This is a genomic window from Microcella frigidaquae, from assembly GCF_014200395.1.
GTDB classification, from domain to species: domain Bacteria; phylum Actinomycetota; class Actinomycetes; order Actinomycetales; family Microbacteriaceae; genus Microcella; species Microcella frigidaquae.
Genome location: NZ_JACHBS010000001.1, coordinates 171372 through 285030, shown reverse-complemented (window position 1 = coordinate 285030; position 113659 = coordinate 171372). Strand labels below are relative to the sequence as shown.

Annotated in this window: 107 protein-coding genes and 1 tRNA gene (2 of these 108 only partly in view); 27 read left to right on the top strand and 81 right to left on the bottom strand. The window is 71.3% G+C overall.

Annotation, left to right across the window (positions count from 1 at the left end):
- From BJ959_RS01350 to BJ959_RS12915, 3 genes are all read left to right on the top strand, one after another.
- Window positions 1-385 carry the end of a carbohydrate ABC transporter permease gene (locus BJ959_RS01350; protein ID WP_165878970.1) on the top strand. Its footprint begins 527 nt before the window's first position, so only the last 385 of its 912 coding nucleotides appear in the window; its start codon lies beyond the left edge, outside the window; it ends in the stop codon at window positions 383-385.
- A 68-nt stretch (window positions 386-453) separates the two neighbouring features.
- A complete protein-coding gene (locus BJ959_RS01345; RefSeq protein WP_153981065.1) occupies window positions 454-1782 on the top strand; it encodes an ABC transporter substrate-binding protein in 1329 nt (442 codons plus the stop codon).
- A 41-nt stretch (window positions 1783-1823) separates the two neighbouring features.
- Window positions 1824-3917 (top strand): alpha-galactosidase, encoded by a 2094-nt coding sequence (locus BJ959_RS12915; protein ID WP_341799837.1) that lies wholly within the window; start codon window positions 1824-1826, stop codon window positions 3915-3917.
- 66 nt (window positions 3918-3983) lie between these two features.
- Here the strand turns inward: BJ959_RS12915 and BJ959_RS01335 are convergent, their stop codons facing one another.
- Complete coding sequence (locus BJ959_RS01335) at window positions 3984-4790, bottom strand: TrmH family RNA methyltransferase (protein WP_153981067.1); 807 nt, start codon at window positions 4788-4790, stop codon at window positions 3984-3986.
- Between the two features lie 107 nt (window positions 4791-4897).
- Here BJ959_RS01335 and BJ959_RS01330 point away from each other — a divergent pair, with 107 nt between their 5' ends.
- Genes BJ959_RS01330 through BJ959_RS01320 form a run of 3 tightly spaced genes read left to right on the top strand, consistent with a single transcriptional unit; the run spans window position 4898 to window position 6898 of the window.
- A complete protein-coding gene (locus BJ959_RS01330; protein WP_153981068.1) occupies window positions 4898-5749 on the top strand; it encodes an NAD-dependent protein deacetylase in 852 nt (283 codons plus the stop codon).
- Window positions 5750-5786: 37 nt separating this feature from the next.
- On the top strand, window positions 5787-6422 hold the full coding sequence (locus tag BJ959_RS01325) for a histidine phosphatase family protein (protein ID WP_153981069.1): 636 nt from the start codon (window positions 5787-5789) through the stop codon (window positions 6420-6422).
- Window positions 6422-6898, top strand: coding sequence for a YbaK/EbsC family protein (locus BJ959_RS01320; RefSeq protein ID WP_153981070.1), 477 nt, complete (start codon window positions 6422-6424; stop codon window positions 6896-6898). The genes BJ959_RS01325 and BJ959_RS01320 overlap by 1 nt, the downstream gene beginning before the upstream one ends.
- A gap of 69 nt (window positions 6899-6967) precedes the next feature.
- Here BJ959_RS01320 and BJ959_RS01315 read toward each other — a convergent pair whose 3' ends face one another.
- Both BJ959_RS01315 and BJ959_RS01310 read right to left on the bottom strand, forming a co-directional pair.
- Entirely contained in the window at window positions 6968-8056 is a 1089-nt protein-coding gene (locus BJ959_RS01315) for a glycosyltransferase family 4 protein (protein WP_153981071.1), read from the bottom strand.
- A gap of 16 nt (window positions 8057-8072) precedes the next feature.
- The gene (locus BJ959_RS01310; protein WP_153981072.1) at window positions 8073-8957 is read right to left on the bottom strand and encodes an alpha/beta fold hydrolase; all 885 of its coding nucleotides are present in this window, start codon (window positions 8955-8957) and stop codon (window positions 8073-8075) included.
- A gap of 18 nt (window positions 8958-8975) precedes the next feature.
- On the opposite strand from BJ959_RS01310, the gene treS reads away from it, so the two are divergent.
- Window positions 8976-10679, top strand: a complete 1704-nt coding sequence (gene treS, locus BJ959_RS01305; RefSeq protein WP_153981073.1) for a maltose alpha-D-glucosyltransferase — start codon at window positions 8976-8978, stop codon at window positions 10677-10679.
- Window positions 10679-11368, top strand: coding sequence for an exonuclease domain-containing protein (locus tag BJ959_RS01300; protein WP_153981074.1), 690 nt, complete (start codon window positions 10679-10681; stop codon window positions 11366-11368). Before treS ends, BJ959_RS01300 begins: the two co-directional genes overlap by 1 nt.
- Here BJ959_RS01300 and BJ959_RS01295 read toward each other — a convergent pair.
- The 4 genes from BJ959_RS01295 to glgA all read right to left on the bottom strand — a co-directional run bounded on the left by BJ959_RS01295 (window position 11365) and on the right by glgA (window position 14087).
- On the bottom strand, window positions 11365-11682 hold the full coding sequence (locus BJ959_RS01295) for a hypothetical protein (RefSeq protein WP_153981075.1): 318 nt from the start codon (window positions 11680-11682) through the stop codon (window positions 11365-11367). The genes BJ959_RS01300 and BJ959_RS01295 overlap by 4 nt on opposite strands.
- A gap of 72 nt (window positions 11683-11754) precedes the next feature.
- A complete protein-coding gene (locus BJ959_RS01290) occupies window positions 11755-12003 on the bottom strand; it encodes a type B 50S ribosomal protein L31 (RefSeq protein WP_153981076.1) in 249 nt (82 codons plus the stop codon).
- A gap of 107 nt (window positions 12004-12110) precedes the next feature.
- Window positions 12111-12893, bottom strand: coding sequence for an ABC transporter ATP-binding protein (locus BJ959_RS01285; RefSeq protein ID WP_153981077.1), 783 nt, complete (start codon window positions 12891-12893; stop codon window positions 12111-12113).
- Between the two features lie 12 nt (window positions 12894-12905).
- Entirely contained in the window at window positions 12906-14087 is a 1182-nt protein-coding gene (gene glgA, locus BJ959_RS01280) for a glycogen synthase (protein WP_153981078.1), read from the bottom strand.
- 63 nt (window positions 14088-14150) lie between these two features.
- Between glgA and glgC the strand changes: the two genes are divergently transcribed.
- Together glgC and serB are read left to right on the top strand one after the other, a co-directional pair.
- A complete protein-coding gene (gene glgC / locus BJ959_RS01275) occupies window positions 14151-15386 on the top strand; it encodes a glucose-1-phosphate adenylyltransferase (protein WP_153981079.1) in 1236 nt (411 codons plus the stop codon).
- A 42-nt stretch (window positions 15387-15428) separates the two neighbouring features.
- Window positions 15429-16067, top strand: coding sequence for a phosphoserine phosphatase SerB (serB, locus tag BJ959_RS01270; RefSeq protein ID WP_153981080.1), 639 nt, complete (start codon window positions 15429-15431; stop codon window positions 16065-16067).
- A gap of 35 nt (window positions 16068-16102) precedes the next feature.
- On the opposite strand, the gene fabG is transcribed toward serB, so the two are convergent.
- Entirely contained in the window at window positions 16103-16813 is a 711-nt protein-coding gene (fabG, locus tag BJ959_RS01265; protein WP_153981081.1) for a 3-oxoacyl-ACP reductase FabG, read from the bottom strand.
- A 43-nt stretch (window positions 16814-16856) separates the two neighbouring features.
- Between fabG and BJ959_RS01260 the strand changes: the two genes are divergently transcribed.
- From BJ959_RS01260 to BJ959_RS01250, 3 genes are read left to right on the top strand one after another with little or no spacing between them, the layout of a single operon-like run.
- The gene (locus tag BJ959_RS01260) at window positions 16857-17135 is read left to right on the top strand and encodes a DUF3099 domain-containing protein (RefSeq protein ID WP_341799838.1); all 279 of its coding nucleotides are present in this window, start codon (window positions 16857-16859) and stop codon (window positions 17133-17135) included.
- Window positions 17132-17374 carry a hypothetical protein gene (locus BJ959_RS01255; protein ID WP_341799839.1) on the top strand — a complete coding sequence of 81 codons (243 nt, stop codon included), beginning with the start codon at window positions 17132-17134 and terminating at the stop codon, window positions 17372-17374. The genes BJ959_RS01260 and BJ959_RS01255 overlap by 4 nt, the downstream gene beginning before the upstream one ends.
- A 6-nt stretch (window positions 17375-17380) precedes the next feature.
- A complete protein-coding gene (locus tag BJ959_RS01250) occupies window positions 17381-18259 on the top strand; it encodes an SURF1 family cytochrome oxidase biogenesis protein (protein ID WP_153981082.1) in 879 nt (292 codons plus the stop codon).
- Here BJ959_RS01250 and BJ959_RS01245 read toward each other — a convergent pair.
- Complete coding sequence (locus BJ959_RS01245) at window positions 18232-19830, bottom strand: ATP-binding cassette domain-containing protein (RefSeq protein ID WP_153981083.1); 1599 nt, start codon at window positions 19828-19830, stop codon at window positions 18232-18234. The genes BJ959_RS01250 and BJ959_RS01245 overlap by 28 nt on opposite strands.
- A gap of 111 nt (window positions 19831-19941) precedes the next feature.
- On the opposite strand from BJ959_RS01245, the gene BJ959_RS01240 reads away from it, so the two are divergent.
- Window positions 19942-20583 (top strand): biotin transporter BioY, encoded by a 642-nt coding sequence (locus BJ959_RS01240; RefSeq protein WP_153981084.1) that lies wholly within the window; start codon window positions 19942-19944, stop codon window positions 20581-20583.
- A 124-nt stretch (window positions 20584-20707) separates the two neighbouring features.
- Here BJ959_RS01240 and BJ959_RS01235 read toward each other — a convergent pair whose 3' ends face one another.
- From BJ959_RS01235 to sufB, 5 genes are read right to left on the bottom strand one after another with little or no spacing between them, the layout of a single operon-like run.
- The gene (locus BJ959_RS01235) at window positions 20708-21037 is read right to left on the bottom strand and encodes a metal-sulfur cluster assembly factor (RefSeq protein ID WP_047564718.1); all 330 of its coding nucleotides are present in this window, start codon (window positions 21035-21037) and stop codon (window positions 20708-20710) included.
- Window positions 21038-21041: 4 nt separating this feature from the next.
- Window positions 21042-21806, bottom strand: coding sequence for a Fe-S cluster assembly ATPase SufC (gene sufC / locus BJ959_RS01230; RefSeq protein WP_153981085.1), 765 nt, complete (start codon window positions 21804-21806; stop codon window positions 21042-21044).
- A gap of 46 nt (window positions 21807-21852) precedes the next feature.
- Window positions 21853-22179, bottom strand: a complete 327-nt coding sequence (locus BJ959_RS01225) for a non-heme iron oxygenase ferredoxin subunit (RefSeq protein ID WP_153981086.1) — start codon at window positions 22177-22179, stop codon at window positions 21853-21855.
- A 1-nt stretch (window position 22180) separates the two neighbouring features.
- Entirely contained in the window at window positions 22181-23362 is a 1182-nt protein-coding gene (gene sufD, locus BJ959_RS01220) for a Fe-S cluster assembly protein SufD (protein ID WP_153981087.1), read from the bottom strand.
- A complete protein-coding gene (gene sufB, locus BJ959_RS01215) occupies window positions 23363-24781 on the bottom strand; it encodes a Fe-S cluster assembly protein SufB (protein WP_153981088.1) in 1419 nt (472 codons plus the stop codon). It lies immediately after the preceding gene.
- Between the two features lie 231 nt (window positions 24782-25012).
- Here sufB and BJ959_RS01210 point away from each other — a divergent pair, with 231 nt between their 5' ends.
- Window positions 25013-25969: a COX15/CtaA family protein gene (locus BJ959_RS01210; protein WP_153981089.1), complete on the top strand. Its 957-nt coding sequence runs from the start codon at window positions 25013-25015 to the stop codon at window positions 25967-25969.
- Window positions 25970-26052: 83 nt separating this feature from the next.
- Here BJ959_RS01210 and BJ959_RS01205 read toward each other — a convergent pair whose 3' ends face one another.
- Complete coding sequence (locus BJ959_RS01205; protein ID WP_153981090.1) at window positions 26053-26973, bottom strand: heme o synthase; 921 nt, start codon at window positions 26971-26973, stop codon at window positions 26053-26055.
- A gap of 184 nt (window positions 26974-27157) precedes the next feature.
- Here BJ959_RS01205 and tkt point away from each other — a divergent pair, with 184 nt between their 5' ends.
- The 6 genes from tkt to pgl are packed head-to-tail and all read left to right on the top strand — an operon-like array spanning window position 27158 to window position 35349.
- On the top strand, window positions 27158-29248 hold the full coding sequence (gene tkt / locus BJ959_RS01200; protein WP_153981091.1) for a transketolase: 2091 nt from the start codon (window positions 27158-27160) through the stop codon (window positions 29246-29248).
- A 58-nt stretch (window positions 29249-29306) separates the two neighbouring features.
- Complete coding sequence (gene tal, locus BJ959_RS01195; RefSeq protein ID WP_153981092.1) at window positions 29307-30416, top strand: transaldolase; 1110 nt, start codon at window positions 29307-29309, stop codon at window positions 30414-30416.
- On the top strand, window positions 30413-32008 hold the full coding sequence (locus tag BJ959_RS01190) for a glucose-6-phosphate isomerase (RefSeq protein WP_153981093.1): 1596 nt from the start codon (window positions 30413-30415) through the stop codon (window positions 32006-32008). Before tal ends, BJ959_RS01190 begins: the two co-directional genes overlap by 4 nt.
- 26 nt (window positions 32009-32034) lie before the next feature.
- Window positions 32035-33576: a glucose-6-phosphate dehydrogenase gene (gene zwf, locus BJ959_RS01185; protein ID WP_153981094.1), complete on the top strand. Its 1542-nt coding sequence runs from the start codon at window positions 32035-32037 to the stop codon at window positions 33574-33576.
- Entirely contained in the window at window positions 33573-34511 is a 939-nt protein-coding gene (locus tag BJ959_RS01180) for a glucose-6-phosphate dehydrogenase assembly protein OpcA (protein ID WP_153981095.1), read from the top strand. The genes zwf and BJ959_RS01180 overlap by 4 nt, the downstream gene beginning before the upstream one ends.
- Before the next feature lie 34 nt (window positions 34512-34545).
- Window positions 34546-35349 carry a 6-phosphogluconolactonase gene (pgl, locus tag BJ959_RS01175; protein WP_153981096.1) on the top strand — a complete coding sequence of 268 codons (804 nt, stop codon included), beginning with the start codon at window positions 34546-34548 and terminating at the stop codon, window positions 35347-35349.
- Window positions 35350-35389: 40 nt separating this feature from the next.
- Here pgl and BJ959_RS01170 read toward each other — a convergent pair whose 3' ends face one another.
- The 12 genes from BJ959_RS01170 to coaE form a co-directional block, all read right to left on the bottom strand.
- The gene (locus tag BJ959_RS01170) at window positions 35390-35746 is read right to left on the bottom strand and encodes an RNA polymerase-binding protein RbpA (RefSeq protein ID WP_153981097.1); all 357 of its coding nucleotides are present in this window, start codon (window positions 35744-35746) and stop codon (window positions 35390-35392) included.
- A gap of 11 nt (window positions 35747-35757) precedes the next feature.
- Entirely contained in the window at window positions 35758-36006 is a 249-nt protein-coding gene (gene secG / locus BJ959_RS12445; RefSeq protein WP_153981098.1) for a preprotein translocase subunit SecG, read from the bottom strand.
- Window positions 36007-36070: 64 nt separating this feature from the next.
- Window positions 36071-36862 carry a triose-phosphate isomerase gene (tpiA, locus tag BJ959_RS01160; protein ID WP_153981099.1) on the bottom strand — a complete coding sequence of 264 codons (792 nt, stop codon included), beginning with the start codon at window positions 36860-36862 and terminating at the stop codon, window positions 36071-36073.
- Window positions 36853-38067 carry a phosphoglycerate kinase gene (locus BJ959_RS01155; RefSeq protein ID WP_153981100.1) on the bottom strand — a complete coding sequence of 405 codons (1215 nt, stop codon included), beginning with the start codon at window positions 38065-38067 and terminating at the stop codon, window positions 36853-36855. The genes tpiA and BJ959_RS01155 overlap by 10 nt, the downstream gene beginning before the upstream one ends.
- A 30-nt stretch (window positions 38068-38097) precedes the next feature.
- Entirely contained in the window at window positions 38098-39108 is a 1011-nt protein-coding gene (gap, locus tag BJ959_RS01150; protein WP_153981101.1) for a type I glyceraldehyde-3-phosphate dehydrogenase, read from the bottom strand.
- 114 nt (window positions 39109-39222) lie between these two features.
- A complete protein-coding gene (locus BJ959_RS01145; protein ID WP_153981102.1) occupies window positions 39223-39849 on the bottom strand; it encodes a superoxide dismutase in 627 nt (208 codons plus the stop codon).
- Between the two features lie 136 nt (window positions 39850-39985).
- Window positions 39986-40966 (bottom strand): DNA-binding protein WhiA, encoded by a 981-nt coding sequence (gene whiA, locus BJ959_RS01140; protein ID WP_153981103.1) that lies wholly within the window; start codon window positions 40964-40966, stop codon window positions 39986-39988.
- Between the two features lie 43 nt (window positions 40967-41009).
- Entirely contained in the window at window positions 41010-41882 is an 873-nt protein-coding gene (rapZ, locus tag BJ959_RS01135; protein WP_153981104.1) for an RNase adapter RapZ, read from the bottom strand.
- Between the two features lie 30 nt (window positions 41883-41912).
- The gene (uvrC, locus tag BJ959_RS01130) at window positions 41913-43808 is read right to left on the bottom strand and encodes an excinuclease ABC subunit UvrC (protein WP_153981105.1); all 1896 of its coding nucleotides are present in this window, start codon (window positions 43806-43808) and stop codon (window positions 41913-41915) included.
- 1 nt (window position 43809) lies between these two features.
- Window positions 43810-46713, bottom strand: a complete 2904-nt coding sequence (uvrA, locus tag BJ959_RS01125) for an excinuclease ABC subunit UvrA (protein ID WP_153981106.1) — start codon at window positions 46711-46713, stop codon at window positions 43810-43812.
- Between the two features lie 46 nt (window positions 46714-46759).
- The gene (gene uvrB / locus BJ959_RS01120) at window positions 46760-48829 is read right to left on the bottom strand and encodes an excinuclease ABC subunit UvrB (RefSeq protein WP_153981107.1); all 2070 of its coding nucleotides are present in this window, start codon (window positions 48827-48829) and stop codon (window positions 46760-46762) included.
- 9 nt (window positions 48830-48838) lie between these two features.
- Entirely contained in the window at window positions 48839-49474 is a 636-nt protein-coding gene (coaE, locus tag BJ959_RS01115) for a dephospho-CoA kinase (RefSeq protein WP_153981108.1), read from the bottom strand.
- Window positions 49475-49514: 40 nt separating this feature from the next.
- Between coaE and BJ959_RS01110 the strand changes: the two genes are divergently transcribed.
- Entirely contained in the window at window positions 49515-50144 is a 630-nt protein-coding gene (locus BJ959_RS01110) for a DUF4126 domain-containing protein (RefSeq protein WP_153981109.1), read from the top strand.
- A 127-nt stretch (window positions 50145-50271) separates the two neighbouring features.
- On the opposite strand, the gene rpsA is transcribed toward BJ959_RS01110, so the two are convergent.
- The 3 genes from rpsA to polA all read right to left on the bottom strand — a co-directional run bounded on the left by rpsA (window position 50272) and on the right by polA (window position 56217).
- Entirely contained in the window at window positions 50272-51723 is a 1452-nt protein-coding gene (gene rpsA, locus BJ959_RS01105) for a 30S ribosomal protein S1 (protein ID WP_153981110.1), read from the bottom strand.
- Window positions 51724-51872: 149 nt separating this feature from the next.
- The gene (locus BJ959_RS01100; protein ID WP_153981111.1) at window positions 51873-53552 is read right to left on the bottom strand and encodes a DUF885 domain-containing protein; all 1680 of its coding nucleotides are present in this window, start codon (window positions 53550-53552) and stop codon (window positions 51873-51875) included.
- A gap of 10 nt (window positions 53553-53562) precedes the next feature.
- A complete protein-coding gene (gene polA / locus BJ959_RS01095; protein WP_153981112.1) occupies window positions 53563-56217 on the bottom strand; it encodes a DNA polymerase I in 2655 nt (884 codons plus the stop codon).
- A gap of 86 nt (window positions 56218-56303) precedes the next feature.
- Between polA and BJ959_RS01090 the strand changes: the two genes are divergently transcribed.
- Complete coding sequence (locus tag BJ959_RS01090) at window positions 56304-56729, top strand: hotdog fold thioesterase (RefSeq protein WP_153981113.1); 426 nt, start codon at window positions 56304-56306, stop codon at window positions 56727-56729.
- Window positions 56730-56773: 44 nt separating this feature from the next.
- Here the strand turns inward: BJ959_RS01090 and BJ959_RS01085 are convergent, their stop codons facing one another.
- Window positions 56774-57415 carry a response regulator gene (locus BJ959_RS01085; protein ID WP_153981114.1) on the bottom strand — a complete coding sequence of 214 codons (642 nt, stop codon included), beginning with the start codon at window positions 57413-57415 and terminating at the stop codon, window positions 56774-56776.
- A 49-nt stretch (window positions 57416-57464) separates the two neighbouring features.
- Between BJ959_RS01085 and BJ959_RS01080 the strand changes: the two genes are divergently transcribed.
- A tRNA-Leu gene (locus tag BJ959_RS01080) sits at window positions 57465-57547 on the top strand.
- 170 nt (window positions 57548-57717) lie between these two features.
- On the opposite strand, the gene BJ959_RS01075 is transcribed toward BJ959_RS01080, so the two are convergent.
- Genes BJ959_RS01075 through BJ959_RS01065 form a run of 3 tightly spaced genes read right to left on the bottom strand, consistent with a single transcriptional unit; the run spans window position 57718 to window position 61902 of the window.
- Window positions 57718-59178: an aminobutyraldehyde dehydrogenase gene (locus BJ959_RS01075; RefSeq protein ID WP_153981115.1), complete on the bottom strand. Its 1461-nt coding sequence runs from the start codon at window positions 59176-59178 to the stop codon at window positions 57718-57720.
- Between the two features lie 28 nt (window positions 59179-59206).
- Window positions 59207-60610 (bottom strand): FAD-dependent oxidoreductase, encoded by a 1404-nt coding sequence (locus tag BJ959_RS01070; RefSeq protein WP_153981116.1) that lies wholly within the window; start codon window positions 60608-60610, stop codon window positions 59207-59209.
- Window positions 60607-61902: a glycosyltransferase gene (locus BJ959_RS01065; RefSeq protein ID WP_153981117.1), complete on the bottom strand. Its 1296-nt coding sequence runs from the start codon at window positions 61900-61902 to the stop codon at window positions 60607-60609. The genes BJ959_RS01070 and BJ959_RS01065 overlap by 4 nt, the downstream gene beginning before the upstream one ends.
- 113 nt (window positions 61903-62015) lie before the next feature.
- Here BJ959_RS01065 and BJ959_RS01060 point away from each other — a divergent pair, with 113 nt between their 5' ends.
- Complete coding sequence (locus BJ959_RS01060) at window positions 62016-62627, top strand: TetR/AcrR family transcriptional regulator (RefSeq protein ID WP_153981118.1); 612 nt, start codon at window positions 62016-62018, stop codon at window positions 62625-62627.
- Here the strand turns inward: BJ959_RS01060 and BJ959_RS01055 are convergent.
- The 4 genes from BJ959_RS01055 to BJ959_RS01040 are packed head-to-tail and all read right to left on the bottom strand — an operon-like array spanning window position 62606 to window position 66444.
- Window positions 62606-63685 carry an ABC transporter ATP-binding protein gene (locus BJ959_RS01055; RefSeq protein ID WP_153981119.1) on the bottom strand — a complete coding sequence of 360 codons (1080 nt, stop codon included), beginning with the start codon at window positions 63683-63685 and terminating at the stop codon, window positions 62606-62608. The two genes, BJ959_RS01060 and BJ959_RS01055, sit on opposite strands and share 22 nt — an antisense overlap.
- The gene (locus BJ959_RS01050) at window positions 63682-64452 is read right to left on the bottom strand and encodes an ABC transporter permease subunit (RefSeq protein WP_207948966.1); all 771 of its coding nucleotides are present in this window, start codon (window positions 64450-64452) and stop codon (window positions 63682-63684) included. Before BJ959_RS01050 ends, BJ959_RS01055 begins: the two co-directional genes overlap by 4 nt.
- Window positions 64439-65305, bottom strand: a complete 867-nt coding sequence (locus tag BJ959_RS01045; protein WP_153981120.1) for an ABC transporter permease — start codon at window positions 65303-65305, stop codon at window positions 64439-64441. Before BJ959_RS01045 ends, BJ959_RS01050 begins: the two co-directional genes overlap by 14 nt.
- 50 nt (window positions 65306-65355) lie before the next feature.
- Complete coding sequence (locus tag BJ959_RS01040) at window positions 65356-66444, bottom strand: polyamine ABC transporter substrate-binding protein (RefSeq protein ID WP_153981121.1); 1089 nt, start codon at window positions 66442-66444, stop codon at window positions 65356-65358.
- Window positions 66445-66569: 125 nt separating this feature from the next.
- On the opposite strand from BJ959_RS01040, the gene BJ959_RS01035 reads away from it, so the two are divergent.
- Window positions 66570-67805, top strand: coding sequence for a hypothetical protein (locus BJ959_RS01035; RefSeq protein WP_153981122.1), 1236 nt, complete (start codon window positions 66570-66572; stop codon window positions 67803-67805).
- On the top strand, window positions 67775-68782 hold the full coding sequence (locus BJ959_RS01030) for an SIS domain-containing protein (RefSeq protein WP_153981123.1): 1008 nt from the start codon (window positions 67775-67777) through the stop codon (window positions 68780-68782). The genes BJ959_RS01035 and BJ959_RS01030 overlap by 31 nt, the downstream gene beginning before the upstream one ends.
- 7 nt (window positions 68783-68789) lie before the next feature.
- Here the strand turns inward: BJ959_RS01030 and pyk are convergent, their stop codons facing one another.
- From pyk to alaS, 43 genes are all read right to left on the bottom strand, one after another.
- Window positions 68790-70247: a pyruvate kinase gene (gene pyk / locus BJ959_RS01025; protein WP_153981124.1), complete on the bottom strand. Its 1458-nt coding sequence runs from the start codon at window positions 70245-70247 to the stop codon at window positions 68790-68792.
- 61 nt (window positions 70248-70308) lie between these two features.
- Window positions 70309-71766, bottom strand: a complete 1458-nt coding sequence (locus BJ959_RS01020; RefSeq protein WP_153981125.1) for a glutamate synthase small subunit — start codon at window positions 71764-71766, stop codon at window positions 70309-70311.
- Window positions 71759-76336: a glutamate synthase large subunit gene (gene gltB / locus BJ959_RS01015; RefSeq protein ID WP_153981126.1), complete on the bottom strand. Its 4578-nt coding sequence runs from the start codon at window positions 76334-76336 to the stop codon at window positions 71759-71761. The genes BJ959_RS01020 and gltB overlap by 8 nt, the downstream gene beginning before the upstream one ends.
- A gap of 148 nt (window positions 76337-76484) precedes the next feature.
- Window positions 76485-77495: a prolipoprotein diacylglyceryl transferase gene (gene lgt / locus BJ959_RS01010; RefSeq protein WP_424960738.1), complete on the bottom strand. Its 1011-nt coding sequence runs from the start codon at window positions 77493-77495 to the stop codon at window positions 76485-76487.
- Between the two features lie 40 nt (window positions 77496-77535).
- Window positions 77536-78318, bottom strand: a complete 783-nt coding sequence (trpA, locus tag BJ959_RS01005; RefSeq protein ID WP_153981128.1) for a tryptophan synthase subunit alpha — start codon at window positions 78316-78318, stop codon at window positions 77536-77538.
- Window positions 78315-79532 carry a tryptophan synthase subunit beta gene (gene trpB, locus BJ959_RS01000; protein WP_153981129.1) on the bottom strand — a complete coding sequence of 406 codons (1218 nt, stop codon included), beginning with the start codon at window positions 79530-79532 and terminating at the stop codon, window positions 78315-78317. Before trpB ends, trpA begins: the two co-directional genes overlap by 4 nt.
- Window positions 79529-80305 (bottom strand): indole-3-glycerol phosphate synthase TrpC, encoded by a 777-nt coding sequence (gene trpC, locus BJ959_RS00995; RefSeq protein ID WP_153981130.1) that lies wholly within the window; start codon window positions 80303-80305, stop codon window positions 79529-79531. Before trpC ends, trpB begins: the two co-directional genes overlap by 4 nt.
- The gene (locus BJ959_RS00990) at window positions 80306-80539 is read right to left on the bottom strand and encodes a DUF6704 family protein (protein WP_153981131.1); all 234 of its coding nucleotides are present in this window, start codon (window positions 80537-80539) and stop codon (window positions 80306-80308) included.
- Window positions 80540-80573: 34 nt separating this feature from the next.
- Window positions 80574-81176 (bottom strand): Trp biosynthesis-associated membrane protein, encoded by a 603-nt coding sequence (locus tag BJ959_RS00985; RefSeq protein ID WP_153981132.1) that lies wholly within the window; start codon window positions 81174-81176, stop codon window positions 80574-80576.
- A complete protein-coding gene (locus tag BJ959_RS00980) occupies window positions 81173-82693 on the bottom strand; it encodes an anthranilate synthase component I (RefSeq protein WP_153981133.1) in 1521 nt (506 codons plus the stop codon). The genes BJ959_RS00985 and BJ959_RS00980 overlap by 4 nt, the downstream gene beginning before the upstream one ends.
- The gene (gene hisI, locus BJ959_RS00975; protein WP_153981134.1) at window positions 82690-83052 is read right to left on the bottom strand and encodes a phosphoribosyl-AMP cyclohydrolase; all 363 of its coding nucleotides are present in this window, start codon (window positions 83050-83052) and stop codon (window positions 82690-82692) included. The genes BJ959_RS00980 and hisI overlap by 4 nt, the downstream gene beginning before the upstream one ends.
- Window positions 83049-83810: an imidazole glycerol phosphate synthase subunit HisF gene (hisF, locus tag BJ959_RS00970; RefSeq protein ID WP_153981135.1), complete on the bottom strand. Its 762-nt coding sequence runs from the start codon at window positions 83808-83810 to the stop codon at window positions 83049-83051. The genes hisI and hisF overlap by 4 nt, the downstream gene beginning before the upstream one ends.
- Complete coding sequence (hisG, locus tag BJ959_RS00965; protein ID WP_153981136.1) at window positions 83810-84649, bottom strand: ATP phosphoribosyltransferase; 840 nt, start codon at window positions 84647-84649, stop codon at window positions 83810-83812. Before hisG ends, hisF begins: the two co-directional genes overlap by 1 nt.
- A 46-nt stretch (window positions 84650-84695) precedes the next feature.
- Window positions 84696-84959, bottom strand: a complete 264-nt coding sequence (locus BJ959_RS12500) for a phosphoribosyl-ATP diphosphatase (RefSeq protein WP_047564676.1) — start codon at window positions 84957-84959, stop codon at window positions 84696-84698.
- Window positions 84960-85023: 64 nt separating this feature from the next.
- Entirely contained in the window at window positions 85024-85392 is a 369-nt protein-coding gene (locus tag BJ959_RS00955; RefSeq protein ID WP_153981137.1) for an FKBP-type peptidyl-prolyl cis-trans isomerase, read from the bottom strand.
- A 37-nt stretch (window positions 85393-85429) separates the two neighbouring features.
- On the bottom strand, window positions 85430-86092 hold the full coding sequence (rpe, locus tag BJ959_RS00950; RefSeq protein ID WP_153981138.1) for a ribulose-phosphate 3-epimerase: 663 nt from the start codon (window positions 86090-86092) through the stop codon (window positions 85430-85432).
- Window positions 86093-86142: 50 nt separating this feature from the next.
- Complete coding sequence (locus tag BJ959_RS00945) at window positions 86143-87564, bottom strand: transcription antitermination factor NusB (RefSeq protein WP_153981139.1); 1422 nt, start codon at window positions 87562-87564, stop codon at window positions 86143-86145.
- Entirely contained in the window at window positions 87561-88478 is a 918-nt protein-coding gene (gene fmt, locus BJ959_RS00940; RefSeq protein ID WP_153981246.1) for a methionyl-tRNA formyltransferase, read from the bottom strand. The genes BJ959_RS00945 and fmt overlap by 4 nt, the downstream gene beginning before the upstream one ends.
- Before the next feature lie 55 nt (window positions 88479-88533).
- A complete protein-coding gene (locus BJ959_RS00935; protein WP_153981140.1) occupies window positions 88534-90564 on the bottom strand; it encodes a primosomal protein N' family DNA-binding protein in 2031 nt (676 codons plus the stop codon).
- A 2-nt stretch (window positions 90565-90566) separates the two neighbouring features.
- Window positions 90567-91760, bottom strand: coding sequence for a methionine adenosyltransferase (metK, locus tag BJ959_RS00930; RefSeq protein ID WP_153981141.1), 1194 nt, complete (start codon window positions 91758-91760; stop codon window positions 90567-90569).
- Window positions 91761-91849: 89 nt separating this feature from the next.
- A complete protein-coding gene (gene coaBC / locus BJ959_RS00925) occupies window positions 91850-93061 on the bottom strand; it encodes a bifunctional phosphopantothenoylcysteine decarboxylase/phosphopantothenate--cysteine ligase CoaBC (protein WP_153981142.1) in 1212 nt (403 codons plus the stop codon).
- Window positions 93062-93070: 9 nt separating this feature from the next.
- Window positions 93071-93328 carry a DNA-directed RNA polymerase subunit omega gene (gene rpoZ, locus BJ959_RS00920; RefSeq protein WP_153981143.1) on the bottom strand — a complete coding sequence of 86 codons (258 nt, stop codon included), beginning with the start codon at window positions 93326-93328 and terminating at the stop codon, window positions 93071-93073.
- A gap of 78 nt (window positions 93329-93406) precedes the next feature.
- Window positions 93407-94321: a guanylate kinase gene (gene gmk, locus BJ959_RS00915; RefSeq protein ID WP_153981247.1), complete on the bottom strand. Its 915-nt coding sequence runs from the start codon at window positions 94319-94321 to the stop codon at window positions 93407-93409.
- An 8-nt stretch (window positions 94322-94329) separates the two neighbouring features.
- Window positions 94330-95163: an orotidine-5'-phosphate decarboxylase gene (gene pyrF, locus BJ959_RS00910; protein ID WP_153981144.1), complete on the bottom strand. Its 834-nt coding sequence runs from the start codon at window positions 95161-95163 to the stop codon at window positions 94330-94332.
- The gene (gene carB, locus BJ959_RS00905; RefSeq protein ID WP_153981145.1) at window positions 95160-98444 is read right to left on the bottom strand and encodes a carbamoyl-phosphate synthase large subunit; all 3285 of its coding nucleotides are present in this window, start codon (window positions 98442-98444) and stop codon (window positions 95160-95162) included. The genes pyrF and carB overlap by 4 nt, the downstream gene beginning before the upstream one ends.
- Window positions 98444-99586, bottom strand: coding sequence for a glutamine-hydrolyzing carbamoyl-phosphate synthase small subunit (gene carA / locus BJ959_RS00900; protein ID WP_153981146.1), 1143 nt, complete (start codon window positions 99584-99586; stop codon window positions 98444-98446). Before carA ends, carB begins: the two co-directional genes overlap by 1 nt.
- Window positions 99583-100095: a PH-like domain-containing protein gene (locus tag BJ959_RS00895; protein ID WP_153981147.1), complete on the bottom strand. Its 513-nt coding sequence runs from the start codon at window positions 100093-100095 to the stop codon at window positions 99583-99585. Before BJ959_RS00895 ends, carA begins: the two co-directional genes overlap by 4 nt.
- On the bottom strand, window positions 100088-101419 hold the full coding sequence (locus BJ959_RS00890; RefSeq protein ID WP_153981148.1) for a dihydroorotase: 1332 nt from the start codon (window positions 101417-101419) through the stop codon (window positions 100088-100090). Before BJ959_RS00890 ends, BJ959_RS00895 begins: the two co-directional genes overlap by 8 nt.
- A complete protein-coding gene (locus BJ959_RS00885; protein WP_153981149.1) occupies window positions 101416-102408 on the bottom strand; it encodes an aspartate carbamoyltransferase catalytic subunit in 993 nt (330 codons plus the stop codon). The genes BJ959_RS00890 and BJ959_RS00885 overlap by 4 nt, the downstream gene beginning before the upstream one ends.
- Window positions 102405-102935: a bifunctional pyr operon transcriptional regulator/uracil phosphoribosyltransferase PyrR gene (pyrR, locus tag BJ959_RS00880; RefSeq protein ID WP_153981150.1), complete on the bottom strand. Its 531-nt coding sequence runs from the start codon at window positions 102933-102935 to the stop codon at window positions 102405-102407. The genes BJ959_RS00885 and pyrR overlap by 4 nt, the downstream gene beginning before the upstream one ends.
- 70 nt (window positions 102936-103005) lie before the next feature.
- Complete coding sequence (locus BJ959_RS00875; protein WP_153981151.1) at window positions 103006-103875, bottom strand: ABC transporter permease; 870 nt, start codon at window positions 103873-103875, stop codon at window positions 103006-103008.
- A gap of 2 nt (window positions 103876-103877) precedes the next feature.
- Window positions 103878-104906, bottom strand: coding sequence for an aliphatic sulfonate ABC transporter substrate-binding protein (locus BJ959_RS00870; protein WP_153981152.1), 1029 nt, complete (start codon window positions 104904-104906; stop codon window positions 103878-103880).
- A gap of 90 nt (window positions 104907-104996) precedes the next feature.
- A complete protein-coding gene (locus tag BJ959_RS00865; RefSeq protein ID WP_153981153.1) occupies window positions 104997-105812 on the bottom strand; it encodes an ABC transporter ATP-binding protein in 816 nt (271 codons plus the stop codon).
- A 135-nt stretch (window positions 105813-105947) separates the two neighbouring features.
- Complete coding sequence (gene nusB / locus BJ959_RS00860) at window positions 105948-106364, bottom strand: transcription antitermination factor NusB (protein WP_153981154.1); 417 nt, start codon at window positions 106362-106364, stop codon at window positions 105948-105950.
- On the bottom strand, window positions 106364-106927 hold the full coding sequence (gene efp, locus BJ959_RS00855; RefSeq protein WP_153981155.1) for an elongation factor P: 564 nt from the start codon (window positions 106925-106927) through the stop codon (window positions 106364-106366). The genes nusB and efp overlap by 1 nt, the downstream gene beginning before the upstream one ends.
- A gap of 98 nt (window positions 106928-107025) precedes the next feature.
- Window positions 107026-107466 (bottom strand): type II 3-dehydroquinate dehydratase, encoded by a 441-nt coding sequence (gene aroQ / locus BJ959_RS00850; RefSeq protein WP_153981156.1) that lies wholly within the window; start codon window positions 107464-107466, stop codon window positions 107026-107028.
- A 22-nt stretch (window positions 107467-107488) separates the two neighbouring features.
- Window positions 107489-108589: a 3-dehydroquinate synthase gene (gene aroB, locus BJ959_RS00845; RefSeq protein WP_153981157.1), complete on the bottom strand. Its 1101-nt coding sequence runs from the start codon at window positions 108587-108589 to the stop codon at window positions 107489-107491.
- Entirely contained in the window at window positions 108586-109155 is a 570-nt protein-coding gene (locus tag BJ959_RS00840) for a shikimate kinase (protein ID WP_341799846.1), read from the bottom strand. Before BJ959_RS00840 ends, aroB begins: the two co-directional genes overlap by 4 nt.
- The gene (aroC, locus tag BJ959_RS00835; protein WP_153981158.1) at window positions 109148-110353 is read right to left on the bottom strand and encodes a chorismate synthase; all 1206 of its coding nucleotides are present in this window, start codon (window positions 110351-110353) and stop codon (window positions 109148-109150) included. Before aroC ends, BJ959_RS00840 begins: the two co-directional genes overlap by 8 nt.
- 64 nt (window positions 110354-110417) lie before the next feature.
- On the bottom strand, window positions 110418-111254 hold the full coding sequence (locus tag BJ959_RS00830; protein WP_153981159.1) for a shikimate dehydrogenase: 837 nt from the start codon (window positions 111252-111254) through the stop codon (window positions 110418-110420).
- On the bottom strand, window positions 111247-112566 hold the full coding sequence (gene mltG / locus BJ959_RS00825) for an endolytic transglycosylase MltG (RefSeq protein WP_153981160.1): 1320 nt from the start codon (window positions 112564-112566) through the stop codon (window positions 111247-111249). Before mltG ends, BJ959_RS00830 begins: the two co-directional genes overlap by 8 nt.
- The gene (ruvX, locus tag BJ959_RS00820; RefSeq protein ID WP_183321816.1) at window positions 112563-113033 is read right to left on the bottom strand and encodes a Holliday junction resolvase RuvX; all 471 of its coding nucleotides are present in this window, start codon (window positions 113031-113033) and stop codon (window positions 112563-112565) included. The genes mltG and ruvX overlap by 4 nt, the downstream gene beginning before the upstream one ends.
- 2 nt (window positions 113034-113035) lie before the next feature.
- Window positions 113036-113659, bottom strand: the 3' end of a protein-coding gene (alaS, locus tag BJ959_RS00815) for an alanine--tRNA ligase (protein ID WP_153981161.1). Its footprint extends 2034 nt past the window's final position; 624 of the gene's 2658 nt are visible here — the last part of the coding sequence; its start codon lies beyond the right edge, outside the window; it ends in the stop codon at window positions 113036-113038.

Below are 113659 nucleotides of genomic sequence, written 5' to 3'. Positions count from 1 at the left end.
CGGCGTGTACCTGTCGCGCATCTACGCGGCCGCGAGCGTGCCCGATGAGATCATCGAGGCCGCCCGCATCGACGGCGCGGGCGAGGTGCGCACCTTCTTCACCGTGGCGACGCGGCTGATGGCACCGGCCCTCGTGACGATCTTCCTGTTCCAGTTCGTCGCGATCTGGAACAACTTCTTCCTGCCGCTGATCATGCTGCGCGACGAGGGCCTATTCCCCGTCACGCTCGGCCTCTATGTCTGGAACACCCAGGTGAGCCAGATCCCCGACATCCGCGCGCTCGTCGTCATCGGCTCGCTGCTGTCGATCATCCCCCTCATCGTCACCTTCCTCGCACTGCAGCGGTTCTGGCAGTCGGGGTTGGCGAACGGCGGTCTCAAGTGAGCCGCCGACAGACCCTCGACCGCCCGACGGCCGAGTGGAGCACCACCACCAATCGAAAGGAACACAGCATGGCGATCACTCGCGTCGCACGCGTGGGGGCCATCGCGGCCATCTCCGCGCTTGCGCTGACGGCCTGCTCGACCGCGGCCCCCGAGGGCCCCGCGGCGGGCGGCGACTGCGCCCCCTCCGACGGTCCCGTCACCCTCACCTTCACGAGCTGGCTGCCCGGCGTCGAGGAGGCCGTGGCGATCTGGAATGAGGAGAACCCCGACATCCAGGTCGAGGTGCAGACCGGCCCGAACGGCAACGGCGGCACCTACCAGAACTTCTTCAACCAGCTCGCGGCCGGCAACGCGCCCGACCTGGGTCAGATCGAGTTCGACGCCATGCCGAACTTCCGCGTCCAGGACGGCCTCGAGAACATCGCGGCCTGCGAGGGCATCCTCGAGGCTGAGGAGCTCTTCGTGCCCTGGACCTGGAGCCAGGTGACCTTCGGCGAGGAGAACGCGGTCTACGCGATCCCGCAGGACACCGGCCCCATGGCCATGTTCTACCGCGCCGACCTGTTCGAGGAGAACGGCATCGCCGTTCCCACCACGTGGGAGGAGTACGAGGCCGCTGCCGCGCAGATCCGTGAGCTCGGCGGCTACATCAACAACTTCTCGCAGAGCGACATCAACGCCTTCGCGGGCCTGGTGTGGCAGACCGGCGGGCAGTGGTTCTCGAACGACGCCGACGGCTGGAGCGTCAACCTGACCGGCCCGGAGACCACGCAGGTCGCCGAGTACTGGCAGGGTCTGATCGACAACGACCTCGTCGCCGTCTACCCGCCGTGGACCGACGAGTGGAACGCGGCCTACAACTCGAGCGAGATCTGGACCTGGGTCTCGGCCGTCTGGGGCGCCAACACCATCGCGAGCGGCGCGCCCGACACCGCCGGCAACTGGGCTGTCGCCCCGATGCCGCAGTGGGAGGCCGGCGCGAGCGCTGCGGGCAACTGGGGTGGCTCGACCACCGCGGTGCTCAAGGGCTCGGACCACCCCTACGAGGCGGCTCAGTTCGCCCTGTGGCTGAACACCGACGCTGACGCGCTCACCGCGATGAACCGCACCGCCAACATCTACCCGGCGACCATCGAGGGCGGCAGCCTGCCGGCCTTCGGCGAGGGCCTGGAGTTCTACGGCGGCCAGAACATCTACGAGGTGTTCGCCGAGGCTGGCAACAACGTCGACCCCAACTTCACCTGGGGCCCGACGATGACGCAGGTCTACAACGATGTCGCTGACGGGTTCTCCGCTGCCGTGTCCGGCAACGGTACGCTTCTGGACGCGCTGACCGCTGGTCAGGCCTCCACGATCGCGGCCCTCAAGGCGGCGTCGATCCCCGTCAAGGAGTAGGTATTCCGCTTCTCCACATCCGTGCCGCGGGTGTCAGCCTCGTGCTCGACGCCCGCGGCACGGCCGTGCCACGGCTCCTCCACTGGGGCTCCGATCTCGGGGCGGTGGAGCCGGAATCCCTCAGCGCCGTGGCCGACGCCGGTCGCGCCATCGCCCCCAGCTCACCCGACGTACCGCTCTCGCCGAGCCTGCTGGCCTCCGCCGCGGAGGGCTTCAGCGGCTCGCCCGTGCTCGTGGCGCGGCGGGCGGGTGCTCCCCTCGCGCGGCTGCCGCTCCGCATCCGTCGCACCGGCCTCACGCACGACGCCACGGCGATCACGGTCGAGCTCGCGGCGGCCGACGACCACGGCCCCCTGCTCGCGCTCACCTGGCGTGCGGCCCTGTCGCCCGAGGGCGTGCTGACCATCGGGTGGGATGCCCGCGCCGAAGCCCCCGAGGGCGTCGACCTGCACCGCCTCGCGGTCGCCGTGCCCGTGCCCGCCCGGGCCGACGAGCTGCTCGACTTCACGGGTCTCTGGGCCTCCGAACGGCGCCCGCAGCGCGGAGCCGTGCGCGACGGCCTCCACCTGCGCGAGCAGCGTCGCGGCCGCCCCGGCCACGACGCGCCCTACCTCACCGTGGTCGGCACGCCGGGTTTCGGTTTCCGCTCCGGCGAAGTGTGGGCGCTGCACCACGCCTTCAGCGGCAACAGCAGCACCGGGGTCGAGGCGCTGCCGACCGGCCACCGCCGGCTGCTCGCCGCCGAGCTGCTCGAGCCGGGTGAGATCGTGCTGGCGCCGGGTGAGCTGTACACCGCGCCCGAGGCCGTGCTGGCGTGGTCGGATCGCGGGCTCGATGGCGTCAGCGACCGGCTGCACCCCTTCGTGCGCGCCCTCAGCCCCTCCACTCACCGGCCGGTCGTGCTCAATACCTGGGAGGCGGTGTACTTCGACCACGACCTCGACCGCCTGTTGCCGCTCGTGGAGGCCGCGGCGGACCTCGGCATCGAGCGCTTCGTGCTCGACGATGGCTGGTTCCACGGTCGCACCGATGACCGCCGGGCGCTCGGCGACTGGACGGTGGACCCCGAACGCTGGCCGGAGGGGCTGCATCCGCTCGCCGACGCCGTCATCGCGCGCGGCATGGAGTTCGGGCTGTGGGTCGAGCCCGAGATGGTCAGTCCTGATTCGCGGCTGGCGCGCGAGCATCCTGAATGGATGCTGGCCGAGGCCGACACGGAGACCGGCGCGGAGGCGCACCATCCCCCGTCGTGGCGGTTCCAGCACACGCTCGACCTGACGATCCCCGCCGCCCGCGCGCACGTGCTCGCGGCGCTCGACGCGCTGCTCGACGAGTACCCGATCGCCTTCCTCAAGTGGGACCACAACCGTGATCAGCACGCTGGCAGTGCCGCCGCGCACACCCGCGCCGTCTACGCGCTCATCGACGACCTGCGCGCCCGGCACCCGCACGTCGCGATCGAGAGCTGCGCCTCCGGCGGCGCCCGCGTCGACCTCGGCATCGCGCGCCGCGTGCACCGGTTCTGGACCAGCGACACCAACGATGCCCTCGATCGCCAGCGCATCCAGCGCTACAGCGGCCTGCTGATGCCCCCCGAGCTGCTCGGCGGGCACGTGGGCGCCCCGCGCGCGCACATCACCGGGCGCCGCCACGACCTGTCCTTCCGGCTCGCCACGGCGCTGTTCGGCAGCGCCGGCATCGAGTGGGACATCACTGCGGCGTCGGACGACGACCGCGCGGTGCTGCGCGAGTGGGTGACCACGGTCAAGCGGTTCCGCCCTCTGCTGACGACCGGCCGCACGGTGCGCACCGACGAGGCGACTGACGACCGCGTGGTGCACGCGCTCGTCGCGCCCGACGGCGGCGAGGCGCTGATCGCGCTCGCCACCCTCGCAACGGCGGCCGTCGCGCTCCCGGCACCCCTGCGCCTGCCGGGCCTCGACCCTGCGCGCCACTACCGCATCGAGCCGGTCACGCTCGGCGCGCCCCCGCACGCGGTGCAGGATGCTCCCCCGGCGTGGCTCGCCGCCGGCGGCACGACGATCCCGGGTGCGCTGCTCGCCGAGCTCGGCCTGCCCGTGCCGCTTCTCGGGCCTGAGCAGGCGCTCGTGCTGCACGCGGTCGCCGTCGACTGAGCTGTCGTGCGCGCCGCTCCGTGCGCGCCGCTCCTCGCGCGGCGCGCGGCCTGCAGCGCACGGCGCCTATGGTCGCGCTTGCAGCGCGTAGAGCGCCACGGCGGTCGCCGCGGCGACGTTGAGCGAGTCGACGCCGTGCGCCATCGGGATCGTCACGACGGCGTCGGCTGCGGCGAGAGCGGCCCGGCTGAGCCCGTCGCCCTCGGTGCCCACGACGACGGCGACGCGCTCGGGCGAGGTCGCGGCGAACTCACGCAGGCCGACCGCGTTGTCGGCGAGGGCGAGCGCGGCGATGGTGAAACCCGCCGCGTGCAGCAGCGGCACGGCGTCGTTCCACTCGGGCAGCCGGGTCCAGGGCACCTGCAGCACGGTGCCCATCGAGACGCGCACGCTGCGCCGGTAGAGCGGGTCGGCGCAGCGCGGGGTCACGAGCACCGCATCCGCCCCCAGCCCTGCGACGGAGCGGAATATCGCACCGACGTTGGTGTGGTCGACGACGTCCTCGACGATGACCACGCGGCGGGCATCCCGCAGCAGCTCGGCGACCGGGGTCAGCGGCGGCCGGTGCATGCTCGCCAGGGCGCCGCGATGCAGATGGAAGCCGGTGAGCTCCTCCAGCACACCCGCCGAGCCGACGTGCACGGTGACATCGTGATCACCGAGCAGCGCCTCGAGCTCGGGCAGCCAGCGCTCGCTCGTCAGCACCGAGCGGGGTTCGTGGCCGGCCCGCAGCGCCCGCTCGATGACCGTGAGCGACTCGGCGATGTAGAGCCCGCCCTCCGGCTCGGTGACGCGCCGCAGGGCGACGTCGGTGAGGCGCGCGTAGTCGGCGAGGGCCGGCTCGTCGAGGCTCGTGATGGGGGCGATGCGCATGGATGCTCGTCTCGTGCTCGGCGGAACGCGGGTCGCGCTTCCAGCCCCCGGAAACATATCCGAAACCCGGGCGTTCTAGTCTGCGAGAGGGAACCACCGGAGGCCTCATGTCGATCGCCGCACCGCTCGTCGAGCTGGATGCCACGGCGCGCGCCGCGGTGGATCAGGCCGTCGAGCTGCTGCGCGGTCGTCGTATCGCCGTGCTGACCGGGGCCGGCGTGAGCACCGACTCGGGCATTCCCGACTACCGCGGTGTGGGGGCGCCCGTGCGCACGCCCATGACGTACAGCCAGTTCCTCGCCGACGAGCCGTACCGGAAGCGCTACTGGGCTGGCAGCCATCTCGGCTGGAGCCGGTTCGCCGCCTCCCGCCCGAACGCCGGGCACGTGACGCTCGCCGAGCTCGAGGCGAGCGGCATCGTCACCGGAGTCGTCACGCAGAACGTCGACGGCCTGCACATCCGCGCCGGCAGTCGGCGCGTCGTCGACCTGCACGGCAGCATGGACCGCGTCACGTGCCTGCACTGCGGGCAGACCTTCGACCGCGGAGCGATCGCCGAGCGCATCACCGCGCTGAACCCGTGGCTGAGCGACGCCGACGCGACCATGAATCCGGATGGCGATGCCGAGGTCGCCGACGTCTCGCGGTTCGCCGTGCCCGAGTGCTCGGTCTGCGGCGGAACCCTCAAGCCCGACATCGTCTTCTTCGGCGAGTTCGTGCCGCCCGTCAAGTTCGAGGAGGCCCGCGGCATCGTGGCCCGCTCGGACGCGCTGCTCGTACTCGGGTCGTCCCTCGTCGTGAACTCGGGCATCCGCCTCGTCGGCCAGGCGGCGAAGAAGCGCATCCCGACGATCATCGTCAACCGCGGTGAGACGAAGGCAGACTCCCGCGCCGCCCTTAAGATCGAGGCAGGCACGACCGAGACGCTCGCCGCTCTGCGCGACGCACTGTCGGCCTGATCGACCCCGACCGCCGGGGCCGGCGGAAGGACTGCTCATGACGGTGTTCGCGCTCGTGCGCCACGGCGAGACCGACTGGAACCGCGAGCGGCGCATCCAGGGTTCGACCGACATCCCGCTGAACGACCTCGGCCGCGAGCAGGCGCGGGCCACGGGCGCGCTCCTCGCCGACCGGCGCTGGACGGCCCTCGTCGCCTCTCCCCTGTCGCGGGCGGCCGAAACGGCCCGGTTGATCGGCGAGGCGGTCGGCCTCGGCGAGCCCGAGCTGGAGGCGCGGCTCGCCGAGCGCGACTACGGTGAGGCCGAGGGGCTCACCGGCCCCGAGATTGACGCGCTCTTTCCCGATGGCGCCGACGTGCCGGGGCGCGAGCCGCGCGAGGCCGTCGCCGAGCGGGTCGTCGCGGCGCTGCACGACCTCGCCGCCCGGCACCCCGGCGAGGCGGTGATCGTCGTCGCCCACGGTGGCGTCATCCGCAGCGTGCTCGAGACGGTCGCGCCCGGACAGCACCGGGAGCCGATCACGAACGGCTCGGTGCACTCCTTCCGGCACGCCGACGGCTCGCTCGAGCTCGTCGCCTTCGACGACCCGATCGACGAGCGCTCGATCTTCCCGTACACCGACGACTTCGAGCAGCAGAACCGTCTCGCCGAGCGCGAGCGGGAGGCCCGCTGATGGCGTCCGGCCCCGAGCGCTTCCTGCAGGCGACCGCGCACCTGCCGATCACTCCGCAACGGATGCCCGACTCGACCCACACGGCCGCTGAGGCTGCCGCCGCGGTCGGTGTGGAGGTCGGCGCGATCGTCAAGTCGCTCGTCTTCGTCGTCGTGCACGACGACGACCGCCGCGAGCCCGTTCTCGCTCTCGTCTGCGGCGGCAACCGCGCCGATCTCGACGCCCTTGCCGCGGTGCTCGGCGGGCGCATCGAGAAGGCCGACGCGACGACCGTCAAGGCCGCGACGGGCTACTCGATCGGAGGGGTGCCGCCGCTCGGGCATCCCGCCCCCGTGCGCACGGTGATCGACCGCGACCTGCTGCGCTTCGACACGGTCTGGTCGGCGGCGGGCAGCGCCTACGACGTGTTCCCGGCGAGCCCGCAGCAGCTCGTTGCGTGGACGGGCGGCGAGCTCGCCGACATCGGCACCCGCTAGCACCTCGCGCGGGATCCCCGCGTTCCGTGGATTCACGAGTGTCGTCCGGCGCGCGGATACCGGACGAGCTCAGCGGCGTCCCAGCGCGGCCTGCTCGCGCAGTAGCTCGAGCAGCACGGCGGCCGACCGTCCCCAGTCGAACCGGGCCGCCTCGGCGGGGGCCGCGGCCGAGCGGCGCTCCCACTCCCCCGCCGCCAGCAGCTCGGTGACGCTCGCGGCGAAGGCCTCGGCATCCCCCGGCGTCGCGTACAGCGCCGTCTCGCCGCCGATCTCGCGGAAGATCGGGATGTCGCTGACGACGACGGGCGTGCCGCGCCCCATCGCCTCGACGAGCGGGATGCCGAAGCCCTCGTCGCGCGAGGCGCTCACGAGTGCCATGGCACCGTCGAGCAGCGCGGCGTACTCGTCGTCGCTCACGCCGTCGTGCACGACGAGCGCGCCGGCCGGGGCCGCCGCCTCGAAGCGTGCGCGATCGGCGGGGCGGATGCGGCTCAGCAGGTGCAGCCGCGCCCCCGGCAGGTGGTGCAAGGCCGCCACGAGCGTGTCGACGCCCTTGTACGGCATGAACGAGCCCATGTAGACGAGCTCGATGCCCTCCGGGCGCGAGCGCGGCGCGACGGTCGCCGGCCGGTCGGCGGCGTTCGGCACGACCGTGATCGACCGCCGTGTCAGCCGGTGCTGCTGCATGAGCGCGCGGGTGGTCTCGCTCACGGTGACGACCGCGTCGGCGCGGTTCAGCAGCAGCCGCTGCGGCCACCACGCCAGGTGGTACAGCCGCCAGCCAAGGCGCACCGGCCAGGGCAGGTCGCGCGGCGGGGTGGGGTGCGCGTAGTAGATGAGGTCGTGCAGGGTGAGCACGAGCGGGTAGCGCCGCCCGAGCGCTCCCATCGTCTGCATCGGGCTGAACACCACGTCCGGCGCGAGCCGGTTGACCTGGCGCGCGACGAACGGCTCGCGAGCGCTGGTGGGTCCGCTCACGATGTGCCAGGGCAGCCCGGTCGGCAGCATCGACAACTGCCGCTCATCGCTGATCAGGAGCTCGAGCGACTCGCCGTCGGCGAGCAGTGGGCGGAGGGCATCCACGAGGCTCGCGGTGAACCGGCTGATGCCGTCGTGGCGCGGGAACCGCACGTAGCGGCAGTCGATGAGGATGCGCATGATGCGACCCGGCGGCTCAGGCGAGGAAGGCGCGGATGGCCGCGGCCGCCTCGACCGGCTTCTCGTAGTGGATGAGGTGCCCGACGCCGGCGATGACCTCGAGGCGCGCATCCGGGAACAGCGTGACCAGGTGCTCCTGGGCCGCGAGCGGCGTGATGTCGTCCTCGTCGGCGACGACGAGCAACGTGCTCGGCGTCATGTCGGCCGCATACTCCGAGACGTCGTGCGAGACGGAGGCGCGGAAGGCCTCGAGAAGGCTCTGGCGGGTGGCGAAGGCCGAGAAGTAGCGGTCGTGCTCCTCGTGGATCCAGCGACGCAGGGCGCGGTCATCCGTCTTCGCCATCGTCTCGCTCATCACGCGCGTGACCAGGCGGCTGCGGAGGGCGGCGAAGCCGAGGCGCTCGGGCAGCGCGGCCCCCACCCGGTAGAACAGCACGGCCAGGCGCGTGAGAATGCCGCGCGGGCCGGCCAGCGCGTTCTGTCCGATCGGGTTGACGAGGATCACCCGCGGCGTCGGCACGCCGTTCGCGACGGCCGCGGAGACGACGATCGAGCCGAACGAGTGCCCGAGCAGAACCGCCGTGCCGTGCACGCCGGCCTCGTGCAGGAAGGCGTCGAGCCAGGCCACGTAGCCGTCGATGTCGTGCGGGCGGCCCTCGAGCGGCGCGCTGGCTCCGAACCCCGGCAGGTCGGGGGCGATGAACCGGATGCCCGGCAGCTGCGCCACGACCGGTCCGAGCCCGTGGTGGTCGCCGCGGAAGCCGTGCACGAGCACGACCGTGCGGTCGGCATCCAGCGGCCCGTACTCGACCAGGTGTGTGCGCGACCCGAGCACCTCGATGTCGCGCTCGCGCGCCGGGATGCGCGCGAGCGCCTCGGCGTACGGAGAAGGGGCGACCATCGTGATTAGTCTAGGCGGGTGTCGTTCACCGCCCCCCTCACCACTCCCGGCCTGACCCTCGACCCGCACTGGCACCGTCGTGCCGTGTTCTACGAGGTCATGGTGCGCTCGTTCATGGATTCGAACGGCGACGGCATCGGCGATCTCGCCGGGCTGATCTCGAAGCTCGACTACCTGCAGTGGCTGGGGGTCGACGCACTGTGGCTGCCGCCGTTCTTCGAGAGCCCGTTGCGCGACGGCGGCTACGACGTCGCCGACTACACGTCGGTTCTGCCCGAGTTCGGCACGATCGAGCAGTTCCGCGAACTCGTGACGAAGGCGCACGAGCGCAACATGCGGATCGTCATCGACCTGGTCATCAACCACACCTCCGACCAGCATCCGTGGTTCCAGGCCTCGCGGGAGGACCCGGAGGGGCCCTACGGCGACTACTACGTCTGGAGCGATACCGACGAGAAGTACGAGGATGTCCGCATCATCTTCGTCGACACCGAGGAGTCGAACTGGTCGTTCGACCCGGTGCGTCGGCAGTTCTACTGGCACCGCTTCTTCTCGCACCAGCCCGACCTGAACTTCGAGAACCCGAAGGTGCACGACGAGATCTTCGATATCGTCCGGTTCTGGGCCGACCTCGGGGTCGATGGCTTCCGGCTCGACGCGATTCCCTATCTCTACGAGTCCGACGGCGGCACCGGCGAGAGCGAGCCGCCCACCCACGCGTTCATCGCGAAGCTGCGCGCGATGGTCGACGAGGAGTACCCCGGCCGCATTCTCATCGCCGAGGCCAACCAGTGGCCCCACGAGGTCGTCGAGTTCTTCGGCACCGACGAGCAGCCCGAGTGCCACATGGCCTTCGACTTCCCGGTCATGCCGCGCATCTTCTACGCACTCCGCTCGCAGCAGGCGACCGAGCTCGAGCGGCAGCTGAGCGAGGAGGTGCACGCCCCCGAGGGCAGCGCCTGGGGGGTCTTCCTGCGCAACCACGACGAGCTGACCCTCGAGATGGTGAGCGAGGAGTACCGGCAGGCGATGTACGGCTGGTACGCCTACGACCCGCGGATGCGCGCCAACGTCGGAATCCGCCGGCGGCTGGCGCCGCTGCTCGACAACTCACGCGCCGAGCTTGAGCTGGCCCACGCCCTGCTGTTCAGCCTGCCGGGCAGCCCCTTCCTGTACTACGGGGACGAGATCGGCATGGGCGACAACATCTGGCTGCCCGACCGCGACAGCTCGCGCACGCCCATGCAATGGACGCCCGACCGCAACGCGGGCTTCTCGACCGCCGACCCCGGCAAGCTGTACCTGCCCGTCGTGCAGTCGCTCGTGTACCACTACAGCCAGACGAACGTCGAGAGCCAGCTCGCGCAGTCGCGCTCGCTGCTGCACTGGGTGCGCAACGTGATCCACGTGCGCAAGGCGCACCCGACCTTCGGCCTCGGCACGATGCGCGTGCTGCGCACCGACAACGAGTCGGTGCTGGCGTTCGTGCGCGAGTACGCCGGAACCGGGTCGCACCTGGGCGACTCCCCGGAGCGCATCCTGTGCGTGTTCTCGTTCGCCCACAACCCGGTTTCGGCGACGATCAGCGCCGAGGGGCTGGAGGGGGTTGGCCTGCACGACCTGTTCGGCGGCGCGCCCTTCCCCGCCGTCGGCGACGACGGCTCCCTCACCCTGACGCTCGGCACCCAGAGCTTCTACTGGCTGGGCGTGGAGGAGCGCTGATGGCCCTCCTCGACCGCGAACTGGCCGTCTTCGACCTCGAAACGACGGGCGTGGATGTCCGCACCGCCCGCATCGTCACCGCCTGCGTCGCCGTGCTCGACGCCTCCGGCACCGTGGTCTCCCGCCGCGATTGGCTGGCCGATCCCGGGGTCGAGATCCCGGAGGGTGCCGCGGCCATCCACGGCATCACGACGGAGCGCGCGCGGGCCGAGGGTCGCCCGGCCGCCGAGGTCGTGGCGGAGGTCGTGGCAGAGCTGCGCGCGCAGCTGGCGGTCGGTCGGCCGCTCGTGGTCTACAACGCTCCCTACGACCTCTCCCTGCTCGCCGCCGAGGCCGCGCGGCACGGTGTCGCGCCCCTCGTCGACCCGGCACCGGTGATCGACCCTCTCGTGCTCGACAAGGCCGTCGACCGGTACCGCAAGGGCAAGCGCACGCTCGAGGTCGCCGCGGTGCACTACGGCGTGACGCTCGACGGTGCGCACGACGCGGGGGCCGACGCGATCGCCGCCGGTCAGGTGGCGCGTGCCCTGGCGGCGACGCACGCCGCGGCGCTGCCCGCCACGCTCGAGGAGCTGCACGCTGCTCAGGCGCGCTGGCACGACCAGCAGGCCGACAACTTCGAGAACTACATGCGCACGCAGCGCGACCACAGCTTCACGGCCGACCGCGGCTGGCCTGTGCGCGGCTAGCCCGAGGTGGCCATCCCGCCGGTCATCAGGAACACCAGGGACAGCAGCAGCGGCGACAGGAAGAAGAGCACTCCGAGCGCGACTGTCACTGACGACACGATCATCGCGGCGAGCGAGAGACCCCAGCCGTGGAATTCGCTGTTGTCGCGCAGAGCGCGCCGGGAGCGCAGCGAGAGCCAGACGCCCCCGGTCGCGATCACCAGGCCCAGCGCGGGTGCGGCGATGAACCCGATCACCCCCGCAACCGCGAGGGTGACGGCAGCGACAACGACGCCCGGGTAGGTGCGAGCTGAGGAAACATCCGCGCTGGTCATGCCCGAACCCTATACCCGGAACGACGGAGGGCCCCGCCGATCCGGCGGGGCCCTCCGTGAGGTCGGGGTCGGCTAGTTGCCGAAGCCCTTGAAGCGCTGGTTGAACTTCTCGACGCGACCGGCCGAGTCCATGATGCGCTGCTTGCCCGTGTAGAACGGGTGCGAGGCCGAGGAGATCTCGACGTCGATCACCGGGTAGGTGACACCGTCGAGCTCGATGGTCTTGTCGCTCGAGACCGTCGAACGGGTGAGGAAGGTCTCGCCCGAGGCCAGGTCGCGGAACACGACGGCGGCGTACTCGGGGTGGATGTCAGTCTTCATGAGCGGATTCCTTGGGACGTGTGCGGTGGGCGCAGCCCGTTCAGAGCGCGCGAAAGGGTTCGAGACCCGACCGCCAAGCCTAGCAGAGCCGGGCGCGGCCGAGCACGTCAGGCGGCGCGAGCGGTGAAGCGGTCGCCGTCGCGGGTGACCTGCAGCGCCAGACCGAAGGCGGCCGTGAGGTTCTCGCTCGTCATGACGTCATCGAGCGGTCCGGCGGCGGCGATGGCGCCCGTCCGGAGCAGCAGCGCGTGCGTGAAGCCCGGCGGGATCTCCTCCACGTGGTGGGTGACCATGACCATGGCCGGCGAGGAGGGCTCGCTCGCGTAGGCGCCGAGCAGCTGCAGGAGCTCCTCGCGCGCGCCGAGGTCGAGGCTCGCCGCGGGCTCGTCGAGCAGCAGCAGCTCGGGGTCGGTCATGATGGCCCGCGCAATCTGCACCCGCTTCTGCTCGCCGTCGCTGAGCGTGCCGAACAGGCGGTCGCCGAATCCGTCGAGGTGCCACTCGCGCAGCACGCGCTCAGCGCGGCGCACATCGACCTCCTCGTACTGCTCGTTCCAGCGGCCGGTCACCGAGTACGAGGCCGTCATGACCACGTCGAGCACGCGCTCATTGCCCGGGATGCGGCGCGCGAGGGCCGTCGAGGCGAACCCGATGCGGGGCCGCAGCTCGAACACGTCCGTGGCGCCCAGCAGCTCGTCCAGCACGACGGCCCGCCCCGAGGTCGGGTGCAGGAACGATGCCGCGACCTGCAGCATGGTGGTCTTGCCGGCGCCATTCGGACCGAGCACCACCCACCGCTGGTCGGAGGTCACCTGCCAGGTGACGTGGTCGAGGATGGTGGTGCCATCACGGGTCAGGGAGACGTCGTCGAACGTGAGAACACTGGCCATGATTGCTCCAGCCTAGAGCAGGGTGCGGTACAGCTCGGTCGTGCGCGCGGCGATGCTCGGCCACGAGAACATGGCTTCGGCGCGAGTCCGGCCGGCGGCGCCCATCGCGAGCGCCGCATCCCGATCGCTGACGACCTCGGTCAGCGTCGCCGCGAGGTCCGCGATGAACCGTTCCGGGTCGAGCGGCGTTCCCGAGCCGTCGTGCACCTGGTCGATCGGCACGAGGCGGCCGGTGATGCCGTCGTCGACGACCTCGGGGATGCCGCCCGTGTTCGTGCCGACCACCGCGACGCCGCAGGCCATCGCCTCGAGGTTCACGATCCCGAGAGGCTCGTAGACGCTGGGGCAGACGAAGGTGGTCGCCGCTGAGAGCACGGCGCTCAGCTCGCTCGGGGTGAGCATGCGCTCGATCCAGACGACGCCGCTGCGCTCGGCCTGCAGCGCCGCGACGCCGTGCTGCACCTCGCGGAGGATCTCCGGGGTGTCGGGGGCGCCGGCGCAGAGCACGAGCTGAACGTCGGCCGGCAGGCGGCGGGCGGCCTGCAGCAGGTAGGGCAGGCCCTTCTGGCGCGTGATGCGGCCGACGAAGACGACGGTCGGCCGGTCGGGGTCGATGCCGAGCGAGCGCACGGCCTCGTGGTCGATAGTGCGCTGCCAGCGCTCCAGGTCGATGCCGTTGTGGATCACGGTCACGCGCGACTCGTCGATCTCGGGGTAGCAGCGCAGGATGTCGCGGCGCATTCCCTCGCTCACCGCGATCACGGCATCCGCCGCCTCGAAGGCGTTCTTCTCGATCCAGCGCGACACGCGGTAGCCGCCCCCGAGTTGCTCGGCCTTCCACGGTCGCAGCGGCTCGAGGCTGTGCGCCGTCACGACGTGCGGGATCCCGTGGAGCAGCTGCGACAGGTGGCCGGCCGCGTTCGCGTACCAGGTGTGCGAGTGCACGAGGTCGGCGCCGTCGACGTCGTCGGCGATCGCCAGGTCGACGCCCATCGTCGCCAGGGCGGGATTCGCCGAGCTGAGCGTGCCCGGCACCAGGTAGGCGTGGGTTCCCGCCTCGTTGCGGGGTGCGCCGAAGCACCGGACCCGTACGTCGATGCCGCTGCGGAGCGCCCGCACCAGCTCAGCGACATGCACCCCCGCTCCCCCGTAGATCTCGGGCGGATACTCACGGGTGATCACGTCGACGCGCATGGCCTCGACGCTAGTACAGGCGTGCCTCTATGGCACCGCGCGCCGCTCGCCTAGGGTGGGGCCATGTCGACTCCCAAGATCTTCGGAATCGTGCTCGCGGGCGGTGAGGGAAAGCGGCTCATGCCCTTGACGGTCGACCGCGCGAAACCCGCCGTGCCCTTCGCGGGCGGTTATCGGCTGATCGACTTCGCCCTCTCGAACCTCATCAACTCGGGACTGCGTCAGCTGGTCGTCCTGACCCAGTACAAGAGCCATTCGCTCGACCGGCACGTGTCGCAGACCTGGCGGCTGAGCGGCATGCTCAACGCCTACGTCGCCTCGGTTCCCGCCCAGCAGCGTCTCGGAAAGCGCTGGTTCTCGGGGTCGGCCGACGCGATCTACCAGAGCCTCAACCTGATCCGTGATGAGAAGCCCGACATCGTCGTGGTGGTCGGTGCCGATCACGTGTACCGGATGGACTTCCGGCAGATGATCGACGCGCACATCGCCAACGGCGCGGGCGTGACGGTCGCGGGCATCCGCCAGCCGATCGCCCTCGCCGACCAGTTCGGCGTCATCGAGACCGACCCGGCCAACCCGCAGCGCATCGCGGCCTTCCACGAGAAGCCGAAGAACGCGGTCGGGCTTCCGGATGCCCCGCACGAGGTGCTCGCGTCGATGGGCAACTACGTGTTCGATGCCGATGTGCTCGTCGACGCCGTGACCCGAGACGGCGACGACCCCGACAGCGCGCACGACATGGGCGGCGACATCGTGCCGGCCTTCGTGCGCGAGGGCCGCGCCTTCGTCTACGACCTCAACCGCAACGAGGTGCCCGGTGCCACCGAGCGCGACCGCTTCTACTGGCGCGACGTGGGCACGATCGAGTCGTTCTTCGACGCCCACCAGGACCTCATCTCGGCGCTGCCGGTGTTCAACCTCTACAACACCGATTGGCCCATCTACTCGCAGCAGTTGAACTCGCCGCCCGCGAAGTTCGTGCGCGACGCCTCCGGTGCCACCGGCATGATGATCGACTCGATCGTCTCGCTCGGCTCGGTCATCTCCGGTTCGCACATCGAGCGCAGCGTGCTCGGCCCCTGGGTGACGATCGAGTCGGCGTCGGTCGTCGACAGCGTGGTGTTCGAGCGCGTCACCATCGGGGCGGGAGCCGTCGTGCGGCGGGCTATTCTCGACAAGGAGGTCGTCGTGGCCCCCGGCGCCCAGGTGGGCGTCGACCACGACGCCGACCGCGCCCGCGGCCTCACGGTCACCGAGACGGGCATCGTGGTCGCCGGCAAGGGCGTCCGCATCGAGTAGAGCGGCTCTGCCGCCCCGAGCCCCGCAGGAGCATCCACCCTCATGGCCTCGCTGCTCGTCGTGCTCGACGTCGACTCGACCCTCATCGAGGAGGAGGCGATCGAGCTGCTCGCCGAGGAGGCCGGGTCGGGCGCAGCCGTCGCCGCCGTCACCGCGCGCGCCATGGCGGGCGAGCTCGATTTCGCGACATCGCTCACCGAGCGGGTGGCGACGCTCGTCGGGCTCGACGAGGGCGTGTTCGCGCGGGTGGCCCCGCGGATCACGCTGACCCGCGGGGCGCGCGAGCTGGTCGCGGGGGTGCACGCGGTCGGCGGATGCGTCGCCGTCGTCTCCGGCGGATTCCACGAGCTGCTCGACCCCCTCGCCGCCGACCTCGGCCTCGACGCGCACCGGGCGAACCGGCTCGCGATCGAGGGCGGACGCCTCACGGGCCGCACGACGGGCCCCGTGATCGACGCCGCGGCCAAGGCCGAGGCGCTGCGCGAGTGGGCGGAGCGTTTCGACGTGCCCCTCGCGCGGACGGTCGCCGTCGGCGATGGCGCCAACGATCTGGCGATGATGGCCGCGGCCGGGCTGAGCATCGCGTTCGACGCGAAGCCGATCGTGCGCGGTGCCGCCCACGTCAGCCTCGTCGAGCGCGACCTCGCGGCCGTGCTCGGCGTGCTCGGGCTGCGGGGGTAGACCCGCGTTGCCTCAGGATCGAGGCGGGCTCGAGGTCAGTGGCCCATGCCGAGGCCGCCGTCGACGGGGATCACGGCCCCGCTGATGTAGGCGGCATCGTCGCCGGCGAGCCAGGCGACGACGCGGGCGACCTCGGTGGGGGTCGCGAAGCGGCCGACCGGGATCGCCTCCTGGTAGGCCTTCTGCTGGTCCTCCGGCAGGGCCGCCGTCATGTCGGTCTCGATGAATCCCGGGGCGACGACGTTGGCGGTGATGCCGCGGCCGCCGAGCTCGCGCGTCAGCGAGCGGGCCATGCCCACGAGAGCGGACTTCGAGGCGCTGTAGTTGACCTGGCCGGCCGAGCCGTACAGCCCCACCACGCTGGAGATGAGGATGATGCGGCCGAAGCGGGCCTTGAGCATCCCCTTCGACGCCCTCTTCACCGTGCGGAAGGCGCCAGTGAGGTTGGTGTCGATGACGCTCGTGAAGTCCTCCTCCGACATGCGAAGCAGGAGGGTGTCACGGGTGATCCCGGCGTTCGCCACGACCACCTCGACCGGTCCCAGCTCGGCCTCGACCGTCGTGAAGGCAGCATCGAGCGAGTCGGCGTCGGTGACGTCGGCGATCACGGTGAGCGCGCCGGCCGGGCCCGAGCCGGAGCGGGCCGTGACGGCCACCCGATGCCCCTGGGCGAGGAACTCCTCGGCGATCGAGTAGCCGATGCCGCGGTTGCCGCCGGTGATCAGAACAGTGCGCTGGGTGGTCATGGCTCCCCAGCATATGCGCAACGTCGCGGGCTACCATCGCGATGTGTCGAAGCCGCAGTCCCATGCGATCACCAGCCTCCCCACCTCGCCCGATGAGGAGCGCAAGGCCCGCATGGTCAAGTACTCCGTGGCCATGGCGGTGCGCATGGTGTGCATCATGGCGTGCTTCGTCACGCCCGGCTGGTGGCTGCTGATTCCCGCCTTCGGTGCGGTCGTGTTGCCCTACGTCGCGGTGGTCGCCGCGAACACCGTCGTGAACTCCGCCGGACGCGCCGTCGAGCGTCCCGGCGCGCTCCTGCCCGTGGGGGAGGACCGCGCGTGATCGACCTGCCCGGGGCCATCACGAGCCGCCGCTGCTCGCGTGCCGGCTGCAAAGAGGAAGCGACCTGGGCGGTCAACTGGCGCAACCCCCGCATTCACACCCCCGATCGGGTCAAGGTGTGGCTGGCCTGCGAGGAGCATCGCGACTACCTCTACGACTACGTGGACGCCCGCGGGTTCCCGGTGACGAACACGCCAGCGGGCGTGGCCGTCGAGAGCGTGCCAGAGCGGGGAGAATAACTCCTCGTGAGCATCCTCGCGCTGGCCCTGACGCGGCGCTGGCTGGGCTGGCTGGCGTTCACGACGCTGTTCGCAGTGGTGTGCGTGGGGCTGGCGCAGTGGCAGTGGGCGCGCCGCCTGGAGGCCGTCGCCGAGATCCGCGTCGTCGCGCAGAACTGGGATGCCCCTCCGGTCGCCCTCACCGAAGTGCTGCCGGGCGACGCGCCCCTCGACCCCGCCGCCGAGTGGACCCCCGTCGTGCTCGAGGGCGAGTACCTGGTCGATGAGCAGCTGCTGGTGCGCAACCGCCCGTTCGGCGGCCGCCCCGGGTTCGAGGTCCTGACGCCGCTGCTGCTCGACTCGGGCGCCGTGTTCATCGTCAACCGCGGCTGGGTGCCGACCGGCGATGAGCAGGACTCCCCCGACGCCGTGCCCGCACCCCCAGAAGGCCCCGTCGAGGTGATCGCTCGGCTCAAGCCGGGCGAGCCGACGATCGCGGGGCGCGGCGCACCGGAGGGGCAGATCGCGACGATCCACCTTCCTGAGCTCGCCGAGCGGGTGAGCGGCGGCCCCGTCATCGAGGGCGCCTACGGCCTGCTCGACCGCGAGCAGCCCGCTTCGGCCGAGCGCCCGGTCGCCGCTCTGCGTCCTGTTGCCGATGAGGGACCGCACCTCAGCTACACCTTCCAGTGGTATCTCTTCGCGCTGCTCGGCTTCATCGGCTTCGGCTGGGCGCTCCGTCACGAGCACCGCGTCCTGCGCGCGGCCGAGAGCGGCGAGCCGATCGCTCCCCCGCGGCGGCGGCGCAGGGTCGGGCCGACCGACGATGAGATCGAGGACGCTCTGCTCGACGCGGATGACGAGAGCCGAGCGGGCCGTCAGGCGAGCGAGATCAGCTCGGCGTAGTCGGCCGTCCAGAGGTCCTCGACGCCGTCGGGCATGATGAGCACGCGCTCGGGGTTCAGCGCCTCCACGGCTCCCTCGTCGTGGCTGACGAGGATCACCGCGCCGCTGTAGCTCGCAAGAGCCCCCAGGATCTCCGCCCGGCTGGCGGGGTCGAGGTTGTTCGTCGGCTCGTCGAGCAGCAGCAGATTCGCCTTCGAGACCACCAGGGTCGCGAGCGAGAGGCGCGTCTTCTCGCCGCCGGACAGCACGCCAGCGGGCTTCTGAACGTCATCACCGATGAACAGGAACGAGCCGAGCACGCTGCGCGCCTCCCGCTCGGTGATCGCATCGCTCGCGCTCATCATGTTCTCGAGAACGGAGCGCTTCACGTCGAGCGTCTCGTGCTCCTGCGCGTAATAGCCGATGCGCAGCCCGTGACCGGGCTCGATGATGCCGGTATCGGGCTGGTCGACCCCGGCGAGGATCCGCAGCAGCGTCGTCTTGCCGGCACCGTTGAGGCCCAGGATGACCACGCGCGAGCCGCGATCGACGGCGAGATCGACCGCGGTGAAGATCTCCAGCGAGCCGTAGCTCTTCGACAGGTTGTGGGCCTGCAGCGGGGTCTTGCCGACGGGAGCGGGCTCGGGGAACCGCAGCTTCGCGACGCGGTCGACCGCCCGCACCTCCTCCAGCCCGGAGAGCATCTTCTCGGCGCGTGCCACCATCTGGTGCGCGGCGGCCGCCTTCGAGGCCTTCGCTCCGAAACGGGCGGCCTGCAGCTGCAGCGCGGTCGCCTTCTTCTCGACGTTGGCGCGCTCCTTCTTGCGGCGCTCCTCGTCGGCCTCGCGCTGCCGCAGGTAGTTCTTCCACCCCATGTTGTAGATGTCGATGACCTGCCGGTTGGCGTCGAGGTAGAAGACCCGGTTGACGGTCTCCTCGACGAGCTGCACGTCGTGGCTGATCACGATGAAGCCGCCCTGGTACGCCTTCAGGAAGTCACGGAGCCAGACCACGGAGTCGGCGTCGAGGTGGTTCGTCGGCTCGTCGAGGATCATCGTCTCGGCGTCGCTGAACAGGATGCGGGCCAACTCGATGCGGCGTCGCTGGCCTCCCGACAGCGTGCTGAGCGGTTGGCTCAGGATGCGGTCGGGAAGGCTCAGGTTGCTCGCGATCGCGGCGGCCTCCGCCTCGGCCGCGTAGCCGCCGAGCGCGTGGAAGCGGTCGGTCAGCCGCCCGTAGCGGGCCATCGCCTTCTCGGCGACGGCCGGGTCGCTGCTGCCCATGTCGACGGTGGCCTGCTGCATATCGAGCACGATCTGCCCGAGTCCGCGGGCGTCGAGGATGCGGGTGCGGGCCAGCTGCTCCGGATCGCCCGCGCGCGGATCCTGCGGCAGGTAGCCGATCTCGCCGCTGCGCGTGATGGTGCCGCCGGTCGGCTGTCCCTCGCCCGCGAGGGCACGGGTCATCGTCGTCTTGCCGGCGCCGTTCCGCCCGACCAGACCGATCTTGTCGCCCTTGGCGACCTGGAAGCTGACGTTCTCCATCAGCAGGCGCGCGCCGACCCGGATCTCGAGGTCGTGTACGGCAAGCACAGTGAACGTCCGATTCTTTGGTGGGATTCGACGACCCCGGGCGACGGGGGCCAGCCCGATAGTCTAGCCGTGTCCCCCGCACCCGACGTCTCATGCAGAGGAACCTCCGCCGTGTCGAACGCCACCACCGCTCTCTCCCCCGCCGCTCCCGACCGCATCACGCTGGTCGACCGGGTCATCGCCCGTTCGTGGGCGAGCGATATCGCCCTCGTCATCGCCGGCACTGCCCTGGTGGCGGTGCTCGCTCAGGTCGCCGTGCCGCTCTGGCCCGTTCCCGTCACCGGCCAGACCCTCGCGGTGCTGCTGGTCGGCGCCAGCCTCGGCGCCGCGCGCGGCGCCGCATCCCTCGCCCTCTACGCCGTTCTCGGGCTCGCCGGTCTGCCGATCTTCGCGCCGCAGGACGACGGCTCGCACCTCACCGGGCTCGCGGCCTTGACCGCGCCGAGCTTCGGCTACATCATCGGCTTCATCGCCTCGGCCGCGATCGTCGGCTGGGCCGCCGAGCGCTCGTGGGACCGCGGCTGGTACAAGCCGATCATCACCTTCATCGGCGGCTCGCTCGTCGTCTTCGCTTTCGGCCTGCCCTGGCTCGCCGTCGCGCTCGGTCAGTTCGGTCTGCCGAACGACCCCCAGTCGGTGCTCATCTCCGGCTTCTACCCGTTCATCATCGGCGGGATCATCAAGGCCGCGATTGCGGCGGCCCTGCTGCCCGCGCTCTGGGCCGCCGCCGAGCGGGCGCCACGCCACGACTGACGCAGTCCGCGAACGAGGAAGGGCCCCTGCCGGATAGCAGGGGCCCTTCCTCGTTGAGGCTCTCAGATGCTGAAGCCCAACCGCCTGTCGGCGGAGCGCTCGGGACTGACGGTCCACTGGGCCGTCAAATGCTGAATCCGAGCGCTCTCATCATGTCGCGACCGTCGTCCGTGATGCGCTCGGGGCCCCACGGGGGCATCCACACCCAGTTGATGCGGAACTGCTCAACGATGCCGTCGAGGGCGTTCGCCACCGACTCCTCGATGACGTCCGTCAACGGACAGCCCGCGGAGGTCAGCGTCATCGAGATGATGAGCGCGTCGCTCTCCTCATCCCAGGCGAGGTCGTAGACGAGGCCGAGGTCGACGATATTGACCCCCAGCTCGGGGTCGACGACGTCCTTCAGCCCCTCCTCGACCTTGTCGAAGAGCTGCGGTTCCAGTGCGGTGGGCATGGCTCTAGCCTACGGTCGACCCGGTCAGGTAGCGGTCGTAGCCCTCGTTCTCGAGGCGCTCTGCCAGCTCCGGGCCGCCCTCCTCGGCGACGCGGCCGTCGACGAAGACGTGCACGAAGTCAGGCTGGATGTACCGAAGGATGCGCGTGTAGTGCGTGATGAGCAGCACACCGAGCCCGGTGTTCTCCTTCACGCGGTTCACGCCCTCCGAGACGATCTTCAGCGCATCGACGTCGAGGCCGGAGTCGGTCTCGTCGAGCACGGCAATCTTCGGCTTGAGGAGCTCGAGCTGGACGATCTCGTGGCGTTTCTTCTCGCCGCCCGAGAAGCCCTCGTTGACGTTGCGCTCGGCGAAGGAGGAGTCCATGCGGAGCGCCTCCATCGAGCCTTTGAGCTCCTTGATCCAGCTGCGCAGCGGCGGGGCCTCACCGTCGAGGGCGGTCTTGGCGGTGCGGAGGAAGTTCGAGACCGTGACGCCGGGGATCTCGACCGGGTACTGCATGGCCAGGAACAGGCCGGCGCGGGCGCGCTCGTCGATGCTCATCTCGAGCACGTTCTCGCCGTCGAGCGTGATCGTGCCGCTGTCGACGGTGTACCGGGGGTGGCCGGCGATCGTGTAGGCGAGGGTCGACTTGCCCGAGCCGTTGGGGCCCATGATGGCGTGCGTCTCGCCCGAGTTGATGATCAGGTCGACCCCGCGGAGGATGGGCTTGACGCCCTGGTCGGTCTCGATACTGACGTGCAGGTCGCGGATCTCAAGAGTGGACATTGCTCTGGCTGGTCCTCTGTGTCGTGGGGGGAGTCGGGTGCGGCGGTCAGCCGGCGATGGTCTGGTCGACATCGACGAGGACGTCGTCGCCGTCGATGGTCACGGTGTAGACGGGAACCGGCTCGTAGGCCGGGAAGTTGCGGGGCTTGCCGCTGCCGAGGTCGAACTTCGAGCCGTGCGCCCAGCACTCGATGGCGTCGTCCTCGACGAAGCCCTCGCTCAGCGAGATCTCACCGTGGGTGCACGTGTCGCCGAGGGCGTGCACGGCCCCGGCGGAATCCATGACGACGGCGACGGGCTTGCCGTCGACGACAACCTTGCGGGCGGTCGCCGGGCTGAGCTCCCCGAGCGAGCAGACGCGGGTCGCGGTCATGTCACACCACCTCCACGGCGGCCAGCTCGTCCTCGAGCAGGGCGAGCAGTCGGGCCTCGAGCGCCTCGTTGCCGATGCGCTGCACCACCTCGAGCAGGAACCCGAGCACAACCAGGCGTCGAGCCTCCTGCTCATCGATGCCGCGCGCGCGCAGGTAGAACAGGTGCTCGTCGTCGAAACGACCGGTGGCGCTCGCGTGGCCCGCCCCGGCGATCTCGCCCGTCTCGATCTCCAGGTTCGGGATCGAGTCGGCGCGGGTGCCGTCGCTGAGCACGAGGTTGCGGTTCTCCTCGTACGAGTCGGTTCCGGTGGCGTCGCGGCCGATGAGCACGTCGCCGACCCACACGGTGCGCGCTCCCTGTCCGTTCAGGGCGCCCTTGTAGCTGACCCGGCTGACGGTGTGCGGCGCGATGTGGTGCACGTAGACGCGCTGCTCGAGGTGCTGACCGGCGTCGGCGAAATACAGGCCGAGCAGCTGTCCGTCGGCACCCTCACCCGCGAGCGCGACCGAGGGGTTCACGCGCACGACGGCACCGCCGAGCGACACGACGACGTGCTTGAGCCGGGCATCGCGGTCCACGCGCCCGAAGTGGCTCGAGAGGTGGACGGCCTCGTCGTCCCACTCCTGCAGGCTCACGACGGTCAGGTCGCTGCCCTGCTCGGCGATGATCTCGACGTTCTCGCTGAGGCGGGCCGGGCCGCGGTGGTCGATGATGACCGTGCCGCGCGCGTTCGGCTTCGCGGTGATGATCGTGTGGGCGGCGCGCGGTGCGGCGTCGGGCGCGGTGCGGTCGACGGTCACGGTGACCGTCTCCTCGCCCGTGAGCGTGACGACGAGAGCCTTTTCGCTGCTCGACCAGGCGTTCGCGGCGGCGCGCTCCTCGGCGAGGCCCGCGGAGCCGATGCGGGCGTCGTCGCGGCCGACCCACTCGACCGTGATGCCCGCGGCCGGCGACACCTCGGCCGGGAAGGGCGAGCCGTCGAGAGGTCCGTCGATCAGGTCGCGGATGCTCGCCACGGGCGTCAGCCGCCATTCGAGCTCGCGCCCGGTGACCTCCGGGAAGTCGGCGTGCTGAGCCGAGGCGAAGCGCTCGGAGCGCGTCTGCACGGGCACCGGAGACCCGGGGCCGTGGGCGTGCTGGAGGGGAGCCGCCTCGGGGGCGGCGGAGGGTGCGGACGTCATCTAGCCGACGCTGCCTTCCATGTTCATCTCGATGAGCTTGTTCAACTCGAGGGCGTACTCCATCGGCAGCTCGCGCGCGATGGGCTCGATGAAACCACGCACGATCATCGCCATCGCCTCGTCCTCGGGCATGCCGCGCGACTGCAGGTAGAACAGCTGCTCCTCGCTCACGCGCGACACGGTCGCCTCGTGGCCGAGCTGCACGTCATCGACGCGGATGTCGATCGCCGGATACGTGTCGGAGCGCGAGATCGTGTCGACCAGCAGCGCGTCGCAGCGCACCGTGTTGGCCGAGTGGTGGGCGTTCGCGTCGACGCGCACCTCACCGCGGTAGCCGGCTCGGCCACCGCCGCGCGCGATGGACTTCGACACGATCGACGAGGTCGTGTACGGCGCCATGTGGATCATCTTCGCGCCGGCATCCTGGTGCTGTCCGGGCCCGGCGAAGGCGACCGACAGGGTCTCGCCCTTCGCGTGCTCGCCCATGAGGAAGATCGACGGGTACTTCATCGTGACCTTCGAGCCGATGTTGCCGTCGATCCACTCCATGGTGGCGCCCTCGTGGGCGACGGCGCGCTTGGTGACCAGGTTGTACACGTTGTTCGACCAGTTCTGGATCGTCGTGTACCGCACGCGCGCGTTCTTCTTGACGATGATCTCCACGACGGCCGAGTGCAGCGAGTCGCTCTTGTAGATCGGGGCCGTGCAGCCCTCGATGTAGTGCACGTACGAACCCTCGTCGGCGATGATCAGCGTCCGCTCGAACTGGCCCATGTTCTCGGTGTTGATGCGGAAGTAGGCCTGCAGCGGGATCTCCACGTGGACCCCCGGCGGCACGTAGACGAACGAGCCGCCCGACCACACGGCCGTGTTCAGCGCGGCGAACTTGTTGTCGCCGGCGGGGATGACCGTGCCGAAGTACTCCTGGAAGAACTCCGGGTGCTCGCGCAGAGCCGTGTCGGTGTCCATGAAGATGACGCCCTGAGCCTCGAGATCCTCGCGGATCTGGTGGTACACCACCTCCGACTCGTACTGTGCGGCGACGCCGGCAACGAGCCGCTGGCGCTCGGCCTCGGGGATGCCGAGTCGCTCGTACGTGTTCTTGATGTCCTCCGGCAGCTCCTCCCACGAGGTCGCCTGCTTCTCGGTGGTGCGCACGAAGTACTTGATGTTGTCGAAGTCGATCCCCGACAGGTCGGCGCCCCAGATCGGCATCGGCTTCTGGCCGAACAGCTTGAGGCCCTTCAGGCGGAGGTCGAGCATCCACTGCGGTTCGTCCTTGAGCGCCGAGATGTTGCGCACGACGTCCTCGTCGATGCCGCGCCGGGCCGACGCGCCAGCGGCGTCGGAGTCGGACCAGCCGAACTCGTACTGGCCGAGGCCCTCGAGCTCCGGTCGATCGATGAGCACGTCAGACACGGTGTTCCTCTTCTCCTCGTCGAACCCAACCGCGAGGGCGGTGGGGGAATTCCTGATGCGGGGGATGTCCGCTCCTGGTCGGTCCTCCGGCGACGCTGCTCGGCTGACGCTCAACCGCCGCAACTACACTGACAGCGACCGCAGGAGCGGGCAGGTGGGCCTCGGCCCCCGCGATCGACAGCGACGGTGAACACCCTGGAGTCTACAGGGGAGGACGCCGTGAAGAGGAGGATGCAGGCTGTGAACCGGCTGTACCGATGGCTTCCCGTCTCGACCGCCGACCGCCGCGTGAGGGTGCTCGCCTGGGCATCGCTCGTCAGCCAGACCCTCATCGTGGGCACCGGCGGGGCCGTGCGGCTCACCGGCTCGGGCCTTGGCTGCCCCACCTGGCCCCGGTGCACCGAGGACTCGTTCGTCGCGACCCCTGAGATGGGCATCCACGGCATCGTCGAGTTCGGCAACCGCCTGCTGACCTTCGTGCTCGTGATCATCGCGATCCTGGCTTTCCTGTCGATCCTGCGGCTGCGCCGCGAGCGCCCCGAGCTGCTGCGCCTCACGGTCGCGCTCGGCCTCGGCATCCCCGCGCAGGCGGTGATCGGCGGCATCACTGTGCTGACCGAGCTCAACCCCTGGATCGTGGGCCTCCACTTCGTCGTGTCAGCCGTGCTCGTCGCGCTCGCGACGGTCTACGTCCACCGCGTGTACCGCGGCCGGACCTCCGGTCGACTGGCGGTGCCCGTGCCGCTCCGGCGGCTCGCTCTCGCCACGGCGGTCGGCGCCTGGGTGACCGTGCTGATCGGCATCGTTGTGACCGGCTCCGGCCCGCACGCCGGCGACGGCGGGGCCGCGCGCAACGGCCTGGACAGCGAGCTGCTGCAGCACTGGCACTCGTGGCCGGCCTACGCGACCTTCGGCCTCACCCTCCTGCTCGTCGCGCTCGCGTTCCGCAGCGGTCGTGCGCCGATGGTGCGGGCGTCGGTCGCGCTCCTCGCCGTCGAGGGCGTGCAGATCGCCGTCGGCATCGCGCAGGCGCGCCTCGGGCTCCCGGTGATCCTGGTCGGCGTGCACATGGTGCTGGCCTGCGTCCTGGTCGCCGTGGTGACGCTCGTGATGCTGACCACGCGGTTGACCGCGGCCGAGGCGGCGGAGAGCGACGCGGCCAGCGAGCGCGAGGCTGTCAGCGCGTAGACAGTCTGCGCTCGACCGCGCACTGCCGAGGGGTACTCCGCTGAGACGGGCCGTGCCGAGGCTGTCAGCGCGACGCGCAGCGCCTAGAAGGGCAGCAGCGGGTCGATGCCGACGGCGACGAACAGCAGCGTCAGGTACGAGATGCTCGCGTGGAAGACGCGCATGGGCGCCGCCTCCTGGCCGCGGACGGCACGCCCGTAGAGGCGGTGGCTCTCGACGATGAACCAGCCCCCGGCGAGCACGGCGACCGCGGTGTACAGAGCGCCCATCGGCGCGATCGGGATCAGCAGCAGCGAGGCCGCCACGGTCGCCCAGGCGTAGAGGACGACCTGCACGCCCACGGTCGCGCGGTCGCGGATGACCGCGAGCATGGGCACGTCGGCGGCCGCGTAGTCGTCGCGGTACTTCATCGACAGCGGCCAGTAGTGCGGCGGGGTCCAGAGGAAGACGACGAGGAACAGGATGAATGGCGGCCAGTCGAGCGAACCGGTGACGGCCGACCAGCCGATCAGCACCGGGAAGCAGCCCGCGATGCCGCCCCAGATGATGTTCTGCTCGGTTCGGCGCTTGAGCACAAGGGTGTAGATGACGACATAGAAGACGATCGCGGCGAGCGACAGCGCGGCGGCCAGCCAGTTCGTCGTGAGAGCCAGCCAGACGATCGAGATGACCCCGATCGCGTAGGCGAAGATCAGCGCCGCCCGATCGGAGATCTCCCCCGTCACGAGCGGACGGTTCTGCGTGCGGTTCATCACGCGATCGATGTCGCGGTCGATGTACATGTTGAACGCCCCCGCCGACCCGGCCGAGAGGGCACCGCCGATGAGGGTCGCGAGCACCAGGGCGATGCTGGGCAGGCCGTCGGCCGCGAGGATCATGACAGGCGCCGTTGTGACGAGCAGGAGCTCGATGACCCGGGGCTTCGTCAGCGCCACATAGGCGGCCACGGTCCGGCGGAGGCTCCGCGGTCGCGTCGAGACGGCGTGATCGAGAGCGGTATCCATGGCTCCTTCTTCGTGGCAGAGGGCGACGTCAGTCTACGGGAGCGGCGCTTTGAGCCAGCCCAGCGAGCCCGGGACGGCATACGACGCTCCCTATACTGGCCATGGCCGACGATGTCCTGCCCGTCATCGTGCGCGCAGGAGCCGGAGGCGCCCGTCCGACCTCACGAAAGGCCACCACCCGCCCATGACCGAGCTCATCTGGGACGACCTCGACCGTCAGGCCGTCGACACCGCCCGCCTGCTGGCAGCCGACGCCGTCGAGAAGGTCGGCAACGGCCATCCCGGCACCGCCATGTCGCTGGCGCCGGTCGCCTACCTGCTGCACCAGAAGGTCATGGCGCACGACCCGAGCGACCCGCACTGGCTGGGGCGCGATCGCTTCATCCTGTCGGCCGGCCACAGCTCGCTCACGCAGTACGTGCAGCTCTACCTCGGCGGCTACGGCCTTGAGCTCGACGACCTCAAGGCGCTCCGCACCTGGGGATCGAAGACTCCCGGCCACCCCGAGTACGGCCACACCGACGGCGTCGAGATCACGACGGGCCCGCTCGGCCAGGGCCTCGCCTCCGCGGTCGGCTTCGCCTACGCCGCCCGCTTCGAGCGCGGTCTGCTCGACCCCGAGACGCCCGCCGGGCAGAGCGTGTTCGACCACCACGTCTACGTGATCGCCGGCGACGGCGACATCCAGGAGGGCGTCACCAGCGAGGCCGGGTCGCTCGCCGGCCACCAGCAGCTCGGCAACCTGGTCGTCATCTACGACTCGAACCAGATCTCGATCGAGGACGACACCGACATCGCCTTCACCGAGGATGTCGCCGCGCGCTACGCGAGCTACGGCTGGCACGTCCAGACGGTCGACTGGAAGAAGACCGGCGAGTACGTCGAAGACGTGCACGCCCTGCACGCCGCGATCGAGACCGCGAAGTCCGAGACGGGCAAGCCCAGCATCATCATCCTGAAGACGATCATCGGCTGGCCTGCTCCCACCAAGCAGAACACGGGCAAGATTCACGGCTCCGCCCTCGGCGCCGATGAGCTCGCGGCCACGAAGCGCGTCATGGGCTTCGACCCCGAGCAGCACTTCGTCGTCAGCGACGCGGTCATCGCTCACACCCGCCGCGCCGTCGAGCGCGGTGCCGAGCGCCGGGCGGCGTGGCAGGCCCGCTTCGACGCCTGGGCCGCCGCCAACCCGCAGCGCAAGGCCCTGCTCGACCGGATGCTCGCCGGCGAGCTCCCCGCCGAGCTCGACGCGGCGCTGCCGGTGTTCGAGGGCGGCACGAGCCTGTCGACCCGCGCCGCCAGCGGCAAGGTCATCAACGCGATCGCGGGCGTGCTGCCCGAGTTCTGGGGCGGCTCGGCCGACCTCGCCGAGTCGAACCTCACGACGATCACCGGCGGCGGCTCGTTCGCGCCGGCGGAGCACTCCACGCACGAGTGGCAGGCGAACCCCTACGGGCGCATCCTGCACTTCGGCATCCGCGAGCACGCCATGGGCGCGATCCTCAACGGCATCGCCCTGCACGGCCGCACCCGGGTGTTCGGCGGCACGTTCCTGATCTTCAGCGACTACATGCGCCCGTCGGTGCGTCTCGCCGCGCTGATGAACGTGCCGGTCACCTACGTCTGGACCCACGACTCGGTCGCCCTCGGCGAGGACGGCCCGACGCACCAGCCGATCGAGCAGCTCGCCTCGCTGCGCGCGATCCCGGGTCTCGCGATCGTGCGCCCCGCTGATGCGAACGAGACCGCGCACGCCTGGAAGGCCGTGCTCGAGCGCCGCTCCCCCGCCGGCATCGCCCTGACCCGCCAGAACGTTCCCGTGCTGGCGCGCGGCGCCGATGCCGCGAGCGGCGACACCCTGGCGGCGGCCCACCACGTCGCGAAGGGCGCCTACGTGCTCGCCGAGGCCGCGAACGGCAGCCCCGATGTGATCCTCATCGCGACCGGCTCCGAGGTCGCGGTGGCGCTGGATGCCCGCGCCCAGCTCGCCGAGCGCGGCGTGCACGCCCGCGTCGTATCGGCGCCCTGCCTCGAATGGTTCGAGGAGCAGAGCGCGGAGTACCGCGAGCAGGTGCTGCCCAGCGCCGTCACCGCACGCGTCTCGGTCGAGGCCGGGCTCGCGCTGAGCTGGCACCGCTACGTGGGCGACCGCGGGCGCACGGTCTCGATCGAGCACTTCGGCGCCTCGGCCGACTACCAGACGCTGTTCCGCGAGTTCGGCATCACGGCGGAGGCCGTGACCGCCGCCGCGCTCGAGAGCATCGCGGCCCGCTGATCGCGGCCGCTTGCGACGAGCATCCCACCACCACGCACCCCGACCGAATGAGGATCCGATGACCTCCACCCCCACCGCCCAGCTCAGCGCCCTCGGCGTCAGCATCTGGCTCGACGACCTCTCGCGCGACCGCATCACCTCGGGCGGTCTCGCCGCGCTCATCGCCGACCGCAACGTCGTCGGCGTGACCACCAACCCGACGATCTTCGCTTCTGCGCTGGCGACGGGCACGACCTACGACGCGCAGATCCGCGAGCTCGCCGCCGCGGGTGCCGACGTGAGCCGTGCGGTCTTCGAAATCACGACGGACGACGTCGCCGCAGCGAGCGACATCTTCGCGGGGGTCTACGGCTCGACCGGGGGCCAGGATGGCCGCGTCTCGATCGAGGTCGAGCCCGGTCTCGCGCACGATGCCGCCGGCACGATCGCCCAGGCGCGCGAGCTGTGGGCGAAGGTCGACCGACCGAACGCGATGATCAAGATCCCGGCGACCCTCGAGGGCCTCGAGGCGATCACCGAGACGATCGCGGCGGGCATCAGCGTCAACGTCACCCTGATCTTCAGCCTCGAGCGGCACCGCGCCGTCATCGATGCCTACCTCGCGGGCCTCGAGAAGGCGCACGCTGCGGGCATCGACCTGTCGACCATTCACTCGGTCGCCTCGTTCTTCGTGTCGCGTGTCGACACCGAGATCGACCGCCGCCTCACCGAGATCGGCACGCCCGAGGCCCTCGCCCTGAAGAGCAAGGCGGGCATCGCGAACGCGCGCCTCGCCTACGAGGTCTTCGAGCAGGCCTTCGCGACTGAACGCGCCGCGGCCCTGCTCGACGCCGGTGCGAACGTGCAGCGACCGCTGTGGGCCTCGACGGGCGTGAAGGACCCGAGCCTTCCCGACACCCTGTACGTGACCGAGCTCGCCGTCGGCAGCACCGTCAACACGATGCCCGAGAAGACGCTGCAGGCCACCTTCGACCACGGGGTCATCGTCGGCGATACGGTCAGTGGCTCGTACGACGAGGCCCGGGCCGTGCTCGCCGCGCTCAACGAGCTCGGCATCTCGTACGACGAGGTGACCGCCCTGCTCGAGAAGGAGGGCGTCGAGAAGTTCATCGTCAGCTGGAACGAGCTGCTCGACACCGTGAGCGCGGCGCTCGAGGCCGCCCGATGAGTGTCACCGTCGCCGCCCGCGGCGCCGCGCAGGCCGCCATCGAGACCCGCGTGCCCGGGCTCGTCGAACAGCTGATCGCGAGCCGCATCACGGCCGGCGACGCCACGCTCTGGGGCCCGGCCGCTGAGGCCGAGGCGAGCATCCGACTGGGCTGGACGCAGGCGGTCGCCGTCTCGCGACCGCTCGTCGCCGAGATCACCACCCTGCGGGCCCAGCTGGCCGAGCGGGGCGTCACGCGCATCGTGCTCTGCGGCATGGGCGGCTCGTCGCTCGCGCCGGAGGTCATCACCCGCACCGCCGGCGTGCCGCTCACCGTGCTCGACTCCACCGATCCCGGCCAGGTCGCGGATGCCCTCGACGACCACCTCGGGCACACCGCCGTCGTCGTCTCCTCCAAGTCGGGATCGACCGTCGAGACCGAGAGCCAGAAGCGCAGCTTCGAGGCCGCATTCCGTGCCATCGGCATCGACCCGACCGAGCGCATCATCGTGGTGACCGACCCGGGCTCCCCGCTCGAACAGACGTCTGTGGCGGCGGGCTACCGTGTCTTCACCGCCGACCCGACGGTCGGCGGCCGCTACTCCGCCCTCACCGCCTTCGGCCTGGTGCCCTCGGGGCTCGCCGGCGTCGATCTGGATGCTCTCCTCGACGAGGCGGAGGCCGCGAGCCTGCTCCTCGCCGTCGACGCGCCCGAGAATCCCGGACTTCGGCTCGGGGCGGCCATCGCCGGCACCGCACCGCTCCGCGACAAGCTCGTGATCGTCGCCGACGGCACCCACATCGTGGGGCTCGGCGATTGGATCGAACAGCTCATCGCCGAGTCGACCGGCAAGGAGGGCCGCGGCATCCTGCCCGTTGTCGTCGAGGCCGGAGCGCCGGAGCTGACGAGTGGAGCGGAGGATGTGCAGGTTGTTCGGCTCGTCGCCGACGCGCGCGCCACCCGAGAGGTCGTCGAGGGCGAGATCGAGGTCTCGGGCTCGCTCGGCGCGCACCTCCTCACCTGGCAGTACGCCACAGCGGTCGCCGGGGTGCTGCTCGGCATCAACCCCTTCGACCAGCCCGACGTGGAGTCGGCGAAGGTCGCGGCGCGCGGGCTGCTCGACGCCCGTCCCGAGCCCGTGCCGGCGGTCTTCACCGACCGCGGCGTCGAGGTCGTTGGCCCGGTCGAGCTGCTCGCCGGGGCAGCCACCCTGGAGGACGCGCTGGCGCGTCTCGAGGGCGCGGTGCCCGCCGACGGCTACATTGCCCTGCAGGCCTACCTCGACCGCCTCGCGCACGCCGAGCTTGCCGCAGTGCGCCCCGCCGTTGCTGCGCGCACCGGGCGCCCCGTGACGTTCGGCTGGGGACCGCGCTTCCTGCACTCGACCGGCCAGTATCACAAGGGTGGTCCGGCCCGCGGGGTGTTCCTGCAGATCACCGGCACTCTCGCCGACGATCTCGAGATCCCCGACCGGCCGTTCAGCTACGGGCAGCTCATCGCCGCGCAGGCGGCGGGCGACGCGGCCGTGCTGACCGAAGCTGGGATGCCCGTCGTCACGCTCCGCGTGCGCGACACCGCTGCGCTCGACGTCGTGCGCACCGCGCTCTCCTGACCCGCCCCGCCACCACGAGGAGAACCATGGCCCCGGTCGCCATCGACCGCGACAGCAACCCGCTGCGCTCCCCCGATGATCGTCGGCTCAACCGCATCGCCGGGCCGAGCAGCCTGATCATCTTCGGCGTGACCGGCGACCTCTCGCGCAAGAAGCTCATGCCCGCGGTCTACGACCTGGCGAACCGCGGCCTGCTGCCGCCGGGCTTCGCGCTGGTCGGCTTCGCCCGACGCGACTGGGAGACGCAGGACTTCGAACAGGTCGTGCACGACGCCGTCAAGCAGTACGCGCGCACGCCCTTCCACGAGGAGGTCTGGCGGCAGCTCTCGGCCGGGATCCGCTTCGTCTCCGGCGACTTCGACGACGACGCGGCGTTCGCGCGCCTCGCGGAGACGCTCGGCGATCTCGACCGCGAGCGCGGCACCATGGGCAACCACGCGTTCTACCTGTCGATCCCGCCGAAGTCCTTCCCGGTCGTGACCGAGCAGCTGCGCCGCAGCGGCCTCGCAGAGGCGAAGCCCGGCGAGTGGCGCCGCGTCGTCATCGAGAAGCCCTTCGGCAGCGACCTGCATACCGCGCGCGAGCTCAACGACGTCGTCGAGTCGGTCTTCCCGCCCGACTCGGTGTTCCGCATCGACCACTACCTGGGCAAGGAGACCGTTCAGAACATCCTCGCCCTGCGCTTCGCGAACATGCTCTACGAGCCCATCTGGAACGCGAACTACGTCGACCACGTGCAGATCACCATGGCCGAGGACATCGGCGTCGGCGGGCGCGCGGGCTACTACGACGGCATCGGCGCGGCGCGCGACGTCATCCAGAACCACCTGCTGCAGCTGCTCGCACTCACCGCGATGGAGGAGCCCGTGTCGTTCGACGCGGCCGACCTGCGCGCCGAGAAGGAGAAGGTGCTGTCGGCGGTCCGCCTTCCCCGCGACCTCAGCACGGGCACGGCGCGCGGGCAGTACGCGAGCGGCTGGCAGGGCGGGCAGTGGGTGCCGGGCTTCCTCGACGAGGAGGGCATGAACCCTGAGTCGGTCACCGAGACCTACGCGGCCATGCGCCTCGACATCAACACGCGGCGGTGGGCGGGTGTGCCGTTCTACCTGCGCGCCGGCAAGCGTCTGGGGCGCCGCGTGACCGAGATCGCCGTCGTGTTCAAGCGGGCGCCGCAGTACCTGTTCGCCGAGGCGCAGACCTCGGCTCTCGGCCAGAACGCGCTCGTGATCCGCGTGCAACCCGACGAGGGTGTGACGATCCGCTTCGGCTCGAAGGTGCCCGGCGCCGGGATGCAGGTGCGCGACGTCACCATGGACTTCGGCTACGGCCACGCCTTCACCGAGGCCAGTCCCGAGGCCTACGAGCGCCTCATCCTCGACGTGCTGCTCGGCGACCCGCCGCTGTTCCCGCGGCACGAGGAGGTCGAGCTCAGCTGGAAGATCCTCGACCCCATCGAGGAGTTCTGGGCGACCCAGGGCCGCCCCGAGCAGTACGCCCCCGGTACCTGGGGGCCGCAGTCGGCCGACGACCTGCTGGCCCGCGATGGACGCGTCTGGAGGCGCCCGTGATCATCGACCTTCCCGACACGACCGCGAGCCAGGTCTCGAAGACCCTCGTCCGCATCCGCGATGAGGCGGGCGCCGTGGCGCTCGGCCGTGTGCTCACGCTCATCATCACGAGCGAGATCGGCGAGGAGGAGGATGTCATCGCCGCGGCCAACGAGGCCTCGCGCGAGCATCCGATGCGCATCATCGTCGTCTCGACCGACGCTGCCGCACCTGCGCCGCGGCTCGACGCCGAGATCCGCGTCGGGGGCGATGCCGGGGCCAGCGAGGTGATCGTGCTGCGCGCGCACGGTGACACGGCCTCCGATCTCCGCGGTCTCGTGACGGGGCTCCTGCTGCCCGACGCGCCCGTTGTGTCGTGGTGGCCCGGTGAGTGCCCCGACGCGGTGTGCGACACGCCGCTCGGTCGCCTCGCGCAGCGGCGCATCACGGATGCGGGCTCCGCCGACGATCCGCAGGAGGCCCTCCGGCGCATCGCTGCGGGGTATCGCCCCGGAGACACCGATTTCGCCTGGACGCGCCTGACCCTGTGGCGCGCGCAGCTCGCGGCGGCCCTCGACCAGCCGCCCTACGAACCGATCACCCGAGTCGAGGTCGCGGGCGCGGCCGACAGCCCCTCCACCTCGTTGCTCGCGGCGTGGCTGGGTCTCCGGCTGCAGGTCGAGGTCGACGTGGAGGTCGCGGGCTCATTGCCGTCGACCGGGATCCACCGTGTGGTGCTGCACCGCGCCTCGGGCGCGATCCGGCTCGAGCGCACCCGTCCGGGTGTCGTCTCGCTCGACCAGCCCAGACAGCCGCAGCACGAGCTCTCGCTGCCGCGCCGGGGCCTGCGCGAGTGCCTCGCCGAGGAACTGCGTAGGCTCGACCCCGACGACGAGTTCGGGGCGGTGCTCGCGAGCGGCTTCGGTCCGGCCTCGGCTGTCGCACCGTCGCGCTGAACGCGCATCCGCTCCACAGAGAGGCTCCACCACCGTGTCGACCGACCGTCGCGTCCTCGTCCACACCGACCGCGCGGCCCTCGCGGCCGCCGCCGCCGAGCGCTTCGTCAGCACCATGAGCGAGCTGCTCGCGGAGCGCCCCGTGGTGCACATCGTGCTGACGGGCGGCTCGGTCGGCATCGATGTGCTCGCGGCGATCGCCGCGCATCCCGACCGCGATCGGCTGGACTGGACGCGCGTGCACGCGTGGTGGGGCGACGAGCGCTGGGTGCCCACCGGTCATCCCGACCGCAACGAGCGCCAGGCCCGGGAGGCGCTCCTGGATGCGGTGGTCATCCCCTCGGCGAACATCCACCCCTTCCCCGCTCCCGATGAGGGGCTCGACCTCGAGGCGGCCGCGCGCCGGTACGACGACGAGCTGCGCGCGGCTGGTGGCGGCACCTACCCGTCGTTCGCGATCACCTTCCTGGGGGTCGGCCCCGACGGACACATCGCCTCGCTGTTCCCCGAGCTTCCCGGGCCGACGGTGGCCGAGCCCGGCGCCATCGCCGTCCACGACTCCCCCAAGCCGCCGCCGCAGCGGCTCAGCCTGACACTCCCGCTGATCAACAGCTCCGAGCGGGTGTGGCTCGTGCTGGCCGGGGCCGACAAGGCCGCCGCTCTCGGGCTCGCGCTCGCGGGTGCGGCCGTGGCCGACGTGCCGGTCGCCGGCGTGCTCGGGCAGAGGCGCACGCTGTTCCTCGTCGACGAGGCGGCGTCGGCAGAGGTGCCTGCCGCGCTCATCGCGCCCACCAGCTACTGGACGGGCGCGATGGATCAGCCGGACTGGGCTCCCTGAGCCGACGGGGGAGTCCGGCCCATTGGCGAACGGCCCGAGGCTAGGCCGATCCGCGCCGCTCGCGGAGCTTCTGCAGCGCCTCGTCGAGGATCTGCGCAGCCTCCTCCTCGGTGCGGCGCTCCTTCACGTAGGCAAGGTGCGTCTTGTACGGCTCGTTCTTCGCCACCTGGGGCGGGTTGTCCTTGTCGCGACCAGCCGGAAGACCCGTCGACGGCGAGTCGATGATCTCGGGAATCTCCTCCTCCGGGAGGTTCGCCGCGAAGTATCGCACCGTCTCGTTGCCCATGGCATCCCAGTACGACACGGCGATGCGCTCAGCGTGGACGCCGCGGTCCTGCTCGCCCATGGGGCCGGAACCGACCCGCGAGCCGCGGATCGCGCTGCCTCCTGACACCATCTCCGCCTCCCCTAGACCGCGCTGAAGCGGGTGATGAGCCCGAGGATCACGATGGAGCTCACCCAGACCAGGGCGAGGATCACCGTGATGCGGTTGAGGTTGCGCTCGGCCACGCCGGAGGCACCGAGGTTCGAGGTGACGCCGCCGCCGAACATGTCGGAGAGCCCGCCGCCGCGACCGCGGTGCAGCAGGATCATCAGGGTCAGAAGAAGGCTCGTGATGCCCAGGATGACCTGGAGCACGACCTGAAGGATTTCCACGGGGTGAACCTCTCGCGCGTGTCGGACGATCTGCAAGCCTACCGGACGGCGGGCGGGGGGCGGGTCAGGCGGTGCCGACGTGCTTCGGGAAGCGGGCGATGCTCGCGAACTCGCCGACGTCGAGGCTTGCGCCGCCGACCAGCGCGCCGTCGACATCCTTGTGCTTCATGAAGCCGGCGATGTTCGCGGCCTTGACCGAGCCGCCGTAGAGGATCCGCGTCCGCGCCGCGGCCTCATCGCCGAGCGCCTCGGCGATGCTTGCGCGCAGGGCGCCGCAGACCTGCTGGGCCTGCTCGGGCGTGGCCGCCTGGCCCGACCCGATGGCCCAGACGGGCTCGTACGCGACGACGACATCGGCATCGGCTTCCAGCGCCGCGAGAACGACACCGAGCTGCGCGACCGGCACTGCCGAGGGGCCGTGCTTCTCGAGGTCCTCCGCCGTCTCCCCCACGCAGACCACTGGCACGAGGCCGTGGCGCAGCGCGGCGACCGTCTTGCGGGCGATGAGCTCGTCAGTCTCGCCGTGATACTGGCGCCGCTCGCTGTGTCCGATGATCACGTAGCGGCAGTCGAGGGCGGCGAGGAAGGCGCCCGAGACCTCACCGGTGTAGGCCCCGCTGTCGTGCTCCGAGAGGTCCTGGCCGCCGTAGCGCAGGTCGAGCTTGTCGGCCGTGACGAGCGTCTGCACGCTCCGCAGGTCGGTGAAGGGCGGAAAGACCGCCACCTCGACCTCGGAGTAGTCGTGCTTCGCGTCGCGGAGGCTCCAGGCGAGCTTCTGCACGAAGGCGATCGACTGCAGGTGGTCGAGGTTCATCTTCCAGTTGCCCGCGATCAGCGGGGTGCGGTTCACTGCCATCCGAGGACCTCCAGTCCGGGGAGCTTCTTGCCCTCGAGGAACTCGAGGCTGGCGCCGCCTCCGGTGGAGACGTGCCCGAAATCGTCGTCGGTGAAGCCGAGGGCGCGGACGGCCGCAGCGGAGTCGCCGCCGCCGACGACGCCGAGCCCGTTGACCCGCGTGAGGGCCTCAGCGACCGCGCGGGTGCCGCCGGCGAAGGCCGGGAACTCGAAGACGCCCATCGGGCCGTTCCAGAACACGGTGGTCGATGAGGCGACGAGATCCGCGAAGCGGGCCGCGGTCTCCGGCCCGATGTCGAGCCCGATGCCGGATACCCCCGCCGGCCCGCCCTCGATGTCGTCGGCCCTCTGCACGGTGTGCGGCGCGTCGGCGGCGAACCGCTCGGCGACGACCACGTCGGTGGGCAGCACGATCTCGACGCCGCGCTCGGCGGCCTCGGCGAGGTAGCCCCGCACGGTGTCGAGCTGGTCGGCCTCGAGCAGGCTCGCGCCCACCTTGTGGCCTTGCGCCGCGAGGAAGGTGAACAGCATCCCCCCGCCGATGAGCAGGCGGTCGACCCGCGGCAGGAGGTGCTGGATGACGCCGAGCTTGTCGCTCACCTTCGATCCGCCGAGCACCACGGTGTACGGCCGCTCGGGGCGCTCGGTGAGGCGGTCGAGCACGTCGGTCTCGGTGGCGATGAGCAGACCCGCCGCGCTCGGCAGAGTCTGCGCGAGCTCATAGACACTGGCCTGCTTGCGGTGCACGACTCCGAACCCGTCGGAGACGAGCGCGTCGCCGAAGCGAGCCAGCTGGTCGGCGAAGGCCTGGCGCTCGGCGGCGTCCTTCGCTGTCTCCCCCGCGTTGAACCGCAGGTTCTCGAGCACGGCGACCTGCCCGTCATCGAGCCCCGCCACCGCATCCGCCGCCGCCTCGCCGATGGTGTCGGCCGCGAAGGCGACCGGCGCCTCCAGCAGCTCGCCGAGGCGTGTGGCGACCGGACGCAGGCTGTAGCGCTCGTCGGGCGCGCCCTCGGGACGGCCGAGGTGTGACACGACGACCACCCGTGCTCCGGCGCCGGTGAGGGCGCGCAGCGTCGGCAGAGAGGCGCGGATGCGCCCGTCGTCGGTCACCGCGCCATCCTTCAGCGGCACGTTGAGGTCGCATCGGACGATGACGCGGCGACCGGCGAGATCGCCGAGGGACGCGAGGGAGCGCAGGCTCATGGAGTCCTCCGGGGTGGGCGCAGCAGCGGATTACAGGCGGGCGGCGACGTACTCGGTCAGGTCGACCAGGCGGTTCGAGTAGCCCCACTCGTTGTCGTACCAGGCCGAGACCTTCGCGAGGTTGCCGCTGACGTTGGTGAGCTCCGAGTCGAAGATCGACGAGTGCGGGTTGAGCTGGATGTCGCTCGAGACCAGCGGGTCCTCCGTGTACTGGAGGTAGCCGGCCAGTCGGCCCTCGCTCGCGGCAGCGCGGTACGCGGCGTTGATCGCGTCGACGGTCAGGCCCGCGGTCGGGGTCACGATCGTCAGGTCGACGATCGAGCCGGTGGGAACCGGCACGCGGTACGACGAGCCGCTGAGCTTGCCGTTGAGCTCGGGCAGCACGAGACCGATCGCCTTCGCGGCACCCGTGGATGCGGGCACGATGTTGACCGCGGCGGCGCGGGCGCGGCGGAGGTCCTTGTGCGGCCCGTCCTGCAGGTTCTGGTCCGCCGTGTAGGCGTGCGCCGTCATCATGAAGCCGCGCTCGATGCCGAAGGCGTCGTTGAAGACTTTGGCGAGAGGCGCGAGGCAGTTGGTGGTGCAGGAGGCATTCGAGATGATGATGTCCGTCGCCGGGTCGTAGGTCTCCTCGTTCACGCCCATCACGATGGTGGCGTCGTCGCCCGTCGCGGGAGCCGAGATGAGCACCTTCTTGGCGCCGCCGGCGATGTGCTTGCGGGCGTCCTCCGCGTTGGTGAAGCGACCGGTCGACTCGATGACGATGTCGACGCCGAGGTCGCCCCAGGGCAGGGCCGCCGGGTCGCGCTCCTCGAAGACGCGGATGCTGCGGCCGCCGACGGTGATCGAGTCGCCGTCGTGGCTCACCTCGTGGCCGAGGGGGCCGCCGACCGAGTCGTACTTGAGGAGGTGGGCGAGAGCCTCGTTGTCGGACAGGTCGTTGACCGCCACGATCTCGAGGTCGCTGCCCTGGGCGAGAGCCGCCCGGAGGTAGTTGCGGCCGATGCGGCCGAATCCGTTGATGCCGACTTTCACGCTCACGGGTACTCCTGTTGCTCCGGCGCACGGGGGCGCCGGGGTGTGGTGGTAGAGGTGGTGGTAGTGGTGGTGCAGAAAAGACGATGGCCGGGGCATCAGCCCCGGCCACGACGCCTGCTATGACAGTAGCAGGAGCCCGTCCGTCGTCGAACGTGCCGCGGCGAAGCGGTCGGCCACGTTCTGCCAGTTGACGATGTTCCAGAACGCCTTCACGTAGTCGGCCTTCACGTTCACGTAGTCCAGGTAGAAGGCGTGCTCCCACATGTCCAGCTGCAGCAGGGGCACCGTGGCCTGCGCGGTGTTGCCCTGCTGGTCGAACAGCTGCTGGATGATGAGCCGGCGCCCGATCGGGTCCCAGCTCAGCACGCCCCAGCCGGAGCCCTGGATACCCATCGACGCGGCGGTGAAGTGCGCGACGAACTTGTCGAACGAGCCGAAGTACTCGTCGATCGCCGCGGCCAGCTCGCCGGTGGGCTTGTCGCCCCCGTCGGGCGAGAGGTTGGTCCAGAAGATCGAGTGGTTGATGTGGCCGCCGAGGTGGAAGGCGAGGTCCTTCTCGAGACGGTTGATGTTGGCGAACGCACCGGTCTCGCGCGCCTCCGCCATCGCCTCGAGAGCGCCGTTGGCACCCGCCACGTAGGCGGCGTGGTGCTTCGAGTGGTGCAGCTCCATGATGCGAGCGCTGATGTGGGGCTCGAGAGCGGCGTAGTCGTAGCCGAGCTCGGGCAAGGTGTAGACGGTCATGGGAGCGGTGTCTCCTCGCTGTTGGGGCGTTCGGGCCCCGATGGTTCGGAGCGCCGCGCTGACGGTGCGCCAGTCTACTTGGGCCAACATCTCCGGGGCCGGGAGTGTTCCCGGAGCACCCCGGGCGCGGGCTCGCTCAGGCGAGGTCGAGGTCGGCGGGCAGATTGGCGTCGGTGCCGGGGATGCCCAACTGCTCGGCTCGTTTGTCGGCCATCGCGAGCAGCCGGCGGATGCGCCCCGCGACGGCGTCCTTGGTCATCGGCGGGTCGGCGTGGTGGCCGAGCTCGTCGAGGCTGGCGTCGCGGTGATCGAGGCGCAGCTGCCCCGCGTAGCGGAGGTGCTCGGGCAGATCGTCGCCGAGGATCTCCAGGGCGCGCTCGACGCGGGCGCAGGCAGCCACCGCCGCCTGCGCCGAGCGGCGGAGATTGGCATCGTCGAAGTTGACGAGCCGGTTGGCGGTGGCGCGCACCTCGCGCCGGGCCCGTAGCTCCTCCCAGGCGGTCACGGTCGCCGCGGCGCCCATGAGCCGCAGCATCGCGCTGATCTTCTCCCCGTCGCGGATCACGACGCGATGCACGCCGCGCACCTCGCGGGCCTTGGCCGCGATTCCGAGACGACCCGCGGCGCCGACGAGCGCCATGGCCGACTCGTTGCCGGGGCAGGTGACCTCGAGCGCCGCCGAACGGCCGGGGTCGGTCAGCGAGCCGTGAGCGAGGAAAGCGCCGCGCCAGACGGCGGCGAGCTCTTCCCGGGACCCCGTCGTCAGCTTGTTGGGCAGTCCGCGCACCGGGCGACGTCGGGCGTCGAGCAGCCCGGTCTGCCGGGCGAGCGTCTCTCCCCCGTCGAGCACCCGCACGACGTACGCGGGTGCCTTGCGGATGCCGCCGGGCGACAGGATCGAGGCGTCGCTGCGGGTGCCGTACAGCTCCGCGATGTCGCGGCGCACGCGCCGGGCGATGTCGGGCGAGTCGAGCTCGACCTCGACGGCCACGCGGCCGGAGATCAGGTGAAGACCGCCGGCGAACCGGAGGATCGCGGCGAGCTCGGCCGCGCGGACGGTCGTCTTCGTGACCGCCACCTGCGCGAGCTCCTGCTTCACCTCAGCGGTCAATGCCACGGCGGCCGTCCCTTCCGTTCGTCCTGATGCTCAGCCTTCGACCTTACTCGCGTCCGAGGTCGCGATGCTTCACGGTCACGGTGACGGGCGATCCCTGCCGCAGGCGCTCGGCGAGCTGCTGCACGAGGGCCACCGAGCGGTGCTTGCCGCCCGTGCAGCCGATGGCGATCGTGGCGTGTCGCTTGTTCTCGCGGGCGTATCCGGCGAGCACTGGCCGCAGCATCGCCTCGAACGCGTCGAGGAACTCCAGGGCGCCCTCCTGGGCGAGCACGTAGTCGCTCACCGCGGCCTCGAGACCATTCGCGGCCCGCAGCTCTGGCTGCCAGAACGGGTTCGGCAGGAAGCGCGCGTCGGCGACCATGTCGGCATCGCTCGGAGTGCCGTACTTGAACCCGAAGCTCTCGACGGTGACCTTCACTCCCGCATCGCCCTGCGCCGTGAAGATCTCGGTGACGGTCGTCGCGAGCTGGTGGATGTTGAACTCGGTCGTGTCGATGATGATGTCCGCCTGCTCGCGCACCTCGATCATGCGCTCGCGCTCGCGGGCGATGCCGTCAAGCAGCGTGCCGCCCTCCTGCAGCGGATGCGGGCGCCGAACCTGCTCGAAGCGCCGCACGAGCGCCGCATCCGTCGCTTCGAGGAAGACGACGCGCAGGCTCGTGCGCTCGCGGAGCTCGTGGATGATGTGGGCGAGATCGCTGAACAGGCGCCCGCCGCGCACGTCGACGACGGCGGCGATGCGGGGCAGGGCGCTGCCCGGGTGCACGGCAAGATCGACCAGCGGCCGCAGCATCTGAGGCGGGAGGTTGTCGACGACGTACCAGCCGATGTCCTCGAGGGCGTTGGCAACCGTCGAGCGTCCCGCGCCGGACATGCCGGTGACGATCAGGACGTCGTGGGGGACGGAGTCGGGCATCGTGGGCGTTCCTCGCTCGGGGATCTCAGCCTACCCGCCGTCGCGGAGTGCGCGGCGGACGGCCTCTGCGGTCGTCGGGCCGATGCCGGGCACGGCCGCGAGCTCGTCGGCGGTGGCGGCGCGGAGCCGCGCCACCGAGCCGAAGCGCTGCAGCAGCTCGCGGGTGCGGGCGGGCCCGAGGCCCGGGATGCTCTCGAGGACGGTACGGATATCCGACGACCTCTTCTTCGTCTGGTACTTGAGGGCGAATCGGTGCGCCTCGTCGCGCAGGCGCTGCAGGAGGAACAGCGCGTCGGACGAGCGTGGCAGGATCACCGGGTAGTCGCTGTCGGGCAGCCAGATCTCCTCGAGGCGCTTCGCGATGCCGCACACGGCGATGTCGGTCAGACCTTCGTCGCGCAGTGCCCGCGCGGCCGCCGCGACCTGCGGCTGGCCGCCGTCGATCACGAGGAGTCCGGGCCGGTAGTGGAACGCCTTCCGGGCGGGCGCCGCGCCGTCGGGGCCATCCCCCGGGCTCGTCGCCGCCGCCTCGTCGTGGAGGTAGGTCAGGCGCCGGCGGAGCACCTGGTGGATCGCGTCGGTGTCGTCGCGGGCATCCGCGATGGCGAAGGTGCGGTACTGGTCCTTGCGCGGCAGGCCGTCCTCGAACACGACCATCGAGGCGACCGGGTTGCTCCCCCCGAAGTGCGAGACGTCGAAGCACTCCAGCCGCAGCGGCGCCTCGGCGAGACCGAGGGCCTCCTGGATGTCCGCGAGTGCCTGCGACCGCGCCGTGAAGTCACCGCTGCGACGGGTCTTGTACTGCAGCAGCGCGCCGGTCGCGTTCGTGGCGACGGTCTCGGCGAGGGCCGCCTTCTGGCCGCGCTGCGCCGTCTTGACGGCCACCGCGCCGCGCTCCCCCGCCGCCCGGCGCCGCTCCGTCAGCACCTGCTGCAGGGCGGCGACGTCGTCGGGCACGGCGGGCACGATGATCTCGCGGGCCGGCGCGTCGCCCTCGTCGTAGGCGTTCTGGAGCACGGTGTCGACGAGGTCGGTCAAGGTGACGTCGAGCTCGGTGTCGACGACCCAGGCCCGCACGCCCCGGATGCGCCCGCCGCGCACGATGAAGAGCTGCACCGCCGCGGCGAGCTCATCGGCGGCGATGCCGTACACGTCGGCGTCGGTCTGCTCGTCGAGCACCACGGCGCTCTTGGCGAGCACGGTCTCGAGCGCGCCGATCTGGTCGCGAAGCCGGGCCGCGGACTCGTAGTCGAGGTCGCGCGCGGCCGCGGTCATCGCGGTGCGGAGGCCTCGCACGTAGCTCTCGTCGTTGCCGGCCATGAACGAGGCGAAGTCGAGGGCGATGCCCCGGTGCTCCTCCGGCGTGACGCGGCCGACGCAGGGCGCCGCGCACCTGCCGATGTCGCCGAGCAGGCACGGGCGCCCGGTACGGTGCGCGCGCTGGTAGACCGAGTCGGAGCACGACCGCATCGGGAAGGCCTTCAGCATCAGGTCGACGGTCTCGCGCACGGCCCACACCTTCGTGTACGGCCCGAAGTACCGTGCCCCGGTGAGCTTTCGATTGCGGGTGATCATCACCCGCGGCACGCGCTCGGCGAGGGTGATGGCGAGATACGGGTAGGTCTTGTCGTCGCGGAACTTGACGTTGAAAGGGGGCGCGAACTCCTTGATCCAGGTGTACTCGAGTGACAGCGCCTCGAGCTCGCTGCCGACCACCGTCCACTCCACGCCCTGGGCGGTCGTGACCATCCGGCGGGTCCGCTCGTGCAAGCTGTGCAGAGGCTGGAAGTAGTTGCTCAGCCGGCTGCGGAGGTTCTTCGCCTTGCCGACGTACAGCACCCGGCCCGACGCGTCGAGGAACCGATAGACACCCGGCTCGGTCGGGATCTCACCGCGCTTCGGGCGCCAGTCCTCCCGCGGCACCATGTCAGGCCTTCGCGGCGACCGGGCCGGCGACGGGCAGCAGGTCGCGGAGGAACGCGCCGGTGTGGCTCTCCGGCACGAGCGCGACCTCCTCCGGCGTGCCGGTCGCGATGACCTGTCCGCCGCCCGAGCCTCCCTCGGGGCCGAGATCGATGATCCAGTCGGCGGCACGGATGACGTCGAGATTGTGCTCGATGACGATGACCGTGTTGCCCTTGTCGACCAGGCCGTTCAGCACGAGCAGCAGCTTGCGGACATCTTCGAAGTGCAGGCCCGTCGTCGGCTCGTCGAGCACGTAGATGCTGCGACCGTTCGAGCGCTTCTGCAGCTCGGTGGCGAGCTTCACGCGCTGGGCCTCGCCGCCCGACAGCGTGGTAGCGCTCTGCCCGAGCCGCACGTAGCCGAGCCCGACATCGACCAGCGTCTTCAAATAGCGGTGGATGGCCGAGATCGGCTCGAAGAACTCCGCGGCCTCCTCGATCGGCATGTCGAGCACCTCGGCGATGTTCTTGCCCTTGTAGTGCACGGTCAGCGTGTCGCGGTTGTAGCGGGCTCCGCCGCAGACCTCGCAGGCGACGTAGACGTCGGGAAGGAAGTTCATCTCGATCTTGATCGTGCCGTCGCCGGCGCAGTTCTCGCAGCGGCCGCCCTTGACGTTGAAGCTGAAGCGGCCCTGTTGGTAGCCACGCGCCTTCGCCTCGACGGTCTCGGCGAACAGGGCTCGGATGCGGTCGAAGACACCGGTGTAGGTCGCGGGGTTCGACCGCGGGGTGCGGCCGATCGGCGCCTGGTCGACGTGCACGACCTTGTCGAGGTGCTCGAGCCCGGTCACGCGCAAGTGCTTGCCCGGAACCTGCCGCGCCCCGTTGAGCCGGTTCGCGAGCACCTTGTAGAGGATGTCGTTGACGAGCGACGACTTGCCCGAGCCGCTCACACCGGTGACGGCGACGAAGGCGCCGAGCGGGAAGTCGACGGTCACATCGCGGAGATTGTTTGCTCGAGCGCCGACCACGGTGAGCATCCGCTCGGGGTCGATCGGGCGCCGGGTGACCGAGTCGACGACCGTGCGCCGACCGGCGAGGTAGTCGCCCGTGATCGAGGCCGGGTTGGCGATCAGCTCGGCGTACGGCCCGGAGTGCACGACGCGGCCCCCGTGCTCTCCCGCGCCCGGACCGATGTCGACGACCCAGTCCGCGGTGCGGATCGTGTCTTCATCATGCTCGACGACGATCAGGGTGTTGCCGAGGCTCTTGAGCTTCACGAGGGTGTCGATGAGGCGGCGGTTGTCGCGCTGGTGCAGACCGATAGAGGGCTCGTCGAGCACGTACAGCACGCCCGTCAGGCCCGACCCGATCTGAGTGGCCAGGCGGATGCGCTGCGCCTCGCCGCCCGAGAGCGTTCCCGCCGCGCGCGCCATGCTCAGGTAGCCGAGACCCACTTCGAGCAGGAACTCGAGCCGGGCGCGGATCTCCCGGAGCACAGCGGCCGCGATCGCCGCCTCGCGCTCGGTCAGCGTGATGCCCTGCATGAACGCGTAGGAATCGAGCAGGCTGAGCTCGGCGACCTCGGAGATGCTGCGGCCGTCGACCTTCACGGCGAGCACCTCGGGCTTGAGGCGCGCACCGTTGCACTCCGGGCAGGGAACCTCGCGCAGGTACTCGGCGAACCGCTGCTGGGCCCAATCACTGTCGGCCTCGGCGTACTTGCGCTCGATGTACGGGATCACGCCCTCGAAGCCGGTCGAGTAGGTGACGTCGCGCCCGAAGCGGTTGCGCCACTTGACCCGCACCTCGAAGTCGTTGCCCAGCAGGATGGCCTCCTGCACGCTCTGCTCGAGCTCGCCCCAGGGGGTGTCGAGCGAGAATCCGAGGTCGCGGGCCAGGCCGGCGAGGAGCTTCTGGAAGTAGCTGTAGAGACCCTTGCCCTGCTGGTTCCACGGCAGGATGACGCCCTCGTTGACGCTCAGGGTCGGATCGCCGATGAGCAGGTCGACGTCGACGGCCATGCGCGTGCCGAGGCCCGAGCACACCGGGCAGGCCCCGAAGGGGGCGTTGAACGAGAACGTCCGCGGCTCGATCTCGGTCAGCTGCAGGGGGTGGCGGTTCGGGCAGCTGAGCTTCTCGCTGAAGGTGCGCGTGCGGTCGGCCGCCTCGGGCTCACGATCGACGAAGTCGACGACCACCAGTCCGTCGGTGAGACCGAGCGCGGTCTCCAGCGAGTCGGTCAGACGGCTCAGCGCATCGGCGTTGGCGACGAGGCGATCGACGACGACGGCGATGTCGTGCTTCACCTGCTTCTTGAGCGTCGGCGGCTCGGTGAGCTGGATGAGCTCGCCGTCGACGACGGCGCGTGCGTAGCCCGAGGCGGAGAGCTCGCGGAAGAGGTCGACGAACTCGCCCTTCTTCTGGCTCACGACAGGGGCGAGAACCTGGAATCGGGTGCCCTCCGGCAGCTCCATGAGCTCGTCGGCGATCTGCTGCACGGTCTGGCGCTGAATGCGCTCGCCGCACTCCGGGCAGTGCGGGATGCCGACCCGCGCCCAGAGCAGACGCATGTAGTCGTAGATCTCGGTGATCGTGCCGACCGTCGAGCGCGGGTTGCGGTTCGTCGACTTCTGGTCGATGGAGACCGCGGGGCTGAGGCCCTCGATGAAGTCGACGTCGGGGCGGTCAACCTGGCCGAGGAACTGGCGGGCGTAGGCCGACAGCGATTCCACGTACCGGCGCTGGCCCTCGGCGAAGATCGTGTCGAAGGCCAGGGAGCTCTTGCCCGAGCCAGAGAGCCCGGTGAACACGACGAGGGCGTCGCGCGGGATCACGAGGTCGACGTCGCGCAGGTTGTGCACGCGCGCGCCGCGGACGCTCAGGTGCGGGGCAGATTCGAGAGGGGTGGCCGACACTCGGCCCATTCTAGGTGCGGGGTCTGACAGCATCCCGTGCCTGGGCCGGCCCTCGTCAGCGCACGTGCCCGGCCTCGATCATGCCGCGCAGGTCCTTCTTGAGATCCTGCACCTCGTCCCGCAGCCGGGCGGCGAGCTCGAACTTGAGCTCCTCGGCCGCCGTGAGCATCTGCGCGGTGAGGTCGGCGATGATCGCCTCGAGCTCGGTCGCCCCCGCCGCACCCACGCCTTCGCGCCGCAGGGCGGGCGTCGCCGCGCGGGGCTTGCCGCCGGAGCGCGCTGCGAGCAGTTCCGCCGTGTCGGCTCCCTCCCGCGCGAGCTGGTCCGTGATGTCCGCGATGCGCTTGCGGAGCGGCGTCGGGTCGATGCCGTTCTCGGCGTTGTAGGCGAGCTGGCGGTCGCGCCTCCGGTTGGTCTCGTCGATCGCATGCGCCATCGACGGCGTGACCACGTCGGCGTACATGTGCACCTCCCCCGAGACGTTGCGGGCGGCGCGCCCGATCGTCTGGATGAGCGAGGTCGACGAGCGCAGGAAGCCCTCCTTGTCGGCGTCGAGGATCGCCACGAGCGAGACCTCCGGCAGGTCGAGACCCTCGCGCAGCAGGTTGATGCCGACGAGGACGTCGTACACGCCCTGGCGCAGCTCGCGCAGGAGCTCGACCCGACGCAGGGTGTCGACATCGGAGTGCAGGTAGCGCACGCGCACCCCGGCCTCGGTGAGGAAGTCGGTGAGCTCCTCGGCCATCTTCTTCGTGAGGGTCGTCACGAGGACGCGTTCGTCGCGCTCGACCCGCACCCGGATCTGCTCGAGCAGATCGTCGATCTGGCCCTTGCTCGGCTTGACCACGATCGCGGGGTCCACGAGGCCGGTCGGGCGGATGATCTGCTCCACGACCGAGTCGGTGATGCCGAGCTCGTACTTCCCGGGGGTGGCCGAGAGGTAGACCTTCTGGCCGGTGCGGTCGAGGAACTCTTCCCAGCGCAACGGCCGGTTGTCGAGAGCGCTCGGCAGTCGGAAGCCGTGCTCGACGAGCGTGCGCTTGCGGCTCGCATCCCCCTCGTACATCGCCCCGATCTGCGGGACCGTCACGTGGCTCTCGTCGATGACGACGAGGAAGTCGTCCGGGAAGTAGTCAAGCAGGCAGTTCGGCGGCTCCCCGGGCGCCCGCCCGTCGATGTGCCGCGAGTAGTTCTCGATGCCGTTGCAGAAGCCCAGCTGCTCCATCATCTCGAGGTCGAACGTGGTGCGCATGCGCAGCCGCTGTGCCTCGAGCAGCTTGCCCTGGCGCTCGAGCTCGGCGAGCCGCACCTCGAGCTCCTCCTTGATGGTCGCGATGGCTCGCTGCATCGTGTCGGGCGAGGCGGCGTAGTGCGTCGCCGGGAAGACCGAGACCGCGTCGAGCGGGCGCACCACATCGCCAGTGAGCGGGTGCAGCGCGTAGAGCGCCTCGATCTCGTCGCCGAACATCTCGATGCGGATCGCGAGCTCCTCGTACATCGGGATGATCTCGATCGTGTCGCCGCGCACGCGGAACTTGCCGCGCGAGAAGTCGACGTCATTGCGCTGGTACTGCATGCCGACGAACTTGCGGATCAGCGTCTCGCGCGGGATCCGCTCCCCCACCTGGAGGGCGACCATCGCCTCGAGATACTCCTCGGCCGCGCCGAGACCGTAGATGCACGAGACGGTCGACACGACCACGACATCGCGCCGGCTCAGCAGCGAGTTCGTCGTCGAGTGGCGCAGGCGCTCGACCTCGGCGTTGATCGAGCTGTCCTTCTCGATGAAGGTGTCCGTCTGCGGCACGTAGGCCTCGGGCTGGTAGTAGTCGTAGTACGAGACGAAGTACTCGACCGCGTTGTGCGGCATCAGCTCGCGGAACTCGGTGGCGAGCTGGGCCGCCAGCGTCTTGTTGTGCGCGAGCACGAGGGTCGGCCGCTGAACCTGCTCGATCAGCCAGGCCGTGGTCGCCGATTTGCCGGTTCCCGTGGCGCCGAGCAGCACGATGTCGGTCTCGCCCGCGTTGATGCGCGCGGCGAGCTCAGCGATCGCCTGCGGTTGGTCGCCGCTCGGTCGGTACTCGCTGACGACCTCGAAGGGGCGCACCGAGCGCGTGGGTTCCATGACTCCAGCCTACGAGGAGGGGTCTGACACTCCGGTGCGAGCGGCGCGCTCGGCGACGAGGCGCTGCCAGAGCGCATCCACCTGCTCGATCGTGCTCTCGAGCGTGCCGCTGGAGTCGATGACGACGTCGGCGATGGCGAGGCGCTCGTCATCGCTCACCTGGGCGGCGACGCGATCGCGGGCGGATGCCGGATCCATGCCGCGGAGGGCAATCAGCCGCTCGACGCGCAGGGCGGCGGGCGCGTGCACGACGACGATGAGGCTGAACTCCTCGGCGGCCCGCGACTCGACCAGGAGGGGGACGTCGTACACGACGACCGCGTCGGGGGCGGCCGCCGCGACCTCCTGGACGCGCTCGTGGAAGAGTCGGCGAACCTCGGGGTGCACGATCGCGTTGAGCGCGGCACGATCCTCGGGATCGCCGAAGATGATCGCTCCGAGCGCGGCACGATCGAGTTCACCCTCGGCGTCGAGCACCCGCGGGCCGAAGCGCTCCACAACGGCCGCGAGCCCCGGACTGCCGGGGGCGACCGCCTCGCGGGCGAGCCGATCGGCGTCGATGACGACCGCACCATGCTCCGCGAGCCGCGCCGCCACCGTCGACTTGCCCGCGGCGATGCCGCCCGTCAGCCCAATGACATCCACCCGCCGACCCTATCGGGCGCGTGCGGCGCGAGCAGGTAGCATGACTCACACTCACCCCGTAGGGAGGCCCGTCGTGCTCGAACTGCTCACCGGAACCGGACTGGCGGTCGCCGCGGGGCTCAACGCCTACATCCCGCTGCTCGTACTGGGCCTCGCCGGGCGGTTCCTCGACGTCGTCGAGCTGCCGAGCGCCTGGCGCTGGCTCGAGAACGAGTGGGTGCTGATCATCATCGGCGTCCTGCTCGTGATCGAGCTCGTGGCGGACAAGATTCCGGCGGTGGACTCGATCAACGACTGGCTGCAGTCGATCGTGCGCCCCGCATCCGGCGGCATCGTCTTCGGCACCGGTGCCGCGACGCAGACCGCCGCCGTGACCGACCCGGCCGCGTTCTTCGAGTCCAACGCGTGGGTGCCCGTCGTCGCGGGCATCGTCATCGCTCTCGTCGTCCACGCTGGCAAGATGCTCGTGCGTCCGGCGGCGAACGCGCTCAGCGCTGGCGCCGCGGCCCCCGCGCTCTCCACCGGCGAGGACATCGGTGCCGTCCTCCTGAGCATCTTCGCGATCCTCGTCCCCATCCTCGTGATCGTCGCACTGGTCGGGATGGTCGTACTCGTGGTCTCCATCTTCCGACGGCTGCGCCGCCAGCGTCGCTCGGTCGCGCCCGCCTAGCGACCGCCCGCGTCGGCCGCGCAGCGTCGCACACGCACCGTCGTCAGCGCTGCGTCGTCACTACCGCGGGAATGCGGAACGGGCCGCCCCCGAAGGGACGGCCCGTTCGCCTGATGCGGTGCGGTTCTCAGCCGTTGCTGGCGAGCTTCTCGCGCAGCGCGGCGAGCGACTCGTCATCGGCGAGGGTGCCACCGCCCGTCGACTCGGACGAGAAGCTCGAGCCGCCGGCCGCCGGCAGGTCGAGGTTGGCCTCGTCGGCGATCGCCGCGGCGACCTGCTTCTTGTGCGCCTCCCAGCGCGCCTGGGCCGCAGCGTAGTCCTGCTCCCACTTGGCGCGCTGCTCCTCGAAGCCGTCCTTCCACTCGCCCGACTCGGGGTCGAAGCCCTCGGGGTACTTGTAGTTGCCGGCCTCGTCGTACTCCGTCGGCATGCCGTACACGGCCGGGTCGAACTCGGTGCCCTCGGGGTCGAGGCCCTCGTTGGCCTGCTTGAGGCTCAGCGAGATGCGGCGGCGCTCGAGGTCGATGTCGATGACCTTGACGAAGACCTCGTCACCGACCGACACGACCTGCTCGGCGAGCTCGACGTGCTTGGCCGAGAGCTCCGAGATGTGCACGAGGCCCTCGATGCCGTCCGCCACACGCACGAAGGCGCCGAAGGGGACGAGCTTGGTGACCTTGCCCGGCGCGACCTGGCCGATGGCGTGGGTGCGGGCGAAGACCTGCCACGGGTCCTCCTGGGTCGCCTTGAGCGAGAGCGACACGCGCTCGCGCTCGAGGTCGACCTCGAGGATCTCGACGGTGACCTCCTGGCCGACCTCGACGACCTCGCTGGCGTGCTCGATGTGCTTCCAGCTGAGCTCCGAGACGTGGACGAGGCCGTCCACGCCACCCAGGTCGACGAAGGCGCCGAAGTTGACGATCGACGACACGACACCCTTGCGGACCTGGCCCTTGGCGAGGTTGTTGAGGAAGGTCGAGCGGCTCTCCGACTGCGTCTGCTCGAGCAGCGCGCGGCGCGAGAGCACGACGTTGTTGCGGTTCTTGTCGAGCTCGAGGATCTTCGCCTCGATCTCCTGGCCGAGGTACGGCGTGAGGTCGCGGACGCGACGCAGCTCGATGAGCGAGGCGGGCAGGAAGCCACGGAGACCGATGTCGACGATGAGACCGCCCTTGACGACCTCGATCACGGTGCCGGTGACGACGCCGTCGGCCTCCTTGATCTTCTCGACATCGCCCCAGGCGCGCTCGTACTGGGCGCGCTTCTTGGAGAGGATGAGACGGCCTTCCTTGTCCTCCTTCTGGAGAACGAGGGCCTCGACGGTGTCGCCGACGGCGACGACCTCGCTGGGGTCGACGTCGTGCTTGATCGAGAGCTCGCGCGAGGGGATGACACCCTCGGTCTTGTAGCCCACGTCGAGGAGGACCTCGTCGCGATCGATCTTGACGACGGTGCCCTCGATGAGGTCGCCGTCGTTGAAGAACTTCAGGGTCAGTTCGACCGCGGCCAGGAAGTCTTCGGCAGAGCCGATGTCGTTGATGGCGATCTGCGCGGGGGCCTTGGTCGTTGCGGGGGTCATGTAGTGGGTGCTCCGATGCGGACAGGGATTCAGGCCAGGACGACGAACTGCATGGTGTCGCCCGGGCATGCGGACAGGACTGTCGTCAAATCGACGACTCTCCAGCGTATCCCGTGGGGCCGCCCCGCACCAAACCGGGGCGGTGGACCCTAGCCGAGCAGCGCCCCGCGCAGGGTGTCGAGCCCGACGCCGCCGAGGTCTAGCGCGTGCTTGTGAAAGGCCTTGTTCGAGAACGCGGCACCCTGCTTCGCCTTCGCGGCATCCCGGATCTGCTCCCAGATGCGCTGGCCCACCTTGTACGAGGGGGCCTGTCCCGGCCAGCCGAGGTAGCGGTTCACCTCGAAGGTCACGAAGCCGTCGTTCATGTTGACGTTCTTCCGCATGAACGCGAAGGCGTCCTCGCTCGTCCAGACCGCGCCCGTTTCGGGGTGGATCTTGCCGAGGTGCACGCCGATGTCGAGCACGACACGTGCGGCGCGCATGCGCTGGCCGTCGAGCATGCCGAGCCGGTCGGCCGGGTCGTCGAGGTAGCCGAGCTCCTCCATGAGCCGCTCCGCGTAGAGGGCCCAGCCCTCGGCGTGGCCGCTCGTGCCCGCGAGCAAGCGGCGCCACGAGTTCAGCTGCGCCCGGTTGTACACGGCTTGGCCGATCTGCAGGTGGTGACCGGGAACGCCCTCGTGGTAGACGGTCGTGGTCTCGCGCCAGGTATCGAACTCGTCGACGCCCTCCGGGATGCTCCACCACATGCGACCCGGACGCGAGAAGTCGTCGGTCGGCCCGGTGTAGTAGATCGCCCCGCCGGGGGTGGGCGCGATCATGCACTCGAGCTCCTTGACCGGCTCGGGGATCTCGAAGTGGGTGCGCGAGAGCTCCTCGATCGCCGTGTCGCTGAGGTTCTGCATCCACGCCTGCAGCGCCTCGCGGCCGTGCAGCTTGCGCGAGGGGTCCTGCTCGAGGTGCGCGATCGCCTCGGCGACGGTCGCGCCCGGGAGGATCTCCCCGGCGATCCGGGTCTGCTCCTCCACCATGCGGGCGAGCTCCTCGATGCCCCACTCGTACGTCTCATCGAGGTCGATCACGGCCCCCAGGAAGCGGCGCGACATCAGCGCGTAGAGCTCACGACCGACGGGGTCGTGCTCGCGGGCGGCGGGCAGCAGCTCCGCCTCCAGGAACTGCGCGAACGCACCGTAGGCCTCGGCGGCGGCGCGCGCGTTTCGGTCGAGATCGGCCTGCAGGGATGCGGGCACGGGCGCCTCGCCCTCCCCCGCGCTCGCCGCGAACTCCGGGAAGAAGCCGTCGGCCGCAGCGGTGCGACGCGCCTGGTCGAGCACCTCCAGCACCTGACGACGCGCGGGGGTGTTGCCGGCCGCGATGCCCTCGCGGAGGGTCGCGGTGTAGCCCTCGAGAGCGCCCGCGACGTTGCCGAGCTTGCCGGCGATCGTGCGCCAATCGCTCTCCGCGGCAGTCGGCATCAGGTCGAAGATCTCGCGGATGCCCTGCGCGGGCGAGGCGATGACGTTGAGGTCGCGCTGGTCCCAGCCGGCGTCGGCCAGCTCGAGGTCGAGGCTCAGCTCAGCGCTCAGATCGGCGATCGTGACCCGGTCGGTGTCGTCCACGGGGCTCGCCGCGGCGAGCTCGGCGAGGGTCGCGCGCGCCGCCGCTGCGTACCGCTCCCGCCCCTCCGGCGAGAAATCGGTGTATTCGTCGAGCCGTCCGGGGGCGCCGATGTAGGTCGCCGTGTCGGGGCTGAGGTCGACGAGGGTGGCGACCCAGCGCTCGGCGATGGCGTCGACGGGGGTGGGCGTGCGGTCGGCAGGTTCGTGGGCCATGCCTGCGAGCCTAGTGCGCGGCCTCGTTCCAGTCGCGGCCCACGCCGACCTGCACGTCGAGCGGCACGGCGAGGTCGGCGGCCTCGCCCATGCGCCGGCGCACGATGGCCTCGAGGGCATCGCGCTCGCCCGGGGCGACCTCGAACACGAGCTCGTCATGAACCTGCAGCAGCAGGCGCGAGCGGAGGGCATCCCGGGCCAGATCGGCCGCCACATCGTTCATGGCGACCTTCATGATGTCGGCGGCCGAGCCCTGGATGGGCGCGTTGAGCGCCTGCCGCTCGGCGTTCTCGCGCAGCACCCGGTTGGGGCTCTTCAGGTCGGGGAACGGGCGGCGGCGGCCGAAGATCGTCTCGGTGTAGCCGTCGGCCCGCGCCTGCTCGACGACGCTGCGCAGGTAGTCGCGCACCGCGCCGAAGCGGGCGAAGTAGTCGGCCATGAGCTGCTTGGCCTCCCCCGTGTCGATGCGCAGCTGCTTGCTGAGGCCGAAAGCGCTCAGCCCGTAGGCGAGGCCGTAGCTCATGGCCTTGACCTTCGTGCGCATGTCGGCGGTCACGTCGGCCGGGTCGACCCCGAAGATGCGGGCGCCGACGAAGCGGTGCAGGTCCTCCCCCGACCGGAACGCCTCGATGAGCCCCTCGTCGCCTGAGAGGTGCGCCATGATGCGCATCTCGATCTGCGAGTAGTCGGCGGTCAGGATGCCCTCGAAACCCTCCCCGGCGACGAAGGCGGCACGGATGCGGTGCCCGACCTCCGTGCGCACGGGGATGTTCTGCAGGTTCGGGTCGGTCGAGGAGATGCGCCCTGTCGACGTGCCGGTCTGGTCGTAGGTGGTGTGGATGCGACCATCCGCGGCGATCGCCGCCGTGAGGGTCTCGACGATCTGCTTGAGCTTCGTCGCGTCGCGGTGCTGCAGCAGCAGGCCGAGGAAGGGGTGCGGGTGCGCCTCCTGCAGGTCGGCGAGGGCCGCCGCATCGGTCGAGTACCCGGTCTTCGTCGCGCGCGTCTTCGGCATGCCGAGCTCGTCGAACAGCACCTCCTGCAGCTGCTTCGGCGAGCCGAGGTTGACCTCGCGACCGATCTCGGCGTACGCCTGCTGCGCGAGCTGGTCGGCGGCCGTGCTGAGCTCGGAGCCCACCGCGTCGAGGGCACCGCGGTCGATCGCGATACCGGTGCGCTGCATGCCGGCGAGCACCGGCGCCGCGGGCAGCTCGATCTCGGTCAGCACGCGGGTGCCGCCCTCGGGCAGGGTCGCGCGCTGTTCGGCCACCATCCGGTGCAGGAACCAGGCGACCGTCGCCGGGCTCACCGCGCTCGTGTCGGGCACCAGCTGGTTGGGGTCGGGCTGCGGGATGCTCTCGCCGAGAGCATCGTGCACGAGGTCGGCGAGGTCGTACGACTTCGCTCCCGGGCGGGCGAGCCAGGCGGCCAGCCGGGAATCCCACACCACCCCGGCGAGGGCGATGTCGAGGTCGGCGAGCACACCCGCGGCCGCCTTGACGTCGGCGAGCAGCTTGGGGGCGTCCGAGGCGAGCCACGCCTCGAGAGCGGCGTAGTCGGGGCGGTGCGCGGCCCAGTTGACCTGCACGCTCTCGGTCGCGGTGGCGAGCCCGAACGCGGCGAGCTCGCCGTGCGGAGCATCCACGATGACCGCGACCTCCTGGCCCGCGGTCGAGGCGAGCCACGTGGCGAGCTCCTCATCGACGAGCGTGCGCACGGTCGGGAGGTCGGTGCGCGCTGCCGCGTCACCGGGCTCCCCCATGTCGGCGCCCTCCGCCTCGGCGATCTTCAGCACGCGCTCGGTCAGGGTGCGGAACTGCAGGCGCTCGAAGACCTGCCGCACGGCGGGCACATCCATGGGCCGGCGATCGAGGTCGTGCGGGCCGATGGGCAGCTCGACGTCGGTGACGAGCCGGTTGAGCCGGCGGTTGCGCTCTGCGCGCTCGCGCTGCGCGCGGAGGTTCTGCCCGACCACGCCGCCGATCTCATCGATGTGCTGCCAGATGCCCTCGAGCGAGCCGTACTGGGTGATCCACTTGACGGCGGTCTTCTCGCCGACCTTGTCGATGCCGGGCAGATTGTCGCTGGTCTCGCCCACCAGGGCGGCGATCTCGGGGTACTGCTGAGGGTCGATGCCGTAGCGCTCGCGCACCGCCTCGGGGTCGTATCGCTTCAGTTCGGCGACACCCCGGGCACTCGGGTAGAGCAGGGTGACGTCATCGGTGACGAGCTGAATCGTGTCGCGGTCGCCCGACACTACGAGAACCCGGAAGCCCTGCGCCGCGGCCTGCGTGGCGAGGGTGGCGAGGATGTCGTCGGCCTCGAAGTCCTCCTTGGTGATCGTGGGGATGCTCATCGCCGCGAGCGCCTCCTGCAGCAGCGGCACCTGCCCGATGAACTCGGGCGGAGTCTCGCCGCGCGTGCCCTTGTACTCGGGGTACTCGCGCGTGCGGAAGGAGTAGCGCGAAATGTCGAACGCCACCCCCAGGTGGCTCGGCTTCTCCTTCGCCAGGAGGCTCAGCAGCATCGACAAGAAGCCGTGGATGGCATTCGTGTGCTGGCCATCTCGGGTGACGAAGCTGTCGACCGGCAGGGCGTAGAACGCCCGGAAGGCCAGCGAGTGGCCATCGATGAGCAGAAGGGTAGGCTTTGCGGAGTCCGACACGTCGGCCAGCCTACTCAGGCGCCCCGACCCGAACTCGTGACCGTCGCCCGCCCTCGTGCCCGGCGGCCGGTCGGCCCGGAGGCCGCATGACGATCCTGCCCCCCGACCTCGACCCCGAGCTCGTCGAGAGGCTCGTCGGCACCGGTGGCGGAGCGCTCACCCGGAAGATGGGCATCGAGTTCCTCGAGCTGTCTGCCGAGCGCAGTGTCGCGACGATGCCGGTGGAGGGCAACACCCAGGTGATCGGGCTGCTGCACGGCGGGGCGCATGTCGTGCTCGGCGAGAGCCTGGGCTCGATCTCCTCCGCGATCCACGCCGGGCCGGGGCGCTACGCCGTCGGCATCGAGATCAACGCCACGCACAGCCGGTCGATCACCGAGGGGCTCGTCACGGGCACCTGCACCGCGCTGGTCCTCGGCCGCACGCTGTGCACGCACGAGATCGTCATGACCGACGAGCAGGGCCGCCGCCTCTCGACGGTGCGCATGACGAACATGCTCCGCGACCGCTGAGCCGCGCATCCGGATGCGCACCCGCCGGCGAGACGCGGCTCCGGCTACTCGGCACCCTCCGCGGGGGCCTTCTTGCCCGAGTCCTTCTTCGGCCCGAGCTGGTCGATGATCGCCTGCGCGACCGCCTGCATGGTGGTGCGGCGGTCCATCGAGGCCTTCTGGATCCAGCGGAACGCCTCGGGCTCGGAGAGCCCCATGCGCTCGTTGAGCAGGCCCTTCGCGCGGTCGACGAGCTTGCGGGTCTCGAAGCGCTCCACCAGGTCGGCCACCTCGGCCTCGAGGGTGATGATCTGCTGGTAGCGGCTCAGAGCGACCTCGATCGCCGGCAGCAGATCGTTCGGGGTGAAGGGCTTCACGACGTAGGCGAGCGCGCCCGCCTCGACCGCCTGCTCGACGAGCTCCTTCTGGCTGAAGGCGGTGAGCAGCACGACCGGGGCGATGTGGTTCTCGGTGAGGCGCTTCGCGGCCTCGATGCCGTCGAGCTGCGGCATGCGGATGTCCATGACGACGAGGTCGGGCCGGAGCTCGGTGGCGAGCGCGACGGCCGTCTCGCCGTCGCCCGCCTCACCGACCACGTCGAAACCGTTGTCGCGGAGGATCTCCACGATGTCCATGCGGATGAGGGATTCGTCCTCCGCCACGACCACCCGGCGCGGGGCGGTGGCGGTCTGCTCCTGGTCGCTCACGCCCGAAAGCCTACGGTATCGTCGAGCCGCGAGCCCCGAACGGGGCCGGGCCGGCTTGGCGGAATGGCAGACGCGGCGCACTCAAAATGCGTTGTCCGAGAGGACGTGTGGGTTCGACCCCCACAGCCGGTACGCGACACGACGATCTCTGCCGAAGCACCTCCCGGTGCGCCGACGCCAAGCGTCGCGGGGTTCGACCCCCACAGCCGGTACGCGACACCACGAACTCGGCCGAAGCACCTCCCGGTGCGCCGACGCCAAGCGTCGCGGGGTTCGACCCCCACAGCCGGGACTCCTCAGCTCTAGGCGGGACGGAAGCCGGTCGTCTCCGGCGGCGGGGCGTGCCGGATCATCAGGTGGCGGCTCACCGAGTACTCGAGCAGCGGCTCGATGCTCATGTCCTTGCCGAAGCCCGACTGCTTCACCCCGCCGTGCGGCGCTTCCGAGGCGATCGGCAGGTGATCGTTCACCCAGGTGACGCCCACATCGAGCCGTGCGCTCACCCGCAGAGCCCGGGCCACGTCGGCCGTCCAGACCGACGAGGCCAGCCCGTAGGCGCTGTCGTTGGCGTGGGCCACGGCGTCGTCCTCGCCGTCGACCGGCAGCACGACGAGCACCGGGCCGAAGACCTCGCCCTGCACGATCTCGGAGCCCTGGTGCGCTCCGACGACCAGGGCCGGCGTCAGGTAGAAGCCCGGTCGGTCGAGCACCTCCCCCCCGGTGAGGATCTCGGCACCCTCGGCGGTCGCGCGGTCGAGGAATCCCCGCACCGCGGCCCGATGGCGCTCGGTGACGAGGGGCCCGATGTCGGTCGCCGCGTCGCGGGGGTCGCCGACACGGATGGCGGCCAGGGAGGCGCGGAGGGCATCCACCACCTGGTCGTAGACCCCGCGCTGCACGTAGACCCGCGTCGCCGCCGTGCAGTCCTGCCCCGAGTTGTAGGTGGCCCCGAGCGCGACGGCATGCGCCATCGCGGGGATGTCGGCATCGTCGAACACGAGCACCGGCGCTTTACCGCCGAGCTCGAGGTGCACACGCTTGACCCTCTCGACCGCGCCCGCCATGACGGCTCGTCCGGTCGCGGTGGAGCCGGTGACACTGATCATGTCGACCTGGGGATGCCGGACGAGCGCCTCGCCGACATCGCCTCCCCCGGTCACCACCGAGAGCACGCCGTCGGGGAGGCCCGCCCGGTGCGCCAGCTCGGCGATGCGCAAGGTGGTGCGGGGCGTGGTCGGCGCCGGCTTGAGCACGACGCTGTTGCCCGCGGCCAGGGCCGGCCCCGCCTTCCAGATCGCCATGATGAGGGGGAAGTTCCACGGAGTGATGCCGGCGACGAGACCGACCGGTCGGCGCGTGATGATCGACGTGTAGCCCTCACTGAGGGTGCCGGCGCCGGTGCCGTCGAGACTGCGGGCCGCGCCCGCGAAGAATCGCAGATTGTCGACGGCGAACGGCAGCTCTCCGTCGCGAGCGACCGTCACGGGCTTGCCGGTGTCGGCGACCTCGAGCGCTGCGAGATGGTCGGCATCCGCCTCGATCGCATCGGCCCACCGCAGCAGGGCCGCCGAGCGCACGGCCGGTGTCGCCGCCGCCCAGGAGGGCTGCGCTGCCCGACCCGCGGCCACGGCTCGCACGACCTGGTCGGGACCGGACTGCGGGAACGCGTCGGAGACCTCGCCGGTGGCCGGATCGATGAGCTCGATCGTCTCGCCGCTGCCTCGCTCGGGAACGCCGGCGATGGTGGTGGACAGAGTCGTCATGGTGGTGCCTCTCGAGAGATCGGTTCGATCAGGAGTTGAAGCCGAGGCCGAAGCGGTCGAGGGTGCGCAGCCAGAGGTTGCGCCGTCCGCCGCGAGCGTCGGCCGCGATGATGGAACGTCGTGTGAACTGGATGACGGGATTGCGGAAGGGCTCGGGCGGGATGGGCACCGGACGGCGGCGGACGATGCCGTAGCGCACGCGCGGCGTGTCGGCCCGCTCGAGGAGATCGAGAGCGACATCGGCCGAGAAGCGCGCAGCACCGACCCCGAGCCCGGTGTGCCCGATCGCGTACCCCACCCGGCCCCCCAGCGCGGTTCCGTAGGCGGCGGTGAACCGGGTCGTGGAATCGATCGGCCCGGCCCACATGTGGCTGAAGCGCACGTCGCGCAGCGTCGGGAACGTCTCGACGAACTGCCTGGCGAGGAGGGCGTGGGAGCCGCCCGCGTACGCGAGGTCCTCCGAGAGCCGGCCGCCGCGGTGGTAGACGGCGTCCCACCCTCCCCACAGGATGCGGCCGTCGGCGGTCGGCCGGTAGTAGTGAAACTGGTTGCCCGCGTCGGTCAGCCCCTGCCCTTCGCTCCAGCCGATGGAGGCGCGCTGCTCGGCGGTGAGCGGCTCCGTCATCAGTACGTGGTCGTAGAGCGGCATGATGTAGCCGCCGAGCCGAGCCAGAGGCGAGCGGTAGGCGGAGGTCGCGACGACGGCCTGTCGGGCCCGCACTCGTCGTCCGCCGGCGACGTGCGCGATCACGCCGGCCCCCGTGCGCGAGAACCGCTCGACCCGGCTGTCGTCGTGGATGACCGCACCGCGTCGCTCCACGTGCGCCGCCATGCCCCACGCCATGAGAGCCGGGTCGACCAGCGCGTTGCCCGTGCGATCACGCACTCCCGCCAGATAGGTCGGCGAGTGGACGTCGGCCTGGACCTGCTCGCGGTCCTGCCACTCGACCGTCTCGCCGTAGCGCGAGGCGAGCTCGAGGGTCGTGCGCAGAGCGTCGACCTGCCAGGGCTCGACGGCGACGGTCGTCTTGCCCACGTGGCGGAAGTCGCACTCGATGCCCGCGGCCGCGAGATCGGCGGCGATGCCGGCGAGATTCGCCGCACCCTCGGCGCTGATCGCGGGCATGTCACGCGGCCACAGCGCCTCGCCATGGGCGTAGCCGTGGGTGAGCGAAGCCGAGACGAAGCCGCCGTTGCGGCCGGTCGCACCGTGCCCCACGGTCTCCGCATCGAGCACGAGCACTGACCTGCCCGGCTCCCGGTCGAGAGCGCGCCACGCGAGCCAGAGGCCGGTGAACCCGGCACCGACGATGAGGAGGTCGCACTCGGCACCGTCCTCCACCGGCGAACGGCGTCCCGGCGCCTCCGGTCGGTCGAGCCAGTACGGGGCCCGGACCGCGTCGCGGAGGGACGCCGGGAGGGGCGTGCTCACCGAGCGCGCTCCCGACCGAGCGCCTCGAGGCGGTCGGCGGCCTGCTGGAGGCCGGAACGAGCCCTGATCGACTCGCCGGCGGCGCGGAGCTTCGCGAGGTGCCCAGCATCGCCGAGCTGCTCGTCGATCGCCGCCCGCAGCTCCTCCGGGGTGAAGCCGTAGGTCGACAAGCGCCGTCCGTACCCCTTCTCGTGCACCCGCTGGGCGTTGTCGTACTGGTCCCAGAACAGCGGCAGGAGCACCATCGGCTTGCCGAAGTGCATCGACTCCGTCGTGGTGTTGTTGCCGCCGTGCGTGATCACCAGGTCGACCATCGGCAGGATCCGCGTCTGCGGCAGGAACTCGGCGCCCCACATGTTGCCCGCCAGCTCGATCTCATCGTGACGGGGGCCCTTCGACACGATGACCCGGTACGGACGGTCGGCGAGGGCCGCGATCACCGATCGCATGAGGTCGACGTCAGCACTGCCGAGCGACCCGAGGCTGAAGTAGATGAGCGGGCCGGGCAGCGCCAGGAACTCCTCGGGGATCTCCGGCTCCGCATCCGTCTGCCGCACGGAGGAGTCGAGGCGGATCCAGCTCTCGTCGAGAGGGCGCTCGTCGGTGTAGTCGAGCTCCTCGGGGTAGACGTAGAGGTTCAGATCGCCCGAGTGGATGAAGTCCAGATCGGGCAGCGCGGGAGCGCCCTGCTCCTGCACCCAGCGGGAGAAGCCCTCCCACATCGGGCGGTGGGTGCGGTCGTACTCTGCGCGGAAGGCGGCCCACTCAGTGCGCGGCTCCTGGGGAAGGCCCGAGAACACCGGGGCGATGTCGTCGCCGCGGATCTCGAGCGGGTTGCAGGAGACGATGCGCACGAAGGGCACACCGGCGGTCAGGAGGGCCGGGAAGGTCAGCACGTTGTCCTCGATGATCACGTCAGGCTTCGTGCGGTCGATGATCGCCTTGAGCTGGGGCTCGCAGTACATCGCTCCGTCGATGAGCGCCTGCCAGATGGGCGCGGTCACGGTCTCGAGCTGCTCGAGCGTCGAACGCCGGAACTGCGGACTCATCTCGTTGATGTAGTCCTTCCAGAACTGACCCGCATCCTGCTCGGCCGCGTCCTCAGCGGGCGGGGCGAGGTCGACGAGGTCCTCCTCGAACCCCAGCGCGGCGAGCTTGCCGGCCCAGGAGGCCTCCGCCGCGAACACCACACGGTGCCCGCGCCGGCGCAGCTCGTTGCCGATGCCGATGCAGTTGTTCGTCGGTCCGTATGCGCTCTCGGGCATGAACAGGAAGGTCAGCGGCGTCGTCATCGGGGGTTCCTTTCAGTGGTGGAGCGGTCGAGATGATTCGCGGGCAGTGCCGCCCTATCATGGAGTGCCCGTCGCCGGGATCGCCGGCGGGGGCGGGTCGGGAGGCGGCGAGGATGGCGAGACCGAAGCGGCAGGATGCGCGGCGCGACGAGCTCGTCGCCGCCACCCAGCGGGCCATCCTCAAGAGCGGCCCCGACGGGGTCAAGCTCAATCGCGTGGCCGCTGAGGCGGGCCTGACGTCGGGCGCGGTGCTGTACTACTACCCCGACATCGACGAGTTGGTGCTCGAGGCCAACCGTGTCGGCATGGAGCGCTTCTACGACGAGCGCCTCCGGATGATCGAGGCGCTGCCCGACGATCCCGTGGTTCGGCTCTGCGCGCTCGTCGACTCCGGACTCCCCCGGCACGGGGAGGACACCGGGGTGCGGCTGCTGTGCGAGCTCGGCGGGTCGGCGGGTCGCAACCCGGTGCTCGCCGCCCTGCTCACGACGCTCTACGACCGTCAGGTCACCATGTACCAGGCGGTGCTCGAGCAGGGCGCCGCTCGTGGCCTGTTCGCCCTGCAGGGCCCGTCGCTGCGCATCGCGCGCAATCTCGTGGCCCTCGAGGACGCCTACGGCTACCGCATCGTGGCGCGCCACCCGTCGATCGGCCACGACGAGGCGGCGGAGCTGCTGCTCGACTACGCGCGGCTCGCGACCGGTCATCCGCTCACCGCCCCCTGAGCGGTCGGCGCGGGCTCGACCGCGACGATCCTTGCCCGCTCGGCCGACCAGTCGGCACCGAGCCGCTCACCCCGAGCGGGAAGCCGATCGGCGTGCACCGTGCCGGTGAGCACGCCGAGGCCGCCGTCGAGCTCGAGGCGCACGCTCGACGCGCCGCCGTGGAAGGTCGTGTCGATGACGACCCCATCGACACGGCCGGAGCCGACCGGCCCGAGGTGCACATCCTCCGGGCGCACGACCAGCGCGCCCGGCTCTCCAACCGCGCCCGAATGATCGCCGGGCACCGCGCCGAACGCGGTGTCGATACCCGTCGCGGTGAGCGTGCCCGCGAAGCGCGTCGAGGTGCCGATGAACGCGGCGACGAACAGGTCGGCCGGGTTCGCGTACAGCTGCGACGGCGCATCGACCTGCCGCACGCGCCCGTGATCGAGCACGGCGATGCGGTCGGCCATCGACATGGCCTCCTCCTGATCGTGCGTGACGACGACGAACGTCAGCCCCACCTCATGCTGCAACCGCTTCAACTCGAGCTGCATCTCGGCGCGAACCTGGCGGTCGAGGGCCGAGAGCGGCTCGTCGAGCAGCAGGAGGCGCGGCCGCTTGACGATCGCGCGTGCCAGAGCGACGCGCTGCCGCTGACCGCCGCTGAGCGCGGTCGGCCGACGCCGGGCGAAAGACCCGAGACCGACCGTCTCGATCACCTCCTCGACGCGGGCGCGGACCTCCGCCCGCGGGAGCCCCTCCGACTCGAGGCCGTAGGCGATGTTGCGCTCGACCGACATGTGCGGGAAGAGCGCGTACGACTGGAACATGAGATTGATGGGTCGGCGATTGGCGGGCACGTCGAGCAGCGAGCGTCCGTCGAGGAAGATCTCCCCCTCGTGCGGATGCTCGAAACCGGCGATCGCACGCAGCAGCGTCGTCTTGCCGCACCCGGAGGGGCCGAGCAGCGCGAAGAACTCGTTCTCGCCGATGTCGATCGACACATCGTCGAGCGCCGTGGTCTCGCCGTAGCGGTGGCGGAGATTGCGGATCGACAGCAACGGCGCGGGGCTCATAGGGACTCCGTGATGCGGGTGAGGCGCTGCGTGGCGATGATGGCGAGCATGCTCACGCCGAGCAGCATCGTGGCGAGAGCATTCACCTCCGGGGTCACGCCGAAGCGCACCATCGAGTAGATGACCATCGGCAGTGTCGGGGCGTTGGGGGCGGCGGTGAAGAAAGCGATCACGAACTCGTCGAGCGACAGCGTGAAGGCCAGGAGCGCCCCGGCGACGATCCCCGGCGCGAGCTGCGGGATGGTGACGCGCAGGAGCGTGCGCAGCGGTCCGGCGCCGAGATCGCGGGAGGCCTCCTCCAGGCTGGGGTCGACATGCGAAAGCCGTGCGAGCACGATCGCCGTCACGAAGGCCATCGAGAACACCGCGTGCGCGATCAGCACCGAGTGCAGCCCCAGGGTGAGCTGCACGAGGCCGAAGAGGCTGAGCAGGCCGATGGCGAGAAGCAGGTCGGGCAGGAGCGCCGGGGCGATCGCGAACGCGCGCACCAGACCAGACCGGGTGTAGCGGCTGATCCCCACCGCGAGCAGCGTGCCGAGTACCGTCGCGAGAAGGGTGGAACCGCTCGCCACGATGAGGGTGTTGCCGAGCCCGGCCATCAGCGCGCCGTCGCGGAACACCTCGACGTACCAGTCGAAGGAGAAGCCCCGCCACACGAACAGGCTCGAGGACGCGTTGAACGACATGATGACGACCACGACGATCGGGATGTAGAGGAAGACGAACGTCGCCCAGAAGGGCACGAGGAAGGCTCTAGGGACGCGCACGGGAGCGCCCTCCTTCCATGCGGGAGGTTGCGCGCGCCTGCAGGAAGAGGAGCAGCACGAGGATCGCGACGAGGATGAGCGCGAGGGCGGCGCCGAACGGCCAGTCGCGTGCCTTGAGGAACTGGTCGCGGATGAGATTGCCGAGCAGGAGGCTCTTCCCCCCGCCGATCAGCTCGGGGATGACGAAGTTCGCCATGGACGGGACGAACACGAACACGCTGCCGATGAGCATGCCCGGGAGCGCCAGCGGAATGGTGATCGTGCGGAACACCCGCCAGCGCGACGCGCCGAGGTTGGTCGCAGCCTCCTCGAGCGCGGGGTCGATGCGCTCGATCGCGGAGTACAGCGGGAGGATCATGAGCGGCAGGTAGATGTAGAGCAGGCCGGTGATCACCGCGGGCTGCGTGTACAGCATCCGGATCGGGTCGTCGATGAGTCCGAGGGCGAGGAGCGAGCCGTTGATCCAGCCGGCGTCGTTCAGGAGGATGATCCAGGCGTAGGTGCGGATCAGGAAGTTCGTCCAGAACGGCAGCAGCACCAGGACCAGAGCCGTCACCCGCCACCGGCTCGGCAACCGCGAGATCACGTACGCGGTGGGGAACCCCAGCACCAGCGCGAGCAGCGTCGTGAGGGCGGCGGTGCCCACCGAGGTGCCGATCACCTGCACGTAGACCGGCTCCAGCAGGCGGGCGAAGTTGTCGAGGGTGACCTCGGGCAGCACACCGCCGAACCGCCCACGGGTCAGGAAGGCGTAGACGACGATGAGGCCGAGCGGTACGAGGAAGAAGAGCGCGAGATACACAGACCCCGGGCCCAGCAGTGCGGCTGCCGCCCAGCGGCGGGACGAGCGCATGCTCGTCCCGCCGCGGGCCGGCGTGGTCGCAGCGACCGACATCCGGCGGATCAGCCCGCCTGGATCTCGGTGACCAGTCGGGAGTACTCGACGGTGAACTCTCCGAGGTCGATGGCGACCTCCTGCTCGAGCAGCTCAGCGGGCGTGATGCCCATGTTCGGGAACGCGTCGATGATCGAGGGGTCGAGGGCCTCCATGGCGGGGGCGTTCGGCACCTTGTAGAGGATGTTTTCGGCGACCCAGCCGTGGATCTCGGGCTCCAGGATGAAGTTGAGGAAGGCCATCGCGGCCTCCTTGTTGGGGCTCGAGGCCAGCACCGTCATGGTGTCGACCCAGAGGTCGCTGCCCTCCTCGGGCAGCACGAAGCTGATGTTCGGGTCTTCGGCGATGCCGTAGTTGCACCAGCCGTCCCAGGCCTGCACCATCGTGGCCTCGCCGGTGACGACCTTCTCGTAGAACGTCGTGTCGTCGAACGCCAGCAGCGTGGGCTTCGTGGCCTCGAGCTGGGCGCGGATCTGCGCGAGCTCGTCGGGGTCGGTGGTGTTGATCGAGAATCCGAGGAACTTCTGGGCCGGCAGGGTCATCCAGCGTTCGGTGGCCAGCATGGTGGTCGTGCCGGCGACCTCCGGAGCGGGATTCAGCAGGTCACCCCACGAGGTCGGCTCGAAGTCGAGCAGATCGGTGCGGTAGCAGAGCCCCGTGGTGCCCCACGCGTACGGGAGCGAGTAGACGTTGCCCGGGTCGTAGGCGAGCTCGCTCGCTTCGGGGTAGAGGTTCGACTCATTGGGGATGAGCGACTTCTCCAGCTCGGCGAGCAGGCCCTGCTCGGCCAGCGCCTGGGCGTACTGCCCCGAGACGAAGGCGACGTCGATACCGGAGTCGGCGCCGGTCGTGAGCTTCGCCATGACGTCCTCGTTGGTGGTGTGGTTGACGATCGTCACCGGCACCCCGGTCTCGGCCTCGAAGCGCTCGGCCAGGTCTGCCGGATAGTAGTCGGCCCAGATGCTGACGGTGAGCGTCTGCTCGGTGATGTCGGCATCGGGGTCGATCGGGTCGGTCGCGGTTCCGCTGGCGCAGGCCGTCAGAACGGCGACGGCGGCGAGGGCGAGTACGGCGTGGGCGGAGCGTCTGGTGCGCATGGTGCCTCCTTGCACGATGGTCCCGGATCGGGTTTCGGAGATTCTTGCACCACGGCGCAACACCCGACAATGGCAGGATAGGGCGCACTTGCGAGCTGTAACACAATTGTTTCAATTGGGGTTCAATGAATTCGTCACCCGAGGACGCCGCGATCGAGCTCGAGCTCGCGCTCTCGGCGGGGACGGTGCACTGGGGCCCGGGGCAGCGGGTGCGGATCCTCACCCGGAACGGAGAGCCCGCGCAGGCCGGCGATGGCATCGCCGCGGAACTCGCGCGGCTGCTCTCCGGCTCTCCCCTGCCGCCCGGCGTGCGGCGCACCGTCGACGCGGCGCCCGGCACGGTCGTCGGGCACGAGCGCGGGCTCGGCGCCGGCATCGACATGACGAACTGGAACGTCGTGGTGGACGAGCGCCTGATCGTGAAGGTGGTCGGGCGGCTCGGCGACGGCGATCGCGCCGTGCGCGTGACCCGCGCTGTCGCCGAGCGGTGCCCGGATGTCCTCCCCCTCCTGCACGGAACCCTCGAGCTCGACACCCCGCACGGGCGCGCCACGGTGGCGACCGTGCACCAGTTCCACGCCGACAGCGTCGACGGGTGGACGTGGGCTGTCGACGAGGCCGGCGCCGCGGTCGCGGCGTCGCAGCGGTCGGCCTGGCCGCGGCAGCTCGGCCGCCTGGTCGCCCGGGTGCACGCGGCTCTCGCCGACGCGACAGCCGAGGCGACGGCAGGCGGGTCACCCGGACCGGGAGCGATCGCTGCCCCCCTCGGTGCGACGCTTCCGCCGCCAGCGGACGGACCCCCGGACGCCACGGACGCCGGTGCGCTGCGTCTGCGAGCACGCTGGGGCGCACTGGCCGCAGTTCTCGCTGCGGCCCCGGCGCTGCGCGCGCCACGATTCGCGATCCACGGCGACCTGCACGTCGGACAGGTGCTGCGGGATGCCACCGGCACGATGCGGCTGATCGACTTCGATGGCGACCCGCTCGGCGATTTCGACCCCGACGCCGCTGAGGCCGCCGTCGATGTCGCCCACCTCCTCGTGTCGCTCGACCTGGTCGGCGCGATCGTCGCGAAACGGCAGGGCGATCATCCCGCGATCCGCGCGTGGGCGGACCACGCGCGGCACGACCTGCTCGCCGGGTACCGGGACGTCTCCCCCCACCTGGCCGGAGCTCCGCTTCTCGACGAGCGGCGCCTGCCGGCGCTCGAGGCCCAGCAGCTGCTGCGCGAGGTCGCGTACGCCGAGCGGTACCTCCCCCGCTGGCGCTATGCGGCCGACTGGGCGATCACCCACCGCTTCGACCCCGATCCCGAGCTGGAGGACCCCCCGTGGACACCACCCGATTCCCCGACGACCTGACGGCGATCCCGGCGAGCTACCGCGCGCTCGCGGGTGCGCTCGACCAGATCGACGACCTCGCGAGCGTGCTGGGCGCGTCGCGACCGGCACGCGTTCTCATCCTCGGCATGGGCTCGAGCCGCTACGCGGCCGACCGGGTGGCGCGCGCGGCCCGCGCGACGGGCCGAGCAGTAGTGGCGGAGTGGGCGAGCGCGGTGCAGCTGCCGCCGCCGAGCGACGACCTCGTGGTGGTCGCCGTCTCAGCCACGGGTCGGAGCGCCGAAGTGCTCGCCGCCGTCGAGCCCTACGCCGGGCGTGGACGCCTGATCGCGGTCACCAACGCGGTCACCAGTCCGCTCGCCGAGCGCGCCGATGCGGTCATCGACCTCCGAGCGGGCGTCGAATCGAGCGGGGTCGCCAGCCGCACCTACCGCCACACGATCGTCGTCCTCGAGCACCTGTTCCGCCTCGCGGACCGTCAGCGCTCGCGCGACGAGCTGAACCGCGCCGCCGCCGCCACCGAGACGCTCCAGGCCACGGTGTCCGACTGGCGCCCCGCGCTGGCCCAGGTGCTCGACTCGGGCGATGGAGTGCACGTGCTCGCACCGGCCGAGCGCTTCTGCTCGGCGCAGCAGGCGGCGCTCATGGTGCGCGAGCTGCCGCGCCGCCTCGCCGTGGCATGCGAGACCGGCGACTGGGCCCACGTCGACGTCTACACGAGCCGCACCCATGACTACCGCGCGGCCGTTCTCACCGGGTCTGCCTGGGATGCTCAGGCCGTGGAGTGGCTCCGGTCGCGCGGCGCCCGCTTCGCGGCGATCGGGGGCGAGCTCCCGGGCGCCGAGTTCGCGCTGCGGTTCCCGGATGACCATGACGACCGGGTGCGCGTGCTCGTGGAGACCCTCCCGTTCGAGCTGGTCGCGGCCGAGTGGCTGGCGCAGGACCCGGAGTTCGGGTTCTCGCGCCGGCCCCTCGACCGCGGAGGTGCGGGCGGCTGAGCGACGGTCAGTCGGCGCTGGCGCCGCTCTGCCAGACCGGCGCGACGGCGTTGATCGCGTCACCGACGACGTGCACCCGAAGATCGTTGGTCGACCCCGGGATGCCGGGAGGCGAGCCGGAGATCACGACGACCTTGTCGCCGACGTCGGCGAGACCCTCCCGCAGGAGCGCCTCGTCGACCTGGCGGTACATGGCGTCGGTGTGCGTGACGCGGTCGACGAGGAACGACTCGATGCCCCAGGTCAGCGACATGCGGCGCTGGATGCTCTCGAGCGGCGTGAAGGCCTTCATCGGGATGCGGTAGCGCAGCCGCGACATGCGCCTCGCCGAGTCGCCCGACTCGGTGAAGACGCACACGTACTTGGCATCGACGAAGTCGGCGACCTCCGCGGCGGCGAGGGTGATCGCACCGCCCTGCGTGCGGGGCTTGGTGCCGAGGGGCGGGATGCGCTCGAGACCGTGCTCCTCTGTCGAGGCGATGATGCGCGCCATGGTCGAGACCGTGATCACGGGGAACTCCCCCACGCTCGTCTCGCCGCTCAGCATCACGGCGTCCGCGCCGTCGAGGACGGCGTTGGCGACGTCGGAGGTCTCCGCTCGCGTGGGGATGGGGTTGCTGATCATCGACTCGAGCATCTGCGTGGCGACGATCACGGGCTTCGCCATGCGGCGGGCCAGCTCGACGGCGCGCTTCTGCACGATCGGCACGGCCTCGAGCGGCAGCTCGACGCCGAGGTCTCCGCGCGCCACCATGATGCCGTCGAAGGCCTCGATGATCTCCTCGAGAGCATCCACCGCCTGCGGCTTCTCGATCTTGGCGATCACCGGGATGGTGCGCCCCTCCTCCCGCATGATCGCGTGCACGCGGTTGACGTCGGAGGCGTTGCGCACGAACGACAGGGCGATGTAATCGGCTCCGAGCTTCAGGCCCCAGCGCAGGTCGTCCTCATCCTTCTCGGAGAGGGCGGGCACGTTGACGGCGACACCCGGCAGGTTGATGCCCTTGTTGTTCGAGACCGGGCCGGCGACGACGACCTCCGTGCGCACGCGCACGCCGTCGGTGTCGAGCACCTTCACCTTGACCTTGCCGTCGTCGATCAGCAGGAAGTCGCCGGGCTTCACGTCGGCGGGCAGGCCCTTGAAGGTCGTGCTGCAGATCTCCTTGGTGCCGAGGACGTCCTCGGTCGTGATCGTGAAGATGTCGCCCTCGGCGAGCTCGTGGGGCCCGTTCTCGAACTTGCCGAGCCGGATCTTCGGGCCCTGCAGGTCGACGAGCACCGCCACGGGCTTGTCGGCGTCGGCGGCAGCCTGCCGCACATTGCGGTAGACCTCCTCGTGCACCTCGTAGCTGCCGTGGCTGAGGTTCATGCGGGCGACATTGACGCCCGCCTCGATGATGGCCCGGATGTTCTCGTAGCTGGATGTCGCCGGCCCGAGGGTGGCAACGATCTTCGCGCGTCTCATGAGTTCCTCACGTGGGGTGGTGGTGGTAGAGGTGGTGCAGGTCGGGGCCGGAGCCCCGGGGTCAGACGGTCAGGGGTCGGTCGGTGGCGCGCACCGGTGCGGGCAGTGCGCTCTCCCCCTGAAGGTAGGCATCGACGGCGGCGGCAGCCGCACGGCCCTCGGCGATCGCCCAGACGATGAGCGACGCGCCCCGGCCCGCGTCGCCAGCGACGAACACCCCGGCCTCGCCGGTCGTGTAGTCGGCCTCCCGCCGGATGGCGCCGCGCTCGTCGAACGGCAGGCCGAGCTGCTCGTCGAGGGTGCCGCGCGCCGCCCCGGTGAAGCCGAGGGCGAGCAGCACGAGGTCGGCGGGGATCTCCCGCTCGGTGCCGGCCTTGGGCACGCGCCGGCCGTCGCGGTACTCGGTCTCGGCGACCCGGATGGCCCGCACCTCGCCGGCCTCCGTCGTGAGGAACTCGACGGTCGAGGCGAGGTATACCCGCTCGCCGCCCTCCTCGTGCGCGCTCTGCACCTCGAACAGGGTCGGCTGCGTCGGCCACGGCTGGCTCTCGGGCCGCTCGCTGGGCGGCTGCTTGCCGATCGCCAGGTTGGTCACGCTGAGCGCGCCCTGGCGGTGGGCGGTGCCGATGCAGTCGGCGCCGGTGTCCCCACCGCCGAGCACGACGACGTGCTTGCCCTCGGCCGTGATCTGGTTCGGCACCGTGTCACCGGCCTGCACGCGGTTCGCCTGCGTGAGGTACTCCATGGCGAAGTGGATGCCCAGGGCATCGCGGCCCGGGATCGCGAGGTCGCGCGGCACGGGGGCGCCCGTGGCGACGACCACGGCGTCGTAGCGGGTGCGCAGCTCGCTCCACGTGATGTCAACGCCGATCTCGACGCCCGCCCGGAAGCGGGTGCCCTCCGCCTGCATCTGCGTGAGCCGGGCATCCAGATGCCGCTTCTCCATCTTGAAGTCGGGGATGCCGTACCGCAGCAGTCCGCCGATGCGGTCGTCCTTCTCGAAGACCGCGACCGTGTGCCCGACGCGGGTCAGCTGCTGCGCCGCCGCCAGGCCAGCCGGACCCGACCCGACGACCGCCACGGTCTTGCCGGTGAGCCGCTCGGGCGGCACCGGCTGCACCCAGCCGTTGTTCCACGCCTGCTCGATGATCGACGCCTCGACCTGCTTGATGGTGACCGCCGGCTGGTTGATCGCCAGCACGCACGACGACTCGCACGGGGCGGGGCACAGCTTGCCGGTGAACTCAGGGAAGTTGTTGGTCGCGTGCAGCCGCTCGATGGCCTGCCGGCCCTCGCCGCGCCAGGTCAGGTCGTTCCATTCGGGGATGAGATTGCCCAGCGGGCAGCCCTGGTGGCAGAACGGGATGCCGCAGTCCATGCAGCGGCCCGCCTGACGGCGGAGCACCCCGGGATCGCCCTGCTCGTAGACCTCTTTCCAGTCCATGAGCCGCAGCGGAACGGGGCGGCGCGGCGGCAGCTCGCGCTCGGGAACAGTGATGAAGCCACGGGGGTCAGCCACCGGTCACCTCCAGGATGCGGCCCCAGACGATGTCGCCATCGGGGTCGAGGCCTTCGTCGAGCGCGGACTGGCGCGTGGCAAGAACCGCCGCGTAGTCGCGCGGCATCACCTTCACGAAGCGGTCGAGCGCCGCGTCGCCCTCGGCCAGGAGGCGGGCGGCGAGAGCCGACTCGGTCTCCTCATGATGCTGCTTCAGCAGGCCCGTGACGACGACACGGTCGTCGTCGTCGAGTCGCAGCAGGCTCAGCTCGCCGGTGGCGAGCGCCTCACCGTTGACCCGCTCGGTGCGCAGCTCGTGGATGTAGGCGACGCCTCCCGACATACCCGCCCCGAGGTTGCGGCCGGTCTGCCCGAGGATCACGGCCACCCCGCCGGTCATGTACTCCAGGGCGTGGTCGCCGACTCCCTCGACCACGGCGGTCGCGCCGGAGTTGCGCACCAGGAACCGTTCGCCGACGATGCCCCGGATGAACAGCTCGCCGCTCGTCGCGCCGTAGCCGATCACGTTGCCGGCGATCACGTTGCGCTCGGCGGGGAACACACTCTCGCGCGGCGGCCGCACGATAACGCGCCCGCCCGACAACCCCTTGCCGACGTAGTCGTTGCTGTCACCGTGCAGCCGCAGGGTGATGCCGCGCGGCATGAAGGCGCCGAGACTCTGGCCGGCTGATCCGGTCAGCGTGACGTCGATGGTGTCGGGCGCGAGGCCCGCCTCACCGTGCCGTTTGGTGACGTGGTGCCCCAACATGGTGCCGACTGCGCGCTCGGTGTTGCGGATCGGAAGGTCGATCCGCACGGGCGCCCCGTGCTCGAGGGCGTCGGCGCTGAGCCGGATCAGCTCGTTGTCGAAGTGTTCGTCGAGCTCGTGATCCTGCTCCTCGCTCTTGGTGCGCGGTGCATCGTCGGAGAACGCGGGGCCCTGCAGGATCGGCGACAGGTCGAGCCCGTCGGCCTTCCAGTGGCGCACCGCCCGATCGACGTCGAGCAGGTCGGCTCGGCCGATCGCCTCCTCCAGGCTGCGGAAACCGAGTGCCGCGAGGTACTCGCGCACCTCCTGCGCGAGGAACTCCATGAAGGTGATCACGAATTCGGGCGTGCCGGTGAAGCGCTTGCGCAGCTCGGGGTTCTGGGTCGCGACGCCGACGGGGCAGGTGTCGAGGTGGCAGACACGCATGAGGATGCAGCCGGAGACCACCATCGGCGCTGTCGCGAAGCCGTACTCCTCGGCCCCGAGCAGCGCGGCGATGATGACGTCGCGGCCGGTCTTCATCTGCCCGTCCGCCTGCACCGTGACCCGGCCGCGCATGTTGTTGAGCATGAGCGTTTGCTGCGCTTCGGCGAGGCCGAGCTCCCACGGCGTTCCGGCGTGCTTGAGCGAGTTGAGCGGGCTCGCGCCCGTGCCGCCGTCGTGCCCCGAGATGAGCACGACGTCGGCCTTGGCCTTCGCGACGCCCGCCGCGACTGCACCGATGCCCGACTGGCTGACGAGCTTGACGTGAACGCGGGCGGAGGGGTTCGATCGCTTGAGGTCGAAGATCAGCTGCTTCAGGTCTTCGATCGAGTAGATGTCGTGGTGCGGCGGCGGCGAGATGAGCCCGACACCGGGGGTGCCGTGCCGCAGCCGGGCGATCCACGGGTACACCTTATTGGCCGGCAGCTGACCGCCCTCACCGGGCTTGGCCCCCTGCGCCATCTTGATCTGGATGTCATCGGCGTGCGTCAGGTACAGGCTCGTGACGCCGAAGCGCCCGGAGGCGACCTGCTTGATGGCGCTGCGCTTCTCGGGGTCGAGGAGCCGCTCGGGGCTCTCGCCGCCCTCGCCCGTGTTGCTGCGGCCGCCGATGCGGTTCATCGCGATCGCGAGAGTCTCGTGCATCTCGGGGCTGATCGCGCCCATGCTCATCGCGCCGGTCGTGAAGCGGCGGATGATCGACTCGACCGATTCGACCTCGTCCAGCGGCACCGGCTCGCGCTCATCGGTCTTGAGCCGGAACAGCCCGCGAAGCGTCATGAGGTTCTCGGCTTGCTCGTCGACGGCGCGCGTGTACTCGCGGAAGATGTCGTAGCGCTTCGCGCGCGTCGCATGCTGCAGCCGGAACACCGTCTCGGGATTGAACAGGTGCGGGGGGCCTTCCCGGCGCCACTGGTACTCGCCGCCGGTCTGCAGCCGCTCGTGCGGGTTGGCGGGAGCCGTGGCGGGGTAGGCCAGCTCGTGCCGTGCCGCGTTCTCGGCCGCGATGGTCTCGATGCCGACGCCGCCGAGGATGCTCGACGTGCCGGTGAAGTAGCGGTCGACGAACTCCTGGCTCAAGCCGACGGCCTCGAAGGCCTGCGCGCCCGCATACGAGCCGACGGTCGAGATGCCCATCTTCGACATGATCTTCAGCACGCCCTTGCCGAGCGCCTTGATGACGTTGCGCACCGCCTTCTCGGGCGTGATGCCGGTGATCATGCCCGAGCGCACGAGATTCTCGACGGTCTCCATGGCGAGGTACGGGTTGATCGCCGACGCGCCGTAGCCGATGAGGACCGCGCAGTGGTGGACCTCGCGCACGTCGCCCGCCTCGACGATGAGACCCACCTGCATGCGCTTCTCGGTGCGGATCAGGTGGTGGTGCACGGCGGCCAGCATGAGCAGCGACGGCACGGGAGCGAGGTCGGCGGTCGAGTCGCGGTCGCTGAGCACGATGAACTCGGCACCGTCGGCGATCGCATCGTCGACCTCGTCGCACATCGCCTGGATGCGCTTCTCGAGCGCGCGCGGGCCCTTGTCGACCCGGTACAGGCCCTTGATGGTGGTGGTCAGCGAGCTGCCCGGGCGCGGGTCGATGTGCTGGATCTTCGCCAGCTCGTCGTTGTCGATGATCGGGAAGTCGAGCACGACCTGGCGCGCGTGGCGCGGTGTCGCCTCGAGCAGGTTGCGCTCGGGGCCGAGACCGAGCCGCATCGAGGTGACGACCTGCTCGCGGATCGAGTCGAGCGGCGGGTTGGTCACCTGGGCGAACTGCTGCGTGAAGTAGTCGAACAGGAGGCGCGGCCGGTCGGAGAGCACCGCGATCGGCGTGTCGGAGCCCATGGCGCCGAGCGGTTCGGCCCCGGCCTTGGCCATGGGCGCGAGCAGAACCCGCACCTCCTCCTCGGTGTAGCCGAAGGTGCGCTGACGGCGCACGATCGACGCCGGCGTGTGCACGATGTGCTCGCGCTCGGGGAGGTCCTTCAGGTTGATGCGCTGACCGTCGAGCCACTCGCCCCAGGGCTGCATGGCGGCGAGCTCGGCCTTGATCTCGTCGTCCTCGATGAGCCGACCGTCGGCCGTGTCGACGAGGAACATCTTGCCGGGGCGCAGGCGACCCTTGCGCACGACGCGGCTCGGCTCGATGTCGAGCACACCGATCTCGCTCGCGAGCACGACGAGGCCGTCGTCGGTCACCACGAAGCGGCCCGGCCGGAGGCCGTTGCGGTCGAGCGTCGCTCCGACGAGCGAGCCATCGGTGAAGACGAGCGCCGCGGGGCCGTCCCATGGCTCCATGAGCATGCCGTGGTACTCGTAGAAGTTGCGGAGGGCCGGGTCGATGTCCGTCTGGTTCTCCCAGGCCTCCGGCACCATCATCATGATCGCGTGGGGCAGCGACCGGCCGCCCAGATGCAGCAACTCGACGACCTCGTCGAAGGATGCCGAGTCGCTCGCGCCCGGGGTGACGATGGGGAACACGTCGCGCAGGTCGCCGAACAGCTCGGAGCGCAGCTGCGACTGGCGGGCCCGCATCCAGTTGCGGTTGCCCTGCACCGTGTTGATCTCGCCGTTGTGGGCGATCTGGCGGAACGGCTGCGCGAGCGGCCACGACGGGAACGTGTTCGTCGAGTACCGCGAGTGCACGAGCGCGAGCTTGGACGCGAAGCGCTCGTCGCTGAGGTCGGGGTAGAAGGGCTCGAGCTGCAGCGTCGTGACCATGCCCTTGTAGACGAGCGTGCGGCTCGACAGGGAGGGGAAGTACGAGCCGAGCTCGCGCTCGGCGCGCTTGCGGGCGCGGAAGGTGAGGCGGTCGAGAGCGATGCCCGACAGCGGGGCGCCGTGCTCGTCGGCGCGGGTCGACCGCACCACCAGCTGCTCGAAGACCGGCATGGCCTCGCGCGCCAGCGCCCCGATCAGGCTCGGGTCGGTCGGCACCGGGCGCCATCCCAGCACCTCCATGCCCTCGTCCGCCACGATCCGCTCAATTCCGGCCTTCTCGGCGGCGCGCGCGCCGTCGTCGACCGGGAGGAACGCGGTGCCGATCGCGTACTGGCCGACAGGGGGAAGCTCGAAGGGCAGCACGGCGCGCAGGAAGGCATCCGGGATCTGGGTGATGATGCCCGCGCCGTCGCCGGTGCCGGCGTCGGAGCCGACCGCGCCCCGGTGCTCGAGGTTGCGCAGCGCGTCGAGCGCCGCCTGGATGATGTCGTGGCCCGCCGTGCCGCGCAGCGTGGCGACCATCGCGAGACCGCAGGCATCGCGCTCGCGTCGGGGGTCGTACATGCCCTGAGCGGCGGGCACCGCCGAGAAGCGCTGGTGCGGGCTGGGGAGATTCATCGAACCGTCCTCACGTGGGTGTGGTGACCGTGGGACGTCGCTGGCCCGAGGGATGGATGCGCGCTGCGAGAGCGCCGCAGATGCCGGATCGAGTGTGGTGGCGATCCTGCTCACCTCCCGCGGTTCTCGGTGACGAGTGCGGGAGGGATCACGGCTTCGCGGCGGACCCGCTTGTGGCGTTGGTCGTGCCGGAGGGACCGGCGGCGACGGGGGCCCCATTGCCCTCGTCGTCGGAGTCGGTGTAGACGTCTTCGGAGTCTACCCCAGCCTCCGGCGACCACTCCCGGCCCGGCGTGTAGACCGAGGGCTCGAGACCGGTGTGCCGACGCGACTGGATGATGATGATGACCAGACCGATCACGACGGCCGCCCAGGCGCCCCACACGTTGACGCGGATGCCCAGGAAGAGCTCGCTCGGATCGAGGCGGATGGACTCGAAGACGCTGCGGCCGGTGCCGTACCAGATGAGGTAGATGCCGAGCTGCTTGCCCCACTGCAGCACGACGCGGCGCGCCAGCAGCAGGATCACGATGGCGCCGGTGACGTTCCAGACGATCTCGTAGAGGAACGTCGGGTGGAAGAGCGTGTCCTCGGGCAGGCCGACAGGGATCGCGTCGTTCGGGCGATCGATCTCGAGACCCCACGGGAGGTCGGTCGGCAGGCCGAAGAGCTCCTGGTTGAACCAGTTGCCGAGCCGCCCGAACGCCTGGGCGAGCAGCAGGCCCGGCGCGAGGGCGTCGGCGAACGACCAGAAGCGGATGCCCGTCACCCGGCAGCCGATCCAGACACCGAGAGCGCCGCCGATCAGGGCGCCGAAGATCGCCATGCCGCCCTCCCAGATGTACAGGGTCTTCAGCAGGTCGGCACCCTCGAAGAAGTAGTCATCGGGGTGGGTCAGCACGTGGTAGACGCGCCCGCCGATGATGCCGAACGGCACGGCGAAGAGGGCGATGTCGAGCGTGATCCACGGCTCGGCGCCGCGCGCGGTGAGGCGGTGGTTCGTGAGCAGCACGGCGACGACGATGCCCGCGAGGATGCACAGGGCGTAGGCGTAGATGTTCACGTCGAACCCGAACCAGGTCAGGCCGATGTCGCGCAGCCATTGGCCGAGGTTGAAGACCTGCCACTCGGGCGGCGGGCTCGGGATGCTCACGGGCACGATCACGTCGGTGAACCTTTCTGCGGGGGCAGGGGAAAGCCTACCGGCGGGTGCCGGCCGCGAGAGCCGCGGCGGTCTCTGCCACTCCGGAGACGCCGCCCTCCTCGAGCGCGGCGACGAGCCGGGAGCCGACGATCGCACCATCGGCGTACGACAGCACGTCGGCGACCTGATCGGCGGTGGAGATACCGAGGCCCACGCACGCGCTCGTCGCACCGGCGTCGCGCAGGCGGGCGACGACCCCGCGCGCGGCGGCATCGACGTCGGCCCGGGCACCCGTGATGCCCATGGTGGACACCGCGTAGACGAAACCGCGGCTCGCGTCGACCGCCTGCTTCATGCGGGCGTCGCTCGACGAGGGCGCGGCGAGGAACACGCGGTCGAGGTCGTGCTCGGTCGAGGCGGCCATCCACTCAGCGGCCTCGTCGGGAATGAGGTCGGGCGTGATGAGCCCCGCTCCCCCGGCGTTCTGCAGATCGGTCGCGAAGCGCTCGACCCCGTACTGCACCACCGGATTCCAGTAGGTCATCACGAGAACGGGGGCGTCGACCCGCGACCGGATCCGCTCGACCGCCTCGAACCCGTGCCGCAGCCGGAATCCATTCGCGAGAGCGCTCTGGGTGGCACGCTGGATCATCGCGCCGTCCATCACGGGGTCGCTGTACGGAAGCCCCAGCTCGAGCACGTCGACGCCGTTCTCGAGCAGAGCCACCGCGGCATCGACGCTCGTGTCGAGGTCGGGGAAGCCGACGGGGAGGTACCCGACGAGTGCACCGGCGGCTTCCTCGTTGCGGAGGCGGATCGTGTCGGCGACGCTGCTCACGAGCGGGCCTCCTCGCCACCGGGGCCGAGCAGCCCGAAGTAGCGGGCCGCGGTCTCCATGTCCTTGTCTCCGCGGCCGCTCAGCGAGACGAGCACGATCCCGTCCGGTCCGAGCTCGCGGCCGAGCTCGAGTGCCCCGTGCAGCGCGTGCGCGGTCTCGATGGCCGGGATGATGCCCTCGGTGCGGCTCAGCAGGCGGAGGGCATCCATCGCCTGGGCGTCGGTGACCGGGCGGTACTCGGCGCGCCCGATATCGGCGAGCCAGGCGTGCTCGGGGCCGACCCCGGGGTAGTCGAGCCCGGCGGAGATCGAGTGCGACTCCATCGTCTGCCCGTCGTCGTCCTGCAGCATGAGGCTGCGGGCACCGTGCAGCACGCCGGGGCGGCCCTTGGTGATCGTCGCGGCGTGGAACGGCGTGTCGACGCCGTCACCGGCCGCCTCGTTGCCGACCAGGCGCACGCCCTCGTCGTCGAGGAAGGCGTGGAAGATGCCCATGGCGTTGCTGCCGCCGCCCACGCACGCGACGACCGCGTCGGGCAGGCGACCCGTGAGGGCCAGCACCTGCTCGCGCGCCTCGATGCCGATGACCGAATGGAAATCGCGCACCATCGTCGGGAAGGGGTGGGGGCCGGCGACCGTGCCGAGCAGGTAGTGGGTCGTCTCGACGTTGGCCACCCAGTCGCGCAGGGCCTCGTTGATCGCGTCCTTCAGCGTGCGCGAGCCCACCGTCACCGGAACCACCTCGGCGCCGAGCAGCTTCATGCGGGCGACGTTGAGGGCCTGGCGCTCGGTGTCGACCTCGCCCATGTACACGACGCACTCCAGGCCGAACAGCGCCGCGGCCGTCGCGCTGGCGACGCCGTGCTGGCCCGCTCCGGTCTCGGCGATGATGCGGGTCTTGCCGAGCCGCTTGGCGAGCAGAGCCTGCCCGAGCACGTTGTTGATCTTGTGGCTGCCGGTGTGGTTCAGGTCTTCGCGCTTGAGGATGATGCGCGCACCGCCCGCATGCTGTGCGAACCGCTTCGCCTCGGTGATGATCGACGGCCGACCGGTGTAGCTGCGGTGCAGCTCGTCGAGCTCGGCCGCGAACGTCGGATCAGCTTTCGCGTGCTGGTAGGCGGCGTCGAGCTCGTCGAGCGCGGCGATGAGCGATTCCGGCACGAAACGCCCGCCGAACCCGCCGAAGTAGGGCCCGACCTGATCGCGAAGCTTCATGAGACCGCCCGGAATTCGCTCAGGGTCGCGACAGGGTCGCCACCGGTGACCAGTGCCTCGCCGACGAGGACCACGTCGGCTCCTGCACGACGGTAGTGCTCGACGTCTGCGACCCCGCTGACAGCCGACTCGGCGATGCGGACGGTGTCATCGGGGATGCTCGGCGCGAGCCGCCCGAAGAGGTCGCGATCGAGCTCGAAGGTCGAGAGGTCGCGGGCGTTCACCCCGATCACGGTCGCACCGAGGTCGACCGCGCGACGCACCTCGTCGGCATCGTGGGTCTCGACGAGCGGCGTCATGCCCAGCTCGAGGATGAGCGCGTGGAGCTCGCGAAGCACCGGGTCCTCCAGCGCGGCGACGATGAGCAGCACCAGATCGGCTCCGGCCGCCCGCGCCTCGAGCACCTGGTAGGGCTCGGCGATGAAGTCCTTGCGCAGCACCGGGATGCCGACCGCCGCGCGCACGGCCTCGAGGTCGGCAAGACTGCCGCCGAACCGGCGCTCCTCGGTCAGCACGCTGATCGCCGAGGCGCCGCCCTGCGCGTACTGCCGGGCGAGCTGCGCCGGGTCGCGGATCTCCGCCAGCGCCCCCCGGGACGGGCTGGCGCGCTTGACCTCGGCGATCACCTTGATGGTCGCGTCGCGCTGCAGGGCCGCGCGCGCGTCGAGTGCGGGCGCGCGATCGAGCGCCGCGCGCTCCACCGCCGTGAGCGGGCGCGCCTCGCGCCGCCGCGCGGCGTCCGCGAGGGCGCCGGCGACCAGCCCGTCGAGCACCTAGGAGTGCGCCTTCGGCTGGTACTTCGGGCCCTTCACGCCGTAGCCGGCCTTGGCCATGATGCCGCCGATGATCCAGCCGCCGAGCACGATTCCCGCGCTGGCCCAGACGAGCCAGGCGAGCTCGAAGAAGAACGCGACGGTGCCGATCGTGAAGCCGATGAGCATGATGGTCACGGCGGTCCAGGCTGCGGGCGAGTGTCCGTGGCCGGGGTCGTTCTGCGCGTTCATCATCACTCCTGGTGGGTCGGGCGGGGTCGCGTCGAGTCTATCGTGCCGTCGGGTCGTCGCCGTCGCTCAACGCGTCCCAGGCGTCGAGCCGATCGAGACGCTGCTCGCCCTCCCCCCGCGCCAGGCGAACCGCGTCGTAGCGCCGCGTGCGTGCCGGCCAGCGACGAGCGGTGACGACGATGCCGATGCCGATGAGCACCGCCGCTGCCCCGGCGGCGATCGCGACAGCGGGCCAGGCCGTGGTCGCGGCAGCCGTGACGACGCCGCGCACCGCCTCCGTGCCCGCAATCCCGGTGGTCGCCGTGACCGATCCTGCCCCGGCCGCGACCGGGTCGCTCAACACGAGTGCGCCCGAAGCGATCACCCCCGCGCCGAGCAGGGCCTGCATGATGCCGAGGATCACGCGGAACACGGGGCCCGCCAGGGCGAGGGCCCCGACCAGGGCCAGAGCGGCGAGCGCGAACGGCGGGAGAGCCGGCGCGGCGACATCGCCTCCGGCGATGACGACGCGGCCATCGTCGAGCGTCAGGGCGACCCACGGCTGCGACCACGCCAGGAAGGCCGCGGCGGCGGCCACGACGGGCAGCAGCAGGGCGAGCATCCGGATGCGGCGCGCCCGCCCCTCGGCGACGGCGGTCATCGCTCACCCCGCTCGAGAGCGTTCGCGATGGCGACGGCCCGCAGCGGCGCCGCCGCCTTCGAGATCGTCTCCTGGAACTCCGCCTCCGGCACCGAGTCGGCCACCAGGCCCGCGCCGGCCTGCACGCGCGCGACGCCGTCGGCGAGGAAGGCGGTGCGGATGGCAATCGCGAGATCGAGGTCGCCGGAGAACGCGAAATAGCCGACCACTCCCCCGTAGACGCCGCGGCGCGCCGGCTCGAGCTCGTCGATGATCTCGAGCGCGCGGGGCTTCGGCGCTCCGCTGAGGGTGCCAGCGGGGAAGGTCGCCCGGAAGACATCGATGGGCGTCGCGTCGTCGCGCAGGTCGCCCTCGACGCTCGAGACCAGGTGCATGATGTGGCTGAACCGCTCGACCTGCATGAACTCGGTGACCTCGACCGTGCCGGCCCGGCAGACCTTCGACAGGTCGTTGCGGCCGAGGTCGACGAGCATGAGGTGCTCGGCCTGCTCCTTGCGGTCGGCGAGAAGCTCCTCCGCGAGCTCGCTGTCGCGCTCGGGGGTCTCACCGCGCGGCCGCGACCCGGCGATCGGGTGGGTGTAGGCCCGCCCGCGCGTGACCTTGACGAGCGCCTCGGGCGAGGAGCCGACGATCGCGTAGGGCTCGCCCGCGGCCGTCTCGAGCGCGAGGGCGTACATGTAGGGCGAGGGGTTCAGGGCCCGCAGCACCCGGTACACGTCGAGCGGGCTCGCCGTCAGCTCGTGGTCGAAGCGCTGGCCGATGACCACCTGGAACACGTCGCCGTCACGGATGAAGTCCTTCGACCGCTCGACCGCGGCGAGGTACTCGGCCGGCGTCGAGCGGTGGTGCGGCCGGGGAGCCGTGGTGAGGTCGATGCGCGCGATGCCGGGCTCCGCGGGCTCGGCGAGAGCGGCCTCCAGGGCGTCGAGCCGGGCCTGGGCATCCGCCCACAGCGCCGCCTCGTCCTCCACGCCGTCGGCGAGGGCGCTCGCGATGAGCGAGACCGTGCCCTGGCGGTGGTCCATGACGATGAGCTCGCTGACGAAGGCCATGGCGAGCTCCGGGCACGGGAAGTCACGGGGGGGCGCGTCGGGGAGGTTCTCGACCTGGCGCACGGCGTCCCAGCCGATGAAGCCGACGAGCCCGCCCGTGAGCGGCGGGTGGCCGGGCACCTCCGGGCTCCGCCACCGGGCGTAGAGCGTGTCGAGAGCGGCGAGGGTACCCGGGGGGATGGCCCCGCCGAAGGCGCGCTCGGCGTCGAGGGAGCCGGGCAGCCACACGGCGCGCCCGAATTCCTCGGTGAGCACCCCGAACGAGCGCACGCCGATGAACGAGTAGCGCGACCAGATGCCGCCCTGCTCGGCCGACTCCAGCAGGAAGCCGCCTGCGCGACCCTCGGCGAGCGAGCGGTACAGACCGACCGGCGTGAGCGCGTCGGCGAAGAGGGTGCGGATGACCGGCACCACCCGCGCGGAGGCGAGCTGCGCGGCGAACTCCTCGCGCGTCGTCGTGGTCACGCGGCTTCTCCGATCACCGGAGTGAGCGGGTCGACGTCGAAGCACGACCGCGCGCCGGTGTGGCAGGCGACCCCCACCTGGTCGACCTGCACGAGCAGGGTGTCGCCGTCGCAGTCGAGTGCCGCACCGCGGACGAGCTGGATGTGCCCGCTCGTATCGCCCTTGCGCCAGTATTCCTGGCGGGAGCGGCTCCAGAAGGTCACCCGGCCCTCGGTGAGCGTCCGGCGGAGGGCTTCCGCGTCCATCCAGCCGACCATCAGGACCTCGCCGGTGTCGTGCTGCTGGATCACGGCGGGCAGCAGCCCGGCCGCATCGAAGCGCACGCGCGCGAGCACCCCGTCGATGTCGGTCGTCGTCATCGCACGTCCATCCCCTCCGCGCGCAGCGCGTCCTTCACCTGGCTGACCGTGAGCTCGCCGTTGTGGAACACGCTGGCGGCCAGCACGGCGTGCGCCCCGGCGGTGATCGCGGGCGCGAAGTGCTCGAGCGCTCCCGCGCCGCCCGACGCGATCACCGGCACACTCGACACCTCGGCGATCGCGGTGATGAGCTCGAGGTCGAAGCCCTCCTTGGTGCCGTCGGCGTCGATCGAGTTGACGAGCAGCTCGCCCGCGCCCCGCTCGATCGCCTCGCGGGCCCAGGAGATCGCGTCGATGGCGGTGCGTTCGCGGCCGCCGTGCGTGGTCACGACGAAGCCGCTCGGCGCCGCGGCATCGCGCGTCACGTCGAGGGAGAGCACGCAGACCTGCGCGCCGAAGCGGTCGGCGATCTCGCCGATGAGCTCCGGGCGCCGGATCGCCGCCGAGTTGACACCGATCTTGTCGGCGCCGTGCGCGAGCAGGCGCGCGACATCATCGACGGCGCGCACCCCACCGCCGACGGTCAGCGGGATGAACACCTGCTCGGCTGTGGCCCGCACGAGATCGAACATGGTCTCGCGATTGTCGACGGTCGCCTTCACGTCGAGGAAGGTGATCTCGTCGGCACCCTGCTCGTAGTACGTGCGGGCGAGCTCGATCGGATCGCCGGCATCGCGCAGGTTCAGGAAGTTCACGCCCTTCACGACGCGGCCGGCGGCGACGTCGAGGCACGGGATGACGCGGACCGAGACGCTCATCAGATGCGGGCGGCGTGGATCGAGCTGACCAGGATGGCGCGGGCACCGAGCTCGTAGAGGGCGTCCATGACGTGGTTCGTCTCGTCGCGCGGCACCATGGCGCGCACCGCCACCCACGAGCCGTCGGCCAACGGCGAGACCGTCGGGGACTCCAGGCCCGGCGTGATCGCGGTGGCGCGCTCGAGCAGTTCGGCGGGCAGGTCGTAGTCCATGAGCACGTACTGGCGGGCGACCAGCACGCCCTGCAGGCGGCGCTGAAGGGTCGCGATGCCCGTGAGCTCCGGCTGGGCGCTGATGAGCACCGCGGTCGATTCAAGGATGACCGGGCCGACGATCTCGAGGCCCTGCGCGCGCAGCGTGGAGCCGGTCGAGACGACGTCGGCCACCGCATCCGCCACGCCCAGGCGCACGGCCGATTCGACCGCGCCATCGAGACGGATCAGCGTCGCGGTGACGCCGTGCCGGGCGAGGAAGTCGCCGACGAGGCCGGGGTAGCTGGTCGCGACCCGGAGCCCCTGGAGGTCGTCGAGCCCCGCCACCGACCCGGGAGGCGCCGCGAAACGGAACGTCGAGCCGCCGAAGTCGAGGGACTGGATCTCGACCGCGGCGGACCCGGAGTCGAGCAGCAGGTCGCGACCGGTGATGCCGACGTCGAGCGCGCCGGACCCCACGTAGGTGGCGATGTCGCGCGGGCGCAGATAGAAGAACTCGACGCCGTTGCGCGGGTCGGCGACCGTCAGCGCGCGCGGGTCGCGCCGCCCGGCGTAGCCCGCCTCGACGAGCATCTCGACGGCGGTCTCGGAGAGCGACCCCTTGTTGGGTACCGCGATTCTCAGCATGGTGGTCTCTTCAGGGCAGTGGGCGCCCGCGGGCGCAGAAATCGGGCTAGAGGTGCTTGTAGACGTCGTCGAGGGTCAGGCCCTTCGCGACGAGGAGCACCTGCAGGTGGTAGAGCAGCTGCGAGACCTCCTCGGCGGTGGCCTCGTCGCTCTGGTACTCGGCGGCCATCCACACCTCGGCGGCCTCCTCGACGATCTTCTTGCCGATCGCGTGGATGCCCGCATCGAGCTGCGCGACGGTGCCGGAACCTTCGGGCCGCAAGCGCGCCTTCTCGCTCAGTTCGGCGAACAGCGCGTCGAAAGTCTTCACCGGCCCAGGGTACCGGGCTGTCGCCGGGCGAATGCCCGCGTGCCCGTTGCCGGAGTGGGCGGGATCAGGAGACGCCGAGCAGATCGATGACGAAGACGAGGGTCTTGCCCGAGAGACGATGACCGCCGCCGGCGGGGCCGTAGGCAAGGTGGGGAGGGCAGACCAGCTGCCGGCGACCGCCGACCTTCATGCCGGGGATGCCCTGCTGCCAGCCGGCGATGAGGCTGCCGAGCGGGAAGTTGATGGACGAGCCGCGGTTCCACGACGCGTCGAACTCCTCGCCGGTCTCGAACTCGACGCCGACGTAGTGCACGTCGACCGTCGCGCCGGGCGTGGCCTCGGCGCCGGTGCCGACGACGAGGTCGGTGATGACGAGCTCGGTGGGAGCGGGACCCTCGAAGAAGTCGATCTCTGGCTTGGTGTTCTGGCTCATACGACCATCCAACCAGACGCTGCGGAGTCGGGCGTCGTCAGTGCGTGTGCGCGGTCGCCGCGGCCCGGAGCTCGGCGATGGCGCCCTCGACACTGTCCCGGCCGTACACGGCCGAGCCCGCGACGAAGGTGTCGGCGCCGGCCTCGGCGGCGATGCCGATCGTGTCGAGGGCGATGCCGCCGTCGACCTGGAGCCACACGTCGAGACCGTGCGCGCGCACGGCCTCGCGCAGGGCGCGCAGCTTCGGCATGGTCTCCGGCATGAAGCTCTGCCCCCCGAACCCGGGTTCGACGGTCATCACGAGCACCTGATCGACCTCGTGCAGCAGCTCGAGGTACGGCTCGATCGGCGTGCCCGGCTTGACGGCGATACCGGCACGGCTGCCGCGGTCGCGGATCGCGCGCGCCGTTGCGACGACATCGGCCGCGGCCTCCGCGTGGAAGGTGACCGAGAAGGCCCCCAGCTCGGCGTAGCCCGGCGCCCAGCGATCGGCATCGCTGATCATCAGGTGCACGTCGAGCGGGATCGGCGACACGGACTGCAGCCGCCCCACCATCTGCGGTCCGAACGTGAGATTGGGCACGAAGTGGTTGTCCATGACGTCCACGTGCACGAGATCCGCGGTCGCGATGCGCTCCACCTCGTGCTGCAGGTTCACGAAGTCGGCCGACAGGATGCTCGGGTTGATGCGCACGGTCACGGTGTCAGCGTAGCGACGGCGGATGCTCGCGCGGGGCCGCGCGCTCCCCGTCAGGCGCGCTGCAGGAGCTGGATGAACATCGCGTCGGTTCCGTGCCGGTGCGGCCAGAGCTGCGCGGCTCCGTGCGGGAGCTCGCCCAGGTCGAGCGGGGTGCAGGCGATGCGGGACAGCACGGCCCGGGTGTCGAGCGGGGTCACCGGGCAGGCGGGGTCGGCGAGGAGGGCATCCACGATCGCGGTGGTCTCGGCGGGATGCGGGGAGCACGTGACGTAGGCGAGCACTCCCCCCGGCGCGAGCGCGGCGACCGCGCTGCGCAGCAGCTCGCCCTGCAGCTGCGCGAGCGGTGCGACGTCGGCGGCGGTCTTGCGCCAGCGCGCCTCGGGCCGGCGGCGGAGCGCTCCCAGACCCGTGCACGGGGCGTCGAGCAGGATGCGGTCGTAGCGACCCGGCTCGGCCTCCCCCACAGTGCGGCCGTCGCCGACCCGCACCGCGACGCTCGGGTCGACGGCCGCGAGCGCCTGCCGCACCAGGCCGGCGCGCGCCGGCACGACCTCGTTGGCGACGAGCTGCGCCCCGCCCTGGTGCGCCTCCGCGGCGAGAAGCGCCGCCTTGCCGCCCGGCCCGGCGCAGAGATCGATCCAGCGCTCGCCCGGCACGACCCCGCGCACGCGCGACAGCGCGAGGGCGGCGAGCTGCGAGCCCTCGTCCTGCACCCGGGCTCGGCCCGCCGCGACGAGCGGGTGCGCTCCCGGATCGCCCGCGGCCGCGATCGCGGCGGTCGGCGCGCTGGCGGCAGGAGCGCCGATCTGCTCGGGGGTGCTCAGTCCGGGGAGGGCGACGAGGGTGACGCGGGCGGGCACGTTGTCGGCGGCGAGCAGCTGCTCGAGCTCCCCCGCGCGCCCTTCGCGCTCGAGAGCCGACCGCAGGGCGGCGACGACCCAGGCGGGGTGGGCGTGCTCGACGGCCAGACGCTCATCAACATCGTCGACGCCGTCGAGCAGGCGGGCGACCCAGGTGGCGTCGTCGGCGCGGCTGATGGTGCGCAGCACAGCGTTGATGAAGCCGGTGGCGCGGGTCGCCCCCGCGCCCCGGGCGAGGGAGACCGTCTCATCGACGGCGGCGTGCGCGGGCGTGCGCATGCCGAGCAGCTGGTGTGCGCCGAGAGCGAGGATGTCGCGCACGACGGGGTCGATGGTGTCGAGCGGGCGGGCGGCCGCGCGCTCGATCACCCGGTCGTAGTGGCCGCGGCGGCGCAGCGTGCCGTAGGTGAGCTCGGTCGCGAGCGCCGCGTCGCCCGGCGACAGGCGTGCGCGGCGCAGGCGCGACGGCAGCACGAGGTTGGCGTAGGCGTCGTCGGCCGAGACCGCACGGATGACGTCGAGCGCGATCGTGCGCGGAGAGCTCGCCGACCGGGAGCCTCCGCGGGCGGGGCGGCGTGGGCTCGGGGGCCGGTCCGCGTCGGGCGGCGTCACGCGAGCTCCGTCGGCGCGCCCGCGGGCCAGCCCCGCGCCCAGTCGGCGGCGGGCATCGCCTGCTTGCCGGCCGGCTGCACGCGGAGCAGCTCGAGGGGCTGGGTGGCGGTGCCGACCAGCACACGGGTGCCGTCGCGGCGGAGCGCTCCGGGCGGCAGGGCGGGAGCATCCCGCGCGATCGTCGCCTCGTGGATCTTCAGCGTCTGCTCGCCCCAGTGGCAGAAGGCGCCCGGCTCCGGAGTCACCCCGCGGAGCCGCGCGTGCACGGCGTCGGCGGGCTCGGTGAAGCGCAGCGCCGCATCCTCGCGATGCAGCTTGGGCGCCGCGGTCGGCGTGCCCTCCTGGGGGTGAGGGACGGCGGTGCCGGCGGCCAGGTCATCGACGACCTGGCGCACGAGGTCGGCGCCGGAGCGACTCAGTTCGTCGAGCAGCGAGCCCGCCGTGCGGTGGGCGCCGATCGGGGTCGTGAGGCGCGCGTACCAGTCGCCCTCGTCGAGGCCCGCCGTGAGCTGGAAGACCGTGGCGCCCGTCTCGGCGTCGCCGGCGATCACCGCGTGCTGCACCGGCGCCGCCCCGCGCCAGCGCGGCAGCAACGAGAAGTGCAGGTTGATCCAGCCGAGGCGCGGCCAGCTCAGCAGCGGCTCACGGACCAGGGCGCCGTAGGCGACGATGACGCCGAGGTCGACCGGAAGCGCCTGGAGATCGGCTTCGATCTCGTCGAGACGCCGCGCCTCGAGCACCGGGATTCCCAGGCGGGCCGCCTCATCGGCGACCGGCGTGGGTGTGAGGGTGCGGCGGCGACCCTGGGGAGTCGGCGGCCGGGTGATGACGCGCTCGATCGTGTGCGGGCCCGCCGCGAGCGCGGTCAGGGTCGGCACGGCGGCGGCAGGACTGCCGGCCATCACCAGGCGCAGAGGGATCACGGCTCCATTCAACCGGATGCCCGCTCCCCCTCGGCGCGCCGCCGAGTCACCCGGCCGTCGTGACGCCGCGCCCACCCGGGTCGTCGAAGGGCTCGGAGTCGTCGAGCCGGACCCGCAGTGCGGGCACCCGGCGGCGCGGCGGCGACCCCGGGAGGCGCGGCGCGCGGGCCGTGGCGCCGCGGACGAGCTCGGCCTTGAGCAGCGTCGCGACCTCGGACCCGCGCGCGTAGTCGAAACGGACGATCGCCCGCACCCGGCCCGCCTCGAGCTCGATCGGGCCGAGCACGTCGACCCCGTCCAGCTCGTCGAGCGCGGCGAGGGCGCGCTGCACGGCGCTCGGCTCCCCCGCGACGGCGGCGACCCGCACCGCGGGTGGAAAACGCAGCTGCCGACGGTCGGCGAGCTCGGCGGCGGCGATCGTCTCGGGGTGCCCGGTGGCGAGTGCGGTGGCGACCGGCCCGCCGACGCCGACCAGCAGCACCGGGGCGTCGGGCGCGGCGAGGGCGGCGGCGTTCGACCACCAGCGCACGCAGTCCTCGACGACCCGGAGGCTCTCGCGGGCGAGCATCCCCTCGCCATCGAGGAGCAGAACGGCGCGGTAGCCGCCCGGGACGACGGGTTCGGCGCCCCGCGTGGCGACCACGAGCGTCCGACCGCCCGGGGCCTCCTGCAGCGGGGTCTCGCCGTCGGAGACGACCACGCGCGCGCCGGGGAAGGCCCGGCCCAGCTCGTCGGCCGTGCGGGTCGAGCCACGGCCGACAGGTCGCCAGCGGTCTCCCTCGCACGTCGCGCAGCGCCAGCCGACCGCGAGCGCGCCGCACCAGCGGCACCCGGGGGCTCCCCCGCTGCGCGCGATGGCCAGCGGGCCCCGGCAGGCCGTGCAGCGGGCCGTCTCGCCGCAGCGGGTGCAGGCGAGTCCCGGCGTGTGACCGGGCCGTGCCACCTGCACGAGCACCGGTCCGCGGCCGAGCGCATCGGAGACCGTGCGCCACGCGGTCGAGGGGATGCGGGCCGGGGCCTGCTGGCCGCCCGTCTGCTGCGCGGTCGGGGTGATGCGCCGCCGCCACCGACCGGCGGGCTCGAGCGCCGTGAGCCAGCCCAGCTCGAGGAGCCGCTGCGTGTCGGTGCTGCGGGCGTGGGCGGCGAGCACGAGCGCGCAGCCGCTCTGCTCCTGCCGCAGCAGGGCGAGGTCGCGGCTGTGGATGCCGGGCGCGTGCGGCTCGGCGTGCAGGCCGTCCCCGTCATCCCAGACCGCGATGAGCCCGAGCAGCGGGGCGGGCGCGAGCAGCGCCGCCCGGTTGCCGATGATGATGACCGGCTCGCCCTCGAGCGTTCGGAGGAAGGCGCGGTAGCGGGCGGCCGCCGGCTGGCTGGCATCGAGGCGCACGACCGCCTCGGCAGCCACGAGCGGGCCGAGAGCGGCCGCGAGGTGGTCGAGGTCGCGGTAGTCGGGGGCGCTGACGATCGCGCTCCGCCCAGCCGCCAGAGTGGCGGCAGCGAGCTCGGCGAGGGTGCGCAGCGCCGTCGGCCCCCACACGCCGGGGGCGAGCTCGGCGGGCGCGGGGATGCCCGTGAGGGCGACGCGGGCGGGCGCGAGGCCGGGCTCCCCGAGGGACTCGAGTAGGGGCCGCAGGGCAGCGGACGGGTACCCGCGGATGCTGGGCACGGCGGGAGCGGGCACCCGCGGAGGGACGCTCTCGGCCCGGTGGGCCGCCCAGCTCTTCTCCACCCGCACCTGCCGGGGCGGGACCGCCAGGCGCACGAGGTCGCTGGCCACCCCGGCCGCGCGGTCGGCGGCGCGGCGGATCAGCCGCCACACCGCCGGGTCGAGCACCGGCACGGGCGAGACGACCTCATCGAGCTCGCTGAGCACGCCGTCGTAGCCCTCGTCGCCCTCGGCGACGACCTCGACGATCCAGCCGCGCGCCTGGCGGCCGGCGGAGCGCAGGGGGACCAGCACCCGCACGCCGGGACGCGCGTCGGCGACCCACTGCGCGGGGATCCGATAGTCGAAGAGCCGGTCGAGCTGCGGCAGGGGCGAGTCGAGCAGGACCCGTGCAATGGCCCGCTCGAACACGGTCAGATCCCGGCCGCCGACCGCAGCTCGTCGACGCGGTCGAGGCGCTCCCAGGTGAAGCCGGGCAGTTCACGGCCGAAGTGACCGTACGAGCTCGTGGCCGCGTAGATCGGCTGCAGCAGCTCGAGGTCGCGGATGATCGCGGCGGGCCGGAGATCGAACACCTCGCGGATCGCGGCGATGATGCGCTCGTCATCGAGGTGGCCGGTGCCGAAGGTCTCGACGTACAGGCCGACCGGGGCGGCCGTGCCGATCGCGTAGGCCACCTGCAACTCGAGCCGGTCGGCGAACCCGGCCGCGACGGCGTTCTTCGCGACCCAGCGCATGGCGTAGGCCGCCGAACGGTCGACCTTCGATGGGTCCTTGCCGCTGAAGGCGCCACCGCCGTGCCGCGCCGCCCCGCCGTAGGTGTCGACGATGATCTTGCGCCCGGTGAGCCCGGCGTCGCCGTGCGGACCGCCGATCTCGAACCGGCCGGTCGGGTTGATGAGCACGCGCGGGACGCTCGCGTCGAATCCAGCGCCCTCGAGCACCGGGGCGATGATGGTGCGCTGGACGTCCTCACGGAGCTGCGCGGTGCTGACCGCCGGGAGGTGCTGCGTCGAGAGCACGACCGTCTCGACCGTTCGGGGCACGGCACCCTCGTAGCCGATCGTCACCTGCGTCTTGCCGTCGGGGGCCAGGTAGTCGAGCGTGCCGTCCTTGCGCACGGCCGCGAGCCGCTCGGCCAGGCGGTGGGCGAGCCAGATCGGCAGCGGCATGAGCACGGGCGTCTCGGTCGTCGCATAGCCGAACATGATGCCCTGGTCACCGGCGCCCTGCGCGTCGTCGACATCGGTGCTCGTGCCCTCGCGGGTCTCGAACGCCGCGTCGACGCCCTGGGCGATGTCGGGCGACTGTTCGCCGATCGAGATGGAGACCCCGCACGAGCGCCCGTCGAACCAGACGTCGCTGGAGGTGTAGCCGATCTCGGTGACGCGCTTGCGGACGATGCCGGGGATGTCGACGTAGCCGCTGGTCGTGACCTCACCGGCGACGTGGACGAGGCCGGTGGTGACGAGGGTCTCGACGGCGACACGGCTGCGCGGATCGACGGCGAGCAGCGCGTCGAGGATGCTGTCGGAGATCTGGTCGCAGATCTTGTCGGGATGCCCCTCGGTGACCGATTCGGAGGTGAACAGTCGCAGCGCGCTCATCGGTGTGGGGGTGTCCTGTCGTCGTCAGTGGCGTCGCGGGGGCGAATGGCGCCCCGCGGCGCGAGGTGGCGGGCGGTGGCGGGCGGTGGTCAGGCGAGGAGGTCGAGGATACGGTGCGCGACCGACAGCTTGTCGCCCTCGGCCCGCGCAACCACAGTACCGGCGCCATCGAGCACCATGACGGCATTCGTCGGGCTGCCGAAGCCCTCGCTCCAGCCGACGCGGTTCACGACGAGGAGGTCGACGCCCTTCCGCTGCGCCTTGGCGGCGGCGACGCGCAGCAGCGCGTCGTCATCCGTCTCGGTCTCGGCGGCGAAGCCGACGATGCGCTGACCCGGGCGCCGGACGGCGGCGAGCCCCACGAGGATGTCGGGGGTGCGCTCGAGCTCCAGTACCAGACCGGCGCCGTCGTCGCCCTTCTTGATCTTGCCCTCGGCGACGGCCGCGGGCCGGAAGTCGGCGACGGCCGCCGCCATGATGACGGTGTCCGCGGTCGCCGACTGGGCGGCCATGGCGGTCTCGAGCTCGGCGGCCGTCGCGACGGCGATGAGATCGACACCCGAGGGCGCGGGCACTTCGAGGTGGGCGCCGACAAGGGTCACGGCCGCCCCGCGCGCACGGGCCGCGGCGGCGAGGGAGACCCCCTGGCGGCCGCTCGAACGATTGCCGAGGTAGCGCACGGGGTCGAGCGGCTCGCGCGTGCCGCCCGCCGAGATCACGATGCGGCGCCCGACCAGGTCGTGCGGGCCGACGACGTCGAGCGCGCGCGCGACGATCTCCTCCGGCTCGCTCATCCGCCCGGGACCGACGTCGGTGCCGGTCAGGGCTCCCGCCTCGGGGCCGACGATGGTGACACCCCGAGCACGCAGCGTCGCGATGTTCGCCTGGGTCGCCGGGTGCTCCCACATCTCGGTGTGCATCGCCGGTGCGATGACGAGGGGCGCGGAGCTGGCGAGCACGGTCGTCCCGAGGAGATCGCCGGCGAGCCCCGCGGCCAGCGAGGCGATCGTGTGGGCGGTCGCCGGCGCGATGACGATGAGGTCGGCCCGCTGACCGAGGGCGACGTGCCGCACCTCGGCCACCCCCTCGTAGAGGTCGGTGTGCACCGGATTGCGGCTGATCGCCTCGAGTGTCGGACGACCGACGAAGCGCAGCGCCCCCTCGGTCGCGACGACGTGCACGTCATGGCCGGCGCGCACGAATCCGCGCGCCACGCCGACGGCCTTGTAGGCGGCGATGCCGCCGGTGATGCCCAGCACGACCGTGAGGCGCTCCGGCGAGGCCGGTGCCGAGCGGGTCATGGCGCGGGCCTAGTCCGTGATCTTGGTGAGGACGAGCTTGTTCTCGTTGATCTCGTGCAGCGCGACCGAGAGCGGCTTGTCGTCGACGGTCGAGTCGACGAGCGGGCCGACGTTGTCGAACAGGCTGCCCTCGTGCAGGTCGGCGTAGTAGTCGTTGATCTGGCGGGCGCGCTTCGACGCGAAGATGACCAGCTGGTACTTCGAGTCGACCTTCGACAGCAGCTCGTCGATGGGGGGCTCGATGATGCCCGAGTTCTTGTCGGCCATGGGTGTCTCGCTCTCGTTCGGTGCGCCGCGGTCACCGCGGGGTGTGGTCACTGGCGCTGTGGTCACTAGCGCTGTGGTCTAGCGCGCCGAGCCGGCGCGCCCGGACGGCCGCGCTCCGCCGCTGGGCACTGCCAGCAAGTCTACGACCTCCTGCGCCGCGCGCGAGACATCGTCGTTGACGACGAGCTCGTCGAACTCGTCCTGGGCGGCCAGCTCGACCCGCGCGGTCTCGAGGCGACGTGCCTGCTCCTCGGGGGTCTCCGTGCCGCGGCCGATGAGGCGCCGCACGAGCTCCTCCCAGCTGGGCGGCAGCAGGAACACGAGCACCGCATCCGGCATCGCGGCGCGCACCTGGCGCGCCCCCTGCAGATCGATCTCGAGCAGAACGCTGCGGCCGGATGCGAGCGCCGCCTCGACGGGCGGCCGCGGCGTGCCGTACCGCGCGGCGCTGTGCACCTGCGCCCATTCGAGCAGCTCGTCGCGGGCGATGAGGTCGTCGAAGCCCGCGTCGTCGAGGAAGTAGTAGTGCACACCGTCGACCTCGCCCGGGCGGGGCGCCCGCGTGGTCGCGGAGACGCTCAGGAGGACGTCGGGGTGATGCGCGCGGATATAGCCCGCAACCGTGCCCTTGCCGACCGCGGTGGGGCCGGCAAGCACGACGAGCCGGCCACGACCGGGGGTCTCCTCCCGAGCCCGCAGCCATTCGCGCAGCCGCGCGCGCTGGTGCCGGCCGAGACCCCCGACCCGCTTGCCGGGCGCGATGCCGAGCAGGGTGAGCACCTCGGCCACCCGCGCGGGGCCGAGGCCGCGGAGCGAGCCGAGCAGCTCGGGCACACGCAGGCCCGATTCCGCGCTGGCGGGGTCGCGCCACGCGGTCTCCGCGACGTCGAGCGCGGTCCGCTCCCCCGCCGCGACAGCCGATTTGACCGCGGCACGCGCGCGACGAGCGGCGACCGCCGCGCGCGAGGCGGCGGCGCGATCGACCTCGGGCATGCCTCCGGTCACGACGCGCCCTGCTCCAGCTCGGCGCGGTGCGCGTCGAGAGCCGCCTCGAGCCCGTCGGGGCCGGCGCTCAGCACGCTGCGGGTGACGGTGGGGATGACCGAGGCGGCGGCCACGCCGTAGACGTCGCGCAGGGTGCCGAGCCGGGTTCCCTGGTAGCCGAAACCGGGGCCGAGCACAGGCGTGTGCTGCAGCAGCACGGGATCGATTCCGCTCGCCGTGATCGGCTCGGTGGCACCGATCACGACCCCGAGAGCACCCCAGCCGGTCGCGCCGGCGTTGCGGACGGCGACGTCGCGGGCCAGCTGGCCCGCAACCGAGCGCCCGGAGCCGCTGACCGACTGCTGGAGTCCCCGACCTTCGGGGTTCGAGGTCGCGGTGAGCACGAAGACGCCCTTGCCGTGCGCCTCGGCGAGCTCGATCACCGGGTCGAGCGACCCCAGCCCCTGGTAGGCGACCGCGGTCATGGCGTCGGCTTCGAGCGGCGAGCCCGGGGCGAGCCAGGCCTGTCCGTAGGCCGCGGCCGTCGATCCGATGTCCCCGCGCTTCACGTCGGCGATCACGAGGAAGCCGTCGGCGCGCGCGGTGCCGATGATCTCCTCGAGCACCGCGTAGCCGGCGGCGCCGAACCGCTCGAAGAACGCGGCCTGCGGCTTCACGATGCCGACCCGGCCGCGGGCGGCCGCGAGTGCGCGCAACGCGAAGGCGCGCGCGCCCGCCGCGTCGTCGCCCAGCCCCCACTGCCGCAGCAGCTCGGCGTGCGGGTCGATGCCGAGGCACAGCCGGCCATGGGCATCCGTCACCGCGCGCAGGCGCTCGCCGAAACCGGTCATGCGCCGCCCGCCCGGGCGATCGCGTAGTCCTGCAGACTGGTCACCGTCACGGTGCCGGACTGCGACTCCATGGAGGCGACGGTTGCACCGACCGTCGCCATCGTCGTCATCAGCGGTTTGTCGGCCGCGACGGTGGCCGTGCGGATCTCGATGCCGTCGGCGCGCGCGGAGCGGCCCGACGGGGTGTTGATGACGATGTCCACCTCGCCCGCGTTGATGAGGTCGACGATGCTCGGCTCGCCGTCGCTCGCGCCGCTGTGCTTGCGGACCACGCGGGCCTCGATGCCGTGCCGGGCGAGCACCTCGTTGGTGCCCTCGGTCGCCCACAGCTCGAAGCCGAGCTGGCGCAGCCGGAGCGCGGGCAGCACGACGGCACGCTTGTCGCGATCGGCGACCGAGATGAAGACGACGCCCTCGGTCGGCAGCCCGCCGTAGGCCGCCTGCTGGCTCTTCGCGAACGCGCGGGGGAAGTCGCGATCGATGCCCATCACCTCGCCCGTGGAGCGCATCTCAGGGCCGAGCACCGAGTCGACGATGACGCCCTCGCGCGTGCGGAAGCGCTTGAACGGCAGTACCGCCTCCTTGACCGCGACCGGCGCATCGAGCGGCACCGTCGAGCCGTCGCGCGCGGGCAGCAACCCCTCCCCGACGAGTTCGCGGATCGTGCGCCCGGTCATGACGAGCGATGCCGCCTTGGCGAGCGGGATGCCGAGCGCCTTCGAGACGAAGGGCACGGTGCGGGAGGCGCGCGGGTTGGCCTCGAGCACGTAGAGCACGCCCGCGCCGATGGCGAACTGCACGTTGAGCAGGCCGCGCACACCGATGCCGCGGGCGATCGCCTCGGTCGCCGCGCGCACGCGGTCGATGACGTCGCGGCCGAGGGTCACGGGCGGCAGGGTGCACGCCGAGTCGCCGGAGTGCACACCGGCCTCCTCGATGTGCTCCATGATGCCGCCGACGTAGAGCTCGTCCCCGTCGAACAGCGCGTCCACGTCGATCTCGACGGCATCGTCGAGGAACCGGTCGACCAGCAGCGGCTGATCGGGCCCGATGATCGCCTGGTCCTTCACCCGGTCGAAGTAGTCGACCAGGCTCGGGCTGTCGTAGACGATCTCCATGCCGCGCCCGCCGAGCACGAAACTGGGCCGCACGAGCACCGGGTAGCCGATGCCCTCGGCGATCGCGATGGCGCTCTCGACGTCGGTCGCGGTGCCGTTGCGCGGCGCGGTGAGGCCCGCCTCGTGAAGGATGCGGGAGAACGCGCCGCGCTCCTCCGCCAGGTCGATCGCCCCCGGGCTGGTGCCCAAGATGGGGACGCCGGCCTGCTCGAGGCCGTGCGCCAGGCCGAGAGCGGTCTGGCCGCCGAGCTGCACGATGACGCCGACCAGCTCGCCCGAGGCGCGTTCGGCCTCGATGACCTCGAGCACGTCCTCCAGCGTGAGCGGCTCGAAGTAGAGCCGGTCGCTCGTGTCGTAGTCGGTCGAGACGGTCTCGGGGTTGCAGTTGATCATGACCGTCTCGAAGCCGGCGTCGCGGAGAGCGAAGCTCGCGTGCACGCAGCTGTAGTCGAACTCGATGCCCTGGCCGATGCGATTCGGGCCCGAGCCGAGGATGACGACCTTGCGGGCGGCGCTCGGCGCCACCTCGGTCTCGAGGTCGTAGCTCGAGTAGTGGTACGGGGTGAGCGCGGGGAACTCTCCCGCGCAGGTGTCGACCGTCTTGAAGACGGGCCGCACGCCGGCCGCCCAGCGCGCGGCGCGCACCGCGGCCTCGTCGAGGCCGCGCAGCTGCGCCACCTGGGCGTCGCTGAAGCCGTGCTCCTTCGCGTACCGGATCACGTCGGCCGTCAACTCCGGAGCGGCAGCGAGCTCATCGGCCACCTCGTTGATCAGCACGATCTGGTCGAGGAACCACGGGTCGATGCCCGTCGCTGCGAACAGCTCGTCGATCGTGGCACCGGCCCGCAGTGCCTGCTGCACCGTCACGATGCGGCCGTCGGTGGGGGTGGCGGCGAGCGTCAGGAGGGCATCCTTGTCGCCCGGCTCGCCCTCCCAGTGGAAGCTGCTGCCGCGCTTCTCGAGGCTGCGCAGGGCCTTCTGCAGAGCGGTGGCGTAGTTGCGGCCGATCGCCATGGCCTCGCCGACGCTCTTCATCGTCGTCGTCAGCTCGGCATCGGCGCCCGGGAACTTCTCGAAGGCGAAGCGGGGCACCTTCACGACGACGTAGTCGAGCGTCGGCTCGAAGCTCGCCGGGGTCACCCGCGTGATGTCGTTCGGGATCTCGTCGAGGCGGTAGCCGATGGCGAGCTTCGCGGCGATCTTGGCGATCGGGAACCCCGTGGCCTTCGAGGCGAGGGCGCTCGAGCGCGAGACGCGCGGGTTCATCTCGATGACGATGACGCGGCCGGTCGCCGGGTCGACGGCGAACTGAACGTTGCAGCCGCCGGTGTCGACGCCGACGTCGCGGATGATGCGGATGCCGATGTCGCGAAGGTTCTGGTACTCGCGGTCGGTCAGGGTCAGCGCGGGCGCGACCGTGATCGAGTCGCCGGTGTGCACGCCGACCGGGTCGACGTTCTCGATCGAGCAGACCACGACCGTGTTGTCGGCGCGGTCGCGCATGAGCTCGAGCTCGTACTCCTTCCAGCCGAGGATCGACTCCTCGAGCAGCACCTCCGTCGTCGGCGACTGGTGGAGGCCGTCGGTCACCATGCGGATCAGCTGCGCGCGGTCGTGCGCGAAGCCCGACCCGAGCCCGCCCATCGTGAACGAGGGGCGGATGACGACCGGGTAGCCGAGCTCCTCCGCGAAGGCGAGGGCCTCATCGACCGTGTGCGCGATCGCGCTGCGGGCCACGTCGGCCCCGGCGTCGAGGACGAGCTGCTTGAACGCCTGGCGGTCCTCCGCGCGGTGGATCGCCTCGAAGGAGGCCCCGATGAGCTCGACGTCGTACTTCGCGAGAATGCCGCGGTCGTGCAGCGCGATGGCCGCGTTGAGCGCCGTCTGACCGCCGAGGGTCGGGAGCACCGCATCCGGCTTCTCCTTGGCGATGATCGCCTCGATCGCCTCCGGCGTGATCGGCTCGATGTATGTCGCGTCGGCGAAATCGGGGTCGGTCATGATCGTGGCCGGGTTGGAGTTCACCAGGATCACCCGGATGCCCTCCGCCCGCAGCACGCGGCACGCCTGCGTGCCGGAGTAGTCGAACTCGGCGGCCTGGCCGATGACGATCGGGCCCGAGCCGATCACCAGCACGCTGTGGATGTCGTCGCGCTTGGGCATCAGGCGTCGGCCTTCCGGGTCGTCGCGACGACGAGGTCGCGGAAGCGGTCGAACAGGGAGGTGGAGTCGTGCGGGCCCGCCGCCGCCTCCGGGTGGTACTGCACCGAGAAGGCGGGGATGTCCAGGGCCCGCAAACCCTCGACCACCTGGTCGTTCAGGCCGATGTGGCTGACCTCCACGCGACCGAAACCGGCCGGGCTCTCGACGACGCCCTCCAGCGGAGCATCGACGGCGAAGCCGTGGTTGTGTGCGGTGATCTCGATGCGCCCGGTCGCCTTGTCGAGCACCGGCTGGTTGATGCCGCGGTGGCCGTAGGGCAGCTTGTACGTGCCGAAGCCCAGGGCCCGGCCCAGCAGCTGGTTTCCGAAGCAGATGCCGAAGAACGGCAGCCCCTCGCGCAGCACCCCCTGCAGCAGAGCGACGTGGGCGTCGCTCGCCGCCGGGTCGCCGGGGCCGTTCGAGTAGAAGACGGCGACCGGCTCGATCGCGAGCAGTTGCGCGAGCGTCACCGACTGCGGCATCACGTGCACCTCGAAGCCGCGCTGCGCCAGGTGGCGCAGGGTGGCCTGCTTCACCCCGAGGTCGAGCACGGCGAGCCGGCCGATCGGCTCCCCCTCGGCCGGGATCACCGTCGGGGCGTCGACTGAGACCTCGGCGGAGAGGTTGCGGCCGGTCATCTCCGCGCTCGAGCGGACGATCGCGAGCTGTGCGTCATCGCTGAGCTCCGCATCCGCGCCCGAGAAGATGCCGGCCCGCATGGCGCCGCCCTCGCGGATGCGGCGGGTGAGCGCACGGGTGTCGATGCCGCTGATGCCGACGATGCCCTGGCCCTCCAGGTCGTCGTCGAGGCTACGGGTGGCGCGGTAGTTGGAGACGCGGCGGGCGGGGTCGCGGACGACGAAGCCCTCCACCCAGATGCGGCGCGACTCCGGGTCATCATCGTTCATGCCCGTGTTGCCGATGTGCGGCGCCGTCATCACGACGATCTGCCCGGCGTAGCTCGGGTCGGTCAGGGTCTCCTGGTAGCCGCTCATGCCGGTGGCGAAGACGGCCTCGCCGACCGTGCGCCCTTCGGCGCCGTACGCGCGGCCGCGGAAACGGGTGCCGTCCTCGAGGACGAGCACGGCAGGGGGACGGGTCACGATGCGATTCCTTCCGAAGGGATGGTCGGCACAAGGCTCTGGAGGGCCGTGACGAGGGCGGTGGCCGCGGTGGTGTCCGGCACGCGCAGGTAGCTGTCGACCGGGGTGTCCCCGAGCAGCCAGCCGATCAGGATGAGGCCGTCCTTCTCGACGACACGGTCGATGGCCCAGGTGGCGCGCCCCGCCCCGCGCAGTGCGTCCGGGGCGATGAGGATCGGGTCCTGTCCGCGCACGGCGAGCACGAGGCCCTCGGGATGCACACCCGCGCTCGCCTGCGCACGGAAACCCAGGCCGTGCACGGCGACGCGCTCGAGCGGCTGGTCGGCGAGCGTGGTCGCGACGTACCAGCCCTCGACGACGACCGAGGCGGCACCGAGCGCGGCGGGGGCGACGAGCGGTCGGGCGACGGCGCCCTGCCGGCGACGGCGGTTGCGCCAGCCGAGCAGCATGAGCCCGAAGACGCCGAGGATGACGGCTCCGATGACGAGGGTGGGCAGGAGCCTATCCACGGCGGACCTCCAGGTGGGCTGCGGCAACGATGTCGGGGTCGACGACGGCGCCGTCGATGACGGTGGGAACGCCCCGGAACACGGTGGCGACGACCCGACCCGGCAGCTCGCGGTCGCGGTAGGGCGTGTTGGTGCTGCGGCCGCGCAGGTCGTCGACCGACCAGGTGCGGCGGTGAGAAGGATCCACGAGCGTCAGGTTCGCCGCGGTGCCAACCGCGAGCGGGTTCGCGTAGCCCGCGAGACGCCCGATCGCGGCGGGCCCGGTCGACAGCACGCGGGCGACGTCGGCCCACCCGAGCAGCCCGGTGTCGACCACGGCCTGCTGCACGACGCTCAGCGCCGACTCGAGACCCACCATGCCGAAGGCGGCCTCGGCCCAGGTGCACTCCTTCGCCTCCGCCGGGTGCGGAGCATGGTCGGTGGCGACGATGTCGATCGTGCCGTCCGCGAGGGCGGCGCGCAGGGCCTGGACGTCCTCGTCGCGCCGCAGCGGCGGGTTGACCTTGAAGCGCGCGTCGTACCCGCGGGCGAGCTCCTCCGTCAGCAGGAGGTGGTGCGGGGTCACCTCGGCGGTGACGGCGATGCCGCGCGCCTTCGCCCAGCGCACGATGTCGACCGAGCCGGCGGTCGAGAGGTGGCAGATGTGCACCCGTGCACCGACGTGCTCGGCGAGCAGCACATCGCGGGCGATGATCGCCTCCTCGGCCACGGCCGGCCAACCGGTCAGGCCCAGCTCGCCCGAGAGCGAGCCCTCGTTCATCTGGGCACCGACCGTGAGCCGCGGCTCCTGCGCGTGCTGGGCGACGACACCGTCGAAGGTGGCGACGTACTCGAGGGCGCGGCGCATCAGCAGGGGGTCGTGCACGCAGTGCCCGTCATCGCTGAACACCCGCACGCGGGCAGCCGAGCGGGCCATCGCCCCGATCTCGGCGAGCTGCTCGCCCGCGAGGCCCAGCGTGACGGCCCCGACCGGGCGCACCTCGGCATAGCCGGCGCGCTCGCCGAGCCGCAGCACCTGCTCGACGACGCCCGCCGTGTCGGCGACCGGCGAGGTGTTCGCCATCGCGTGCACCGCGGTGAAGCCACCGGCCGCCGCCGCGCGCGTGCCGGTCAGCACGGTCTCGCTCGCCTCGCCGCCCGGCTCGCGCAGGTGCGTGTGCAGGTCGACGAGGCCCGGCAGGGCGACCAGGCCCGCGGCGTCGATGACCCGTTCTGACGCCTCCACCGCCAGGCTGCCGCGGTCGACAATGATGCCGTCGCGCACGCGCAGGTCGGCCGGCTCGGAGCCGAGGAGGGCGGCGCCGCGGATCAGGAGGGAGGTCATCCGGTCACCCCCGTGGCACTCGCGGCGTTGCCCGGAGCGCTGATGGCGGCATCGGCACCGGCGACGAGCAGGTAGAGCACGGCCATGCGGATGAACACCCCGTTCGTGACTTGAGCGAGCACCGTCGACCCCGAGGAGTCGGCAGCGCTGGACGAGATCTCGAGCCCGCGGTTCATGGGGCCGGGGTGCATGACCATCGTATCGGGGCCGAGCCGGGCGAAACGCTCGTGGGTCAGCCCCCACTCGCGCCCGTACTCGCGCGGGTTCGGGAAGTACGCGTCGCGCATGCGCTCGGTCTGGATGCGCAGCATCATGACCGCGTCGGGCTCGAGTGCGAGGGCGTCGTCGAGGTGCTCGTGCACCGTGACCGGCCAGGTCGCGACGCCGGTGGGCAGGAGCGTGCGCGGGGCGACGAGGTGCACCTCGGCGCCGAGCAGGTGCAGCAGCCAGACGTTCGAGCGGGCGACGCGCGAGTGCAGGATGTCGCCGACGATGACGATGCGGAGCCCGTCGAGGCCGCGCCCACGGGCCTCGGAGCCGAACCGCCGCTGCCGCATCGTGAAGGCGTCGAGCAGAGCCTGCGTGGGGTGCTCGTGCGTGCCGTCGCCGGCGTTGATGATCGCGGCGTCGATCCAGCCCGCGTTGGCGAGCCGGTGCGCGGCTCCCGAGTCGTGGTGCCGAACGACGATTGCGTCGGCGCCCATCGCGAGCAGCGTCTGCGCGGTGTCCTTGAGGCTCTCGCCCTTCGACACGCTGGAGCCCTTGGCGCTGAAGGTGATGACGTTGGCGCTGAGCCTCTTCGCCGCCGCCTCGAACGACAGCCGGGTGCGCGTGGAGTCTTCGAAGAACAGGTTGACGACGGTCTTGTCGCGCAGCGCCGGCAGGGTGCGCACCGCGCGGTCGGCCGTCTCGGCCATGTCTTCAGCGACGTCGAGCAGGCGAATCGCGGATGCTCGATCGAGGTCGCGCGTGCTGAGCAGGTGCCTCATGGCTCGATCGTCACCTCCTCGACCCCGTCGACCTCGCTGAGCCGCACGGAGACCCGCTCGCTCGTCGCGGAGGGCAGGTTCTTGCCGACGAAGTCGGCCCGGATCGGCAGCTCGCGGTGCCCGCGGTCGACGAGCACGGCGAGCCGCACCGCGCGCGGACGCCCGTGGGCGACGATCGCGTCGAGCGCGGCGCGGATGGTGCGTCCCGAGTAGAGCACGTCGTCGACGAGCACGACGATCGCGTCGTCGATTCCCCCCGCGGGGATGCGGGTGGGCGCGGGTGCGCGGGTCGGCGTGCGCGCGAGGTCGTCGCGATACAGGGTGATATCGAGGGCGCCAACCTCCGAGACGCCGGGCTCGATCTCCTCGATCAGTCGCTGGATGCGCTCGGCGAGGGTCACCCCACGGGTCGGGATGCCGAGCAGGACGAGACGGCCATCGCCCCGCCGGCTCTCGAGGATCTCGTGGCCGATGCGGCGCAGAGCGCGCGCGATGTCAGCGTCGTGCAGCACGATGCGTGCAGCCATTCCCTGACCTCCTTCCCCGCCTCACGGGACGGTGCTTAAAGGACGTCGTACAGGCTCAGTCTAGACCCGGTCAGCCCCAGCGCTTGAGCAGGGCGCGCTCGCCGATCCCGACGAGAGCATCGGTGAGCTTGCCCAGGGTTCCCAGGAGGATGATCGCGAGGAAGAGCCGATCCATCCGCCCGTTGTTCTGCGAATCGCTGAGCAGGAAGCCCAGGCCCATGGACGAGCCCGCGAGCTCGGCGGCGACCAGGAAGAGCCACGACTGAACAAGAGCGAGACGAAGCCCGGAGACGACCGCGGGCACGACCGCCGGCAGCTGCACATCCGTCAGCAGTGACATCCGACTCAGCCCGAAGGCCCGGCCCACCTCCACGAGGTGAGGATCCACGTGGCGGAGTGCGCCGGAGACCACCGTGAACACCGGGAAGACCGCGCCGATGGCGATGAGCGTGATCTTGGGAGTCTCGAAGATGCCGAGCAGGAGGATGAGCAAGGGCAGCCAGGCGAGAGAGGGCACCGCCCGGAGCGCCCCGAGGAGGGGGCTGAGCAGGTCGGAGGCGGTCCGCGAGAGGCCCACGAGCGCTCCGAGCGCGAGGCCGATCGATGCGCCGATCGAGAAGCCGATCAGGACACGCTGGATCGAGATGAGGACGTAGGTGGAGAGCAGCCCCTGCTGGTGAAGCTCGACAGCAGCAGCGACGACCTGGGCCGGAGATGGGAGCAGGTAGCTGGGTACGGTTGCCGTCGCGGAGAGGGTCCACCAGATCGCCAGCAGTCCGACGGGGAGGATCGCGCCCAGCACGACGGTGCGCGCCCGTGGTCGTGCTCGGCGCACCCGAGGTTCGGCCACCGCCGCTGACGTATCGGCAGACACGCCCGTCCGGCGCCCCTCCGAGGAGGGACGCCGGACGGGAGCGCCGCCGCGCTCGTCGAAGCTCATGCTCAGCCGATCGCAGCCGGGTCGGCCGCCGTGGCGAAGGTGTCGTTGAAGAGCGACGCGAGCGCCTCGTCGATGAGCTGCTGGTTCGGCACGTCGCCGCTCTCGACGAAGATCGGGCCGATGACCGCCAGCACCTCGCGCTGGGCGTCGCCCGGCACGTTCGAGATGTCGATCACGGTGCGGGCGATCGTCGCCTCGGCGATCGCGACGTCGATGCCCGCGACCTCCGCGAGGATCGCGGCCGTCTCCTCGGGGTTCTCGAGCGCCCAGGCACGCGCCTTCTCGTACGCATTCACGACGAGCTGCGCGAGGTCGGGGTTGGAGGTGAGGAACTCCTCCGTCGCGTTGAGGAAGCCGTAGGAGTTGAAGTCGACGTTGTCATAGATGATCGTCGCGGCTCCGTTGTAGACGGATGTCGACAGCAGCGGGTCAAGGCCCGACCAGGCGTCGACCGCTCCGGTCTCGAGCGCGGTCTTGCCATCGGCATGCTGCAGGTTCTGCAGGCTGATGTCGTTCAACGAGAGCCCCGCTTCCGCGAGCGCCTGGAGGAGGAAGAAGTACGGGTCCGTCCCCTTCGTGGCGGCGACGGTGCGCCCGGCGAGGTCGGCGACCTCGGTGATGTCGCTGCCGGTCGGCACCGCGATCGCCGCCCAGTTGGGCTGCGTGTAGACGGCGATGGTCTGGATCGGGCTGCCGTTCGACCGTGCGAGGAGGGCAGCCGAGCCGGCGGTCGAGCCGACGTCGATGGCGCCGGCGCGGAGCGCCTCGTTGGCCTTGTTCGAGCCCGCGGACTGCACCCACTCGACGGTGACATCGTCGCCGAGCTCGGCTTCGAGCCAGCCCTGGTCTTTGATGATCAGGCTGAGCGGGTTGTAGGTGGCGAAGTCGAGCGTCAGCGTGGTGTCGCTCCACTCAGAACCCGCGGCCGGGGCCTCGGGAGCGGCGCCCTCGCCGGCCACGCAGCCGGTCATGGCCATGGCGGCCACGGCGACGGTCGCGGTCAGCAGGGTCAGACGGGTGCGGGTGCTCATGATGGCCTTTCGGTTGCCGGTCGATCGACCGGGTTGTGGGTGGAGCGGTGATGGTGGTGGCGGTGCGGGTGGTGCGGTTGGAGGGGGCGGCTAGCCGCCGTGGTGGCTCGGCACGCCGAGGGCGTCGAGCAGCTTCGCCCGGAGGCGGGTGAGAACGACCGATGCGCGGTCGCGGGGGCGGGCGCCGGGCACATCGAGGATCATGCTGATCGTGGCGCCGGGGCGGTCATGGCGGGTTCCGAGGAGCACGACGCGGTCGGCGAGGGCCAGCGCCTCGTCGACGTCGTGCGTGACGAGAACGACGGTGGCAGGGCGAGCGCGGTGGATGTCCACGAGGAGGTCCTGCATGGTCAGCCGGGTCAAGGCGTCCAGGGCGCCGAAGGGCTCGTCGAGCAGCAGCACGCCGGGGTCGCGGGCGAGCGCTCGGGCCAGCGAGACGCGCTGGGCCATGCCGCCCGAGATCTCCCGGGGCTTCAGGCCCGCCGCGTGCTCGAGCTGGACGAGCTCGAGCAGCTCGGCGACACGCTGACGCCCCGCCTCGCGGTCGAGGCCGCGCGGAAGACCGAGCTCGACGTTGCGGGCCACCGTGCGCCAGGGCAGCAGCCGCGGCTCCTGGAAGGCGACAGCGCAGCGCTGATCGGCGGGGGCGACCGGCGTGCGGTCGATGGTCAGGGTTCCCGCGGTGGGGCGGTCGAGGCCGCTGATCTGCCGGAGCAGGGTCGACTTGCCGCAGCCGGACGGGCCGAGCAGTGCGACGATCTCGCCGGGAGCGATCTCCAGCTGCACATCGCGGAGCACGGTGCGGGCATCCCCGCCGCGAGTCGGCGGGAAGGTGCGCGCGACCCCGCGCAGCGATACCGGCAGGGCCGGGGCAGCGGTCGGGGCGAGGGTCGCGTCGGAGGGCATGACGCCACCGTAGGAGGCCTCCGCGGGCCGCTCCAAACCGCGTCGACACGCGACGACACGGAGTGAAACAGAACGTCACACGGACGTCACGGTGCCCCGATGGCGGTGGTCAGGCACGGGGATCGGGCGCTGGTATCAGGCGCGGAGCTCGGCGGCGATCGATCCGAGCACGCCGTTGACGAACGGGGCGCTGTCGTCGGTGGAGAGCACGCTGGCGAGCTCCATCGCCTCGGCGATCACGACCGCCGTGGGCACCTCGGCGTTCTCACGGAGCTCCCAGGTGGCGAGGCGGAGGATCGCGCGGTCCACGACGGGCATCCGAGCGAGGGTCCAGCCGACCGCGTGCTGCTCGATGAGGGCGTCGATCGCGCCCTGCGCGGCCTCGACCCCCTGCACGATCTGCTCGGCGTACGGCCAGCTCGACGAGCGCTGCGGCTGCGCCGCGGCGCGTCGCGACTCCTCGTCGAGCACGGTGCTCAGCGGCACCTGGCGCACGTCGGCGATGTACAGCATGTCGAGGGCCCGCTTGCGGGCCTTGCTGCGGGCGCTCACTAGTCGGTGACGCGGCCCAGGTAGTCGCCCGAGCGGGTGTCGACCTTGACCCGGGTGCCGGTCTCGAGGAAGAGCGGCACCTGGATCTCGTAGCCGGTCTCGAGCGTGGCCGGCTTGGTGCCGCCGGTCGAGCGATCGCCCTGGAGGCCCGGCTCGGTGTAGGTGACCTCCAGCACGACCGAGGCGGGCATGTCGAGGTACAGAGCGACACCCTCGTTCATGGCGATCGTGACGATCTGGTTCTCGAGCATGAAGTTCGCGGCGTCGCCGACGACCGAGGCCGGCACGGTCACCTGGTCGTAGTCGGTGGTGTCCATGAAGACGTAGTCTGCGCCGTCCTGGTACAGGTACTGGTAGTCACGACGGTCGACAGTGGCGAAGTCGACCTTCGTGCCGGCGTTGAAGGTCTTGTCGACGACCTTGCCCGAGGTGACGTTCTTCAGCTTGGTGCGCACGAACGCGCCGCCCTTGCCGGGCTTGACGTGCTGGAACTCGATGACGTTCCAGAGCTGGCCGTCGAGGTTCAGCACGCTGCCGTTCTTGATGTCGTTCGTGGTCGCCATGGCGGGTTTCGGTCCGTTCGCGTCGGGGTCGTGGTGCAGGTCGCAGGTGGGCGCGTCGCGCCGACGGGCCAGTCTAGCCGAGGGCCGCGCCGACTCCCCTACCGGGCGAGAAGGTGCACCAGAGCGAGCCGGTACGAGCCGAAGCCGAACCCGGCGATGACGCCCGTCGCGACGCCGGAGATCACGCTCGTGTGCCGGAACTCCTCGCGCGCGTGCGGGTTCGACAGATGCACCTCGATCACCGGGATGCCCGCCTCGGTGACCAGGGCGACCGCGTCGCGCAGGGCGTAGCTGTAGTGGGTGAACGCGGCGGGGTTCAGGATCACCGGCGTGCGGGCATCCACCGCGTCGTGGAGCCAGCCGATGAGCTCGGCCTCGTCGTTGGACTGTCGCAGGTCGATCTCGACGCCCTCGGCCAGGCCACGGAGCTCGGCGTGCAGCTCGGCGAGCGTCGCGGTGCCGTAGATCTCGGGCTCGCGCGTGCCGAGGCGGTTCAGGTTCGGCCCGTTGAGAACGAGCACCCGGGTGGCGGCGGTCATGCCGTCACCCTACCGGCGCGGCTCACGAGCCGACCTCCTGGTAGGCGGCGAACAGCATTGACTCGTCCGTGCCGTTGAGCACGCGCGGGCGGCCGACCCCGTCGAGCACGATGAAGCGCAGCATGCCGGCGCGTGCCTTCTTGTCGCGCTGCATCGTCGCGAGCAGGGTCTTCCAGCGGCCCAGCGGGTAGCTGGTCGGAAGGGTGAGGGAGGCGAGGATATGCCGGGTGCGGTCGACCTGCTCGCTCGCCAGGCTGCCGGCGAGGTGCGAGAGCTCGGCGGCGAAGACCATGCCGATCGCGATGGCCGCGCCGTGCCGCCAGCGGTACCGCTCGGCGTGCTCGATGGCGTGCCCGAGCGTGTGGCCGTAGTTCAGGATCTCGCGCTGCCCCTGCTCGGTGAAGTCGTCACTGACGACGGTCGCCTTGACGCGGATGCTGCGTTCGACCAGCTCGCGGAACACGTCGCTGGTGCGGTCGGTCGCGACCCGCACGTCGGCCTCGAGCAACTCGAGGATGCGCTCGTCGGCGATGAAACCGCACTTGACGACCTCGGCCATGCCGGCAAGCAGCTCGTTCTGCGGCAGCCCGTCGAGCAGGTCGAGGTCGACGATGACGGCGTGCGGAGCCCAGAAGGCGCCGACCAGGTTCTTGCCCTCGGCGGTGTTGATGCCGGTCTTGCCTCCGACGGCGGCATCGACCATGCCGAGCACGGTGGTCGGAACCTGGATCACGGCGACCCCGCGCAGCCAGGTCGCGGCGACGAAGCCCGCGAGGTCGGTGGTCGCTCCCCCGCCCAGGCCGATCACGGCATCCGTGCGGGTGAAGTCGGTCTGGCCCATGATCTGCCAGCAGAAGGCGGCGACCTCGACGCGCTTCGCGCCCTCGGCATCGGGCACCTCGGCGAGCAGTACCTCGACCCGGCCGGAGAGCCGCTCGCGGAGCGCCTCAGCCTGCTCCGCCAGGGGCGGCGCGTGGATCACGAGCACCTTGGCCGCAGCAGGGGGCAGGGCCGCGCCGATCTCGGCGACGAGGCCGCGGCCGACCCGCACCTCGTAGGGCGATCCTCCGGTCACGGGGATGACGGTCACGTCGCGGTCGGGACGGTCGGGCTGGCTGGTCATGATCCTCCTGCCGCGGCGGCGCGGTCACGCGCCCACTCGGCGATCTCAGCGGCGACGCGGTCGAGCGGCTGGGACGAGGTGTCCCAGGCCGCCGTCGCCAGGGCGGTGTAGGTCGGCATCCGCTGCGCGACGAGCGACTCCCAGGCGCCGATGCCGTCGCGCACGAGCGGGCGGCTCTCGGCGTCGAGCCGGTCGGCCGCGGCCTCCGCGCTGACGGTGAGCAGCACCACGGGATGCCCCCGCAGCGCCGCGGCCACGGAGGGCGTCATCACGGCGCCGCCGCCCAGGGCCACGACGGCCCGCTGCCGCAGGGCCGCATCGACGGCATCGGCCTCGAGCGCACGGAAGGCGGCCTCGCCCCGCTCGGCGAAGATCGCGGGGATCGGCCCGTGCTCGGCCGCGATCACGCGGTCGGTGTCGATGAAAGGCACGGCGAGGGCGCGCGCCACCCGCTTGCCGGTGCGGGTCTTGCCCGCCGCGGGCGGGCCGATGAGCACGACGAGGGGGCGGTTGCCCGCATCCGTCGTCGCCTGCCCCGGAACCTCGGGGGTCGCGGCCTCAGGCACGGCCGTCGGCGACCGCCGTCGTGAGGGTCGCCGGGATCGCCGCGAGGTAGCCCTCGAGGTTGCGCCGGGTCTCGGCCACGGAGTCGCCGCCAAACTTCTCGAGGACCGCCTCGGCGAGCACGAGTGCGACCATGGCCTCGGCGACGACACCGGCGGCGGGCACCGCGCACACGTCGGAGCGCTGGTGATGGGCAGGGGCAGCCTCGCCTGTCGAGGTGTCGACGGTGCGCAGAGCGTGGGGCACGGTCGCGATCGGCTTCATGCCCGCCCGCACGCGCAGCACGGTGCCGGTCGACATGCCACCCTCGGTACCGCCGGCCCGATCGCTCAGGCGCTCGATGAGCCCGTCATCCACGACCAGCTCGTCGTGCGCCGACGACCCGCGGCGCCGCGTGGTCTCGAAGCCGTCTCCGACCTCGACGCCCTTGATGGCCTGGATGCCCATGAGCGCGGCGGCGAGGCGCGCGTCGAGGCGGCGGTCCCAGTGAACATAAGAGCCGAGCCCCGGAGGCACGCCGTAGGCGAGCACCTCGACCACGCCGCCGAGGGTGTCACCGTCCTTGTGGGTGGCATCGACCTCGGCGACCATGGCCGCGCTCGTCTCCGGGTGCAGGCAGCGCAGCGGATCGGCGTCGAGCCGGTCGACGTCATCGGGCAGCGGCAGGGGGGCGTCGTCGGGCACCCGCACCGGCCCGATGGCGAGCGTGTGCGCGACGAGGCGAATGCCCAGCTCGCCGAGGAACGCGCGGGCGACGGCGCCCAGAGCGACCCGGGCGGCGGTCTCGCGGGCGCTGGCACGCTCGAGCACCGGGCGCGACTCGTCGAATCCGTACTTCTGCATGCCGACGAGGTCGGCGTGGCCCGGACGCGGGCGCGTGAGCGGGGCGGCACGGCCGCCGCTCAACTCGGCGGGGTCGACCGGGTCGGGGCTCATGACGGTGGTCCACTTCGGCCACTCGGTGTTGCCGATGCGGAGGGCGATGGGGCTGCCCATGCTCACCCCGTGGCGCACGCCGCCCGAGATCGACAGCTCGTCCTGCTCGAACTTCATGCGCGCGCCGCGGCCGTAGCCCAGCTTGCGGCGCTGCAGGTCGGCCTGGATGGCCTCGCGCAGCACGGGCACCCCGGCGGGCAGGCCCTCGAGCACAGCGATCAGTTCGGGGCCGTGAGACTCCCCCGCGGTCAACCAGCGCAGCATGCGTCCATCCTCCCATGGGCGTCGAGGGCCGGATGCCCGCTCCGCGCCTCCGGACCCCTGCGGGCTACGCGGCGTCGAGTGCCGCGCGCATCGCGGCCTCGACCGCGGCCTCATCGTCGAGCGGCCGCTCGGTCTGGCCGGAGACGAAGAACCGCACCTGGCGCACGGCCTGGTGCAGCAGCATGTCGCGGCCGGAGGCGACCCGCCCGCCGACCTCGAGCCACTGGGCCGCCAGTGGCCCCGGCCACGGGTGGTACGTGACATCGAGGGCGACGGCCGTCGAGCGCGCGTCGAACGGCAGCGCGGCACGCAGGGGAACCCCGTTCGGCAGGGTCCAGGCGACCACATCGGCGCCGTCGACGACGTGCTCGAGGGCGCCCAGGCGGACGATGTCGAGCTCCAGCCCCAGTTCGTCGACGAGGCCGCGGAAGGCCGTCGCCCGGGCGGGTTCCCGCACCGCCACCGTCACCGAGCGCAGGTCGAGGGCGTCGAGGGCGACCAGCACCGACCGGGCCGTCGCGCCCGCGCCCGCGATGACCGCGTGGTCCGCGCTCTCGAGCCCCGCATCCCGGAGCGATCGCTCGATACCGGCCACGTCGGTGTTGCGGACGATGCGGCGGCCGTCGTCGCCGAGCAGAACGGTGTTGGCTGCCCCGGTGAGGGCCGCGGGGGCGTCCCACTCGTCGGCGAGCCGCAGCAGCTCCTCCTTCAGCGGCATCGTCGCGGAGAGCCCGCGCCACGCGCGATCGAGCCCGTCGAGGAAGCCGGCGAGATCGCTCTCGCGGACCTCGTGGCGCTCGTACACCCAATCGAGGCCGAGCGCGGCGTAGGCGGCCGCGTGGAGCGTCGGGCTGAGCGAGTGCGCGATCGGGCTTCCGACGACCGCGAGGCGCCTAGGCACAGTAGACGGCGTTGTCCGGCTGGGAGCACCACTCGCGCAGGCGCGCCACACCCTGCTCGTGCTCGGCGAGGGTCTCGGAGAACTGGGTCTCGCCCGTCGCCAGGTTGACGGTGACGAAGAAGAACCAGGGGCCGTCGACCGGATTGAGTGCGGCGTCGATGGCCAGGTCTCCCGGTGCCGCGATCGGCCCGATCGGCAGGCCCTCGATCACGTAGGTGTTGTACGGGTTGTCGTCGCCGAGGGCGTCGCCGCTCGACCAGACCGATCCGCTCTCCCCGGCGCCGTACTGCGTGGTCGAGTCGAGCTCGAGGCGCCAGCCGACGTCCAGGCGGTTCTGCACGACGCGGCTGACCTTGTAGAAATCGTCCGCGAGCCGCGCCTCGCGCTGGATGAGCGAGGCCTTCGTGAGCACCCGATGGCGGTCCTCCGGCGCGACGCCCGCGGCGTCGAGACGGGCGAAGGTCTCGTCGACGAGGGTGCGGATGTGGTCCTCCGCCGTCGTGTCCGGCTCGAAGGTGTACGTCGCCGGGAACAGGTAGCCCTCGATGTTCGGCGCCTCGGCGGGGACCCCGTAGATCGACGGGTCCGCAATGGCCGTCTCGTAGTCGGCGAGCGGGATGCCCGTGCCCGCAGACAGCGCCTCGATCACCTCGCCCGCTCGCAGGCCCTCGCGCACCGTCGCGCTCAGCTCGACCTTGTTGGCCGGGTCGAGCAGGGCGTCGAGCGCGGCCCGGGCCGACATCTGCTCCTGCAGCCGGTAGGTGCCGGGGATGAACTGGATCGACTCGTCCGCGAGCAGCAGGTCGTAGAAGGCGTCGAAGGTCATCGTGACGCCCTGTTCGACGAGCGACTCGGCCACGTCGGCCCCGATCTCGCCCGCGAAGATCGTGACGAGCACCTCGGTTCCGTTGCCGGTTCCGGTGTAGTCGTTCGGCAGCTCCCAGCCCAGGAGTTCACGGACCTGGTCCTCATAGTTCGTCCACACCCACCAGGCGCCGGCACCGCCGACACCGAGAAGCAAGGCGAGAACCCCGGCAAGGACGGCGGGCCAGCGCCGCCGGCGGCGCGGTGCGGCGTCCGCGGGCGCTCCGTCCTGCTCGCCGCGCCGCGAGCGTCCGCCCCGCGCCTCGGCCTCACGCGCGGCGCGACGGCTGGCCGGGGCGGCGGCGCTCGCGGGCGGTGCGGCAGGGCCTTCACCCGAGCTCGACGGCGCGGCACCCGACGGTGCAGCAGCCGAGGGTGCGACCGGACGCGCGGCGGCGTCCGCGGCGTCGGGGCGGAGGATGGCGTCCCAGGCGTCGTTCTCGGTCACGCGAGCGGTCGTCCTTCGTGCGGCTCGACGAGCGCTCCGGGCGGTTTCCCGGACGAGCGCTCGAGGTCGAGGGCGTGCTGGAGCAGGATAACAGCGGCGGCCTGGTCGACCACGGAGCGCGAGGACTTCGCCGTGCGCCCCGACTCGCGCAGACCCCGTGCCGCGCTGACGGTCGTGAGGCGCTCGTCGACGAGCCGCACCGGCACGGGGAGCGCGGCCGCCAGAGCCTCGGCGACCGCGCGACTGTCGTCGGTCGACGCGGTCTCGCCACCGCTGAGCGACAGCGGGAGCCCCACGATCAGCTCGACCGCCTCGTGCTCGTCGAGCAGGCGACGGATGCCCGCGACGACATCGCCGCGCCGGGCGAGCGTCTCGACCGGGGTCGCGAGCATCCCGTGGGGGTCGCTGCGCGCCACGCCGACTCGCACGCGGCCGACGTCGACGCCGAGGCGCACCCCCGGGCGCACGCTCAGCCCCGGAGGGCGGCGAGCACGGCCTCGAGCGCCGCGGGAATGCGCTGCGCATCGGGGCCGCCGCCCTGGGCGAGGTCGTCCTTGCCGCCGCCACCGCCGCCGAGGATGGCGGACGCGGCGCGTGCGAGCTCACCGGCCTTGGCCCCGGCCTCGCGAGCCGCGGGCGTCGTCGCGATGATGACCGTGGCCTTGCCGGCGGTCTCGGCGGCGAGCACGACGACGGCCGCACTGTCGCCCAGACGCCCGCGCACGGTCGTCGCGAGCGTGCGCACGTCATCGGCGGAGCCGAGCGTGCCGACGTTCTGCGCGACGACGGTGTACGCCCCGGTCGGGCGCGCGGCGGCCACCAGCGCAGGAACCCGCTCGGTGAGCCGCGCGGCCTCGAACTGGGCGATCGTCTTCTCGGCGGCCTTCAGTTGCGCGCTGAGCTCGGCGATCCGATCGGCGAGCTGGTCCTTCGGCGTCTTCAGGCTGCTCGTCAGCTGCTGCACGAGGGCCCGCTCCGCCGCGAACTCCCGGAAGGCGTCGAGCCCGACGAGCGCCTCGACGCGGCGGTTCGTCGAGCCGACCGACGACTCGCTGACCAGGCTGATCACGCCGATCTCGGCGGAGGTTCCGAC

Coding starts and splice junctions, on each gene's coding strand:
- BJ959_RS01345 (WP_153981065.1), top strand. CDS start 454: ATGGCGATCACTCGCGTCGCACGCGTGGGGGCCATCGCGGCCATCTCC.
- BJ959_RS01335 (WP_153981067.1), bottom strand. CDS start 4,790: ATGCGCATCGCCCCCATCACGAGCCTCGACGAGCCGGCCCTCGCCGAC.
- BJ959_RS01330 (WP_153981068.1), top strand. CDS start 4,898: ATGTCGATCGCCGCACCGCTCGTCGAGCTGGATGCCACGGCGCGCGCC.
- BJ959_RS01325 (WP_153981069.1), top strand. CDS start 5,787: ATGACGGTGTTCGCGCTCGTGCGCCACGGCGAGACCGACTGGAACCGC.
- BJ959_RS01320 (WP_153981070.1), top strand. CDS start 6,422: ATGGCGTCCGGCCCCGAGCGCTTCCTGCAGGCGACCGCGCACCTGCCG.
- BJ959_RS01315 (WP_153981071.1), bottom strand. CDS start 8,056: ATGCGCATCCTCATCGACTGCCGCTACGTGCGGTTCCCGCGCCACGAC.
- BJ959_RS01310 (WP_153981072.1), bottom strand. CDS start 8,957: ATGGTCGCCCCTTCTCCGTACGCCGAGGCGCTCGCGCGCATCCCGGCG.
- BJ959_RS01300 (WP_153981074.1), top strand. CDS start 10,679: ATGGCCCTCCTCGACCGCGAACTGGCCGTCTTCGACCTCGAAACGACG.
- BJ959_RS01295 (WP_153981075.1), bottom strand. CDS start 11,682: ATGACCAGCGCGGATGTTTCCTCAGCTCGCACCTACCCGGGCGTCGTT.
- BJ959_RS01290 (WP_153981076.1), bottom strand. CDS start 12,003: ATGAAGACTGACATCCACCCCGAGTACGCCGCCGTCGTGTTCCGCGAC.
- BJ959_RS01285 (WP_153981077.1), bottom strand. CDS start 12,893: ATGGCCAGTGTTCTCACGTTCGACGACGTCTCCCTGACCCGTGATGGC.
- glgA (WP_153981078.1), bottom strand. CDS start 14,087: ATGCGCGTCGACGTGATCACCCGTGAGTATCCGCCCGAGATCTACGGG.
- glgC (WP_153981079.1), top strand. CDS start 14,151: ATGTCGACTCCCAAGATCTTCGGAATCGTGCTCGCGGGCGGTGAGGGA.
- serB (WP_153981080.1), top strand. CDS start 15,429: ATGGCCTCGCTGCTCGTCGTGCTCGACGTCGACTCGACCCTCATCGAG.
- fabG (WP_153981081.1), bottom strand. CDS start 16,813: ATGACCACCCAGCGCACTGTTCTGATCACCGGCGGCAACCGCGGCATC.
- BJ959_RS01235 (WP_047564718.1), bottom strand. CDS start 21,037: ATGCCCACCGCACTGGAACCGCAGCTCTTCGACAAGGTCGAGGAGGGG.
- sufC (WP_153981085.1), bottom strand. CDS start 21,806: ATGTCCACTCTTGAGATCCGCGACCTGCACGTCAGTATCGAGACCGAC.
- BJ959_RS01225 (WP_153981086.1), bottom strand. CDS start 22,179: ATGACCGCGACCCGCGTCTGCTCGCTCGGGGAGCTCAGCCCGGCGACC.
- sufD (WP_153981087.1), bottom strand. CDS start 23,362: ATGACGTCCGCACCCTCCGCCGCCCCCGAGGCGGCTCCCCTCCAGCAC.
- BJ959_RS01210 (WP_153981089.1), top strand. CDS start 25,013: ATGCAGGCTGTGAACCGGCTGTACCGATGGCTTCCCGTCTCGACCGCC.
- BJ959_RS01205 (WP_153981090.1), bottom strand. CDS start 26,973: ATGGATACCGCTCTCGATCACGCCGTCTCGACGCGACCGCGGAGCCTC.
- tkt (WP_153981091.1), top strand. CDS start 27,158: ATGACCGAGCTCATCTGGGACGACCTCGACCGTCAGGCCGTCGACACC.
- tal (WP_153981092.1), top strand. CDS start 29,307: ATGACCTCCACCCCCACCGCCCAGCTCAGCGCCCTCGGCGTCAGCATC.
- BJ959_RS01190 (WP_153981093.1), top strand. CDS start 30,413: ATGAGTGTCACCGTCGCCGCCCGCGGCGCCGCGCAGGCCGCCATCGAG.
- zwf (WP_153981094.1), top strand. CDS start 32,035: ATGGCCCCGGTCGCCATCGACCGCGACAGCAACCCGCTGCGCTCCCCC.
- BJ959_RS01170 (WP_153981097.1), bottom strand. CDS start 35,746: ATGGTGTCAGGAGGCAGCGCGATCCGCGGCTCGCGGGTCGGTTCCGGC.
- tpiA (WP_153981099.1), bottom strand. CDS start 36,862: ATGGCAGTGAACCGCACCCCGCTGATCGCGGGCAACTGGAAGATGAAC.
- BJ959_RS01155 (WP_153981100.1), bottom strand. CDS start 38,067: ATGAGCCTGCGCTCCCTCGCGTCCCTCGGCGATCTCGCCGGTCGCCGC.
- BJ959_RS01145 (WP_153981102.1), bottom strand. CDS start 39,849: ATGACCGTCTACACCTTGCCCGAGCTCGGCTACGACTACGCCGCTCTC.
- rapZ (WP_153981104.1), bottom strand. CDS start 41,882: ATGCCCGACTCCGTCCCCCACGACGTCCTGATCGTCACCGGCATGTCC.
- uvrC (WP_153981105.1), bottom strand. CDS start 43,808: ATGGTGCCGCGGGAGGACTGGCGCCCGAAGCGCGGTGAGATCCCGACC.
- uvrA (WP_153981106.1), bottom strand. CDS start 46,713: ATGGGCCGAGTGTCGGCCACCCCTCTCGAATCTGCCCCGCACCTGAGC.
- uvrB (WP_153981107.1), bottom strand. CDS start 48,829: ATGGAACCCACGCGCTCGGTGCGCCCCTTCGAGGTCGTCAGCGAGTAC.
- BJ959_RS01110 (WP_153981109.1), top strand. CDS start 49,515: ATGACTCACACTCACCCCGTAGGGAGGCCCGTCGTGCTCGAACTGCTC.
- rpsA (WP_153981110.1), bottom strand. CDS start 51,723: ATGACCCCCGCAACGACCAAGGCCCCCGCGCAGATCGCCATCAACGAC.
- BJ959_RS01100 (WP_153981111.1), bottom strand. CDS start 53,552: ATGGCCCACGAACCTGCCGACCGCACGCCCACCCCCGTCGACGCCATC.
- BJ959_RS01090 (WP_153981113.1), top strand. CDS start 56,304: ATGACGATCCTGCCCCCCGACCTCGACCCCGAGCTCGTCGAGAGGCTC.
- BJ959_RS01075 (WP_153981115.1), bottom strand. CDS start 59,178: ATGACGACTCTGTCCACCACCATCGCCGGCGTTCCCGAGCGAGGCAGC.
- BJ959_RS01065 (WP_153981117.1), bottom strand. CDS start 61,902: ATGACGACGCCGCTGACCTTCCTGTTCATGCCCGAGAGCGCATACGGA.
- BJ959_RS01060 (WP_153981118.1), top strand. CDS start 62,016: ATGGCGAGACCGAAGCGGCAGGATGCGCGGCGCGACGAGCTCGTCGCC.
- BJ959_RS01055 (WP_153981119.1), bottom strand. CDS start 63,685: ATGAGCCCCGCGCCGTTGCTGTCGATCCGCAATCTCCGCCACCGCTAC.
- BJ959_RS01045 (WP_153981120.1), bottom strand. CDS start 65,305: ATGCGCTCGTCCCGCCGCTGGGCGGCAGCCGCACTGCTGGGCCCGGGG.
- BJ959_RS01040 (WP_153981121.1), bottom strand. CDS start 66,444: ATGCGCACCAGACGCTCCGCCCACGCCGTACTCGCCCTCGCCGCCGTC.
- BJ959_RS01035 (WP_153981122.1), top strand. CDS start 66,570: ATGAATTCGTCACCCGAGGACGCCGCGATCGAGCTCGAGCTCGCGCTC.
- pyk (WP_153981124.1), bottom strand. CDS start 70,247: ATGAGACGCGCGAAGATCGTTGCCACCCTCGGGCCGGCGACATCCAGC.
- gltB (WP_153981126.1), bottom strand. CDS start 76,336: ATGAATCTCCCCAGCCCGCACCAGCGCTTCTCGGCGGTGCCCGCCGCT.
- trpB (WP_153981129.1), bottom strand. CDS start 79,532: ATGAAGCTTCGCGATCAGGTCGGGCCCTACTTCGGCGGGTTCGGCGGG.
- BJ959_RS00990 (WP_153981131.1), bottom strand. CDS start 80,539: ATGATGAACGCGCAGAACGACCCCGGCCACGGACACTCGCCCGCAGCC.
- BJ959_RS00985 (WP_153981132.1), bottom strand. CDS start 81,176: ATGACCGCCGTCGCCGAGGGGCGGGCGCGCCGCATCCGGATGCTCGCC.
- hisI (WP_153981134.1), bottom strand. CDS start 83,052: ATGACGACGACCGACATCGACGGGGTGCTCGCGCGCGTGCGCTTCGAT.
- hisF (WP_153981135.1), bottom strand. CDS start 83,810: ATGAGCGTCTCGGTCCGCGTCATCCCGTGCCTCGACGTCGCCGCCGGC.
- hisG (WP_153981136.1), bottom strand. CDS start 84,649: ATGCTGAGAATCGCGGTACCCAACAAGGGGTCGCTCTCCGAGACCGCC.
- BJ959_RS00955 (WP_153981137.1), bottom strand. CDS start 85,392: ATGAGCCAGAACACCAAGCCAGAGATCGACTTCTTCGAGGGTCCCGCT.
- metK (WP_153981141.1), bottom strand. CDS start 91,760: ATGAGCGCGCTGCGACTGTTCACCTCCGAATCGGTCACCGAGGGGCAT.
- coaBC (WP_153981142.1), bottom strand. CDS start 93,061: ATGACCCGCTCGGCACCGGCCTCGCCGGAGCGCCTCACGGTCGTGCTG.
- rpoZ (WP_153981143.1), bottom strand. CDS start 93,328: ATGGCCGACAAGAACTCGGGCATCATCGAGCCCCCCATCGACGAGCTG.
- gmk (WP_153981247.1), bottom strand. CDS start 94,321: ATGCCCGAGGTCGATCGCGCCGCCGCCTCGCGCGCGGCGGTCGCCGCT.
- pyrF (WP_153981144.1), bottom strand. CDS start 95,163: ATGACCGGTTTCGGCGAGCGCCTGCGCGCGGTGACGGATGCCCATGGC.
- carB (WP_153981145.1), bottom strand. CDS start 98,444: ATGCCCAAGCGCGACGACATCCACAGCGTGCTGGTGATCGGCTCGGGC.
- BJ959_RS00890 (WP_153981148.1), bottom strand. CDS start 101,419: ATGACCTCCCTCCTGATCCGCGGCGCCGCCCTCCTCGGCTCCGAGCCG.
- BJ959_RS00885 (WP_153981149.1), bottom strand. CDS start 102,408: ATGAGGCACCTGCTCAGCACGCGCGACCTCGATCGAGCATCCGCGATT.
- pyrR (WP_153981150.1), bottom strand. CDS start 102,935: ATGGCTGCACGCATCGTGCTGCACGACGCTGACATCGCGCGCGCTCTG.
- BJ959_RS00875 (WP_153981151.1), bottom strand. CDS start 103,875: ATGAGCTTCGACGAGCGCGGCGGCGCTCCCGTCCGGCGTCCCTCCTCG.
- BJ959_RS00870 (WP_153981152.1), bottom strand. CDS start 104,906: ATGAGCACCCGCACCCGTCTGACCCTGCTGACCGCGACCGTCGCCGTG.
- BJ959_RS00865 (WP_153981153.1), bottom strand. CDS start 105,812: ATGCCCTCCGACGCGACCCTCGCCCCGACCGCTGCCCCGGCCCTGCCG.
- efp (WP_153981155.1), bottom strand. CDS start 106,927: ATGGCGACCACGAACGACATCAAGAACGGCAGCGTGCTGAACCTCGAC.
- aroQ (WP_153981156.1), bottom strand. CDS start 107,466: ATGACCGCCGCCACCCGGGTGCTCGTTCTCAACGGGCCGAACCTGAAC.
- aroB (WP_153981157.1), bottom strand. CDS start 108,589: ATGACCAGCCAGCCCGACCGTCCCGACCGCGACGTGACCGTCATCCCC.
- aroC (WP_153981158.1), bottom strand. CDS start 110,353: ATGCTGCGCTGGTTGACCGCGGGGGAGTCTCACGGCCCCGAACTGATC.